Origin of the sequence: Pseudoclavibacter caeni, from assembly GCF_008831125.1 — a bacterium.
In the GTDB taxonomy this organism is placed as follows: domain Bacteria; phylum Actinomycetota; class Actinomycetes; order Actinomycetales; family Microbacteriaceae; genus Pseudoclavibacter_A; species Pseudoclavibacter_A caeni.
This window is the reverse complement of record NZ_WBKA01000003.1, coordinates 171,363-284,822: the sequence shown is the minus strand read 5'-3', so window position 1 is coordinate 284,822 and position 113,460 is coordinate 171,363. Positions and strand designations below refer to the sequence as shown.

At 71.7% G+C, this 113,460-nt stretch carries 102 protein-coding genes, 1 tRNA gene and 2 pseudogenes (1 of these 105 cut by a window edge); 69 read left to right on the top strand and 36 right to left on the bottom strand.

The window, feature by feature from the left end:
* The 3 genes and pseudogenes from hsdR to F8O02_RS05490 form a co-directional block, all read right to left on the bottom strand.
* On the bottom strand, positions 1–2,335 hold the 5' portion of the coding sequence (hsdR, locus tag F8O02_RS05500; RefSeq protein ID WP_218859605.1) for an EcoAI/FtnUII family type I restriction enzme subunit R. The gene continues 29 nt to the left of window position 1, outside the view; only the first 2,335 of its 2,364 coding nucleotides appear in the window; its start codon is at positions 2,333–2,335; its stop codon lies beyond the left edge, outside the window.
* Entirely contained in the window at positions 2,332–2,517 is a 186-nt protein-coding gene (locus F8O02_RS05495) for a type II toxin-antitoxin system prevent-host-death family antitoxin (protein WP_158036230.1), read from the bottom strand. Before F8O02_RS05495 ends, hsdR begins: the two co-directional genes overlap by 4 nt.
* 93 nt (positions 2,518–2,610) lie before the next feature.
* Positions 2,611–2,832: pseudogene (locus F8O02_RS05490) on the bottom strand (transposase); the annotation flags it as partial.
* Positions 2,833–3,095: 263 nt separating this feature from the next.
* Between F8O02_RS05490 and F8O02_RS05485 the strand changes: the two are divergent.
* Positions 3,096–3,680 (top strand): transposase, encoded by a 585-nt coding sequence (locus tag F8O02_RS05485; protein ID WP_158036229.1) that lies wholly within the window; start codon positions 3,096–3,098, stop codon positions 3,678–3,680.
* Between the two features lie 62 nt (positions 3,681–3,742).
* Here F8O02_RS05485 and F8O02_RS05480 read toward each other — a convergent pair whose 3' ends face one another.
* The 4 genes from F8O02_RS05480 to F8O02_RS05465 all read right to left on the bottom strand — a co-directional run bounded on the left by F8O02_RS05480 (position 3,743) and on the right by F8O02_RS05465 (position 8,288).
* Positions 3,743–5,095 (bottom strand): MFS transporter, encoded by a 1,353-nt coding sequence (locus F8O02_RS05480; RefSeq protein ID WP_158036228.1) that lies wholly within the window; start codon positions 5,093–5,095, stop codon positions 3,743–3,745.
* A 271-nt stretch (positions 5,096–5,366) separates the two neighbouring features.
* Positions 5,367–6,005 carry a GntR family transcriptional regulator gene (locus tag F8O02_RS05475; protein ID WP_218859603.1) on the bottom strand — a complete coding sequence of 213 codons (639 nt, stop codon included), beginning with the start codon at positions 6,003–6,005 and terminating at the stop codon, positions 5,367–5,369.
* A 312-nt stretch (positions 6,006–6,317) separates the two neighbouring features.
* Entirely contained in the window at positions 6,318–7,184 is an 867-nt protein-coding gene (locus F8O02_RS05470) for a Bax inhibitor-1/YccA family protein (RefSeq protein ID WP_158036226.1), read from the bottom strand.
* A gap of 180 nt (positions 7,185–7,364) precedes the next feature.
* Positions 7,365–8,288 (bottom strand): TIGR01777 family oxidoreductase, encoded by a 924-nt coding sequence (locus F8O02_RS05465; RefSeq protein ID WP_158036225.1) that lies wholly within the window; start codon positions 8,286–8,288, stop codon positions 7,365–7,367.
* A gap of 69 nt (positions 8,289–8,357) precedes the next feature.
* Between F8O02_RS05465 and F8O02_RS05460 the strand changes: the two genes are divergently transcribed.
* A complete protein-coding gene (locus tag F8O02_RS05460) occupies positions 8,358–8,645 on the top strand; it encodes a YciI family protein (protein WP_158036224.1) in 288 nt (95 codons plus the stop codon).
* Here the strand turns inward: F8O02_RS05460 and pdxR are convergent.
* Positions 8,623–10,242, bottom strand: coding sequence for a MocR-like pyridoxine biosynthesis transcription factor PdxR (gene pdxR, locus F8O02_RS05455; RefSeq protein WP_179416361.1), 1,620 nt, complete (start codon positions 10,240–10,242; stop codon positions 8,623–8,625). The genes F8O02_RS05460 and pdxR overlap by 23 nt on opposite strands.
* A gap of 144 nt (positions 10,243–10,386) precedes the next feature.
* On the opposite strand from pdxR, the gene pdxS reads away from it, so the two are divergent.
* The 3 genes from pdxS to F8O02_RS05440 all read left to right on the top strand — a co-directional run bounded on the left by pdxS (position 10,387) and on the right by F8O02_RS05440 (position 12,498).
* Positions 10,387–11,307, top strand: a complete 921-nt coding sequence (gene pdxS / locus F8O02_RS05450) for a pyridoxal 5'-phosphate synthase lyase subunit PdxS (protein WP_225734130.1) — start codon at positions 10,387–10,389, stop codon at positions 11,305–11,307.
* A complete protein-coding gene (pdxT, locus tag F8O02_RS05445) occupies positions 11,304–11,924 on the top strand; it encodes a pyridoxal 5'-phosphate synthase glutaminase subunit PdxT (RefSeq protein ID WP_225734129.1) in 621 nt (206 codons plus the stop codon). The genes pdxS and pdxT overlap by 4 nt, the downstream gene beginning before the upstream one ends.
* 64 nt (positions 11,925–11,988) lie before the next feature.
* Positions 11,989–12,498 (top strand): phosphoribosyltransferase, encoded by a 510-nt coding sequence (locus F8O02_RS05440; RefSeq protein WP_158036220.1) that lies wholly within the window; start codon positions 11,989–11,991, stop codon positions 12,496–12,498.
* 44 nt (positions 12,499–12,542) lie between these two features.
* Here F8O02_RS05440 and F8O02_RS05435 read toward each other — a convergent pair whose 3' ends face one another.
* The 8 genes from F8O02_RS05435 to F8O02_RS05400 form a co-directional block, all read right to left on the bottom strand.
* Entirely contained in the window at positions 12,543–13,268 is a 726-nt protein-coding gene (locus F8O02_RS05435; RefSeq protein WP_158036219.1) for an NAD(P)H-hydrate epimerase, read from the bottom strand.
* A 167-nt stretch (positions 13,269–13,435) separates the two neighbouring features.
* Positions 13,436–14,662, bottom strand: a complete 1,227-nt coding sequence (locus F8O02_RS05430; RefSeq protein WP_158036218.1) for an ABC transporter permease — start codon at positions 14,660–14,662, stop codon at positions 13,436–13,438.
* Positions 14,659–15,558, bottom strand: coding sequence for an ABC transporter ATP-binding protein (locus F8O02_RS05425; protein ID WP_158036217.1), 900 nt, complete (start codon positions 15,556–15,558; stop codon positions 14,659–14,661). The genes F8O02_RS05430 and F8O02_RS05425 overlap by 4 nt, the downstream gene beginning before the upstream one ends.
* A complete protein-coding gene (locus F8O02_RS09200) occupies positions 15,555–16,430 on the bottom strand; it encodes a methylated-DNA--[protein]-cysteine S-methyltransferase (RefSeq protein ID WP_158036216.1) in 876 nt (291 codons plus the stop codon). Before F8O02_RS09200 ends, F8O02_RS05425 begins: the two co-directional genes overlap by 4 nt.
* 104 nt (positions 16,431–16,534) lie before the next feature.
* On the bottom strand, positions 16,535–17,518 hold the full coding sequence (locus F8O02_RS05415; protein WP_158036215.1) for a ribonuclease H family protein: 984 nt from the start codon (positions 17,516–17,518) through the stop codon (positions 16,535–16,537).
* 38 nt (positions 17,519–17,556) lie between these two features.
* Positions 17,557–18,849 (bottom strand): alpha-hydroxy acid oxidase, encoded by a 1,293-nt coding sequence (locus F8O02_RS05410; RefSeq protein WP_158036214.1) that lies wholly within the window; start codon positions 18,847–18,849, stop codon positions 17,557–17,559.
* A gap of 109 nt (positions 18,850–18,958) precedes the next feature.
* Complete coding sequence (locus F8O02_RS05405; RefSeq protein WP_179416359.1) at positions 18,959–20,215, bottom strand: MFS transporter; 1,257 nt, start codon at positions 20,213–20,215, stop codon at positions 18,959–18,961.
* Positions 20,216–20,268: 53 nt separating this feature from the next.
* Positions 20,269–24,189 carry a non-ribosomal peptide synthetase gene (locus tag F8O02_RS05400; RefSeq protein ID WP_158036212.1) on the bottom strand — a complete coding sequence of 1,307 codons (3,921 nt, stop codon included), beginning with the start codon at positions 24,187–24,189 and terminating at the stop codon, positions 20,269–20,271.
* A gap of 86 nt (positions 24,190–24,275) precedes the next feature.
* Between F8O02_RS05400 and F8O02_RS05395 the strand changes: the two genes are divergently transcribed.
* Together F8O02_RS05395 and F8O02_RS05390 are read left to right on the top strand one after the other, a co-directional pair.
* Complete coding sequence (locus F8O02_RS05395) at positions 24,276–24,521, top strand: phosphopantetheine-binding protein (protein ID WP_158036211.1); 246 nt, start codon at positions 24,276–24,278, stop codon at positions 24,519–24,521.
* Complete coding sequence (locus tag F8O02_RS05390; protein ID WP_158036210.1) at positions 24,521–26,182, top strand: (2,3-dihydroxybenzoyl)adenylate synthase; 1,662 nt, start codon at positions 24,521–24,523, stop codon at positions 26,180–26,182. The genes F8O02_RS05395 and F8O02_RS05390 overlap by 1 nt, the downstream gene beginning before the upstream one ends.
* A 776-nt stretch (positions 26,183–26,958) precedes the next feature.
* On the opposite strand, the gene F8O02_RS05385 is transcribed toward F8O02_RS05390, so the two are convergent.
* Positions 26,959–27,035, bottom strand: a tRNA-Arg gene (locus F8O02_RS05385).
* A gap of 143 nt (positions 27,036–27,178) precedes the next feature.
* Here F8O02_RS05385 and argS point away from each other — a divergent pair.
* From argS to yaaA, 19 genes are all read left to right on the top strand, one after another.
* Positions 27,179–28,987 (top strand): arginine--tRNA ligase, encoded by a 1,809-nt coding sequence (gene argS / locus F8O02_RS05380; RefSeq protein ID WP_225734128.1) that lies wholly within the window; start codon positions 27,179–27,181, stop codon positions 28,985–28,987.
* 144 nt (positions 28,988–29,131) lie between these two features.
* Positions 29,132–30,604 carry a diaminopimelate decarboxylase gene (gene lysA / locus F8O02_RS05370; RefSeq protein ID WP_225734127.1) on the top strand — a complete coding sequence of 491 codons (1,473 nt, stop codon included), beginning with the start codon at positions 29,132–29,134 and terminating at the stop codon, positions 30,602–30,604.
* Entirely contained in the window at positions 30,601–31,920 is a 1,320-nt protein-coding gene (locus F8O02_RS05365) for a homoserine dehydrogenase (protein WP_158036209.1), read from the top strand. Before lysA ends, F8O02_RS05365 begins: the two co-directional genes overlap by 4 nt.
* Before the next feature lie 2 nt (positions 31,921–31,922).
* On the top strand, positions 31,923–32,846 hold the full coding sequence (thrB, locus tag F8O02_RS05360; RefSeq protein ID WP_225734126.1) for a homoserine kinase: 924 nt from the start codon (positions 31,923–31,925) through the stop codon (positions 32,844–32,846).
* Positions 32,847–32,990: 144 nt separating this feature from the next.
* Positions 32,991–35,180, top strand: a complete 2,190-nt coding sequence (gene rho, locus F8O02_RS05355) for a transcription termination factor Rho (protein WP_158036207.1) — start codon at positions 32,991–32,993, stop codon at positions 35,178–35,180.
* Positions 35,181–35,191: 11 nt separating this feature from the next.
* Positions 35,192–36,298: a peptide chain release factor 1 gene (prfA, locus tag F8O02_RS05350; RefSeq protein WP_233448643.1), complete on the top strand. Its 1,107-nt coding sequence runs from the start codon at positions 35,192–35,194 to the stop codon at positions 36,296–36,298.
* Entirely contained in the window at positions 36,295–37,248 is a 954-nt protein-coding gene (prmC, locus tag F8O02_RS05345) for a peptide chain release factor N(5)-glutamine methyltransferase (protein WP_158036206.1), read from the top strand. Before prfA ends, prmC begins: the two co-directional genes overlap by 4 nt.
* A gap of 3 nt (positions 37,249–37,251) precedes the next feature.
* The gene (locus tag F8O02_RS05340) at positions 37,252–37,920 is read left to right on the top strand and encodes an L-threonylcarbamoyladenylate synthase (protein WP_158036205.1); all 669 of its coding nucleotides are present in this window, start codon (positions 37,252–37,254) and stop codon (positions 37,918–37,920) included.
* A gap of 7 nt (positions 37,921–37,927) precedes the next feature.
* Positions 37,928–39,085 (top strand): MraY family glycosyltransferase, encoded by a 1,158-nt coding sequence (locus F8O02_RS05335; protein WP_158036204.1) that lies wholly within the window; start codon positions 37,928–37,930, stop codon positions 39,083–39,085.
* Positions 39,082–39,552, top strand: coding sequence for a hypothetical protein (locus tag F8O02_RS05330; protein ID WP_158036203.1), 471 nt, complete (start codon positions 39,082–39,084; stop codon positions 39,550–39,552). Before F8O02_RS05335 ends, F8O02_RS05330 begins: the two co-directional genes overlap by 4 nt.
* 176 nt (positions 39,553–39,728) lie before the next feature.
* Positions 39,729–40,532 (top strand): F0F1 ATP synthase subunit A, encoded by an 804-nt coding sequence (gene atpB, locus F8O02_RS05325; RefSeq protein WP_318655772.1) that lies wholly within the window; start codon positions 39,729–39,731, stop codon positions 40,530–40,532.
* A 46-nt stretch (positions 40,533–40,578) separates the two neighbouring features.
* Entirely contained in the window at positions 40,579–40,812 is a 234-nt protein-coding gene (gene atpE, locus F8O02_RS05320; protein WP_158036202.1) for a F0F1 ATP synthase subunit C, read from the top strand.
* A gap of 54 nt (positions 40,813–40,866) precedes the next feature.
* Positions 40,867–41,415, top strand: coding sequence for a F0F1 ATP synthase subunit B (locus tag F8O02_RS05315; RefSeq protein ID WP_158036201.1), 549 nt, complete (start codon positions 40,867–40,869; stop codon positions 41,413–41,415).
* A 2-nt stretch (positions 41,416–41,417) separates the two neighbouring features.
* A complete protein-coding gene (gene atpH / locus F8O02_RS05310; RefSeq protein WP_158036200.1) occupies positions 41,418–42,221 on the top strand; it encodes an ATP synthase F1 subunit delta in 804 nt (267 codons plus the stop codon).
* 73 nt (positions 42,222–42,294) lie between these two features.
* Positions 42,295–43,935, top strand: coding sequence for a F0F1 ATP synthase subunit alpha (gene atpA, locus F8O02_RS05305; RefSeq protein ID WP_158036199.1), 1,641 nt, complete (start codon positions 42,295–42,297; stop codon positions 43,933–43,935).
* 20 nt (positions 43,936–43,955) lie between these two features.
* Positions 43,956–44,849 carry a F0F1 ATP synthase subunit gamma gene (locus F8O02_RS05300; RefSeq protein WP_158036198.1) on the top strand — a complete coding sequence of 298 codons (894 nt, stop codon included), beginning with the start codon at positions 43,956–43,958 and terminating at the stop codon, positions 44,847–44,849.
* 24 nt (positions 44,850–44,873) lie between these two features.
* Complete coding sequence (atpD, locus tag F8O02_RS05295) at positions 44,874–46,340, top strand: F0F1 ATP synthase subunit beta (RefSeq protein ID WP_158036197.1); 1,467 nt, start codon at positions 44,874–44,876, stop codon at positions 46,338–46,340.
* A 3-nt stretch (positions 46,341–46,343) separates the two neighbouring features.
* The gene (locus tag F8O02_RS05290; RefSeq protein WP_158036196.1) at positions 46,344–46,610 is read left to right on the top strand and encodes a F0F1 ATP synthase subunit epsilon; all 267 of its coding nucleotides are present in this window, start codon (positions 46,344–46,346) and stop codon (positions 46,608–46,610) included.
* Positions 46,611–46,792: 182 nt separating this feature from the next.
* Complete coding sequence (gene yaaA, locus F8O02_RS05285; protein WP_179416358.1) at positions 46,793–47,662, top strand: peroxide stress protein YaaA; 870 nt, start codon at positions 46,793–46,795, stop codon at positions 47,660–47,662.
* On the opposite strand, the gene F8O02_RS05280 is transcribed toward yaaA, so the two are convergent.
* On the bottom strand, positions 47,625–48,023 hold the full coding sequence (locus tag F8O02_RS05280; protein WP_158036194.1) for an SIP domain-containing protein: 399 nt from the start codon (positions 48,021–48,023) through the stop codon (positions 47,625–47,627). The genes yaaA and F8O02_RS05280 overlap by 38 nt on opposite strands.
* A gap of 154 nt (positions 48,024–48,177) precedes the next feature.
* Here F8O02_RS05280 and F8O02_RS05275 point away from each other — a divergent pair, with 154 nt between their 5' ends.
* The 16 genes from F8O02_RS05275 (at position 48,178) to F8O02_RS05200 (ending at position 66,771) form a co-directional block, all read left to right on the top strand.
* A complete protein-coding gene (locus F8O02_RS05275) occupies positions 48,178–49,116 on the top strand; it encodes a PP2C family protein-serine/threonine phosphatase (RefSeq protein ID WP_158036193.1) in 939 nt (312 codons plus the stop codon).
* Positions 49,113–50,258, top strand: a complete 1,146-nt coding sequence (dxr, locus tag F8O02_RS05270) for a 1-deoxy-D-xylulose-5-phosphate reductoisomerase (protein ID WP_158036192.1) — start codon at positions 49,113–49,115, stop codon at positions 50,256–50,258. Before F8O02_RS05275 ends, dxr begins: the two co-directional genes overlap by 4 nt.
* Before the next feature lie 96 nt (positions 50,259–50,354).
* Positions 50,355–51,704, top strand: coding sequence for a M50 family metallopeptidase (locus tag F8O02_RS05265; RefSeq protein WP_158036191.1), 1,350 nt, complete (start codon positions 50,355–50,357; stop codon positions 51,702–51,704).
* 121 nt (positions 51,705–51,825) lie between these two features.
* Positions 51,826–52,956: a flavodoxin-dependent (E)-4-hydroxy-3-methylbut-2-enyl-diphosphate synthase gene (gene ispG / locus F8O02_RS05260; protein ID WP_179416395.1), complete on the top strand. Its 1,131-nt coding sequence runs from the start codon at positions 51,826–51,828 to the stop codon at positions 52,954–52,956.
* Complete coding sequence (locus F8O02_RS05255) at positions 52,953–53,354, top strand: hypothetical protein (RefSeq protein ID WP_158036189.1); 402 nt, start codon at positions 52,953–52,955, stop codon at positions 53,352–53,354. Before ispG ends, F8O02_RS05255 begins: the two co-directional genes overlap by 4 nt.
* 109 nt (positions 53,355–53,463) lie before the next feature.
* Positions 53,464–55,251, top strand: a complete 1,788-nt coding sequence (locus tag F8O02_RS05250; RefSeq protein WP_179416357.1) for a proline--tRNA ligase — start codon at positions 53,464–53,466, stop codon at positions 55,249–55,251.
* Between the two features lie 135 nt (positions 55,252–55,386).
* Complete coding sequence (nusA, locus tag F8O02_RS05245; RefSeq protein WP_158036188.1) at positions 55,387–56,349, top strand: transcription termination factor NusA; 963 nt, start codon at positions 55,387–55,389, stop codon at positions 56,347–56,349.
* 202 nt (positions 56,350–56,551) lie between these two features.
* Entirely contained in the window at positions 56,552–59,278 is a 2,727-nt protein-coding gene (gene infB / locus F8O02_RS05240; RefSeq protein ID WP_158036187.1) for a translation initiation factor IF-2, read from the top strand.
* A 148-nt stretch (positions 59,279–59,426) separates the two neighbouring features.
* Positions 59,427–59,930 carry a 30S ribosome-binding factor RbfA gene (gene rbfA / locus F8O02_RS05235; protein ID WP_158036186.1) on the top strand — a complete coding sequence of 168 codons (504 nt, stop codon included), beginning with the start codon at positions 59,427–59,429 and terminating at the stop codon, positions 59,928–59,930.
* Positions 59,931–59,936: 6 nt separating this feature from the next.
* On the top strand, positions 59,937–60,875 hold the full coding sequence (truB, locus tag F8O02_RS05230) for a tRNA pseudouridine(55) synthase TruB (protein ID WP_158036185.1): 939 nt from the start codon (positions 59,937–59,939) through the stop codon (positions 60,873–60,875).
* Positions 60,875–61,249, top strand: coding sequence for a hypothetical protein (locus F8O02_RS05225; RefSeq protein ID WP_158036184.1), 375 nt, complete (start codon positions 60,875–60,877; stop codon positions 61,247–61,249). Before truB ends, F8O02_RS05225 begins: the two co-directional genes overlap by 1 nt.
* Before the next feature lie 40 nt (positions 61,250–61,289).
* Complete coding sequence (locus F8O02_RS05220) at positions 61,290–61,829, top strand: hypothetical protein (protein WP_218859599.1); 540 nt, start codon at positions 61,290–61,292, stop codon at positions 61,827–61,829.
* Complete coding sequence (locus F8O02_RS05215) at positions 61,829–62,911, top strand: bifunctional riboflavin kinase/FAD synthetase (RefSeq protein ID WP_158036182.1); 1,083 nt, start codon at positions 61,829–61,831, stop codon at positions 62,909–62,911. The genes F8O02_RS05220 and F8O02_RS05215 overlap by 1 nt, the downstream gene beginning before the upstream one ends.
* 140 nt (positions 62,912–63,051) lie before the next feature.
* Positions 63,052–63,321, top strand: coding sequence for a 30S ribosomal protein S15 (gene rpsO / locus F8O02_RS05210; RefSeq protein ID WP_158036181.1), 270 nt, complete (start codon positions 63,052–63,054; stop codon positions 63,319–63,321).
* 297 nt (positions 63,322–63,618) lie between these two features.
* Positions 63,619–65,838: a polyribonucleotide nucleotidyltransferase gene (locus F8O02_RS05205; RefSeq protein WP_158036180.1), complete on the top strand. Its 2,220-nt coding sequence runs from the start codon at positions 63,619–63,621 to the stop codon at positions 65,836–65,838.
* A gap of 279 nt (positions 65,839–66,117) precedes the next feature.
* On the top strand, positions 66,118–66,771 hold the full coding sequence (locus tag F8O02_RS05200) for a biliverdin-producing heme oxygenase (RefSeq protein WP_179416356.1): 654 nt from the start codon (positions 66,118–66,120) through the stop codon (positions 66,769–66,771).
* A 27-nt stretch (positions 66,772–66,798) separates the two neighbouring features.
* Here the strand turns inward: F8O02_RS05200 and F8O02_RS05195 are convergent, their stop codons facing one another.
* Together F8O02_RS05195 and F8O02_RS05190 are read right to left on the bottom strand one after the other, a co-directional pair.
* Complete coding sequence (locus F8O02_RS05195; RefSeq protein ID WP_179416355.1) at positions 66,799–67,473, bottom strand: TetR/AcrR family transcriptional regulator; 675 nt, start codon at positions 67,471–67,473, stop codon at positions 66,799–66,801.
* Between the two features lie 175 nt (positions 67,474–67,648).
* The gene (locus F8O02_RS05190) at positions 67,649–68,860 is read right to left on the bottom strand and encodes an FAD-dependent oxidoreductase (protein WP_158036177.1); all 1,212 of its coding nucleotides are present in this window, start codon (positions 68,858–68,860) and stop codon (positions 67,649–67,651) included.
* A gap of 109 nt (positions 68,861–68,969) precedes the next feature.
* Here F8O02_RS05190 and F8O02_RS05185 point away from each other — a divergent pair, with 109 nt between their 5' ends.
* On the top strand, positions 68,970–70,448 hold the full coding sequence (locus F8O02_RS05185; protein WP_179416354.1) for a M16 family metallopeptidase: 1,479 nt from the start codon (positions 68,970–68,972) through the stop codon (positions 70,446–70,448).
* A gap of 235 nt (positions 70,449–70,683) precedes the next feature.
* Here the strand turns inward: F8O02_RS05185 and F8O02_RS05180 are convergent, their stop codons facing one another.
* The gene (locus F8O02_RS05180; protein ID WP_179416353.1) at positions 70,684–71,433 is read right to left on the bottom strand and encodes a GntR family transcriptional regulator; all 750 of its coding nucleotides are present in this window, start codon (positions 71,431–71,433) and stop codon (positions 70,684–70,686) included.
* Positions 71,434–71,590: 157 nt separating this feature from the next.
* Between F8O02_RS05180 and deoC the strand changes: the two genes are divergently transcribed.
* The 9 genes from deoC to F8O02_RS05135 all read left to right on the top strand — a co-directional run bounded on the left by deoC (position 71,591) and on the right by F8O02_RS05135 (position 81,755).
* On the top strand, positions 71,591–72,544 hold the full coding sequence (gene deoC / locus F8O02_RS05175; RefSeq protein ID WP_158036175.1) for a deoxyribose-phosphate aldolase: 954 nt from the start codon (positions 71,591–71,593) through the stop codon (positions 72,542–72,544).
* 140 nt (positions 72,545–72,684) lie between these two features.
* Positions 72,685–73,398 (top strand): 4-hydroxy-tetrahydrodipicolinate reductase, encoded by a 714-nt coding sequence (gene dapB, locus F8O02_RS05170; RefSeq protein ID WP_158036174.1) that lies wholly within the window; start codon positions 72,685–72,687, stop codon positions 73,396–73,398.
* 4 nt (positions 73,399–73,402) lie between these two features.
* Positions 73,403–73,939, top strand: coding sequence for a DUF485 domain-containing protein (locus F8O02_RS05165; RefSeq protein WP_225734125.1), 537 nt, complete (start codon positions 73,403–73,405; stop codon positions 73,937–73,939).
* A 9-nt stretch (positions 73,940–73,948) separates the two neighbouring features.
* The gene (dapA, locus tag F8O02_RS05160; protein ID WP_225734124.1) at positions 73,949–74,941 is read left to right on the top strand and encodes a 4-hydroxy-tetrahydrodipicolinate synthase; all 993 of its coding nucleotides are present in this window, start codon (positions 73,949–73,951) and stop codon (positions 74,939–74,941) included.
* Positions 74,942–75,088: 147 nt separating this feature from the next.
* Positions 75,089–76,816 (top strand): ribonuclease J, encoded by a 1,728-nt coding sequence (locus tag F8O02_RS05155; RefSeq protein ID WP_404821179.1) that lies wholly within the window; start codon positions 75,089–75,091, stop codon positions 76,814–76,816.
* Positions 76,817–76,880: 64 nt separating this feature from the next.
* Entirely contained in the window at positions 76,881–79,640 is a 2,760-nt protein-coding gene (locus F8O02_RS05150; RefSeq protein WP_158036173.1) for a DNA translocase FtsK, read from the top strand.
* On the top strand, positions 79,637–80,293 hold the full coding sequence (pgsA, locus tag F8O02_RS05145) for a CDP-diacylglycerol--glycerol-3-phosphate 3-phosphatidyltransferase (protein ID WP_318655770.1): 657 nt from the start codon (positions 79,637–79,639) through the stop codon (positions 80,291–80,293). Before F8O02_RS05150 ends, pgsA begins: the two co-directional genes overlap by 4 nt.
* A complete protein-coding gene (locus tag F8O02_RS05140; protein ID WP_158036172.1) occupies positions 80,293–80,811 on the top strand; it encodes a CinA family protein in 519 nt (172 codons plus the stop codon). Before pgsA ends, F8O02_RS05140 begins: the two co-directional genes overlap by 1 nt.
* Positions 80,812–80,933: 122 nt before the next feature.
* Positions 80,934–81,755, top strand: a complete 822-nt coding sequence (locus F8O02_RS05135; protein WP_218859821.1) for a sulfurtransferase — start codon at positions 80,934–80,936, stop codon at positions 81,753–81,755.
* A 4-nt stretch (positions 81,756–81,759) separates the two neighbouring features.
* Here F8O02_RS05135 and F8O02_RS05130 read toward each other — a convergent pair whose 3' ends face one another.
* On the bottom strand, positions 81,760–83,217 hold the full coding sequence (locus F8O02_RS05130; RefSeq protein WP_158036170.1) for an amino acid permease: 1,458 nt from the start codon (positions 83,215–83,217) through the stop codon (positions 81,760–81,762).
* Between the two features lie 268 nt (positions 83,218–83,485).
* Here F8O02_RS05130 and F8O02_RS05125 point away from each other — a divergent pair, with 268 nt between their 5' ends.
* From F8O02_RS05125 to dapF, 7 genes are all read left to right on the top strand, one after another.
* Complete coding sequence (locus F8O02_RS05125; RefSeq protein ID WP_158036169.1) at positions 83,486–83,821, top strand: helix-turn-helix domain-containing protein; 336 nt, start codon at positions 83,486–83,488, stop codon at positions 83,819–83,821.
* Between the two features lie 3 nt (positions 83,822–83,824).
* Positions 83,825–84,052 carry a DUF3046 domain-containing protein gene (locus tag F8O02_RS05120; RefSeq protein WP_158036168.1) on the top strand — a complete coding sequence of 76 codons (228 nt, stop codon included), beginning with the start codon at positions 83,825–83,827 and terminating at the stop codon, positions 84,050–84,052.
* A 152-nt stretch (positions 84,053–84,204) separates the two neighbouring features.
* Positions 84,205–85,266, top strand: a complete 1,062-nt coding sequence (gene recA / locus F8O02_RS05115) for a recombinase RecA (RefSeq protein WP_158036167.1) — start codon at positions 84,205–84,207, stop codon at positions 85,264–85,266.
* Between the two features lie 185 nt (positions 85,267–85,451).
* A complete protein-coding gene (locus F8O02_RS05110) occupies positions 85,452–86,027 on the top strand; it encodes a regulatory protein RecX (protein WP_179416352.1) in 576 nt (191 codons plus the stop codon).
* 162 nt (positions 86,028–86,189) lie between these two features.
* On the top strand, positions 86,190–87,803 hold the full coding sequence (miaB, locus tag F8O02_RS05105) for a tRNA (N6-isopentenyl adenosine(37)-C2)-methylthiotransferase MiaB (RefSeq protein WP_225734122.1): 1,614 nt from the start codon (positions 86,190–86,192) through the stop codon (positions 87,801–87,803).
* Positions 87,800–88,795, top strand: coding sequence for a tRNA (adenosine(37)-N6)-dimethylallyltransferase MiaA (gene miaA, locus F8O02_RS05100; RefSeq protein WP_179416351.1), 996 nt, complete (start codon positions 87,800–87,802; stop codon positions 88,793–88,795). Before miaB ends, miaA begins: the two co-directional genes overlap by 4 nt.
* Positions 88,792–89,667 (top strand): diaminopimelate epimerase, encoded by an 876-nt coding sequence (gene dapF, locus F8O02_RS05095; protein WP_158036163.1) that lies wholly within the window; start codon positions 88,792–88,794, stop codon positions 89,665–89,667. Before miaA ends, dapF begins: the two co-directional genes overlap by 4 nt.
* Before the next feature lie 93 nt (positions 89,668–89,760).
* Here dapF and F8O02_RS05090 read toward each other — a convergent pair whose 3' ends face one another.
* Together F8O02_RS05090 and F8O02_RS05085 are read right to left on the bottom strand one after the other, a co-directional pair.
* Positions 89,761–90,186: a type II toxin-antitoxin system PemK/MazF family toxin gene (locus F8O02_RS05090; RefSeq protein WP_158036162.1), complete on the bottom strand. Its 426-nt coding sequence runs from the start codon at positions 90,184–90,186 to the stop codon at positions 89,761–89,763.
* On the bottom strand, positions 90,186–91,952 hold the full coding sequence (locus F8O02_RS05085) for a cation:proton antiporter (RefSeq protein WP_158036161.1): 1,767 nt from the start codon (positions 91,950–91,952) through the stop codon (positions 90,186–90,188). Before F8O02_RS05085 ends, F8O02_RS05090 begins: the two co-directional genes overlap by 1 nt.
* Positions 91,953–92,110: 158 nt before the next feature.
* On the opposite strand from F8O02_RS05085, the gene gltX reads away from it, so the two are divergent.
* The 3 genes from gltX to hpf all read left to right on the top strand — a co-directional run bounded on the left by gltX (position 92,111) and on the right by hpf (position 95,281).
* The gene (gene gltX / locus F8O02_RS05080; protein ID WP_158036160.1) at positions 92,111–93,634 is read left to right on the top strand and encodes a glutamate--tRNA ligase; all 1,524 of its coding nucleotides are present in this window, start codon (positions 92,111–92,113) and stop codon (positions 93,632–93,634) included.
* A 67-nt stretch (positions 93,635–93,701) separates the two neighbouring features.
* A complete protein-coding gene (locus F8O02_RS05075) occupies positions 93,702–94,619 on the top strand; it encodes an NAD(P)/FAD-dependent oxidoreductase (RefSeq protein WP_158036159.1) in 918 nt (305 codons plus the stop codon).
* Positions 94,620–94,681: 62 nt separating this feature from the next.
* A complete protein-coding gene (gene hpf, locus F8O02_RS05070) occupies positions 94,682–95,281 on the top strand; it encodes a ribosome hibernation-promoting factor, HPF/YfiA family (protein WP_158036158.1) in 600 nt (199 codons plus the stop codon).
* Between the two features lie 186 nt (positions 95,282–95,467).
* Here hpf and F8O02_RS05065 read toward each other — a convergent pair whose 3' ends face one another.
* The gene (locus F8O02_RS05065; RefSeq protein ID WP_179416350.1) at positions 95,468–96,382 is read right to left on the bottom strand and encodes a LysE family transporter; all 915 of its coding nucleotides are present in this window, start codon (positions 96,380–96,382) and stop codon (positions 95,468–95,470) included.
* Positions 96,383–96,464: 82 nt separating this feature from the next.
* Between F8O02_RS05065 and F8O02_RS05060 the strand changes: the two genes are divergently transcribed.
* Positions 96,465–96,917, top strand: coding sequence for an Lrp/AsnC family transcriptional regulator (locus tag F8O02_RS05060; RefSeq protein WP_158036156.1), 453 nt, complete (start codon positions 96,465–96,467; stop codon positions 96,915–96,917).
* 108 nt (positions 96,918–97,025) lie between these two features.
* Here F8O02_RS05060 and F8O02_RS05055 read toward each other — a convergent pair whose 3' ends face one another.
* A complete protein-coding gene (locus F8O02_RS05055; RefSeq protein WP_158036155.1) occupies positions 97,026–97,982 on the bottom strand; it encodes an alpha/beta hydrolase in 957 nt (318 codons plus the stop codon).
* A 73-nt stretch (positions 97,983–98,055) separates the two neighbouring features.
* Entirely contained in the window at positions 98,056–98,406 is a 351-nt protein-coding gene (locus F8O02_RS05050; RefSeq protein WP_158036154.1) for a metallopeptidase family protein, read from the bottom strand.
* Positions 98,407–98,556: 150 nt separating this feature from the next.
* Between F8O02_RS05050 and F8O02_RS05045 the strand changes: the two genes are divergently transcribed.
* A complete protein-coding gene (locus tag F8O02_RS05045; RefSeq protein WP_158036153.1) occupies positions 98,557–99,303 on the top strand; it encodes a sulfite exporter TauE/SafE family protein in 747 nt (248 codons plus the stop codon).
* 7 nt (positions 99,304–99,310) lie between these two features.
* Here F8O02_RS05045 and F8O02_RS05040 read toward each other — a convergent pair whose 3' ends face one another.
* On the bottom strand, positions 99,311–100,438 hold the full coding sequence (locus F8O02_RS05040; RefSeq protein WP_158036152.1) for a TDT family transporter: 1,128 nt from the start codon (positions 100,436–100,438) through the stop codon (positions 99,311–99,313).
* 123 nt (positions 100,439–100,561) lie between these two features.
* Between F8O02_RS05040 and F8O02_RS05035 the strand changes: the two genes are divergently transcribed.
* Both F8O02_RS05035 and F8O02_RS05030 read left to right on the top strand, forming a co-directional pair.
* The gene (locus F8O02_RS05035; protein ID WP_179416349.1) at positions 100,562–101,515 is read left to right on the top strand and encodes a LysR family transcriptional regulator; all 954 of its coding nucleotides are present in this window, start codon (positions 100,562–100,564) and stop codon (positions 101,513–101,515) included.
* A gap of 141 nt (positions 101,516–101,656) precedes the next feature.
* Complete coding sequence (locus F8O02_RS05030) at positions 101,657–102,586, top strand: DMT family transporter (protein WP_158036150.1); 930 nt, start codon at positions 101,657–101,659, stop codon at positions 102,584–102,586.
* A 3-nt stretch (positions 102,587–102,589) separates the two neighbouring features.
* Here F8O02_RS05030 and F8O02_RS05025 read toward each other — a convergent pair whose 3' ends face one another.
* The 3 genes from F8O02_RS05025 to F8O02_RS05015 form a co-directional block, all read right to left on the bottom strand.
* Positions 102,590–103,954, bottom strand: a complete 1,365-nt coding sequence (locus tag F8O02_RS05025) for an MFS transporter (protein WP_179416348.1) — start codon at positions 103,952–103,954, stop codon at positions 102,590–102,592.
* 74 nt (positions 103,955–104,028) lie between these two features.
* On the bottom strand, positions 104,029–104,445 hold the full coding sequence (locus F8O02_RS09005) for a hypothetical protein (RefSeq protein ID WP_179416347.1): 417 nt from the start codon (positions 104,443–104,445) through the stop codon (positions 104,029–104,031).
* 25 nt (positions 104,446–104,470) lie between these two features.
* Entirely contained in the window at positions 104,471–105,280 is an 810-nt protein-coding gene (locus F8O02_RS05015; RefSeq protein ID WP_158036147.1) for an SOS response-associated peptidase, read from the bottom strand.
* Between the two features lie 473 nt (positions 105,281–105,753).
* Here F8O02_RS05015 and F8O02_RS05010 point away from each other — a divergent pair, with 473 nt between their 5' ends.
* Positions 105,754–106,917 (top strand): SLAC1 family transporter, encoded by a 1,164-nt coding sequence (locus F8O02_RS05010; protein WP_158036146.1) that lies wholly within the window; start codon positions 105,754–105,756, stop codon positions 106,915–106,917.
* A gap of 16 nt (positions 106,918–106,933) precedes the next feature.
* Here F8O02_RS05010 and F8O02_RS05005 read toward each other — a convergent pair whose 3' ends face one another.
* From F8O02_RS05005 to F8O02_RS04995, 3 genes are all read right to left on the bottom strand, one after another.
* A complete protein-coding gene (locus F8O02_RS05005; protein WP_218859597.1) occupies positions 106,934–108,058 on the bottom strand; it encodes an NAD(P)H-dependent flavin oxidoreductase in 1,125 nt (374 codons plus the stop codon).
* 298 nt (positions 108,059–108,356) lie between these two features.
* On the bottom strand, positions 108,357–108,725 hold the full coding sequence (locus F8O02_RS05000) for a pyridoxamine 5'-phosphate oxidase family protein (RefSeq protein WP_158036145.1): 369 nt from the start codon (positions 108,723–108,725) through the stop codon (positions 108,357–108,359).
* 37 nt (positions 108,726–108,762) lie between these two features.
* Entirely contained in the window at positions 108,763–109,275 is a 513-nt protein-coding gene (locus F8O02_RS04995) for a flavin reductase family protein (RefSeq protein WP_158036144.1), read from the bottom strand.
* 281 nt (positions 109,276–109,556) lie between these two features.
* Here F8O02_RS04995 and soxR point away from each other — a divergent pair, with 281 nt between their 5' ends.
* Complete coding sequence (soxR, locus tag F8O02_RS04990; protein ID WP_225734139.1) at positions 109,557–109,991, top strand: redox-sensitive transcriptional activator SoxR; 435 nt, start codon at positions 109,557–109,559, stop codon at positions 109,989–109,991.
* Between the two features lie 228 nt (positions 109,992–110,219).
* Here soxR and phoA read toward each other — a convergent pair whose 3' ends face one another.
* Both phoA and F8O02_RS04980 read right to left on the bottom strand, forming a co-directional pair.
* The gene (gene phoA / locus F8O02_RS04985) at positions 110,220–112,217 is read right to left on the bottom strand and encodes an alkaline phosphatase (protein WP_225734121.1); all 1,998 of its coding nucleotides are present in this window, start codon (positions 112,215–112,217) and stop codon (positions 110,220–110,222) included.
* Positions 112,218–112,509: 292 nt separating this feature from the next.
* Positions 112,510–112,896, bottom strand: coding sequence for a DUF1304 domain-containing protein (locus F8O02_RS04980; RefSeq protein ID WP_158036142.1), 387 nt, complete (start codon positions 112,894–112,896; stop codon positions 112,510–112,512).
* Positions 112,897–113,066: 170 nt separating this feature from the next.
* Between F8O02_RS04980 and F8O02_RS04975 the strand changes: the two are divergent.
* Positions 113,067–113,222, top strand: a pseudogene (locus F8O02_RS04975) (ATP-binding protein); the annotation flags it as partial.
* Positions 113,223–113,460: the final 238 nt, after the last annotated feature.

Sequence of the window (113,460 nt, the reverse complement as noted above, 5' to 3'; positions counted from 1 at the left end):
CGTGCACGGCCTCGAGGTACTTCTTCTTGCCGCCGAACGCCTTCACGATGCGCATGGGGCTGCCGAACTCCTGGAACTCCTCGAGGTCGAGGATATGGGTGTCGGCTAGGTCGACGAGGTTCGAGTTGGCGTATTTGTCCAGCAGCGTGTCGAGCACGCGCCGCGCCATCTCGTTGTACTCGTAGAGGTAGCCCCTCTTCTCCACGTTGTTCGCGCGCTCGGAGCGCGTGAGGGGCTTCTGGTCGTAGGCGATGTGGCAGATGAGGTCGAAGTCGCTCATCTGCTCCTGGCCGGACTCCTCGCGCAGCGCGTCCAGGAACACGCCCTCGTCGCGCAGGGCGTTGATGATGGCCTGCTTGCGGTCCTCCTCGTTCCATGCCTTGAGGAAGTGGTCGAGGGAGTCGTACTGGCCGAGGATGTTCCTGCGCGTGTAGTCCTTGAGGCTCTCCGTGACCAGTCCGCCGTCGTCCGAGTAGTACTCGACGCGCTCCGAGACCACGGTGACCGGGACGCCGTGCACGTAGTACTTGACGCGGTCGTCGTTGGTATCGTCGGACTCTCCGTCTCCCTCGGAGTTGAAGTCCGACGGGGTCTCTTCAGGTTCCTGCCCATCCGGCTCGTCGGGAGGGACGATGGAGTCCTCCTCGGGCGGCTCGTATATCTGCACCGGCTCGCCGTCGAACGCGGGGTCGGCGAAGAGGCGGCTCGCGTTGCGGAAGTCGAGGATGGTGAAGTAGAGCTTCCCGTAGTCCTCCTTGATGCGGGTCCCTCGCCCGATGATCTGCTTGAACTCGGTCATGCCCTGCTCGCCGAAGAGGTTGTCGAGGACGATGACCTTGCAGGTCTTGCAGTTGACCCCCGTGGTGAGCAGCTTCGAGGTGGTGACGATGGTCGGGTACTTCTCGTCCGGGTCCATGAAGTTGTCCAGCTGCGCCTTGCCCTCGGCGCTGTCGCCGGTTATGCGCATGACATAGGTCGGATGGTCCTTGGTGATGTCCCTATTGCAGTTGACCAGGGCCTGCCTCATACGCTCCGCGTGGTCGATATCGACGCAGAACACGATGGTCTTGGCGTAACGGTCGGTGCCCTTCAGGAACTCCGTGATTTTAGCGGCGACGGTCTCCGTGCGCTCCTTCACGACTATATTGCGGTCGAAGTCGGTTATCGAGTACACGCGGTCCTCGATGGGCTCGCCGTTGTCGTCGAGCTGGCCCTTTGCCGGGCGCCAGCCGTAGACGTCGATGTCGAGCTTCGGCCTGATGACCTTGTAGGGGGCGAGGAATCCGTCCTCGATGCCCTGCTTGAGGCTGTAGGTGTAGACCGGCTCGCCGAAGTAGTCGATGTTGGAGACCTCCTCGGTCTCCTTGGGGGTGGCGGTCATGCCGATCTGGATGGCGCCGCTGAAGTACTCGAGGATCTTGCGCCAGGCGGAGTCCGCCTTGGCAGAGCCCCGGTGGCACTCGTCCACGATGACGAGGTCGAAGAACGACGGGTCGAAGGCGCGGAATATCTCCTCGCCGTCCTCGCCCACGAGCTGCTGGTAGAGGCTGAAGTACACCTCGTAGGCGCTGTCCAGCGTGCGGCCCTTGACCTTCGTGGTCACCTTCTCCAGGGGCTTGAAGTCGCCGGTGATGGTCTGGTCTACGAGGACGTTGCGGTCCGCGAGGTAGAGCACCTTGCGCACGGTGCGGCTCTCGCGGAGGCGGTGGACCAGCTGGAACGCGGTGAACGTCTTCCCGGTGCCCGTCGCCATGACGAGCAGGATGCGGCGTTGGCCGTGAGCGATGGCTCGGATTGTCTCGTTAACGGCGTTTCTCTGGTAGTAGCGCGGCGTCAGAGAGCCGTAGTCGTGGTAATAAGGGGCCTCGACGATCTCCTCGCCCTCGTCCGTGAGCCCGTCCTGCCTCGAGTAGCGCGCCCACAGCTCGTCCGGGCTCGGGAACCTGTCCATGGGGAGCTCCCTCTCGGCTCCCGTCATCATGTCGTGCTCCAGGAAGCCCTTGCCGTTCGAACTGTAGACGAAGGGTACGCGCAGGTCCACAGCGTAGCCTATGCCCTGCTGCATGCCCGCCCCGACCGTGTGCTGCGTATCTTTGGCCTCGATGACCGCGATGGGGACGTCGCGCTGGTGCATGAGCAGGTAGTCGACCTTCTTGCGCTTGCCACGGGTCGTCATCTTTCCCCGCACGATGATCTCCCCGTCGGTGTAGGAGTACTCGCAGAACATCTGCCTCATCTTGTCCCACCCGGCCTTCTCGACGGCGGGCGTTATGAGCTTCAGCTTCGTGTCCTCCTCGTTCATTTTCACGAATGAGTAGTCGTAGGTTCCGCTCATGGCCGCCTCGCCTCGCTTCTTCCGGCGAGCTTCGCCAGGCGCTCGAACTCGTCGAAGTCGATGAGCACGAGATGCTCGGCGCCGTTCTTGGTGAGGTATATGGGCTCCTTCGTTTCCTTGGCGAGCCGGGTTAGCTCGCCGACCTTGCGCTGCAGGTCGGATACGGGTCGGATGATTGCCATGGCTGTTCACCTTTCGGGCGGTTAAGACATGCTCACATCTTACATAAAGTTTCATGTATGGACATTAGCGGCTCTTCGGACATCCGGTGGGGGTCATGGGGTGAGTCCGCCGGCGGCGAGGAGCATGCGGAGCCGGTAGTTGTCGCGGTTGCGGAAGCCGCGGGCGAGGCGACGGTGCAGCTCGATGATCCCGTTCACGGCCTCAGTTCCGCCGTTCGATGATCGTCCGGTCGTGAAGTAGGCCAGGAACGCGGCTCGCCAGCGGCGGAGGGTGCGGCCCAGGCGTGCGATCTCGGGGATCGGGCAGGCCGACAGGATGCTCTGCCTTCGGCGCGTGTTCTCGCTGCGATCTTCTGCTCGGTCTTGATGGTGTCCATGTCGAGGACGTCGACCGCGGCGATGGGCTGCTGCTGGTGGTCACGGTCTCGAGCCTCGCGTCCTCGACTGGGTGCCCATCGTGCGGCGCTGGGTCGGTCGCCGGCGAGGCTGCCGGACCTGGTGCCCGGCCGTTTCTGGAAGGCCTACGCATCCTGGCTCGCCGGACGCGGTGATGTGTTCCGTCGGAACGCGCTGGTGGTGTGTTGGACCTGTTCGCCGGGGACACGACCGTGATCGACGACCAGTTTGAAGACGCCATGGCCGTGCTGGACGCGTTCCACGTCGTGAAACGCGGCACCGCCGCGGTCGACGAGGTCCGCCGCCGCGTCCAGCAGGACACCCTCGGGCATCGCGGTCGGACCGGCGACCCGCTCTACGGGATCCAGACTATCTTGCGCGCCGGGGCCGAGAACCTCACCGACAAGCAGCGCGCCCGGCTGGTCGCGGCCATCGAGACCGACCCCGCCCACGACGAGGTGTTCGTCGCGTGGCAGTGCGCCCAGCAACTACGTTCCGCCTACCACCAGAAGGACCTCGCCGCCGGGCGGCGGATCGCCCCGAGAAGGTCGCCGACGCATTCCACACCTGCCCGATCCCCCGAGACCACCCATCTGGGCCGGTCCCGCCACCGATGGGGTGACGCGTTCCTCGCGTACTTCACCACCAGCCGCGCACGACGGAGGCACCGAGGCCGTCAACGGGATCATCGAGCTCCACCGACGTCTCGCGAAAGGGCTCCGCAACCAGCACAACCACCTGCTGTGCATGCTCCTCGCCTTGTCTAATGACTCCCACCAGAAGATGTCCGAAGAGCCGGTTTCCCGGCGCCTGCGAATGAGCCCTCGGGTCAGAACCGCCGCACGCCCACCTGGATGACGACCACGCTCGCCGCGGCGATGGCGCCGCCGATGAGGAACATCGCCCCGTAGGTGATCATCGGCGCGAGCGCTGACAGGATGGCGGGGATGAAGAACCCGAGGTAGGTCAGCGAGTAGTACACGCCGACCATGCCACCCAGGTGCTCCGGTCTGGCGCAGTGCTGGGTCTCTTGCAGACCGGCGATGAGCAGCAGTCCGTACGCGAACCCGAGCGCGGCGGCTGCGACGACCGTGATCACCATGCTGTGGGTGAACGCGCTCGCCGCGGCGATGACCACGCCGACGATCACCGCGAGCATGGCGGACGCGATGGCCCGCTGGCTGTGCGGGCGGATGAGGTGCCGCGCCATCTGCTGGCTGAGCACCCCGAAGCTCAGCGCCACGAAGCACAGGATGCCGGCGAAGGCGACCTCGAAACCGGGCACCAGATCCATCACGAGCGCTGGCAGCACGGCGTACGCACTCGCGGCGGCCCCGAACACCCACGGTGCCATGGGCAGCACGACGAGCAGGAACCGGGGCGAGACGGCCTCGCGCAGCCGCAGTGCATCCCGCAGCGACTCATGCGCTGGTGCGGAGGGCGTCCGCGCCGGCGTGGCCGAGGCCGCTGTGGACGTCCCTGGCGCAGATGACGTGGCGTCCTCGTCCTTGCCGAGCGGCACGCCGGTGACCGTCGGGTTCGTCTCCGGGGTGCCGATGAGCACGAGCCACAGGGCGGCGGTGAGCACGATGTTCACCGCGTATGGGGCGATCTCCGGGATCGGGGTGAACTGAGCGAGCAGTGCGGCGACCACCGCGCCCAGGGCGAAGCCGACGGTGAGCGCCATCGTGGCCCGCCGGGCACCAGACCCGGCGTCGCCGGAGGTGGAGTACGGCGGGGTGGAGAGCTCTTTGATCCAGCTCGACCCCACGGCCATGACCAGCCCGAGGGCGAGCCCCGAGCAGATGCGTCCGATGAACAGCAGTGGATGGCACACTGCGCCGAGGGTGAGCAGGACGCTGCCCGCGATCGACAGCGCCGGCGCGAGGTGCATGAGCGGGCGTCGGCCGCGCAGGTCGGACAACGGCCCGCCGATGAGCAGCGCGGGGATGATGCCGAGCACGTAGGCGCCGAGCAGCACGTTCACGCTCTGGGCGCTCATGTGGTCATGGATGCGGTAGAGGGCGAGCAGCGGCGTGAACTCGTTGCCGCCCCAGGCGACGGCGAACAGTACACCGGCGGCGGCGAGCCAGTCGGGGCGACGTCGGTGACGGACGGGGGTCACGGCGGCGTCGGCTGCGGAGGAGGGGGAGGAGGGGAAGACGGGAGAGAAGGAGGACATGGCTTTAAGGTCGTGACGTTGTGTAGATCGTGGGAGGAGGGACGGTGGGAGGAGCCGAGGCCGGCGAGATGCCGGACGGGGAGGAGCAGGCCAGGCGACGGGCTGGCCGGACGCCGCGGGGCGGAGTCCGTCGGCTGGTGCCAGCCCGGCGAACGCATCGCGGCGTGCGGTGCTGTGATCAGGGACGTGCCGAGTCGCGCCAGGACATCGCGGGCCGGATGCGACGCAGGTGCGGATGCTGTGGCGGGCTGGGCTGACGCCGGCCGGGGCGCTACCGGGTGTCGCCGCCGTGGATGTCAGCGAAGTGGCGGTCGAGAGCCGCGGCGAACGCGTCGGCGTCGCCCGTGCGCAGCGTCTCGAGCAGCGCCCGGTGCTGGGTGAGCACCCGCCGTGGTCGATCCGCGCCGGCGGATACCGCCAGGGCGGTCATCCGGCGCTGGCGATCGGCCAGCTGGTGGGCGACGGCGGTGAGGATGCGGTTGCCGGCGCGCTCGACGAGCAGCTGGTGGAAGTGGAGATCCGCATCGAGGAACGCGGGCAGGGGAGCGGTCTCGGTCAGGGCGTGCTCCTGCTCGTCCAGGGCCCGGTCGAGCTCGTCGACGACGCGTTCGCACTGTGTGGGTGTCGCGCAGATGCGTCTGGCCGCCCAGACCTCGATGAGTCGGCGGGCCTCGAGGATCTCGGTGCCCTCGTGCTGGTCCACGCCCTCGACGAGCGCGCCGCGCTTCGGGTACAGGTGCATCCACCCCTCGGTCTGCAGACGCAGGAACGCTTCGCGCACGGGGGTGCGGCTCACGCCGAGGCGCTGCGCCACCTCGCCCTCGCTCAGCAGGGCGTTGCCGGGGATCTCCCCGAGGATGATGCGCTCCTTGAGATCGTCATAGACGCGTTCGGACGCCAGTGCGGCCACGGTCGGCACTCCTTCGCATACAACTTGGATACAAGATGGGAGTGTACACCTGCTGGCCATCCGCAGTCGGGGCGGTTCGTCGGGATCGTGCCGGACGTGGTCCGCGAGCGCAGATCCACCCGGACTGTGGCGAATGGCGCCCGCGACGGAGCCCCACGAGACCGGCGGATGCTCCCGGACACGACGAGGCCCCACGAACCCGTCGAGGTTCCGGACGAGGCGGATGTCCCTGCTCCGTGACGAGGCCCCGGACACGACGAGGCCCCGTGACGCGAACACGTCACGGGGCCTCGGATGCGGGCTGGGCCGGCGTCACTCCCGGTTGCTGGCGAGCACCGCGAACAGGCGCAGGAACTCGATGTACAGCCACACCAGGGTGACCACGAGGCCGAACGCGGCCGTCCACCCGTACTTCGCCGGGGCGCCGGCGCGCACGCCGGTCTGGATCTGGTCGAAGTCGAGCACGAGGGAGTACGCGGCCATGATGACCACGAGCACGCCGACCAGTGCGGCGACGGGGATGCCGAAGAGGTGCGCCCCGTAGAGGCCGAAGGGATCGGTGACCGCGCCGGTCATCGAGAGGATGAGGTTGACGACGCCGAACACCAAGTAGCCGACCATCGCGATGAGCAGGATCTTCGCGCCCCGTGCCGAGGCGCGCACCTTGCCGCTCGCGAACAGCGCGAGTGTCACGCCGAACACGCACAGCGTCGCGAGCACCGCCTGCATGACGATGCCGCCGTAGTACGTCTGCGCGAACACGCTGGAGATGCCGCCGATGAACAGCCCCTCGGCCGCGCCGTAGGCGAGGATGAGCGGCACGGAGGGCTCCCGCTTGAACGAGTTGATCAGCCCCAGCACGAGGCCGCCGATGACACCCACCATCATGAGTCCCGGGAGGAACCACCCGACCGCGGCGCCGGCGAGCAGCACGGCGAACAGACCGGCCGTCTTGACGATCACGCCGTCATAGCTCATCCGCTCCGCGGCGGAGAGGGGGTGCGTGATGTCGGCCCCGTCGCCGCCGAACCCGGATCCGGCCTGCCGGACGGTGGGCTCGGCTGCGGCCGGCTGGTCGTACATCGCCCGCAGCTGGTCGGCGCTCGCGGTCTCACCCACCCGGGGCGCCTGCCCGTTGAAGTACGGCGACTTCGAGAGGACGGGATTGTCGAGTGCCAAGGTGATCTCCTCTGCGTCTGTGTGTTGATCGATGCGCGCCACTGTGCGCCGCTGCCATCAAGGGTATCCAACAACCGGTCTCGGGCGGGGTATTCCGTGCCGCTGCCGTGCATGGGGCTGTGCCGGGGAGCCCCGTCCCCGCCTGCCTCAGTGCCGCAGCCCGGCCCGCCCCAGTCCGTCTCAGTGTCGCAGTCCGGCCCGCACCGCGTCCACCAGCACGGTGTCGCGGAACCGGAACCCGTCGGCGACGAGGCGCAGCGGCATCACGCGCTGGTCGGCCAGCAGCAGGTCGCGGGCCGCCTCACCGAGCACAGCCCGCAGTGTCCAGCCTGGGACGGGCAGGCGATGCGGACGTCCCAGCGCGTCGGCCACGGCGGCGACGATCTCGCCGCAGGTGGCGGTCACCGGCGCGGCGAGGTTCACCGCGCCCGACATGAGGCTCGCCGTGGCCAGATGGACGAACGCGGCCGCCTCGTCATGCAGCGAGATCCACGGCCAGTGCTGGCGGCCGGAGCCCAGCGAGCCGGCCACGCCCAGCTCGGCCAATCGGGCGATCGGGCCGAGCGCACCCCGTCGCGAGAGGACGAGGCCGGTGCGGGCATGCACGACGCGCGTCGTCGCGCGGGCCGGCTCGGTCGCCGCCTCCCAGCCACGCACCACGTCGGCCAGGAAGCCGGTGCCGGGGATGGCGGACTCGATCAGCCGCTCGCCCGGCCGCGAGCCGTAGATCCCGACCGCGGAGGCACTCACCCACGCGGCAGGCGGCCGGGGCGACGCGGCGATCGCCTCGGCGAGCACGCGGGTGGGGGCCACCCGGCTGCGGCGGATCAGGGCGCGTCGACGCGGGGTCCAGGGCAGGCGGGCGAGCGGCGCCCCGTTCAGCGAGATCACCGCGTCCGCCCAGGCGATCGCCTCGTCGGGGACCGTGCCGGCAACGGGATCCCAGCGCCACACCCGGCTGACCGGGGCCGACACCGTCGGCGCCGCGCCGAGCACGGGCGTCTGCGGGCGCACGAGCACCGCCGTCTCATGCGCGGCGGGCTCCAGCACCCGGACGACCGCCTGTCCCACGAGCCCGCTGGCCCCGGCGATGAGGATGCGCATCCGGCCTTCTCTCCCTGTCGTGCGATCCACGCTACTCGCCGCGTCTGACGCCGAGGCTACACTCGCAGCATGTCGCTCTACGCCGTCACCTACGTGTACATCGATGACGACGCGGCGCTCGCCGCCACCCGGCCCGAGCACCGCGCGTACCTCTCCGGGCTGCAGCAGAACGGGCAGAACCTGGCGTCCGGGCCACTGGCCGTGCCCGGCCCGAACAGCGCGCTGCTGATCCTGCAGGCCGACTCGATCGAGCAGGCCGCCGCCCTGAGTGACGACGACCCGATGGTCGCCAGCGGGCTCGTGACCGAGCGGCACATCCAGGCATGGAACATCGTCATCGGCGGGCTCGGGGACTGACCGACCGCAGCACCTGCCGCAGTCTCGCGAGCCCCTCGTCGAGCGTGCGGTCCTCGAGGTGCGCGTAGCCGATCACGAGCCCGGCCATCGGCCGGGGACGCGGCGCCGCACCCCGCCAGTAGCGTGACAGCGGCGCGGTGCGCAGCCCGGCCGCGGCGCACGCGTCCTGCAGCGCGCCCTCGTCGACGTCGCCGGGCACGCGCACGACCGCGTGCAGTCCGCCGTCCATGGGCAGCACCTCCACACCCGGCACCGGGCCGAGCACCGCGAGCACCCGGTCGCGACGCTGCCGGTACCGGCGACGCATCCGCGCGGTGTGCCGGCGCAGCTCCCCGCTGCGCAGATAACCGGTGAACGCGGTCTGCACCACACCCGACACCGGGCAGCCGAGCACCTCGCGCAGCTGCAGCATCCGCGCACGCAGACCGTCCGGGGCGATGACGAAGCCCACCCCGACCTCCGGGGCGACGGTCTTCGAGAACGTGCCGAGCGTCACCACCACGCCATTGACGGGATCGTCGAGCGCGGCGAGGGCCGGTAGGGGCTGGCCGACGTAGCGCAGCTCGGAGTCGTAGTCGTCCTCGACGACGACCACACGGTGCGCGGCGGCCCAGCCGAGCAGCTGGCGGCGCCGGTCGATCGGCAGCGACCCGCCGAGCGGGTACTGGTGGCTGGGAGTCACGATCACGACGTCGGGCGCCGCGTCCGGCAGCCGGTCGGTGACGAGCCCGGACGCGTCGGCGGCCAGCGGCACGAGCGTCGCGCCGAGCGCGGTGGCGACCCGGCGCAGCGAGGGGTAGCCCGGTGCCTCGACGCCCACGCGCAGGGCGCGCCCGCCGCGGGGCGCGTCGGCCTGCAGCGTCCGCAGCAGTAGCGCGAGCCCCTCGCGCGCGCCCGCGGTGACGAGCAGGTCGTCGGGCGTGCGCACGAGCCCGCGCATGTGCCTGAGATGCTCGGTGATCTCCCGGCGCAGCGCGGGCGCGCCGGCCGGCGGCAGCGGGCGGGGGACGGCGTCGGCGGCCTCGCGCCAGGCTCGTCGCCAGGCGGGGGTGCGCAGCGCGTCCGTCGCCGGGCGGTCGGGCAGCAGGTCGATCGGGGTCGGCGCGCCCGGGGCACGGTCGGTCTGGGACGCGCCGGCGTGCCGACGCGGCGTCTCGCCGGGGCGCGGCGGCCTGGCCCGGGGCCCTGCGGCGGGGGTCGCCGCGGCGGGGGATGCACCCCGCACGGACGCGCCCGGGTGCGGTGCTGTGGCCGCCGGATGCGGGGCCGTGGGGTGCAGCGCCTCCGCCCGGGTGCCAGGGCGGGACGTCCCCGTGCGGTTCCGCGGGTGCAGCAGTGCGAGGCGGGGGTTCACCCGCGTCGCCGAGCCCCGCCGGGCGGCCAGATACCCCTCCGCGGCGAGCTGGTCGTACGCGGCGACGACGCTGCTGCGCGACACGCCGAGCCGCTGGGCCCAGGGCCTTGTGGCGGGCACCGGGTCGCCGGGGGAGAGCGCTCCGGAGTCGACGAGCGCGCGCACGCCCTGCGCGATCCGCTGCGGGATGGTCAGCGTCGCGTCCTCGGGCAGGGGCAGCTCCGGGATCTCGGTCGTGCGCACGCTGGCTCCTTCCGCTCGGCATCCACGCCTCCGGCCGCCGGCCGGCCCTGCTGTCGGGCAGCCCCGCATGACCGGAAGTGGTCTGCCGAACTGGGTGAACACCGGATCTTGTCGCAGACCACTCCAGCGTAGACGATGGTCGGCATGAGCGAATCCCACGAGAATGCATCCACCGCGGTCACCGGCACGCCGCTTGTCAAGTCCGGGCTGGCCGACATGCTCAAGGGCGGCGTCATCATGGACGTCGTCACCCCCGAGCAGGCCCGCATCGCCGAGGACGCCGGCGCCGTCGCCGTCATGGCCCTCGAGCGCGTGCCCGCCGACATCCGCGCCCAGGGCGGTGTGGCGCGCATGAGCGACCCGGACCTCATCGACTCGATCATCGAGGCGGTATCGATCCCGGTGATGGCCAAGGCCCGCATCGGCCACTTCGTCGAGGCGCAGGTGCTCCAGGAGCTCGGCGTCGACTACATCGACGAGTCCGAGGTGCTCTCACCGGCCGACTACGTCAACCACATCGACAAGCACCGCTTCACCGTGCCGTTCGTGTGTGGCGCGACGAACCTCGGCGAGGCGCTGCGGCGCATCGGCGAGGGTGCGGCGATGATCCGCTCGAAGGGCGAGGCGGGCACCGGCGACGTCTCCGAGGCGACCAAGCACATCCGCACGATCAAGGCCGAGATCGCACGGCTGCAGGCCCTGCGTGCCAGCGAGCCGGAGCAGCTGTACGTCGCGGCCAAGGAGCTCGCCGCCCCGCTGCCCCTCGTGCAGTGGGTCGCCGAGCACGGTGAGCTGCCCGTCGTGCTGTTCACCGCCGGAGGCATCGCGACCCCGGCCGACGCGGCCATGATGATGCAGCTCGGCGCCGACGGCGTGTTCGTCGGCTCGGGCATCTTCAAATCGGGCGACCCGGTCAAGCGGGCCGCGGCGATCGTGAAGGCGACCGCCCAGTATGACGACCCGGCGGCGATCGCCGAGGCGTCCCGCGGGCTCGGCGAGGCGATGGTCGGCATCAACGTCGCCGACCTGCCCGCCCCGCACCGGCTGGCCGAGCGGGGCTGGTGACGGTGTCGGCATCCGCGACGCCGATCACCGTCGGCGTGCTCGCCCTGCAGGGCGGGGTGCGCGAGCACCTCGACCTCCTCGGCGGCATGACCGGGCCGGACGGCCGCGACGTGCGGGCAGTGCCTGTGCGCCGGGTCGCCGACCTCGTCGGCCCCGACGGGGCGCGGGTGGACGCGCTGGTGCTGCCCGGCGGCGAGTCTTCAGTGATCGACCGGCTGGCGCGTATGGTCGGCCTGGCCGATCCGCTGCGCGCACAGATCGACGCGGGGATGCCGGTGCTCGGCACCTGCGCGGGGCTCATCCTGCTGGCCCGCGAGGTCGCCAACCCCGCTCCGGGGCAGCGCACGCTCGGCGTGCTCGACGTCACCGTCGACCGCAATGCCTTCGGGCCGCAGATCGCCTCGGCGGAGGCGGAGGTCGACACCCTGTGGGGGCCGGTGCGGGCGGCGTTCATCCGCGCGCCGCGGATCGTGCGGGTTGGTGCGGGCGCCCGGGAGGCGGGCCGGCATCAGGGGCAGGCCGTCGCCGTCGCGCAGGGCGACGCGATCGGCATCGCCTTCCACCCGGAGCTGACCGGCGACACCACGGTGCACCGGGCGCTGCTCGATCTGGTCTGAGCCGGCCCCGCCCGCCTCCGCTGCGGCATAGGATCGAGGGCGACTCGAGCGAGGAGAACGACACATGAGCGAACGTCCCTGGGAGACGACACCGGGCCACACGGAGATCCGGGAGGTGCTGCTGTGGAACGAGTTCGGTGAGGCCGCCCGCGAGCTCGCCCGGCAGATCGTCGCCAGCGGGTTCGAGTTCGACGTGATCGTGGCCATCGCCCGGGGCGGTCTGCTGCCGGCCGGCGCCATCTCGTACGCGCTCGACACCAAGAAGTGCGCGAGTCTGAACGTCGAGTTCTACTCCGGGATCGGCGAGACGCTCGACGAGCCGATGGTGTTGCCGCCGTTCTTGGACGTTGACTCGCTGCGCGGCCGGCGCGTGCTGCTCGTCGACGACGTCGTCGACTCCGGGCGCACCCTGCAGATGGTCGTGCGGATGCTCGAGGAGCAGGGCGCTGACGTGAAGAGCGCCACCCTCTACGAGAAGCCCACCACCGTCATCAGACCGGATTTTGTCTGGCGGCGCACGGCCCGGTGGATCATGTTCCCCTGGTCGGCGCAGCCTCCGGTGACGGCGGACTGAGGGGCGGGGTTCAGGGCCGGGTGACGGTGGGCCGAGGGGGCGGCTCAGTCGTCGACGACGAGCGCCGGTGGCACGTCCGCCAGCTGCGGGCCGAGCCCGATGTCGATGACGCTGAGCTCGCCGGCGAGCTCACGGGCCGGGGAGCGCAGCAGCCCCGCCTTCGCCGCGCCGAAGGTGACGGTGAGTGTGGCGGGCAGCACGGTCTGGTCGGGCACGGCGCCGCTGTCGACGTCGATGCCGCTCGGCACGTCCACCGCGACCACGACCGGCCGGCTGTCCGGGCGGGTGGCCGCGAGCGCCTCGAGCACCGCGGCCACCGCGGCCCGGGGCATTCCGCGCAGGGCGGCGGCGTCACCGTGTCGGGCACCGGTGCCGAGGATGCCGTCCACGATCACGTCGGCGGAACGCGCGGCACGGCCGGTCGCGGACACGACCGCATCCCGATCCGCCCCGGGGTCGACCAGGACGTCCGCGCCGGCGGCGCGGGCCGCCTCGAGCCCGGCGGCATGCGCGCGGTCGGCGACGGGCAGCACCGACACCGCGACCCCCTGATCGGCTAGGTCACGCCCGGCGTACAGGGCGTCGCCTCCGTTGTCGCCGGGGCCGATGAGCAGCAGCACCCGGGCCGCGTCGAGCGGCCGACCGCGGTCGGCGAGGAGCCCGGTGATCTCCCGGGCCAGCGCGGCGGCGGCGCGATGCATCAGTGGCACCCCGTCATCGAGCAGGGGACGCTCCGCGGTGCGGATCTGGTCTGCGGTGTAGGCCTTCATGCCTCCAGTATGCTTCGCCCGTCTCGGGGAACGGCCCCGGCTCCTCCGCGCGGTGCGGGGGGCCCGGACCCGCTCGATCCGCTCTCCTGCGGCGGGCCACTCCACTCCCGCGGGGCGGGGAGGCCGCGGGTCCGGTTTCTCGGCCGCTCCCGGCGGCGACACCGCGGTCAGCCGCGGCCGAGCGCGCGGCGCAGCCCCACCCGGGAGCCGGTGTGCAGCACGGAGCGCCGGTAGATCCCGGCGCCCAGCAGCGCCGTGACCACGACCAGGGCGACCATGAGCACTCCGGCGACGGCGAGCTCGCCCCCGGTCACCGAGCCGGCGCCCACACGCATCGGCATGAGCAGGGCGGAGAACGGCGGCACCAGGCTGAGCCAGCGCACCCAGGGCGCCGTGACGTCCTGCAGTGCGAGCACGCTGCTGAGGTAGGTGCCCATCACGAGGAACAGCAGCGGGGTGGTGACCGTGCCCACGTCCTCCTGACGTGAGACCATCGAGCCCGCGGCCCCATAGGCGAACGCGTAGAAGAGGTAGCCGGGCAGGAACCAGACGAGGCTGACGAGCACGACCGGCAGCACGCCGCTCGTGCCGCCGGCGCTGGCCTCGGTCGCGGCGTCCAGCGTCGCCGCGGGATCGGTGGCCCCGGCGAGCAGCACCACCCCGTTGGCCACCGCGCCGGTGAGCCCCGCGGCGAGGAAGAGCGCCAGCTGGAGCAGCCCGACGGCGCCGATGCCGAGCACCTTGCCGACGAGTAGCTGCCGCGGGGTGACGACCGCGAGCAGCAGCTCGATCACCCGGCTCGACTTCTCCTCGACGACGCCCTGGGCGACCGCCATGCCCGAGACGAACAGCTGCATGAACAGCAGCAGGCTCGCCAGGAAGGCGACGACGAGCAGGATCGGGTCGGTCGTGGGCGCCCCGATGCTCTCGGTCACGGGCGCCGCGGCGTCGACATCGCGCTCGATGCCGGCGAGGTCCACGCCCGCCGCGGCGAGCAGGGCGGATCTGGTCGCCGAGCGCACCGCCTCGTCGATCGTCGCCGCCTGGCCCGCCGGCAGGTCGCCGTCGATGACGAGCCGGCTGCGCGGGCCGTCCGCGGTGTCGTCCGTGACGAGCGCCGCACGCGCCGCGCCGGTGGCGACGAGCTCTCGGGCGGCAGCCTCGTCGTCGGCGGGGCGCACGGTGAACTCGGTCTCCGGGAGGGTCTCGGCGGCGGCGGTCGCGACCGTTCCGGAGACGGCGAGCGTGGTCGGCCGGTCGAGCAACGTGACGGCCCGGGGCAGCAGGCTCGCCAGCAGGATGAGCGCCAGCGTGATCGCGGTCGACCACAGGAAGCCGCGGCTGCGCACCCGGGTGCGGATCTCGCGGCCGGCGACGAGCAGGGTGGGCCTCATGCGCCGATCACCTCGCGATACAGGTCGGTCAGGTCGGGTCGGATGCGGGTGAACTCGGTCACCGTGGCGGCGGCGACTCCCGCCCGCAGCACCGTGGCTGCGGTTTCCGGGGCGTCATCGGCGAGTTCCAGCTCGATGCCGAGGGGGCAGCGGACCACGTCGACGACGCCGGGCAGATCGCGACCCCAGCCGTCGGGCAGGGGCGACGAGACGAGTCGGTAACGTACTGGGGCGTCTGCCCGCAGCTCGTCGACCGTGCCGACGGCGACCATGCGTCCACCGGCGATGATGCCGACCCGGTCGCACAGCCGCTGCACGAGGTCGAGCTGGTGCGAGGAGAACAGCACGGGGACGCTGCGGGCGGCGGCCTCGCGCAGGACGGCGGCCATCACGCCGACGGCGACCGGGTCAAGCCCCGAGAAGGGCTCGTCGAGCACGAGCAGATCGGGGTCGTGAACGAGCGCCGCGGCCAGCTGCACCCGCTGCTGGTTGCCGAGGCTCAGCCGCTCGACTGGGTCGCCGAGGCGATCGGCCACGCCCAGCCGGGTCGTCCAGCGCAGTGCAGCCGCGCGGGCCGCCGTGCGGTCGAGACCGTGGAGCCTGGCGAGATGGGCGAGCTGGTCGCCCACCCGCATCCTCGGGTACAACCCACGTTCCTCCGGCATGTAGCCGATGCGCCGTCGTCGGGCCGCGTCGATCGGCGCACCGTCCACGAGCACGTCGCCCGCGTCCGGCACGACCATCCCCAGTACGGCGCGCATCGTGGTGGTCTTGCCTGCCCCGTTCGCGCCGACGAAGCCGAGGATCTCGCCCGGCCCCACCTCGAACGACACGTCATCGAGCACCGTGCGCTCGCCGTAGCGCACGTGCAGTCCTCGCACGGCCAGTGTCGTCATCCGCGGTCTCCAGTGGCGGAGGGTTGGGCCGGGGCCGGGGCGTCCGCGGGGGTCGGGCGGTGACCGGTCGCCCCGGTCGTCGCGCGGGCGGCACGGGGCGCGCCGACCGGGGGCCGACCCGCCAGCGTCTCGCGTTCCAGCCGCTGGAGCAGGGCCTTCGCCGGCATCCCGCCACGGTAGCCGCCCAGACTGCCGTCCGAGCGCACCACCCGGTGACACGGGACGATGATCGGCACGGGGTTGCCCGAGCACCCGGAGCCCACGGCCCGCACAGCGCGCGGTCGGCCGGTGCGTGCCGCGATGGCGGCGTAGGAGGCGGTCTCACCATAGGGGATGCGGCGCAGCTCGCGACGCACCTCGAGGGCGAAGCCGTGGGAGAGCACGTCGTCGACGGCCACGGCGAAGGCCCGCCGATCGCCGCTGAAGTACTCTCGGAGCTCCAGAGCCGTTTCGTCCAGCGTGCGCAGGGCGCTGGCATGCGGCGCATCCCGGTCGGCGAGCCAGGGATCGGGGAGGCCGACGGCGAGCCCGGGGGCGCCGCGGTCTCGACGCCGCACCGCGGTGTCCGGGCCGGGCCGGCCGGCCGCCGCCGGGTCGACCGGGGGAACTGACTCGATGGTGTCCGGGGTCAGCCGGGCGACGAGCTCCTCGATCACGGGATCGACCCCCTCGGTGGCGAAGGCCACGCGCACCACCCCGCGTTCGGTCGCCGCGATCAGCAGCGGGCCGAGCGGGGAGGGCACGACGGTGTCGGCGAGCACGCTGGTGCGATCCGGTCGGTCACAGGTCTGGCCGTCGACCGGCTCGTCCGCGACAGGGTGGACGGCGGGGCGGGCGGTGACGGTCGTGGGGGCGATGGTGTCGTGGTCCATGCCCCCAGTGTGCCGGCGCAGTGACGGGCCCTGGGCGGGGCGGGCCCGGCCTGTGGACGCAGCGGTGCCGGCGGCCGGACTGTGCACCGTCTCCCGGTGTGCCGTCACGGGCGCGCCGTCGCGTCGTCGCGCTCGATCGCACGGAAGCCGGGCACCCCGGCCAGCAGGGCCAGCGCGTCCCACAGACGCACCGCGGCCCGGCCGGTCGGCGCCGGATCGACGACGGGGCCGCGGAAGACGCGTCCGCCGATGACGAGCAGCGCCGGGGTCGCGGCCCCCGCGGGCGCGTCGTGGCGGTCCGGTGCGGTATCCGCGGCCGGACGCGCCGACGCGCCCAGCAGGGTGCGCAGGTCGTCCGGCAGAGGCGCCGTGCCGGTGACCGTCCAGTGCACGTCGAGATCGCGAAGGCGGGCGACATCGGCGAGCCACCGGGCGGTCGCCACCGCCACCGGGCTCGCCGGATCCAGCACGAGGCGCACCGACGGACGTGCGCCCCGTGTCGGCGTGCGCGGCGCGCCATCGGTCGTCTGGGCGTCGGCGACCGAGACGAATCTCGGGCCGGTCGGCCTCGCCGCGGCCGTCTCGGCCCCTCCAGCCCCGGACGTCTTCGGCCCCCCGGGAGCCAGCCCCGGCCCGGCCGGCGCCGGCCGCCCCGCCTGGATGGCGAGTGCGGCGCCGTGGGCGCGCTGGTCGGCGGCCTCGTTCATCTCATGGCCGGCGTGCCCCTTCACCCAGTCGAAGCGGACGTCGCGGCCGGCGAGCGCCCGGTCGATCGCCTCCAGCTGGTCGCGGTTGAGCACCGGCCTCCCATCGGACTTCTTCCAGCCGCGCCGCTTCCAGCCCGGCATCCACTTGGTCACCGAGTTGATCACGTACTGACTGTCGCACAGCACCCGCAGCGGCTCGTCGGCGAGCCCCGCCCGCGCGGTCGCCTCCAGCAGCTCGAGCACGGCCTGCAGCTCGCCGCGGTTGTTCGTGCTGTGCTCCCAGCCGCCCGCGGCCCAGCGTGCCTCGTCGATGTACCAGGCCCACCCGGCGGGGCCGGGGTTGCCGAGGGCGGATCCGTCTGCAGCTGCAGTGATGGTCATGGCATCCATTGTCGCAGCCTGGAGCTCGTGCATCCCGCTCAGCGCGTCCGGGCGAGCGGGATGCGTCCCTCGTCGTTCGGGGCATCGTCGACGCGCGGATCGGGGATCGGCGACAGCCGGCGCAGCAGCCTCACGTGCTGAGGGCCGAGGTCCGCGGTGCGCGCGACGCCCAGCAGCTGCAGCGTCCGCGTGTACTCGGCGCGCATGACTGAGAGCACCTTGGCGACACCCTCGCGGCCGGCGGCCATGAGACCGTACAGGTACGCCCGGCCGATCATGGCCATGTCGGCTCCCTGGGCGATCGCCGTGACGACGTCGGCGCCGTTCATGATGCCGGTGTCGATGAGGATCGTGGCGTCGTCGCCGAGCGCCTCGCGCACCCGGGGCAGCAGGTGCAGCGGGATCGGCGCACGGTCGAGCTGCCGGCCACCGTGGTTCGACAGCCACACGGCGTCCGCGCCGGCGTCGTGCACGCGGCGGGCGTCGGTGACGGTCTGGATGCCTTTCACGACGAGGTTGCCGTCCCACTGCTCGCGCAGCCACTCGACGTCCTCGATCGAGATCGTCGGGTCGAACATCGCGTTCGCGATCTCCGCGACCGTGCCGTTCCACGAGTCGAGCGAGGCGAAGCGCAGCGGCTCGGTCGTGAGGAAGTTCCACACCCAGGCGGGACGCAGCGCGCCGTTCAGGAACGTCTTCGGCGTCAGCCGGGGTGGGATCGTCATGCCGTTGCGGACGTCACGAAGCCGGGCGCCGGCGACGGGGCAGTCGACGGTCAGCACGATCGTGTCGTATCCGGCGGCCTTCGCCCGCTCGACGAGGGCGACCGAGCGCTCGCGGTCCTTCCACAGGTACAGCTGGAACCAGTTCCAGCCGCCCGGGGTCGCGCCGGCGAGGTCCTCGAGCGAGGTGGTGCCCATCGTCGAAAGGTTGTATGGGACGCCTGCGTCGGCGGCCGCCTGTCCGGCGGCGATCTCGCCCTCGTGGTTCATCATCCGCACGAACCCGGTGGGGCAGATGCCCAGCGGGAACGCGACCCGGTGGTCGAAGATCGTCTGCGAGACGTCCAGGTCGCCGACCGGGCTGAGCACGGCGGGATGGAACTCGACGTCACGCCATGCCTGGCGCGCCCGGCGCAGGCTCACCTCGCCCTCGGCGGCGCCGTCGACGTAGTCGAAGGGCACGGCGGGGGTGCGCCGCCGGGCGATCCGACGGATGTCCCACACGTCGGCGACGCTCGACAGCCGCCGGCGCTTGCCGTCGAGGTCGATGGGTTTCACCTGCAGGAACTGTCGCAGGTCCTGCCACCTGGGGATTCTGCGCTGGGTCATGGGCTCCTCCTCCTGATCGCTGCGGATCTCGATCATCGTAGGACGTTCTCCCGCGCCGCTGTCCTGGCCCGCGTCGTCACGACCTCACAGGCCTGGCCGCGGACGGCTGTCAGCTCGCCCGTCCGCGGGCGCGGCGGGCGTCGGTGAACGCGAGCGCCAGCAGCGAGCCGAGCAGGGCGGCCGCCGCGAAGCTCTCGAGCACTCGGGCGGGGCCGAGCCCGGCGGCGAGGATCTGCCCGCCGAGGATCGGGGCGGCGACGGCGCCGATTCGGCCGAGGCCGAGGGTCATCCCGAGCGCGGTCGTGCGCAGCCGGGCGGGGAACGCGTCGGCGACGAGATCGTTGGCCAGATTCTGCGCCGTGATCGCACCGACACCGAGCAGGGCCGCCGCGATGGTCGTCAGCCAGGCCGGCCCGATCCGGCCGGCGATCAGTAGCAGACTGCCCGCCGCCAGCACTCCGGCGAGTGCGGCCACGAGCCGGCTGCCCCAGCGTCGGGCGAGCATCGCCGCGCCGATCGAGCCGACGACCGCCCCGATGTTCAGTGTCAGCATCAGCTGCAGGGCGCTGTCCATCGGCAGGTCGAAGTCGCGCATGAGCTGGGTCAGCCAGGTGCTCACGCCGTACCAGGTGAGCAGGTCGACGAAGGTCGTCGCGATGCCGAGCAGCAGCATCCCCCTGCGCCCTCGGACGAGCAGCTCGCGCAGCGTGCCGGAGCCCGCCGGGCCGCGCGGTTCCCGGGGCATCCGGCGCAGCGCGGGAGCGGTCAGCGCGAGCAGCAGCAGGCCGACGATCCCGCCGGCGAGGAACAGCGTCCGCCAGCCCCCGATGCCGAGCACCCACTGCGCCGTGAGCGTCGAGACGACTGCGCCGATGGCGATCCCGGACATCACGAGCGTGATCGTCATCGACCCGTCCCCGTCGGCCGTCGCGCGGCGCGCCGCCGACAGTGCAGCCGGGAGGACGAGCCCCAGAAAGGCGCCCGCGACCAGGCGGAGGACGCCGATCTGCACACCGGATCCGGCGAGCGCGACGGCAGCGGTCGCCAGGGTGAACCCGATGATCCCCGTGAACACGGTGCTCGCCGTGCCGAGTCGCCGGCTGACGGCGCCGGCGAACACCCCGCCGAGCAGCATCCCGAGGAACGCCATGCTTCCGATCGTCCCCGCCCCGGCGCGGTCCACGCCCAGCGGCTCATCGGCGATGAGCGCCGGGATGGCGTTGCTGAACAGCAGGAGGTCGTACCCCTCGACGATCATGATCGCCGTGCAGGTGACGACGACGCGCCAGTCCGTCGTCGCTCGTTCCCCAGCTGGTCTCCCGGCAGCCGTCTCCACGGCTGCCGTTCCTCTTCCTCGGCTGTCCATGTGATCCTCTCCTCTCCTCTTTCCTCTTCTCTCTTCTGCTCGTCTCGTCTCCGTCACCGCCGCACGTCCCCTGCACGCGTGAGGATGTCGGCCACCGCAGGCGCCCACGCCTCGGTGACGAGCTGCTCGTGCCGGATCGGCAGCTCCCGCTGCTGCCACGGGCCTCGACACACGGCACGCCAGGGGCGGGGGTCGAGCCATTCCGCGCCGTCACCCGCGCCGACGAACACCGTGGGCGTTGCCGTCTGCGGCAGCCGGGCGGAGCGCATCAGCCGGTTCCCCGCGGCGACGGCGTCGCGCAGTCCGCGCAGATGCCGCGCGTCGAGCTCGCCGAGGGGATGCCCGCGTTCGGCCAGCGCCCGGGCCACGTCTGGCAGCGTGGCGTGCTCGGGGCTCTCCAGCAGGGCTCGGGGCTCGATCCCGGCCATCCGGGTGAGCGCCATGACGGGGTCCTGGGGTGGCACCGGCGCCGCCCGCCAGACGGATGGGGGATAGGCGTCCAGCAGGCCGAGCAGTACCGGACGTCTGCCGAGCTCCTCCAGCCTGGTCACGAGGCGGTGCGCGATGACCCCGCCGACCGACCAGCCGATCACGTGCAGGCGTCCGGTCGGTGCGGCGCTGAGCAGGCCGTCCGCCATCCGGCGGGCGACCTGGTCGACGTCGTCAGCGGCGACGCCCGACTCCCAGACCCCTGACTGCAACCCCAGTACACGCCCGGGCAGCAGTCCCGCGAGCGTCCGGTAGCACCAGGCGAGACCGCCGGCGGGATGGATGAATGCCCACACCCGGTCCTCGTCGTCGAGCGCCGGGGCACGCCCGGCCGGCGTGAGATCGAGCACGGGGGCGAATCCCGCGTCGCGCCGGTCCGCGTCGATGAGGGCGGCCAGCGCTCGAGGCGTGCTGGCCGCGAAGATGTCCGCGTAGTCAGCGTGCACCCCATCCTCCTCCAGCTGCACGACGAGCTCGACAGCGCTCAGCGACGATCCGCCGTGCGTGAAGAAGTCATCGGTCATGCCGAGTCCCGTCTGCGCCTCGTCGGCCTGCGGATCGGCGAGCACACGACGGAACGCGGCGAGCACCCGACGCTCGAGATCCGTCCGCGGGAGGGTGCCGCGACCCTGGAGCTCCGGGGCGGGCAGTGCGCGTCGGTCGAGCTTCCCCGAGGGGGAGAGTGGCAGCTCCGGCAGCGGCAGCACCACGGTGGGCACCAGCGCGTTGGGGAGTGTTCGGCGGCAGTGGCGCCGCGCCGCGTCGGCGGCGGCCTGGCCGCCCACCACATAGCCGACGAGGATGCGGTCGCCGGCGCGAGCGTGCACGGTCGCGGCGGTCTCGGGCGCCGCGGGCAGGCTCAGCGCTCGCTCGATCTCTCCGAGCTCGAGGCGCTGGCCGTGCAGCTTGACCTGCCCGTCTCGTCGGCCGCGGTAGCGCAGCAGACCGGCGCGGTCTCGCACCGCACGGTCGCCGGTGCGGTACTCGCGGGCGGGGCCGTCCGGATGGTCTTCCATCCGGACGAACGCCCGGTCGGTCTCCTCGGGGCGTCCCCGATACCCTTCGGCGAGCTGGATGCCGCCCAGACACAGCTCGCCCGTCACGCCGTCGGGCAGCAGACGTCCGGCCGGATCCCGCACCTCCGCCGTCGTGTTCCACACCGGCAGGCCGATGGGGATGTCCGGGTCGACGACGTGCCTCGCAGCCACGTGCGCGGTGACGTCGATGGCCGCCTCTGTGGGGCCGTAGAGATTGACGATCCGGGCGTCCGTGAGCGCATGCGCCGCAGTGACGACGTCCCCGGTGAGCGTCTCCCCGGAGCAGACGATCAGTCGCAGTGAGCTGAGATCCGGCCGCCGTGCGGAGCGCTGCAGGGCGGACACGAAGGTGCGCAGCATGGTGGGCACGAAATGCACCACAGTGACCTGTTCGCGCTCGATGAGCTCGCCCAGCGCGAAGGGGTCCCGCTGAGCGCCGGGCGGGGCGATGACGGTGACCGCGCCGGCCACCGGGGGCAGCAGCAGCTCCCACAAGGAGACGTCAAAGCCGATCGGGGTCTTGTGCAGCACACGGTCGCCCGGGCCGATCCTGAGGGCGTCCGCCATCCACAGGAGACGATTGGCCAGTGCGATGTGGTGGACCACCACGCCTTTCGGGCGTCCGGTGGACCCCGAGGTGAACAGCAGGTAGGCGGGGTCGTCCGCATCCGGGCCGGATGCCACCGGTCGAGGGGGCGTCGACTCGGCGAGAGGCGCCGCCGCGGCGTCGAGGAGGATCACCGGCGCGTCCTCCGGGAGCAGCCCGACGGTGTCCGGAGTGGTGACCACGGCCGAGGCCGAGGCGTCCGCCAGCATCATCCGGATGCGCTCCGCGGGCGCGTCCGGATCGAGCGGCAGATAGACCAGGCCTGAGCGGAGGACGGCGAGGACGGCGGCCACGAGGGACGCCCCGCGGTGCAGGCACACGCCCACGGTCATGCCGGGGCGCAGACCCCGGTCTCGTAGCAGGGCGCTCAGCCCCGACGACTCCCGGGCGAGCTCCTCGCGGGTGAGCATACATCCCGGGGCGATCAGCGCGAGCCGGCGCGGCTGTCGCCGCACCGTGCGGTCGGTGATCGCCGGCACGGTCAGCGGACGTCCCGCGTCGTCCGTCGGCAGCGGGTGGTTGGCCCGTGCCCGACGCACCCGCACGCGATCGCGTTCCTTGGGAAGCAGCCATCCGGCCGCTGTGAACCGATCCCGCGGACCGGCGACGGCGAGGCGCTCCAGACGCAGCAGCAGCCGGTCCGCCAGGTCATCCAGCTCCTCGGGCGACCGCAGCCGCGGGTTCCCGTCGACGTCGAGGTGGAGGCGCTCGCCGTCGGGGTACACGCTGATGGTGAGGTCCTCGACGGGACCAGCCGAGAGATCCACCATGCGCGCAGTCATCCCGTGCACGCGCGGGTCGTCGTGGAACGGCTTGAGGTTCAGCTGCGGGCCGATCAGCCGTTCCGACGGGGGCAGTGACGCGGCCGCGCGGAGGTCCTCGCTGATCGCGTGCTGGTGGGCGCTGGCGTCGTGGAGGCGCTTCTCGACCTCGCGGAGCGTCCGACGGACATCGGCCTGCGGATCGATGTTGACGCGCATCGGCATGACCGTCACCCGAGGGGCGATGGTCCGCCGCCAGACCCGATCACCTCGACGCATCAGCGGCAGCCCCAGCACCGCGGTCGTGGTATCGGTGAACGAGGCGACCAGATCCGCGGCCGCCGCGGCCACGGCGGCCGCCCAGATGGTCTGACAGCGGCGGGCGAGGTGGTTCAACAGAGCCGTCGCGCGCACGGGGAGATCCCGCTGAACACGGATGTGCGTCGCGGCGGGACGGGGTGTGGCCGCCTCGACCCCGGGAGAGCGGGCCGGCACCGGCGGCGAGGCGAGCCAGTGTCGCAGGTCTGAACCGGCAGCGGGGAGCTCCGCGGCCTCGGCGTCGACGAGCTCGGCGAGCGTGGGCGCCTCCGGCAGCGGCCGGCCGGCGCAGGCACCGAGCAGCTGGGCGAACAGCAGGGAGTGACCGTATCCGTCCGTGAGGACGTGGTGGAGCCGCTGGTACCACAGCGATCGGTCGCCTGGCAGGAGGAACAGCATTTCGCTGACGAGGTCGACGGCGGCCCGTTCGGGGGTGCGCGGTGCGCTCAGGTCGGCCCGCATCAGCGCGAGGGCACGGTCGCGCGCGTCCGGCTCGTCACGCAGATCCCACACCGCGGGAGACCAGACCGGCAGGGGCAGCACCTGCTGACGCGTCTCCCCGTCCGCCTCGACGAGCACGGTGCGCAGCAGCTCGTGTCGGTCGACGGCGGCGGCGACGGCGTGCCGGGAGCGATCGGGCCGCACTGTCGTGGGGATGTCGAGGTACCGGCCCGTCTGGAACGCTCTGGAGTCTCCGGCGAGCCGTTCGGCGAGCCGGACGCCACGCTGGGTCGAGAGCAGCGGGAGGAAACATCTGGTCATATGCAGCGAGTGTATACTCTACGAACGTTGATTTAGGAAAGCCTGCCCGATTCGTGGGTCGGGCGGTGATCGGTGATGGGAGCGACGTGATCGACGAGACGACGGTGAGGCGGCAGCTCGCCGGGTTCCTGCGGGGGACCTCGGCCGAGGACATCGATCTGGACGTGGATCTCTTCGACCAGGGGCTCGACTCGCTGAGCGCCATGGAGCTCGTCCAGCAGGCGCGGGACGCCGGCCACGACGTCGGGTACGTCGATCTTCTGGGCGATTCCACCCCGCGCGGCTGGTTGCGGCTGCTCGAACGCCGGGCGGCGGAGGAGCGGGGCGCCTGATGCTCGCCGGCGCGGTGCCGTTCTCCGCTGAACGGGCGCGACAGTATCGCGCCGCCGGGCTCTGGAACGGGTCCACCTTCCCGGCGATGCTGCACGACAGCGTCCTCCGTCGAGGCGAGCACGTCGCGGTCGTGGACGCCTCTGGGCGCAGCCTCACCTACCGGCAGCTCGAGCACGCCAGCCTCGTCGTCGCCGCCAGGATGCGGGCTGCGGGGGTGGGGGATCGAGATCGGGTCGTGCTGCAGCTGCCGAACGTGCTCGAGTTCCTCCCCGTCCTGTTCGGGGTGTTCTGGATCGGGGCGGTGCCGGTGTTCGCCCTGCCCGCACATCGCCGGGAGAGCATCGCGCACTTCGTGCGGCATGCGGACGCCGTGGCGCTCATCACCGTCGAGCGGCACCTGCGGGATCCGCTCGGAGACGTCGCCCGGGCCGTGCAGGAGGAGCTGCGTGGCGAGGGGCGGGAGCTGCTCGTCATCACACATCCCGAGCAGCTGATGGAGGAGCCCGCCGACGGCGTCGGGGAGGAGCTGACCCGCTGCGCCGCGATCGACGCCGAGGACGTGGCGTTCCTGCAGCTCTCCGGCGGCACCACGGGGACACCGAAGCTGATCCCCCGCACGAGCGACGACTACATGCTGACCCTCCGCCTCAGCGATGAGATCTGCGCCGTCGACCAGGATGCCGTCTATCTCGCGGCCCTGCCCATCGCGCACAACTTCACGATGAGCTCGCCCGGGGTGCTCGGCACGCTGCTGGCTGGCGGCACGGTCGTGGTCGCGCCCACCCCGGCTCCGGACGTGTGCCTGCCGCTCATCCGCCGCGAGCGGGTCACGATCACCGCGCTCGTCCCGCCGATGGCCCTGCTCTGGGCGAGACACGTCCCGCAGGATCCGGACGTCCTCGCCTCGCTGCGGACGCTGCTCATCGGCGGGGCGAAGCTCACCGACGCGGCCGCCGAGCGGATCGCCGCGGCGATGCCCTGCCGTCTGCAGCAGGTGTTCGGCATGGCGGAGGGGCTGGTCAACTACACCCGGCTGGACGACCCCCTCGAGGTCGTGCTGCACACACAGGGGCGACCGATGAGCGAGCACGACGAGATCCGGATCGTCGACGAGCAGGATCGCCCGGTGCCGCGCGGCACGGTCGGCGACCTGCTGACCCGCGGGCCCTACACGATCAACGGCTACTACCGGGCGGAGGAGACGAATCGCGTCTCGTTCACGTCAGACGGGTTCTACCGGACCGGTGATCTCGTCCGCATGCGCGAGGACGGATGTCTGGTCGTCGAGGGGCGCAGCAAGGATCTCATCAACCGGGCCGGGGAGAAGATCGTCGCCGCACATGTCGAGGACGTCCTGCTGCGTGACAGGCGGATCCTCGACGTGCTCGTCGTGCCCGTCCCCGACGACGTGCTCGGCGAGCGCGTCGTCGCCGTGCTCCGGCTCCAGGGACACGCACTCCCGGCTGACGCGCTCGAGCCGGCCCCGGCCGAGGTCGCACGGCGGGTGCGGCGACAGGTCCGTGACTCGGGGCTGCCGGCGTTCTGCGCCCCGGACGAGTGCGTGCTCGCTGGAGACTTCCCCATGACCGCGGTGGGCAAGTCCAGTCGTCGCGATCTGCGCCGGATGCTGGCCCGTCGCATCGCGTCCGCGGCGTCCTGACATGATCGCCCGGCCTCACCGCCGCTGACGGTCGGGTGGGCTGTGGACACGACGTCACAGCCCACCAGTCGCGGAGGGTGTGACCCGGTTGCCCGCCCATCCTCTCGTCTCACCGTGGCGTCTGACCTGACTCGCATTCTCCGATCGTTCTCGGACATCTGCGGGACTTGTCCGGCACCTCGAACTCGTCGTCGGCGCCCGGGGCCGTCGCGCCTGCCTGACGTGCCATGGCGCGGGAGACGGATGAGAGAGCGGACGCTCCGGACGCGGGGAGAGGGGCGGGTCCTGGAATTCCGGGTTCTCTGGAATCGAACTGGAACGATGCGTGATGTCACAGGTTGGTTCTAGAGTCGTCGGTGGGGTGCCTCCGCCGGCGGCCCCGCTGCGGTTCTCGGAGACCCCTGGCAGGGGCCTCCTGGCAGGGCGGGGGTGGTCTGGTGAGCCGGGCCACGTGCAGCGGGTGAGCGGTCGGTTCGGGAGGACGGCGTCGTCGCGACGACGCGAGGGGGGTGTGGGGTGGGGCGAGAGCCCCGCCCCACCGTGACGATCTGCACCGGCGGTTCACGGGCGGGATCCGATCCGGTGTGCGAGCAGATGCGGCTGGCTCTGATCAGAACTGTGCCGGGGCGGGCGTCCCCACTGCCGGCGATGCCGGCCGCTGTCAGAGGGGGAGGCAGGTCCGCCCACAGGCGATGCGAGGAATGTCTGATATCGCATGACGCTCTGGCACGCCTGCCTGCATGCGATGTGAGAGATGACAGGTGTTCGAGACACTCTGGTGCGCCCAAGGGGATTCGAACCCCTGGCCTTTGGTACCGGAAACCAACGCTCTATCCAGCTGAGCTATGGGCGCCCTGCGCATGACGCGCACGCTCAACAGTAGCACCATGCGTCGGGTGGTCTCGAACGGGGCGCTGTGACGCGCGTCCGCGGCGGCCGGATCGGGCGCGTCGCGGGGACGCGGCTGGCACGTCGAGAGCGATAGAATCGTCCCCCGTGACCCCTGAAGACCTCTCCCAGACCATCGCCGCCGCGCTCGCCGACCTCGCGCGGGAGGGACGCATCCCCGCCGAGCTCGCCGAGGTGGACGCCCCGCGCGTTGACCGTCCCAAGAGCCGTGACCACGGTGACTGGGCGACGAACGTGGCCCTGCAGCACGCGAAGCGCGTCGGGATGGCACCGCGCGAGCTTGCCGAGGCGATCGCCAGCCGATTGCGCGACGTCGATGGCATCGCCGAGGTGGACGTCGCCGGCCCCGGGTTCATCAACGTCACCCTGGACGCCGCGGCGGGCGCGTCGGTGCTCGCGACCGTGGCCGCACAGGGCGATCGCTACGGGGACAACGAGAGCCTCGCCGGGCACGCGATCGATCTCGAGTACGTCTCGGCGAATCCGACCGGCCCGCTGCACATCGGGCACACCCGCTGGGCCGCGCTCGGTGACTCGATCGCCCGACTGCTGCGCGCCTCCGGCGCTCGCGTCGTCAGCGAGTACTACATCAACGACGCAGGCAGCCAGATGGATCGCTTCGCGCGCAGCGTGCTCGCCGCGATCAAGGGGGAGCCGACGCCGGAGGACGGCTACCCGGGGCAGTACATCCAGGACCTCGCGGCCCAGGTGCGCGAGGCGCGGCCCGACATCCTCGAGCTGCCCGCGGCGGAGCAGCTCGTCACCGCCCGCGAGCTCGCCTACCAGCGCCAGCTGGCCGAGATCCGCGACTCCCTCGACCGCTTCAACGTGCACTTCGACGTGTGGTTCAGCGAGCGACGGCTGCACGCGATCGACCCGGCGACCGGACGCAGCGCGATCCAGCAGGCCGTCGAGCATCTGCGCGAGCAGGGGCGTGTCTACGAACGCGACGGAGCGACCTGGGTGCGCACATCCGATCTCGGCGATGACAAGGATCGCGTCGTGGTGCGCTCGAACGGGGAGGAGACCTACTTCGCCGCCGACGCCGCCTACTACCTGGACAAGCGGTCGCGCGGCTTCGAACAGTGCATCTACTTCCTCGGCGCCGATCATCACGGCTACGTGAACCGACTCAAGGCCGTCGTGGCTGCCGCGGGTGACGACCCCGAGACGAACATCAGCGTGCTCATCGGCCAGCTGGTGAACCTCGACGGGGCGAAGCTCTCCAAGCGCGCCGGCAACATCGTCGAGCTTGACGACCTGCTCGCCTGGCTCGGCACGGACGCCTTGCGCTACTGGCTGGCCCGCTACCCGGCTGACTCCCCACTCAACCTCGACGGTGAGCAGCTGCGCAGCCGCACGAACGACAACCCCGTCTTCTACGTGCAGTACGCGCACGCCCGCACGCACAACGTGGCGGTCAACGCCGCCGCCGCGGGCATCGCCGTCGCCTACCCGGGGCAGGGCATCGACCAGGTGCGCGCCGCGGCCACGGCTGCGGCCCGCACCGCGGCCGAGCGTCGCCTCGGCACCGACGCGGCCCGGGCGCGGATGCTCGCGGACGGCGACGGGCAGCTCGGCGAGGCGCACGCCTTCGTCTTCGACCCGGCGACGCTGACGGATCCGACGGAGACCCAGCTCATCGCCCGCATCGCCCAGTTCCCGGCGGTCGTCGCGAAGGCCGCGGGGCTGCGCGAGCCGCACCGTGTCGCCCGCTACCTGGAGGATCTCGCCGGCGACTTCCACCGGTGGTACGACGCCTGCCGGGTCATCCCGCTCAGCGAGGATCCGGTCGAGCCCGTGCACGCCGCCCGGCTGGCCCTCAACGACGCCGCCGGCCAGGTGCTGCGCAACGGCCTCGGCCTGCTCGGGGTGTCGGCGCCCGACCGGATGTGAGCCGTCTGACGGGCGTGCCCGCGCGTGCCCGCCCGCGTCCGTCCGCGGCCGCGCCGTGGCCCGTCCCACGCGACGGGGGAGGCACCCGGTCGTCGCGTGTCCGGCCCGCTCCGGGCGGATGACCCCACGCCTTAGAATGGTCGGGTGAGCATTTCATCCCCTTTCCCGGGCCGCGGTCTGTCCGGCGCCGCGCTCGCTCCGGACTGGCTCGACGCCCCCGGCGATCTCGACGCGATCGACCCGCGCTGGTGGCCCGACACCGCCCGACGCGACGACGACGGATGCCTCTGCATCGGCGGTGTGCGCGTGACGGAGCTCGCGGCACGCTTCGGCACCCCGCTGTACGTCATCGACTGGGCGACGATCACGGCCCAGGCCACGGCCATCCGCGACGCGTTCACGCGCGCGCTCGCCGACGTCGGCTCCGCAGTGACTGTCTACTACGCCGGCAAGGCGCTGCTGACCAGTGAGATCGTGCGCTGCATGCGCGACCTCGGGCTCAGCCTCGACGTCGCCAGTGGCGGGGAGCTCGCTGTCGCCGTCGCCGCCGGGATGCCGCCGGCGCGGATCGGCATGCACGGCAACGACAAGTCGTACGCGGAGCTGCGCGCGGCGGTGGCCATCGGCGTCGGCACGATCGTGATCGACTCGCTCGACGAGATCGACCTGCTCGTCGCCGCGATCGGCGACCGGGCTGCGGAGACCGGCGAGCGGCCGGCCCGGCAGCGTGTGCGGCTCAGAGTGACCACGGGCGTGCACGCCTCCACCCACGAGTACCTCGCCACGGCCACGGAGGACCAGAAGTTCGGCGTCGCCCTCGCCGACGTCGACGAGGCTGTCGCGCGCATCCGGTCGCATCCGGAGCTCGAGTTCGTCGGCCTGCACTCGCACATCGGCTCGCAGATCTTCGACCACGCCGGCTTCGACGCGGCGATCGACCGGCTCATGGCCGTGCACGCGCGGCTGTCGCGCATCGCCCCGGTGCCCGAGCTCAATCTCGGCGGCGGGTTCGGCATCGCCTACACCGAGGCCGACAGCCCCCGACCGATCGAGGAGATCGCCCACGGGGTCGCAGCCCGGCTCGCCCGGGCCGCCCGAGCGCAGGGTGTGCCGGTGCCGCGCATCGCGATCGAGCCGGGCCGGTCGATCGTCGGCCGTGCGGGCGTCACCCTGTACGAGACGGGGACGGTCAAGGATGTCCGCCTCGGCGACGGTGTGGAGCGGGTGCGCCGCTACGTCTCCGTCGACGGCGGCATGAGCGACAACCCGCGCCCGGAGCTGTATGGCGCCGAGTACCAGGTCTCCCTCGCGTCCCGCGGCAGCACGGCCGCCCCGGCCCTCGTGCGGGTCGTGGGCCGGCACTGCGAGTCCGGTGACATCGTCGTGCAGGCCGACTGGCTGCCGGACGACGTTCACCGTGGCGACCTGCTCGCGGTGGCGGACACCGGCGCCTACTGCTTCTCGCTGTCCTCGAACTACAACATGACCCCGCGGCCGGCCATGGTCGCAGTGGCGGACGGGAAGGCCCGTCTGCTCGTCCACGGCGAGACGATCGAGACGCTGCTGGCGCGAGACGCCGGCATCGCCGGCCGCATCCAGAGAGAGGGAGACGCATGACCACGCACCGTCCGGGCGCGCCGCTGAAGGTCGCGCTGCTGGGAGCAGGATCGGTGGGCGCGCAGACCGCCCGCCAGCTCATCGAGCGCCGCGAGGAGCTCTCGCAGCGCATCGGCGCGCCGTACGAGCTCATCGGCATCGCCGTGCGTCGGCTGGACGCCCCGCGCGACGTCGAGCTGCCGGCGGAGCTGTTCACGACCGACGCCGAGGGGCTCATCGACCGCGCGGACATCGTCATCGAGCTCATCGGCGGCATCGAGCCGGCCCGCACCTGGATCGAGCGGGCGCTGCGCCAGGGCAAGGACGTCGTCACCGCGAACAAGGCGCTGCTCGCCGCCCACCAGGTCGAGATCTTCCAGGCCGGGCGCGAGGGCGGCGCGGAGACCTGGTACGAGGCGGCCGCAGCCGCGGCGATCCCGATCATCCGCCCGCTGCAGGACTCGCTTGTCGGCGATCGCATCCAGCGTGTGCTCGGCATCGTCAACGGCAGCACGAACTACATCCTCGACCGTATCGACACCGCGGGCATCACCATGGAGGAGGCGCTCGACGAGGCTCGCCGGCTCGGCTACCTCGAGGCGGATCCGACCGCGGACATCGAGGGGCACGACGCCGCCGCAAAGGCGACGATCCTCGCCGGGCTCGCGTTCCACACGCATGTGCCCCGCGAGGCCGTGCACACCGAGGGCATCACCCGGCTGACCGGCGAGCAGCTCGTCGACGCGCGGCGCGACGGCTTCGTCGTGAAGCTGCTGGCCGTCGCCGAGCGCCTGCACGCCGGCACTCCGGACGAGGCGGTCAACGTGCGCGTCTACCCGGCGCTCGTGCCGCACGACCATCCGCTCGCCGCCGTGCACGGCGGCAAGAACGCCATCTTCGTCGAGGCGATGGACGCCGGGGACCTCATGTTCTACGGCGCCGGTGCCGGCGGGGTGGAAACCTCGTCGACGGTGCTGAGCGACTTCGTGCTCGCCGCGAAGCGCATCGTGCGCGGCGCCCCCGCCGAGTTCATCACCTTCGACGCGCATCTGCGCATCGCCGACATCGCCGAGGTCGCCTCGAGCTGGCAGATCACCCTGCACGTCGACGACCAGCCCGGCGTGCTCGAGCAGATCGCGGCCGTGCTCGCACGCGGCGACGTCTCCGTGCGCGCCCTGCACCAGTCGGCGCTCGAGGACGCCCAGGTGGACGGCGCCCGGCTCGTGATCATCACCCACCACGCCCCGGAGGGCGTGCTCCGCCGGGTCGTCGCGCTGCTCGGCGACCTGCCGGCGGTGCGGTCGGTCGTGGGCGTGCTGCGCGTCGAGGGGGAGTGAGCGTGACCCGACTGCGCGTCCGGGTGCCGGCGACGACAGCGAACCTCGGCCCCGGCTTCGACACGCTCGGCCTCGCGCTCGGCCTGTGGAACGAGGTGATCGTCGAGCCGGACGACTCAGGGCGCATCCGCGTGGACGTGCACGGCTCCGGGCGCGGGCGGCTGCCTCGTGACGAGCGGCATCTCGTCGTGCGCACGATGCTCGACACCCTCGACCGGCTCGGCTCGCGCGACCGGCTCGACGGCGCCCGGGTGATCGCCCGCAACGAGGTGCCGCAGTCCGGCGGGCTCGGCTCCTCCGCCTCGGCGGTCGTCGCCGGGGTCGCCGCCGCGCTGTGGCTGCATACCGGGGCACTGCCTGATCGCGACGAGCTGTTCCGACTCGCCAGCGCGGCCGAGGGGCATCCTGACAACGCGGCGCCGGCCGTCTACGGCGGCGGCACGATCGCCTGGCAGGATGACTCGGGCGCGCACGCGGTCCCGATCGCGGTGGATCCCCGGGTGACCCCGGTGATCCTGGTGCCCGACTACCAGGTGCGCACGGCCGAGACCCGGCGGCTGCTGCCGGAGCGGGTGCCGCTCGCCGACGCCGTGTTCGACGTGTCGCGCGCGGCGCTGCTCGTCCGGGCGCTCGAGGCGCGTCCCGACCTGCTGCCGGCGGCGACGGAGGACCGGCTGCACCAGCCGTATCGCGCCGAGGCGATGCGACCTACCGCAGAGCTCATCGGGCGACTGCGCGGGGCCGGCCATGCGGCCGTGCTCAGCGGGGCAGGCCCCACCGTCCTCGTGCTGGCGCAGAGCCCGGTCGAGGCGGACGCGGTGGTCGCGCAGGCACCGGCGCGGACGGCCGGCGCGGGCGGCCTGGAGGTGCGGTGGCGCGCCCGGCGGGTGGCCGTGGCCCGTGATGGTGCTACAGTGGTGGCATGACTTTGAGAGCGCTGCTCTCGGTCATGATCTGAGGCGCTCAGACTCATCTCTGCTCAACGCCTTTTCATGTCGAACTGACGGTCGGCTCCATCCGAACCGCTCAATCTCCTTGTCCGCTTCGGCAAGGCGAGAGGAACATCCCCTGTGACTGATGTCGTGAACACCGATACCCAGAACACTAACGCCCGTGGCGCTGACAGCCCGCGGCTGAGCACGCTGCGCGTCGCCGAGCTGCAAAGCATCGCCGCAGACCTCGGCGTGGCCGGCGTCAAGCTGCGCAAGAGCGAGCTGATCGCCGCGATCACCGCGAGGCGTGCCGAGCTCGCCGCGGACGGCGCGCAGCCGGCGGCGGAGGCCTCGACCCAGCCCGCCGCTGAGGCGCCGGAGACCGCGGCGCCGAAGGCCGCGGAGCACGAGGAGTCGCGCGCCGAGGCCGCGGCGGAGACCGAGGGCACCGCCTCGGGCCGGTCGCGCCGTTCCGGCGCCCGCCGTTCGCGGCGGGTCACACTGCCCGTCACCGATGTGGCCGAGGGCGCTGCGGGGCATGTGCGGGCCGAGGTCGTGGAGCTGGACGAGCCGGGTGCGCAGCACGTCGAGGAGACCCCTGCGACCGAGCCCGCCGCGCCGGCTGCCGAGACGTCTCAACCGGCCGAGGCCGCCGAGGCGGCGCAGCAGCCTGCCGCGACGTCGGGTGACGAGGAGCATGAGGGCGGCCGTGGCCGTCGTCGGGGCCGTGGCCGCGGGCATCGCCCGGAGGAGCGCGGCGAGGGTGACGTGCAGCCGTCCGGTGAGTCCACGACGTCTGGTGACGACGAGGAGCGCGGCGAGGGCGAGCACCGCTCGGGGCGTGGCCGTCGCGGCGGTCGACGTGACCAGAGTGAGGCGGAGCCGGCCGAGTCGCGCGAGGGCGGCCGTGGCGAGCGCTCCGAGAAGAACGAGCGGTCGGACGGCCGCGGCGGCCAGAGGGGAGAGAACGGCCGGGGCGAGCGCTCGGGCGGCAACGGCAGCGGCCGCGGGGAGAAGTCCGAGAAGGGTGACCGCGGCGAGCGGGGCGACCGCGGCGAGGACCGCGGTCACCACGGCCGCAACGAGGGCGAGGGCGAGGAGCGGCGCGGTCGGCGCAGCCGCAGCCGCAGCCGTGATCGCCGGCGCCGGGGCCGTGACGAGGAGCCGGAGATCACCGAGAACGACACGCTGATCCCGATCGCCGGCGTGCTCGAGGTGCTCGACAATTACGCGTTCGTGCGCACCAGCGGCTACCTGCCCGGCCCGAGCGACGTCTACGTCTCGCTCGGCCAGGTCAAGCGGTACGGGCTGCGGAAGGGCGACGCGGTCGTCGGCGCGATCAAGGAGCCGCGCGAGGGCGAGCACGGCGGGCGGCAGAAGTACAACGCGCTCGTTCGCGTCGACACCGTCAACGGCCAGACCGTCGAGGAGGCGAAGCAGCGCGTCGAGTTCAACAAGCTCACCCCGCTGTACCCTCAGGAGCGGCTGCGGCTCGAGACCGAGCCCCAGAAGCTCACCGGGCGCGTGATCGATCTGGTCGCCCCGATCGGCAAGGGCCAGCGCGGGCTCATCGTCGCTCCGCCGAAGGCCGGCAAGACGATCATCATGCAGCAGATCGCCAACGCGATCACCCGCAACAACCCCGAGGTGCACCTCATGGTCGTGCTCGTCGACGAGCGCCCCGAGGAGGTCACCGACATGCAGCGCACGGTGAAGGGCGAGGTCATCGCCTCGACCTTCGACCGGCCGGCCGACGATCACACCACGGTCGCCGAGCTCGCGATCGAGCGCGCCAAGCGCCTGGTCGAGCTGGGGCACGACGTGGTCGTGCTGCTCGACTCGATCACCCGACTCGGCCGCGCCTACAACCTGTCCACTCCGGCCAGCGGGCGCATCCTCTCCGGCGGCGTCGACGCCTCCGCGCTGTACCCGCCGAAGCGCTTCTTCGGCGCCGCTCGCAACATCGAGAACGGCGGCTCGCTGACGATCATCGCCTCGGCGCTCGTGGAGACGGGCTCGAAAATGGACGAGGTCATCTTCGAGGAGTTCAAGGGCACCGGCAACATGGAGCTGCGGCTGTCGCGACAGCTCGCCGACAAGCGCATCTTCCCGGCTGTTGACGTCAACGCCTCCGGCACCCGCCGCGAAGAGCTGCTGCTGCCGGCCGACGAGCTGAAGATCGTCTGGAAGCTCCGCCGCGCGCTCGGCGGGCTCGAGCCCCAGCAGGCGCTCGAGGTCGTCCTCAACGGCCTCAAGGAGACCAAGTCCAACGTCGAGTTCCTCATGCGGATGCAGGCCAACAGCATGGCCGGCCTGCGCGCCCGTTGAGCGGAGCCGGCATGGACGCCGAGGAGGGGATGGGCTCGGCGGCGGTGCTCGACTCGGTCGAGCGCCTGCTCGCCGAGCACGCCGAGCTGCAGCTGCGGCTGGCTGACCCGGCCGTGCACACCCGGCCGGGTCTCGCCAAGCGGCTCAGCCGCCGCTACAACGAGCTCAACGCGATCAAGGTCGCCTGGGAGCACCTGCGCCAGACGGAGGACGACCTGGCCGCCGCCCGGGAGCTCGCCCACGAGGACGCCTCGTTCGCCGCGGAGGCTGACGCGCTCGAGCGCGAGCGGCACGAGGCGTCCGAGCGGCTGCGCCGACTGCTCATCCCGCGCGATCCCGATGACGGCCGCGACGTGATCATGGAGATCAAGGGCGGCGAGGGCGGCGAGGAGTCGGCACTGTTCGCCGCCGACCTGCTGCGCATGTACACACACTATGCCGAGCGCCGGGGCTGGAAGGTCGAGCTGCTCGACCGCACCGAGTCCGACCTGGGCGGCTGCAAGGACGTCTCCATCGCCGTCAAAGGCCATGCGACTGACCCCGCCGAGGGTGTCTGGGCGCACTTGAAGTACGAGGGCGGTGTCCACCGCGTGCAGCGCGTGCCGGTCACGGAGAGCCAGGGGCGCATCCACACCTCGACGGCCGGCGTGCTCGTCTTCCCCGAGGTCGACGAGCCCGAGGAGATCGAGATCAGCCCCCAGGACCTGCGCATCGACGTGTACCGCTCCTCCGGGCCCGGCGGCCAGTCGGTGAACACCACCGACTCCGCCGTGCGCATCACGCACCTGCCCACCGGCATCGTCGTGTCGATGCAGAACGAGAAGTCGCAGATCCAGAACCGCGAGGCGGCCATGCGCGTGCTCCGGGCCCGGCTGCTCGCTCGGCAGCAGGAGGAGCGCGAGGCCGAGGCCGCCGACCAGCGGCACAGCCAGATCCGCACCATGGACCGCTCCGAGCGCATCCGCACCTACAACTTCCCGGAGAATCGCATCGCCGACCACCGCACCGGCTACAAGGCGTACAACCTCGACCAGGTGATGAACGGCGATCTCGACGCGGTCATCCAGTCGGCGATCGACGCTGACGAGGCGCACCGGCTGGCCGAGCTGGGCGAGTGACCTCGACCACCGGCCTCGTGCGCGAAGTGCGCGGCGTCCTCGCCTCCGCAGGCATCGACCAGGCGGCAGCCGAGGCGCGCTGGATCGTCGCCCACGTCCTCGGCATCGCTCCGGGAGAGCTGGCGCTTCGCCTCGCGCTGGGGGAGGACGCGCCCGAGGACGCCGTGGAGCAGGCCCGCCGGCTCGCCGCAGAGCGAGCCACCCGCAGACCGCTGCAGCACGTCCTCGGCGAGGCGCCCTTCCGTGCGCTCACGCTCGCCGTGGGGCCCGGCGTGTTCGTGCCCCGGCCCGAGACCGAGCTGCTCGCCGGAGCCGTCATCGACTGGCTGCACGCCGAGCGCACGGCCGGCCGCTCGGCCCGACGCGTCCTCGAGGCCGGCACGGGCAGCGCCGCGATCGCCCTCGCGATCGCCACGGAGACCCCCGGCGTCGTCGTCGAGACGGTCGAGGTCGATCCCGACGCCCGGCGGTGTGCGCAGCGGAACATCGCCGCGGCCGCGCCCGACCTCGACCGGGTCGGCTCCCGCGTCCGGCTGCGGGCGGGGGACGCGGTGGCCGCCCTCGCCGTGACCCGGCCGGCCGCGCTCGACGTCGTCGTCTCCAACCCGCCATACGTGCCCGAGGCCGACATCCCGGCCGAGCCGGAGGCCCGCGCCGACCCCGCGATCGCCCTGTACGCGGGCGCCGACGGTCTCGACGTCATCCGCGCGCTCCTGCCCCCGGCCGCGCGGGCGCTGCGGCCGGGCGGCCTCGTCGCCCTCGAGCACACCGAGCGGCAGGGTGCGCGGGTGCGCGCCCTCGCCGCCGCCGCCGGTCTCGTCGCCGCGCGCACGCATCCCGATCTCACCGGGCGCGACCGCTTCACCACGGCGCTGGCACCGGCCGCGGCTCCACAGGATCGCCATGGTCGGGCCGGCTACAATGGCACGGACACCCGAGGAGAAGCCTGATCCATGAGCACCGTCTACGACTGCCGTGACACCGCCCAGCTGCTCGAGGGCACCCGCGAGGCGCGCCGGACGCTCGGCCGCGGCGCGCTCGCGGTGATCCCCACCGACACCGTCTACGGCATCGCGGCCGACGCCTTCTCACCGCGCGCGGTCGCCGCCCTGCTGGATGCGAAGGGACGCACCCGGCAGGCGCCGCCGCCGGTCCTCATCCCCGGGGTCGCCTCGCTCGACGCCCTCGCCGAGGACGTCCCCGAGCCGATCCGCCGGGTGGCCGAGACCTTCTGGCCCGGGGCGCTGACGATCATCCTCGACGCGCGCGGCAGTCTCGACTGGGATCTCGGCGACACGCAGGGCACCGTCGCGCTGCGCGTGCCCGACGAGACGGTCGCCCGGGCCGTGTTGGAGGAGACCGGCCCGCTGGCCGTCTCGAGCGCCAACCGCCACGGCGAGCCGGCGGCGACCACCGTCGAGCAGGCGCGCGAGCAGCTCGGTGACACGGTCGAGGTCTATCTCGACGACGGCCCGAGCCGCAGCGGGGTCTCCTCGACGATCATCGACGCGACGCTGTTCGAGCAGACCGGCTCCGTGCGCATCGTGCGTCAGGGTGGGGTCACCGCCGAGCAGCTGGCGGAGGTGCTCGGCGCCGACGCCGTCCTCGGCCTCGAGCGGTGACGGCAGCGTGAGAGGCTACGCCCTCGCGGCCCTTGTCGCCGCGGTCGTCACCTTCGGGCTGACCTGGGTCGTGCTGCGCTTCGCGCTGCGCCACCATATCTACCCGCAGATCCGTTCCCGCGACGTGCACACCCGCCCCACACCGCGCCTCGGGGGCATCGCGATCTACGGCGGCATCCTCCTCGGACTGTTCACCGCGAGCCGGATGACCTGGTTCGCAGAGGTCTTCCGTCATCAGGGCGCGGTCTGGGCCCTCGTGGGGGCGAGCACGCTCATCGTCTTCATCGGTGTCTTCGACGACCTGTACGACATGGTCTGGTATGCGAAGCTCGCCGGGCAGTTCCTCGCAGCCGGTCTGCTGACCTGGCAGGGGTTCCAGATCGTCTCGCTGCCGATCGGCGGCACGCTCATCGGTTCCGGGTGGGCCAGCGCCGCCCTGAGCGCCCTGGTGATCGTGCTGACCATGAACGCGGTGAACTTCATCGACGGGCTCGACGGGCTGGTCACCGGGGTCGTGCTGCTCGCCAGTTCGGTGTTCTTCCTGTACGTCTACCTGCTCACGGTGCGCACGTCGCCGACCGACTACTTCAACACCGCGACCCTCATCGCCGCAGTGCTGGTGGGGGGATGCGCCGGGTTCCTGCCGTGGAACTGGCATCCCGCCCGGATCTTCATGGGTGACTCCGGCGCGATGCTGCTGGGCATGCTCCTCGCCGTCTCGGCGATCTCGGTGACCGGGCAGATCGACCCGCAGACGATGACGAGCGACTCGAGCATCTGGCTGCCCCTGCTCGTGCCGGTGGTCGTGCTCTCTCTGCCGTTCATCGACTTCGCCATGGCCGTCATCCGACGGGTCGGAGCGGGGCGCAGCCCCTTCAGCCCGGATCGCCGGCACCTGCACCATCGGCTGCTCGACCTCGGGCACAACACCTACACGGCCGTGGCCACGTTCTACAGCTGGACGCTCGTGCTGTCGCTGTCGTGCTTCCTGTTCATGCTGTGGCCCTGGTGGCTCGTCGCACTGTTCGCCGCGGTGGGCGTGGCCGCCTGCCTCACCCTGACATTCTGGCCCGTCCTGCAGCCGCGACTCGGCCGGGGCCCGGCCATCCCGAGCGAGCTGGAGCTCGCCGCCCGTCGCATCCGCCGAAAGGAGCATCAGCGATGACCACCACCCCCGAATCCCGGCACGAGGACGCTGCGGGCGGGAGCGCCCCGGCACCGCACCGGGCGAACCCCGCCCTCACCCGGGTCCTGCGCACCTCGATGGGGCTGACCGCGGTGCTGGCCGTGCTCGTCGTCGTGGTCGGCGGCGTGATCGGCTGGAGCGTCGCCGGCGCTGACGGGGTGTGGAGCGCCCTGATCGGGGCCGCGCTCACGCTCGCATTCGTCGCCATCACCGCGGTCAGCCTGCTGATCGGCTCGCGACTCGGCGGGGTGTCCTTCCTCGGCGTGGTCCTGGGTGGATGGATCGTGAAGATCCTCGTCTTCATCGGGCTGCTCGCGCTGATCACCCGCCTGCCCTTCATTGAGCCGCATGTGCTGTTCGGCTGCATCGTGGCCGCCGTGCTCGGCTCTGTGGCCGCGGACTCGTGGGCCGCGATGCGCGCACGCGTCCCGTATGTGGACGACTGAGCCACATGGGCAAATGACCGGGCCGCACAGCCGTTCCTGTGTATCGGATTTGGGAATAGGCCTGATGACCTTGCTAGTATGTCAGTCGGCGGTTCTGTCGTCTGCGACCGCCCCATCTGGAACGCACCGTGGCACTGACTGCGGGCAATGCTCAGGAGAATGATCTTTTGACTCACGTGCTGACCCAGCTCGCCACCACCACGCTCGCCGCCGACGGTGAGTTCCACGCGCCGAGCATCGACGAGTTCTTCCCGAACCCGATCCTGTTCGCGGGCACGCCTTTCGAGCTCAACCGCATCGGGCTGATCCGCATCCTGGTCATGGTCGTGATCATCGTCTGGCTGTGGGCGGCCACCCGCCGGCTGCGGCTCGTGCCCGGGCGCGGACAGAGCATTCTCGAGATGGGCTACGACTTCGTCCGCGTGAACATCGCCGAGGAGATGCTCGGCAAGAAGGACGCCCAGCGCTACGTGCCGCTGCTGTTCACGATCTTCGTGACCACCCTGGCGTTCAACCTCACCGGCGTGATCCCGGGCCTCAACATGGCCGCCTCGGCGACAGTCGGCTACCCGCTGGTGCTCGCCCTCATCGCGTATGTGGTGTTCATCGGCGCCGGCATCAAGGCGCACGGGCTCGGCTACTTCAAGGCGGCGCTGTTCCCGGCGGGCGTGCCGAAGATCCTGTACATCCTCGTCACCCCGATCGAGTTCCTCTCGACTTTCATCATCCGGCCGGTGTCGCTCACCCTCCGACTCCTGATGAACATGGTCGCCGGGCACCTCATTCTGGTGCTGGCATTCAGCGCGACCTGGTTCTTCCTCTTCAACGCCCCCGCGATCTTCAAGCTGCTCTCGCCGGTGACGTTCGCCCTCGGCTTCGCCTTCACGCTCTTCGAGATCATGATCGAGGTGCTGCAGGCCTACATCTTCACTCTTCTGACCACCGCCTACATCCAGTCGTCCCTGGCAGAAGAGCACTGATCGGCCGGAGAACCCTCCGGTCCTGTTAAGGAAGGAAACACAACCCGTGGATATCAATACACTCGCTGAAGGCATTTCGGGCAACCTCAACGCGATCGGCTACGGCCTCGCCGCGATCGGCCCCGGCATCGGCATCGGCGTCGTGGGCGGCAAGACCGTCGAGGCGATCGCCCGCCAGCCCGAGCTGGCCGGCAAGCTGCAGACGACCTTCTTCCTCGCCGTGGCCTTCACCGAGGCGCTGGCGCTGATCGGCCTCGCCGCCGGCTTCATCTTCCGGTAAACCCCAGACCGATTCCGCCGCGCGGATCCAGAGAACAGGAGTGTCAGTACCGACATGGCTCATATCGCGCTGACGGCGGTCACCGGCGCCGAGGAGGAGCACAACCTGCTCGTCCCGGCCGTCTACGACTGGTCGCTGTCCCTCATCATCTTCCTCATCATCCTCGTCTTCGTCTGGAAGGCGGTCGTCCCCAAACTCCAGAAGGTGCTCGACGAGCGTTCCGAGAAGATCGAGGGCGGCATCCAACAGGCCGAGAAGGCGCAGCAGGAGGCCTCGGCAGCCCTCGAGGCCTACAACGCGCAGCTCGCCGAGGCTCGCATCGAGGCCCAGCGCATCCGGGATGACGCCCGGGCCGAGGGCACGCAGATCGTGACCGAGCTCCGGCAGCAGGCGACGGAGGAGGCTCGTCGAATCAGCGAGCAGGCGCAGGCGCAGATCGTCGCCGACCGCCAGGCCGCGTTCGACCAGCTCAAGAGCGAGGTCGGCGTGCTGTCGGTTGACCTGGCCTCTCGCGTCGTCGGCCAGTCGCTCACGGACGACCAGAAGGCGCACGCCGTGGTCGAGCACTTCCTGAACGACCTCGAGAAGTCGGAGGCCAAGTAGGCATGGGCAGCGCCACCGCACACGCCCTCGCCAAGGCGAGGGCGGCGCTCGTCGCCGACGCCGGCTCCGAGCGGCTGGATTTCGCCCGGGGTCTCTTCCTCGTCGCAGACACGCTCGGCGAGAGCGCTGCGCTGCGCGGCGTGATCGCCGATCCATCCACTGACGAGCGCGAGCGGACGGCCGTCATCAACCGGCTGTTCACCGGTCGGGCGCCGGAGGACGTCGTCGCCTACACCCGCCTGCTGGCCGGTCTGCGCTGGTCCAGCGCCGACGAGCTCGTCGAGTCGGTCGAGGAGCTCGGCGAGCTGGCCGTCGCCCGCTCGGCGACCGCCGCCGGACGCCTCGAACGGCTGGAGGACGAGCTGTTCGACGTCGCGCAGGTGTTCGCGGGAAGTCGCGAGCTCCAGCTCAGCCTCTCGCACCCGGGGGAGCACCCAGACGCCGAACGACGGCTGGTCGAGCGGCTGTTCGGCGACCGGGCGTTGCCCGAGACCGTGCTGCTGACGGAGCGCGCCGTGCGCGCGGTGCGCGGCAGCATGGTCGCCCGCCGGCTCGACGACATCGCGGAGCGCGTCAGCGCCACCGCGGGGCGTCGTGTCGCCCTCGCGACCGCGGCGACGCCGCTGACCGAGTCAGAGCGGACCCAGCTGGCCCGGGCGCTCGAGCGCGAGGCCGGCGGGCCGGTGCACGTCAACGTCGCCGTCGATCCGGCCCTCGTCGGCGGCGTGGTCGTCTGCATCGGTGACGTCGTGATCGACTCGTCCGCGCGCACGAAGCTCGCACAGCTTCGACAGGCCATCGCCTGACCGCCCATCGGGCACGAGTGAACTGAACAGGTGTGATTCGGGGCCGGCGGCCCCACCGAATGTAAGGAAGATGATGGCAGAAGTAGCAATCAGCCCCGAAGAGATTCGGGGCGCTCTCAAGGAGTTCACCGAGGAGTACCAGCCAGCCTCCTCGACGAAGGCCGAGGTGGGGTATGTGCTCAGCGCCGCCGACGGCATCGCCCACGTCGAGGGGCTGCCCAGCGTCCAGGCCAACGAGCTCGTCCGTTTCGAGAACGGCGTGCTCGGTCTCGCCCAGAACCTCGAAGAGCACGAGATCGGCGTCGTCGTGCTCGGCGAGTTCGTCGGCATCGCCGAGGGCATGCGCGTCGAGCGCACCGGCGAGGTGCTGTCGGTCCCGGTCGGCGACGCGTTCCTCGGCCGTGTGATCGACCCGCTCGGCAACCCGATAGACGGCCTCGGCCCGATCGAGGCGGAGACCCGTCGCGAGCTCGAGCTCCAGGCCCCCGACGTGATGAGCCGCAAGAGCGTCGACGAGCCGCTGCAGACCGGCATCAAGGCGATCGACGCCATGATCCCGATCGGCCGCGGCCAGCGTCAGCTGATCATCGGCGACCGCCAGACCGGCAAGACGGCCATCGCGATCGACACGATCATCAACCAGCGCGAGAACTGGAAGAGCGGCGATCCCAAGAAGCAGGTGCGCGCGATCTACGTCGCCATCGGTCAGAAGGGCTCGACCATCGCCTCCGTGAAGGCGGCGCTGGAGAAGGCCGGCGCGATGGAGTACACGACCATCGTCGCATCGCCCGCCTCCGACCCGGCCGGCTTCAAGTACCTCTCTGCGTACACCGGCTCGGCCCTCGGTCAGCACTGGATGTACCAGGGCAAGCACACGGTCATCGTCTTCGACGACCTGTCGAAGCAGGCGGAGGCCTACCGGGCCGTCTCGCTGCTGCTGCGTCGTCCGCCGGGCCGCGAGGCATACCCGGGCGATGTGTTCTACCTGCACTCCCGCCTGCTCGAGCGTTGCGCGAAGCTCTCCGACGAGCTGGGCGGCGGGTCACTGACCGGCCTGCCGATCATCGAGACGAAGGCCAACGACGTGTCGGCCTACATCCCGACGAACGTCATCTCGATCACCGACGGCCAGATCTTCCTGCAGTCCGATCTGTTCAACGCAGACCAGCGGCCGGCCATCGACGTCGGCATCTCGGTCTCCCGCGTGGGCGGCGATGCGCAGAAGAAGCACATCAAGAAGGTCTCCGGCACGCTGAAGCTCGAGCTAGCGTCCTACCGCGACCTCGAGGCGTTCGCCATGTTCGCCTCTGACTTGGACGCGGCCTCGAAGGCGCAGCTCAACCGGGGCGCCCGCCTGACCGAGCTGCTCAAGCAGCCCCAGTACTCGCCGTACCCCGTCGAGGAGCAGGTCGTGTCGATCTGGCTGGGCACCACCGGCAAACTCGACGACGTCCCGGTGGATAACGTCCTCCGATTCGAGGGCGAGTTCCTCGAGTACGTGCGCCGCAACACCGACATCCTCGACGCGCTGCGCGACTCCGGCAAGCTGGAGGAGGAGACGGTCGCCAAGATGGAGAAGGCGGTCGCCGACTTCAAGAAGAACTTCGTGGTGAAGGACGTGCAGGGCGTCGACGCCCCGGGCGCCGAGGACGAGACCGCGCTGAAGGCCGATGACATCGGCCAGGCGAAGCTCGTCAAGAAGCCCGCGAAGTAGCAGAGAGACAGGGTAACCACATGGGAGCGCAACTTCGGGTCTACAAGCAGAAGATCAAGTCTGCTCAGACGACCAAGAAGATCACCCGCGCCATGGAGCTGATCGCCGCCTCTCGCATCCAGAAGGCGCAGACGCGTGCCAGCGCCGCACGACCGTACGACGAGGCGATCACTCGTGCGGTGGGCGCGGTGGCGGCACTGAGCACCGACATCGACCACCCGCTGTTGCGGGAGCGGCCCGCCATCCGGCGAAGCGCGATCGTCGTGCTCGCCTCGGATCGCGGTCTCGCCGGGGCGTTCTCGTCGGCGATCCTCAAGGAGACCGACCGGCTGGCCAACCTCCTGCGTCAGCAGGGTCGCGAGGTGGACTTCTACCTGGTCGGCCGCAAGGCCGTCGGGTACTTCCAGTTCCGTGACCGGCCGTTCGTGCGCAGCTGGACGGGCGACACCGACATGCCGACCGCCGATGTCGCGCACGAGATCGGCGAGGCCGTGGTGGAGAGCTACCTGCGCGGCGGGGAGGCCGGCGGGGTCGACGAGATCCATCTGGTCTACACGCGCTTCGTCAACCGCGTCACGCAGCGTCCTGACGTGCTCCGGCTGCTGCCGCTGCAGGTCGTCGAGGGCGAGGCCGAGCCTCGCACGGCGGACTCCCCGCTGTACGAGTTCGAGCCCGCGCCCGAGGAGGTGCTGGAGCTGCTGCTGCCCCGCTACCTCGAATCGCGCATCTACCATGCGCGGCTCGAGTCGGCCGCCAGTGAGCATGCCAGCCGCCAGAAGGCCATGAAGGCCGCCTCTGACAACGCGGACAAGCTGATCCGGAGCTACTCGACCCTGATGAACAACGCCCGTCAGGCGGAGATCACGCAGCAGATCAGCGAGATCGTCGGCGGCGCCGACGCGCTCGTGAAGTAGGACGACACAGAAGAGAAGAGAGACATGGCAACTGCAGAAAGCACCCAGGCGCCGGTGGCCGAGGCCACCGAGAACGTCGGGCGCATCGTGCGAGTGACCGGCCCGGTGGTCGACATCGAGTTCGCTCACGACGCGCTGCCCCCGATCAACAATGCGCTCCACACCGAGATCACCCTCGGCGGCGAGACCATCAAGGTGACCTTCGAGGTCGCCCAGCACCTCGGCGATGACCTCGTCCGGGCGATCTCGCTGAAGCCGACCGACGGCCTCGTCCGCGGCCAGGTGGTCTACGACACCGGCTCCCCCATCACGGTGCCGGTCGGCGAGGAGACCAAGGGCCGCGTCTTCAACGTGACCGGTGACGTGCTCAACGCCAAGCCGGGCGAGAAGATCGACTTCAAGGAGCGCTGGAGCATCCACCGCGAGCCCCCGCGGTTCGATCAGCTCGAGTCGAAGACCCAGATGTTCCAGACGGGCATCAAGGTCATCGACCTGCTGACCCCGTACGTGCAGGGCGGCAAGATCGGCCTGTTCGGCGGTGCCGGCGTCGGCAAGACCGTCCTCATCCAGGAGATGATCGCCCGCGTCGCCAAGGACCACGACGGCGTCTCCGTGTTCGCCGGTGTCGGTGAGCGCACCCGTGAGGGCAACGACCTCATCCATGAGATGGATGAGGCCGGGGTGCTCGACAAGACCGCTCTGGTGTTCGGCCAGATGGACGAGCCGCCGGGCGTGCGTCTTCGCGTCGCGCTCTCGGGCTTGACGATGGCGGAGTACTTCCGTGACGAGCAGCAGCAGGACGTGCTGCTCTTCATCGACAACATCTTCCGCTTCACCCAGGCGGGCTCCGAGGTGTCGACGCTGCTCGGCCGCATGCCGTCGGCCGTGGGCTACCAGCCCAACCTGGCCGACGAGATGGGCCAGCTGCAGGAGCGCATCACCTCGACGCGCGGCCACTCGATCACCTCGCTGCAGGCGATCTACGTGCCCGCCGACGACTACACCGATCCCGCTCCGGCGACGACGTTCGCCCACCTCGACGCGACGACGAACCTGACGCGTGATCTCGCCAGCCGCGGCCTGTACCCGGCCGTCGACCCGCTGGCATCGACCTCGCGCATCCTCGACCCACAGTACGTGGGCGAGGAGCACTACGCGGTCGCCACCCGGGTGAAGCAGATCCTCCAGAAGAACAAGGAGCTGCAGGAGATCATCGCCATTCTCGGTGTCGACGAGCTCTCCGAGGAGGACAAGATCGTCGTCGAACGCGCCCGGCGCATCGAGCAGTTCCTCTCTCAGAACACGTACACCGCCGTGAAGTTCACCGGTGTCGAGGGGTCGACCGTGCCGATCAAGGACACGATCGAAGGCTTCCGGATGATCTGCGACGGCGAGGTCGACAACATCCCGGTGCAGGCGTTCTACAACGTCGGTCCGATCGATGACGTCTACCGCAAGTGGGACAAGATCAAGAAGGAACTCGGAGAGTAGGCCATGGCGAAGTCGTTCGACGTCGAGGTCGTCTCGGCGGAGCAGCTCGTCTGGTCCGGCCGCGCGACACGGATCATCGCCCGCACCATCGAAGGCGAGATCGGCATCCTGGCCGGACACGAGCCGCTGCTGGCCGTGCTCGGTGACGGCCCGGTGCGGGTCACGCTCGAGGACGGTCGCACGATCGACATGACCGCTGCTGACGGGTTCCTCTCGGTCGAGCAGGATGCGGTCCGGGTCGTGGCCCGGGTCGCCCAGCTCGCCGCCTGACCGGCCTCGCACCCGACATCTGTGTCGGGCGCGGAGCCGAGTCGGCTCCACTCTGATGTGTCCTCGCGAAGAGGGACGCACCGCCGATGCGGCGGGCGTCCCTCTTCGCCGTCTCAACCCGTGCGACGCGGACGGCCCCGATCGGCTCTGATGATGCGTCGTCCCCCATCCCAGGAGCCGGCATGACCGCGTTCGCCCCGGACCCGACGGGTCCTGTCCTGCTGCTGCCCCCGAGCGAGACCAAGCGCCCGGATCCTGCGGATCCCGGTGACGCACGACTCGCCCCAGACACGCTCGCCTTCGCCGACACGCTGGGGGAGACCCGGCGTCGGCTGATCGTGGAGGTCGCGGCGCTGAGCGCTCGGCCCGACGCGAGGGCACTGCTGCGCCTGACCGCCCGTCAGGCCGCGGACCTGCCCGCCAATCGCGCGCTGGGCGATCGTCCGCCGGTGCTGCCGGCCCTCATGCGGTACACCGGCGTGCTCTATGACGCCCTGGACCGGGCCTCGCTGCCCGGGCCGGCCGTCCGGTGGCTGGAGCGCAGCGTGCTCGTGCAGACCGCGCTGCTCGGGCTGGTGGCCGGGGGAGACGGGGTGCCGGCGCATCGGCTGTCCGCCGGGGTCCCCGCGCGCGTCCTCGATCTCGTGCGACTGTGGCGTCCGGGGCAGACGGCCGTGCTGGCCGGGCTGGCCGAGCGCTCGGTCGTCGTCGACCTGCGTTCGAAGGCCTATGCGCGGCTCGGGCCGCTGCCAGCCGGGGCGGGCTCGCTGCGCCTCGTGGTGCGCGAGCTCACCCCGATCGGGCTGGGACGACCGAGCGGGCATGCGGACAAGGCGGTCAAGGGTCGGTTCGTGCGCGCGCTGGCCCTGCGTGCCACGGCGGATCAGTCGACCGTCCGCGACCGGGATGCGGTGCTCGCCCTGCTCGACGCGTCAGCGAGGGACGTGGGGGTGCGGCTGCTCGCGCCGGCCGCCGGCGCGGTCGAATGGACGCTCGGTGTGCCGGAGCAGCCGGTCACAGCGGCTGGATCTGCGCCTCGATCTCGCGGTTGAGCGCCGCGACGACCGGGCAGGCGGCGCAGCCGATCCAGACCCGGAACTCGCTTGGATCGTCGAAGTCCGGCGCGGTGAGGAACTCCTCGCGCCACAGGTCGATCGCTCGGGCGAGCGCGCGGCCGTGGCCGTCCGGCCCGGGCTGCATGGGCAGCCAGTGGATGCTCACCCGCGGCGGACAGTGGATCGGCGCCGGCTCGGTGCGCTCGGCGTCGTACTCGACGAAGACCATGCCGTGGGATCGGTCCGGCAGCGCCGACAGCATGAGCTGGATGACCGCCAGATCGCTCTCGTCGCCGGCGATCATGAACCTCCGGGAGCGAGAGGGATGCCACGCCGAAGCGGAATACTCGATGCTCATAGTGAGGTGATTCTATGTTAGGTGACCCTGAAAAGGAAGCCCTCGCCATGGCGACGTGGGTCGAGGACGCCCCGTCGGCTGGCCGGGGAGCCGTAGACTGGTGCGCGGGGAGGCGGGCGGTTCGCGCCTGGTCCGCTCATGGGAAGGGCGTGTGATGACTCTGTTCGGTGCCGCGACAGGCGGGTACACCCGTGAGCTCGACGACGGTCGGCGGCTCGACGTGCGCTGGGGCGCCGCGACCGACACCGGCCGGGTGCGCGAACGCAACGAGGACAGCATCGTCGCCTCCGCCGCGGTGTGCGCGATCGCCGACGGGATGGGCGGTCACGAGGCGGGCGACCGCGCCTCTGCGGCGATCGCCGGCGCCCTGGCTGAGGTGCCTGAGCTGCCGGCGCCCAGACACATCTATGCTGCACTGCAGCGGGCCTCTCTGGACATCGAGCGGATCTCCACGGCCTCCGGCGGTCAGTCCGGCTCGACGGTCACCGGCGTCGCCTTCGGCGTGTTCGACGGTGAGCCGGGCTGGCTGGTGTTCAACATCGGCGACTCCCGGGTCTACAGCCTCCATGGGGATCAGCTGACGCAGATCACCCACGACCACTCGGTGGTACAGGGGCTCATCGACACCGGGCAGATCTCGGAGGCGGACGCTGAGCGCCATCCGGCCCGCAACTCGATCACCCGCGCGGTGGGCTTCAGCATGGATCCCCGGCCGGACTTCTGGCATCTGAACCTGGTGCCACGGCTGCGGCTGCTCGTCTGCTCGGACGGCTTGACCAAGGAGCTGGAGGTCGACCAGGTCGCCGCCCTGCTCGCGGAGCACGCGGAGCCCGAGAAGGCCGCACGTGCGCTGGTGGACGCGGCGCTGGAGCACGGCGGTCGCGACAACGTCTCGGTGATCGTCGTCGACTCCGTGGCGACCGCGCCGACGGACGCCCCCGCCGTGTCGACGGCCGAGGAGCCTTCGGCTCCGCACGCCCCGGACGAGGTCGCGACCGAAGCGGGCGCCGGGGCGACCGGGGAGCCGGGAGGTATCGGAGGCGCGACGGCGGTGCCCGGGCCGGCGAGTGCCGAGGCGGCGGACGAGGCATGACACGCAGCGTCCTCATCCTCGGGGCGACCGGTTCCATCGGCACCCAGGCGCTCGATGTGATCGCCCGCTCCGCCGGGCGTCTCGTCGCCGTCGGTCTCGCGGCGGGGCATGACTCCGCGGCGCTGCACGCCCTGGCCGCCCGCGCTGGCGTGCACGAGCTCGCCGCGGCCGAGCCGGGCGACGCCGACGCCGACGCCGACGTGCGGGTCCGGGTCGGGCCGGACGCCATCGTGCGTCTCGTGCGCGAGGTGCGTGCCGACGTCGTGCTGAACGCGATCGACGGGGCGGCGGGACTGCCGGCGACCCTCGCGGCGCTCGAGACGGGGGCGACGCTGGCGCTGGCGAACAAGGAGAGCCTCGTCGTCGGCGGCGAGCTCGTCACCGAGCGGGCGCGTCCGGGGCAGCTCGTGCCGGTCGACAGCGAGCACTCCGCGATCGCCCAGTGCCTGCGTTCCGGCACGCATGACGAGGTCGACCGGCTCATCCTCACCGCGTCCGGGGGGCCCTTCCGGGGGCGCGCCGCCGACGAGCTGTGGGCGGTCACCCCGCAGCAGGCGCTCGCCCACCCCACCTGGCGCATGGGCGCGCTGGTGACGACGAACTCGGCCACGCTCGTCAACAAGGGGCTCGAGATCATGGAGGCCCACCACCTGTTCGGCATCGGCTACGATCGCATCGACGCCGTCGTCCATCCGCAGTCGGTCGTGCACTCCATGGTCCAGTTCCGCGATGGGGCGACGATCGCCCAGGCCTCCCCGCCGGACATGCGACTGCCGATCTCCCTCGCGCTCGCCTGGCCGCACCGGATGCCCGATGTCGTGCCGGCGGTCGACTGGACGCACTCCCACCGCTGGACGTTCGAGCCGATCGACGAGGAGGCCTTCCCCGCGGTCCGGCTGGCCCGGGCGGTGGGGGAGCGCGGCGGCACCTGGCCGGCCGTGTTCACCGCGGCGGACGAGGTGCTCGTCGCCCGCTTCCACGCCGGCGGGATTGCGTTCCCGGAGATCGTGGCGGGCATCGAGCGGGTGGTGGACGCCTGGCGCCCCTCCGCCGGGTCGCTCTCGCTCGACGCCATCGCGCGGGCGGATGCCTGGGCCCGCGAGCAGGCCGCCGCGCTGCCTGCCCGGGGGCGCGGGCGCTGACCGGGCGGGGCGTCTCCGTGGCACGCCTGCGAGCGGGGTGGGAGCGCATGCCGGGCGGCAAGCACACGCACAGGTTCCATCGATAGGGTCACGATCATGCAGGTTCTCTGGTACGTCGCGGGCATCGTGGCGATCGCGGTGGTGCTCGCCGCGTCCATCGCGCTGCACGAGCTCGGCCACCTCTTCTGGGCGAAGCGCTTCGGCGTGCGCGTCGACCAGTACATGATCGGCTTCGGGCCCACGCTGTTCTCTTGGCGTCGGGGCGAGACCGAGTACGGCTTCAAGGCGCTGCCGCTCGGCGGCTACATCTCGATGATCGGCATGTACCCGCCGGAGGCGACCGCCGAGGCCGAGCCGGCGGAGGCGTCCTCGGGGCGCCGGTCGCTCGGGCGGTGGATGCGCGATCTCGTGCACAGCGCCCGGCGGGCGAGCGCCGAGACGATCCCGCCCGGCGAGGAGGGGCGCACCTTCTACCGGCTGCCGGTGTGGCGCCGGCTCGTGATCATGGTGGGCGGGCCGTTCATGAACCTGCTCATCGCGCTCGTCTGCTATGCCGTGCTGGTGTCGGCGTTCGGCACCGTGCAGTCCACGACGACGCTCGGCTCGGTCAGCCAGTGCGTGCTGCCGGCGGACGCGACCCGTGCCACCTGCGAGGCCGGCGACACCCCGGCGCCTGGCGCTGCCGCGGGACTGCAGCCGGGCGATCAGCTGCTCGAGATCGACGGGCAGGACGTCGAGGCGTGGAGCGACGTGCAGGACATCGTCCAGCCGCTCGCCGGGCAGACCGTGTCGGTGACCGTGCTGCGCGACGGCCAGGCGATCGTCACCGCGCTCACCCCGGTGGCGTCCACCCGCTACGTCTACGACCGGTTCGGCCGGGTCGAGCGTGACGCGGACGGTGAGAAGCGCACCGTGACGGTCGGCTTCATCGGCATCGCCCCGACGACCGAGCGGGTGCGCCAGCCGGTCACGGCGGCCCTGCCGATGCTCGGCGACAACCTGCAGCTCGTCGGCGAGGCGATCCTCACCCTGCCGCAGAAGCTCGTGCAGGCCGGTCAGGCCGCGTTCGGCGACGAGGCGCGCGACCCGGACGGTCCGGTGAGCATCGTGGGCGTCGGCCGCATCGCCGGCGAGGTCACCGCGAGCGACCAGATCGACGCACAGGAGAAGGTGATCGGCGTCGTCTCCCTCGCCGCCCAGCTGAACGTGGCACTGTTCGCGTTCAACCTGATCCCGCTGATGCCCCTCGACGGAGGGCATGCGGCCGGCGCGCTGTGGGAGGGGGTGCGGCGCGGCTGGGCTCGCCTGCGCGGCCGGCCGGCGCCGCGGCCGTTCGACGCGGCCCGGCTCATGCCGCTCACCCTCGTGGTGTTCGCGCTGCTGACGGCGATGGGCGTGCTGCTCATCTACGCGGATCTGGTCAAGCCGATCACGCTCGGCGGCTGACCGCACGCCTCCGTCGGTCGGTGGCCGACCCTAGACTGGAGACAGCGGCGGCGCGCGCCGCCGCGGGACCGGGGCGCTCGCCCCGACGAAGGAGGACGTGTTGACCGCAGTGAGCCTGGGGATGCCCGAGCCGCCGGCACCGGTGCTCGCACCACGACGCCGCAGCCGCAAGATCCACGTGGGGTCGGTCGCCGTCGGCGGCGACGCCCCGGTGAGCGTGCAGTCGATGTGCACGACGAAGACGACCGACATCGGCGCCACGCTCCAGCAGATCGCCGAGCTGACCGCCGCCGGCTGCGACATCGTCCGCGTCGCCGTGCCGAGTCAGGACGACGCCGACGCGCTGCCCGCGATCGCGAGCCGGTCGCCGCTGCCGATCGTCGCCGACATCCATTTCCAGCCCCGCTACGTCTTCCAGGCGATCGACGCCGGGTGCGCCGGTGTGCGGGTCAACCCGGGCAACATCCGGAAGTTCGACGACAAGGTCGGCGAGATCGCCCGGGCCGCGTCGGACGCGGGGGTCGCCCTGCGCATCGGCGTCAACGCCGGCTCCCTCGACCGGCGCCTGCTGGAGAAGTACGGCAGGGCCACGCCGGAGGCGATGGTCGAGTCGGCGGTGTGGGAGGCCTCGCTGTTCGAGGACGTCGGCTTCCACGACTTCGCGATCTCCGTCAAGCACCACGACCCGGTCGTGATGATCCAGACCTACCGGTTGCTCGCCGAGCGCGGCGACTGGCCGCTGCACCTCGGCGTGACCGAGGCAGGCCCCGCCTTCCAGGGCACGATCAAGTCGTCGGTCGCGTTCGGCGTGTTGCTCGCCGAGGGCATCGGTGACACCATCCGGGTGTCGCTCTCCGCGCCGCCGATCGAGGAGGTGCGGGTCGGCCTGCAGGTCCTCGAGTCGCTGAACCTGCGTCAGCGCCGGCTCGAGATCGTCTCGTGTCCCTCGTGCGGCCGCGCCCAGGTCGACGTCTACACGCTCGCCGAGCAGGTGACCGAGGGCCTGCAGGGGCTCAAGGTGCCGTTGCGGGTCGCCGTGATGGGGTGTGTCGTCAACGGGCCGGGGGAGGCCCGCGACGCCGACCTCGGCGTCGCCAGCGGCAACGGGAAGGGGCAGATCTTCGTCAAGGGGAAGGTCGTGCGCACCGTCCCCGAGTCGGAGATCGTGCCGACCCTCCTCTCCGAGGCGAACCGGCTTGCCGAGGGAATGGCCCCGAGCGACGACGCCGGCGTCGAGGTGGTGACCGCATGAGCCCGTTCGGTGTGATCCCCGCGGACGCCGAGGGCCGCGTCCCGGACGGGATGCGCGCGTTCCGCCCGCTGGCCGTGGTCGCCATCGGGTGCGCGGTCGTGCTCGGCCTCGTGCAGATGACCGGGGCCGCTGAGATCATGCACCGCCTGCTCGGGCTCGCCGTGGTCGTGATGGCGGCGATCATGTCGGGGCTGATGTGGCGCACTCGGCACCGGTGGTGGGCTGTCGCGCTCGCCCTGGTCGCCGCCGTGTTCCTGCCGATCTGGAGCGACGTCGCCTTCTGGCTGTGGTGGATCGTCGACGGGATCAGCGTGCTCGTGCTCGCCGCCGCGGCGCTCCGGTTCCGTGGTCCCGATCCGGAGCCGGATCCGGACGACCTGCCCGACCGGTTCCTCTGACCATCGTTCCCGCCTCTGGCCGCTCACTCGACGCGGTAGCATGTCCACAGTCCAGACGGCGCCCGGGGTGCCGGGCGTCGGTCACCGTTCCAGAGGAAGTTCGAGACCAGTGCCCACACGCATGTCGAAGCTGTTCCTGCGCACCCTGCGCGAAGACCCCAGTGATGCGGAGGTGGCCGGCCACCGGCTGCTCGTGCGGGCCGGATACATCCGGCGCGAGGCGCCGGGCATCTTCGCCTGGCTGCCGCTGGGCCTGCGCGTGCTGCGCCGGGTCGAGGCGGTCGTGCGCGAGGAGATGGACGCCGCAGGCGCCCAGGAGGTCCACTTCCCGGCGCTGCTGCCCCGCGAGCCCTACGAGGCCACCGGCCGCTGGGACGAGTACGGCGACGACCTGTTCAAGCTCCAGGACCGGCACGCGGCCGACTACCTGCTCGCCCCCACGCACGAGGAGGTCTTCACCCTCCTGGTCAAAGGCATGTGCTCGTCGTACAAGGATCTGCCGCTGAACCTGTACCAGATCCAGACGAAGTACCGAGATGAGGCCCGTCCCCGTGCCGGCCTGCTGCGCGGCCGCGAGTTCGTGATGAAGGACGCCTACTCGTTCGACGTCGACGATGCCGGACTCGACGCGAGCTACCAGATCATGCGCGACGCCTACGAGCGGATCTTCACCCGGCTCGGCGTGCCCTACGTGCCGGTCAAGGCCGACGCCGGGCCGATGGGCGGGTCGAAGAGCGAGGAGTTCCTCTCCCCGTCCCCGATCGGTGAGGACACCTTCGTGCGCAGCCCCGGCGGCTACGTCGCCAACGTCGAGGCCGTGCGGATCCACCCGGCAGACCCGGTCGACGCCTCCGCGGTGCCGCCCGTGGAGGTCATCGACACCCCGGACGCGGCCACGATCGAGTCGCTCGTCGAGTTGCTCAACACCAGCTACGCCGACCGGCACGAGGGGCCGTGGACGGCGGCCGACACACTCAAGAACGTCGTCCTCGCCCTGACCCACCCGGACGGCCGCCGCGAGCTCGTCGTCGTCGGCATCCCCGGTGACCGCGAGGTGGACCTCAAGCGGGCCGAGGTCGCCTTCGCCCCCGCCGAGGTCGCCCCCGCCGAGGAGGAGGACTTCGTCCGGCACCCGGGTCTCGTGCGCGGCTACATCGGCCCGCAGGCCGACGAGAGCGGCATGTACGCGCTCGGCGAGCGGTCGGTGGACGGCATCCGCTATCTCGTGGATCCCCGCGTCTCCGCCGGCACCGCCTGGGTCACCGGCGCGAACGCCGAGCGGCGGCACGCCCTCCACGTCGTGGCCGGCCGCGACTTCATCGCCGACGGCATCGCCGACGTCGCGAACATCCGCGACGGCGACCCCGCCCCCGACGGCTCCGGCCCGCTCGGGTCAGCCCGCGGCATCGAGATCGGCCACGTCTTCCAGCTCGGCCGCAAGTACGCCGAGGCCCTGGGGCTCAAGGTGCTCGACCGCGACGGGAAGCAGGTGACGGTCACGATGGGCTCGTACGGCATCGGCGTCACCCGGCTCATCGCGGTGCTCGCCGAGTCCTGCCACGACGACCGCGGGCTCGTCTGGCCCGACGTGGTCGCCCCGTTCGGCGTGCACGTCGTCGCCACAGGCAAGGACGACGAGATCTACCGGGTCGCCGCCGACCTCGCCGACGAGCTCGAGGGTGCCGGCGTGGAGGTGCTCTACGACGACCGATCCCGGGTGTCCGCGGGCGTGAAGTTCAAGGACGCCGAGCTCATCGGTGTGCCTCACGTGCTCGTCGTGGGACGCGGACTCGCCGCGGGCGAGGTCGAGCTGTGGAACCGGCGCGAGGGCACCCGCGAGCAGATCGCGCTCGCGGACGCGGTGGCCGAGGTGCGTCGCCGCCTCGCCCGGGACTGAGCCGTTCGCTGACATCCCGGCGACGACGGGCCGGACGCCCCTCGTCGCCGGGATGTCGTAATATAGGGTTTTTGGTGTCCGGGCGGACTCGCGCGAGTCTGTCCAGACCCTTCCGGAGGAACACGAGGAGGCGGTATGAATATCGATCTGGGTGCACTTCGTCTTCTCGAGAGCGAGCAGGGCATCCCCGCGGGCAGGCTCGTCGGCATCCTGGAGCAGGCCATCCTGGCGGCCTACCACCAGCATGTCGGCCATGACTCCCCCGCACGGGTGGAGATCGATCGGAAGTCCGGTCTGATGCGCGTGCTCGAACCCGAGGTCGACGACGAGGGGAACACGACCGGCGAGGTCGATGTCACGCCCACCGACTTCGGCCGGGTGGCGGCCGCAGCGGCCCGGCAGGAGATCACCCGGCAGCTGCGCCAGCTCGCCGACGACCGACTGCTCGGCGAGTTCCGCGACCGGGAGGGCACGATCGCCGCCGGCGTCGTGCAGCAGAGCGAGAACCCCCGGATGGTCCGCATCGACCTGGGCAGCACCGAGGGCGTGCTGCCCCCGGAGGAGCAGACCCCCGGGGAGCACTACCGACACGGTGATCGACTCAGGATCTACATCACCCAGGTGGCCCGCACGCCGAAGGGCGCGACGATCACCGTCAGCCGCACGCATCCCGGGCTCGTCCGCGGGCTGTTCGCCCTCGAGGTGCCCGAGATCCAGTCGGGTGCGGTGCGGATCACCGAGATCGCCCGTGAGGCGGGGCATCGCACGAAGATCGCCGTCGAGGCGCGCGAGCCCGGTGTGAACGCCAAGGGCGCCTGCATCGGCGAGCTTGGCGCGCGCGTCCGTGCGGTGACCGCGGAGCTCGGCGACGAGAAGATCGACATCGTCGACCACAGTGACGACCTGGCCACGTTCGTGGCCAATGCGCTCTCCCCGGCCCGGGTCACCCGCGCCGAGGTGCTCGACCCGGAGCTGCGCGCGGTGCGCGCCTTCGTGCCGGAGGGGCAGCTGTCGCTGGCGATCGGCAAGGAAGGGCAGAACGCCCGGCTGGCGGCGAAGCTCACCGGCGCCCGCATCGACATCCAGCCGGACCGGTGATCGGCGTCGCCCGCCACGCCGGGGCGCCGCGACGCGCCCGGGCTGGTAAGATGTCTCCTCGGACGCACGTCGGATGCGTGCACCGAATCCACACAGAACAGGCTGACACGGCTTATGGACGCATGATGAACGGCTCGAGATGAGACGTCAGATGTGACACGCCTGCTCCCGGTCTCGGGCGCAGGCCTGAGACAGGAGAATTGTGGCAAAACCACGTGTACACGAAGTCGCCAAGCAGCTCGGCGTCACGAGCAAGCAGGTGCTCGAGAAGCTCAAGGAGATGGGGGAGTTCGTCAAGGGCCCCTCGTCGAGCCTCGAACCCCCCGTGGTGCGGAAGCTGAAAGCGGCGTTCCCGCAGTCGAAGGGTGATGGCGCCGGCAGCGGCGCGAAGGGGGCGCACGGTGCCGCCCAGCCCGGGGCGCGCGGCGGTCGCGGAGTCGCCGGTCGCCCCGGCCCGCGTCCCGGCCAGACGGGACGTCCCGGACCGCGTCCGGGGCAGAGGCAGTCGACACGACCGGGGTCGCGCCCCGGCCAGACGGCGCACCCCTCTGACGCCCGCCCCGGGGCGCCGAAGCCCGGGCAGCAGCGTCCGGCGGCCTCCGCCACCGGTGAGAGTGCGCCCCGGCCCGCCCAGCAGCGTCCCGAGGGGAGCACCACGCCGCGTCCGGTGCCTCACGCGCCGACCCCGAACGCGATCCCGCGCCCGCGCGGGCCCCGGCCGGCGAACAATCCGTTCTCGCCGAAGCAGCACGCCGGTGCGCGCCCTGTGCCGCATCCGCGCCCGCACCCGGGCCCCCGGCCGCATGCGCCGCGTCCGGGCTCGTTCGGCGCGCGTCGCGGTGGGTTCGGCGGTCCGCACCGCGTCGGCCAGGGCGGCGGCGCCCGGCCACGTCCGGGGCAGCCCGGCTTCGGCGGCGGCCCGCACCGGCCCGGCCAGGGCGGCGGCTTCCGCGGCGGCTTCGGCGGCGGTCCGCATCGTCCGGGCGGCCGCGGTCGCGGCGGCACGGCCGGCGCGTTCGGCCGCGGCGGCGGTCGCAACCGCAAGTCGCGCAAGTCGAAGCGGATGAAGCGGCAGGAGTTCGAGCAGATGGAGGCGCCGACCCTGGGCGGCGTCAAGGTCCCCCGTGGCAACGGGGAGACCGTCGTCCGGCTGCGTCGCGGTGCCTCGCTGACGGACTTCGCCGACAAGATCGGCGCCAACCCGGCGTCGCTGGTGACCGTGCTGTTCCATCTCGGCGAGATGGCGACCGCCACCGAGTCGCTGGACGAGGACACGTTCCAGCTGCTCGGCGCGGAGCTCGGCTTCAAGATCCAGATCGTCAGCCCGGAGGACGAGGACAAGGAGATCCTCGAGCAGTTCGACGTCTCCTTCGACGTCGAGGACGATCCCGACGATCTCGTGGCGCGGCCGCCGGTGGTGACCGTCATGGGCCATGTCGACCACGGCAAGACCCGCCTGCTCGACGCGATCCGGCACACCAAGGTCGTCGCCGGCGAGGCCGGCGGCATCACACAGCACATCGGCGCCTACCAGGTCGAGGCCGACCTCGAGGGTGAGAAGCGCGCGATCACCTTCATCGACACCCCGGGCCACGAGGCGTTCACCGCCATGCGCGCCCGCGGCGCCCAGGTGACGGACATCGCGGTGCTCGTCGTGGCCGCCGATGACGGCGTCATGCCGCAGACGATCGAGGCGCTCAACCACGCCCGCGCGGCCGAGGTGCCGATCGTGGTCGCGGTGAACAAGGTCGACAAGCCGGAGGCGAACCCCGCCAAGATCCGGCAGCAGCTGACCGAGTTCGGGCTTGTCGCCGAGGAGTACGGGGGCGACACCATGTTCGTCGACGTCTCGGCGAAGACCGGGCTCGGCATCGACAAACTGCTCGACGCGATCCTGCTGACCGCGGACGCGGATCTCGACCTTGTCGCGAACCCGGACCGGGAGGCCCGCGGCGTCGCGATCGAGGCGAACCTCGACCGCGGCCGTGGCGCGGTGGCCACGGTGCTCGTGCAGAACGGCACGCTGCGCGTCGGCGACGCGATCGTCGCCGGCACCGCCTACGGACGGGTGCGCGCCATGTTCGACGAGAACGGGGAGAGCGTCGAGGCGGCCGGGCCGTCGCGTCCGGTGCAGGTGCTGGGGCTGACCTCGGTGCCGCGCGCCGGCGACAACATCCTCGTCACCGAGGATGACCGCACCGCCCGGCAGATCGCCGAGAAGCGCGAGGCCGCCCAGCGCAACGCCATGCTCGCCAAGACGCGCAAGCGCATCAGCCTCGAGGACTTCACGAAGGCCCTCGAGGAGGGCAAGGTCGAGACACTCAACCTCATCATCAAGGGCGATGTCGCCGGCGCCGTCGAGGCGCTGGAGGAGTCGCTGCTCAAGATCGAGGTGGACGACTCGGTGCAGCTGCGGATCATCCACCGCGGCGTCGGCGCGATCACCGAGAGCGACGTGAGTCTCGCGACCGTCGACAACGCGATCGTCATCGGCTTCAACGTGCGTCCTGACGGCAAGGCCCGCGAGGCCGCGCACAAGGAGGGCGTGGACATCCGGTTCTACTCGGTGATCTACGACGCGATCGACGACATCGAGAACGCGCTCAGGGGCCTGCTCAAGCCCGAGTACGAGGAGGTGCACACCGGCACCGCGGAGGTCCGCGAGATCTTCCGCTCGTCGAAGTTCGGCAACATCGCCGGCGCGTACGTCCAGACGGGCGCGGTCACCCGCAACTCGAAGGCGCGGGTCCTCCGCGGCGGCGTGGTGCACGGCGACGATCTCACGATCGAGTCGCTGCGCCGCTTCAAGGACGACGTCACCGAGGTCAAGGCCGGCTACGAATGCGGCATCGGGCTCGGCTCGTTCAACGACATCCAGGTCGGCGACGAGATCGAGACGTACGAGATCCGGGAGAAGCCGCGCGACTGAGCGCGGTGATCCGGGGAGGCGCCCGTCCGGTCCGTCCGGCGGGCGCCTTCGTCTCACCTCTGGCGCGTGAGACGATCGATGACAGCGGCGGCCGGCGCGGGTGGCGACACCCGTGTCACGACCGCGCGCAGGAGATCAGGAGACTTCCATGGCACAGACATCAGGCCGGGCCGCCCGGGTGGCCGACCGCATCAAGGTCATCGTCGCGCAGACGCTCGAGCGTGGGGTGAAGGACCCCCGTCTCGGATTCGTGACGATCACCGACGTGCGCGTCACCGGCGACCTGCAGCACGCGAGCATCTTCTACAGCGTGCTCGGCGACGAGGACGCCCGCGAGGACACCGCGACGGCGCTGGAGAGCGCGAAGGGGCTCATCCGCTCGGCGATCGGGCGCGGGGTGCGGCTGCGGCTGACCCCTTCGATCGAGTTCATCCCCGATGCGATCCCGGAGAGCGCCGCGCACATCGAGCGGCTGCTGCACGAGGCGCGACAGCGGGACGAGGCGGCACGGGCGGTCTCGGCCACCGCGTCCTTCGCCGGCGACGCCGATCCGTACCGGCGGCCCGACGAGGCGACGGCGGAGGACGGGACGGACGACGCCGACACGCCCGCCGATGGCACCCGGGTCGATCCGGGCACCGGGGAGGACTGAGCCGCCGTGAGCGACGGCATCCTCCTGGTCGACAAGGCGGGCGGGTGGACGAGCCATGACGTCGTCGCCCGCGCCCGGCGGCTGCTCGGCACCCGCCGGGTCGGTCACGCGGGCACGCTCGACCCGATGGCGACCGGCCTGCTCGTGCTGGGCGTCGACCGCGGTACGAAGCTGCTGACCCATCTGGTCGGGCTCGACAAGGTCTACCGGGCGACGATCCGGCTGGGACAGGCGACGATCACCGACGACGCCGAGGGCGAGGTGACCGCCACCGCCGCACCCGAGGCGATCGCCGCTGTGGACGAGGCGCGCATCCGACAGGCCATCGCCCGGCATCTCACCGGCGAGATCATGCAGGTGCCCTCGGCGGTCAGCGCGATCCGCGTCGACGGCGTGCGCTCCTACGCCAGAGTCCGCGGCGGCGAGGCGGTCGCGCTCGCCCCCCGGCCCGTCACCGTGCACGCGTTCGAGGTGCATGCGGTCCGTCCCGGCTCGGGCGTCGTCGACGTGGACGCGACCGTGCACTGCGGCTCGGGCACCTATGTTCGGGCGCTCGCTCGCGACCTCGGTCGGCTGCTCGACGTGGGCGGCCACCTCACGGCGTTGCGGCGCGAGCAGGTCGGCCCGTTCCGTGCGGCCGAGGCCGTGCGGCTGCCGGGGCGCGAGGTGCCGGTGGAATCGGTGCCGCGTCCCCGGCTGCTCACGCTCGCCGAGGCGGCGACCCGGGTGTTCCCGGTGCGCGAGCTCGCCGACGCCGAGGCGGACGATCTGCGGCACGGCCGGGCCTTCACCGCGTCCGGGCGCGACGGTGTCGTCGCCGCGGTGGACGCTGCCGGCCGGCTCGTCGGCCTCGTGTGCGATCGGGGCGGTCGGGCGCGCTCCGTGTTCCTCGCCCAGACGCCCGGGGCGGCCGAGACGCCCGACACGACGAGGGGGACACGCTGATGGTGGACTGGCTGACCTGGACACAGGTGATCGTGGGCTGCGGCGCGGGGCTGCTGTGCCTCGTCTCCGGGGTGCTCGGCCGGGTGCCCGGGGACGTGGCGATCGGCTCGCTCGCGCTCGTGGAGCTGCTGCTCGTCGTACAGGTCGTGGTGACGGTGTGGCGGTGGATCGTGGAGGGCGGCCCGGTTGGCAGCGGCGTCGAGTTCGCCGGCTACCTGCTCACCGCGCTGATCATTCCGCCGGCGGCGGTCTTCTGGGGGCTCATCGAGCGCACCCGCTGGTCGACGATCGTGCTCTCGGTCGCGGCGTTCACGATCGCGGTGATGGTGTGGCGGATGAACCAGATCTGGACCCTGCCGAGCCCGTGGCTGTGACCGCCGCGTCGTCGGCCGCGACCCGTAGAATGGGATGCCGATGACTGACTTCACACCCCACACCCCGCTCGAGCCCGGCGATCGGGAGGCCCAGGCCGCCCCACGGGTGAGTGGCCCCGGGCGCGTGCTCGTGGTCGTGTACGCGATCCTCGCCCTCTCGGCCACAGCCCGCTCGCTCGTGCAGATCGCCACCCGGTTCGATCGCGCACCGCTGGCCTACTCGCTCAGCGCCGTCGCCGCGGTGGTGTACATCGTCGCGACGGTCGCCCTGGCCCGGCACCACCGGCCCGGCTGGCACCGCGTCGCCGTCATCACGATCGGCTTCGAGCTGGCGGGCGTGCTCATCGTCGGCGCGCTGACCACGTGGGAGCCCACGCTGTTCCTGTCGAACACCGGTGACGGACGCGTCGAGTCGACCGTGTGGAGCGGGTTCGGCATGGGGTACGGCTTCGTCCCGCTGGTGCTGCCCGTGCTCGGCCTGTGGTGGCTGGCGCGGCACCGGCCGGGCCGGGCGGACGCCGGCGCGTCCCGGGGCGACACGGACGCCGCCGGGGGGCGTGCCGCCGGGACGGAGCGGTGATGCGCGTCATCCACGCCGGCCGCGACCGGTACGACCTGGGCCCCTCGGCCATCACGATCGGCAAGTTCGGCGGTGTGCACCGGGGACATCGCGCGCTGATCGCCCGGATGCGCGACGAGGCTCGCACCCGCGGGCTCGCGGCCGTCGTGGCCACCTTCGACCGACATCCGCTGGCCGTGCTCGCACCCGACCGGGTGCCGCCGGCGCTCGTCTCGGACCGCCGTGAGGAGCAGCTGCTGGCCGAGCTCGATGTCGACGCGGTGGTCGTGCTGCCGTTCACCCGTGCGTTCGCCGCGCTCGCGCCGGAGGACTTCATCCGCCGAGTGCTCGTCGACGGGCTCGACGCCCGGCTCGTCGTGGTCGGGGAGGACTTCCGCTTCGGCGCCCGCGGTGCCGGCGACGTCGCGACCCTGCGCGAGGCGGGGCGGCGGCTCGGCTTCGACGTGGACGCCGTGCCCCTCGTCGGGCTTGGCGCGACGAATGCGGGCCGGCCCGGCGGCGCGGCCCGGCCCGGCGGGGTGATGGAGACCGGCGGGGTGCCCTCGGCGGAGAAGTGCTCCTCATCGGAGATCCGGCGTCTGCTCGTCGCGGGGGACGTGTCCGGTGCGGCGGCGATGCTCGGGCGTGCACCGGATGTGGGCGGGTTCGTCGTCCACGGGGCGCGTCGCGGCCGGGAGCTCGGCTTCCCGACGGCGAATCTCGGGCCCGGCTGTGACGAGGCGCTCGGCCTCGACCGCGCCGTCGAGGGTTTCGTGCCCGCCGACGGGGTGTACGCCGGCTGGCTCGACGTGTTCGAGGGCGGGCCGACTGGCGCCGACACCGGGACGGTGCACCGGCACCCCGCGGCGATATCGGTGGGCACGAACCCGACGTTCGCCGACGTGCCGCGCACCGTCGAGGCCCATGTGATCGGCCGCGACGACGCGCGTGTGACCGACTTCGACCTGTACGGACGCTGGGCGCGCGTCATCTTTGTCGCCCGGCTGCGCGGCATGGTCGCCTACCGCGGGGTCGAGGCGCTCGTGGCGCAGATGCGGCAGGACTGCGCGGACGCCGCTGCCGCGCTCGGCATCGAGGAGTGAACGAGGCCACCCACGAGGCGGTCGGTGGGGGCTGTCGCCGCTGTGGTAGCATCGAGTGTTCGCCGTGCAACGGCCGCGGACAGAGAGCGTCTCGGGGATCGGCCCCGGGGCACCGCGCAACGACTGAGAGGAACGCCCCCATGGCTCTGGCAGCAGACGTCAAGAAGCAGATCATCGACGAGTACGCGACCCATGAGGGTGACACCGGCTCTCCCGAGGTCCAGGTGGCCCTGCTCAGCCGTCGCATCGCCGACCTCACCGAGCACCTCAAGGAGCACAAGCACGACCATCACTCCCGGCGTGGTCTGCTGCTGCTCGTCGGCCAGCGCCGCCGGCTGCTCGGCTATCTGGAGCGCATCGACATCAATCGCTACCGCAGCCTGATCGAGCGCCTCGGTCTGCGCCGCTGAGCCCGATCGCACGATTCGCTTCGAGAGCCGCCCCTCTGGGGCGGCTCTCGTCGTCTTCGGAGACGGACGACCCGCGGGGCGGTGACCGTCCTGGGCGCCCGACTGGTAGAGTCGACGCGGGTGCGGCGCATCCGCCCGCCCGTCAAGAGACATGTGCAGGTCGACCGGCTCGGCGCTGATCTTCGGTGGTGAGTCTCGGAGCGTCCGGGAACGTGGTTCCGAGTCTTTCCACTGTTGATCAGCAGCGCTCGTCGTTCGCCGGGTCGGCGTCTGCACCGGAATGCGAAGGAGAACCCCTTGGAGGGTCCAGAGATCACCTATGCCGAGACCGTCATCGACAACGGTCGCTTCGGCACGCGCAAGGTCCGCTTCGAGACCGGCCGGCTCGCCCAGCAGGCGGCCGGCGCCGTGCTCGTCACGTTCGATGACGAGACCACGCTGCTGTCGACCACCGCGGTGTCGAAGAAGCCGAAGGAGGGCTTCGACTTCTTCCCGCTGACCGTCGACGTCGAGGAGCGCATGTACGCCGCCGGGCGCATCCCCGGCTCGTTCTTCCGCCGCGAGGGCCGGCCGACCACGGACGCCATCCTCGTCGCCCGCCTGTGCGACCGCCCGCTGCGCCCCTCGTTCGCCGAGGGTCTGCGCAACGAGGTCCAGGTCATCATCACCGTGCTGTCGATCGCCCCGGACGAGCGCTATGACACGCTCGCGATCAACGCGGCCAGCGCGTCCACGCAGATCGGCGGCCTGCCGTTCTCCGGCCCGATCGGTGGCGTGCGCATCGCCCTGATCGACGGCCAGTGGGTCGCGTTCCCGAAGCAGTCGCAGCTCGAGCAGGCCGTGTTCGACATGGCCGTGGCCGGCCGCAAGGTGGTCACCGAGGACGGCGCCGACGACATCGCGATCATGATGGTCGAGGCCGAGGCCGGCGAGAACGCGTGGGACCTCGTCCAGGCCGGCGCGCAGAAGCCGACCGAGGCGGTCGTCACGCAGGGGCTCGAGGCGGCCAAGCCGTTCATCCGCCAGCTCGTGGAGGCACAGGAGGAGCTCGCCCGCCAGGCTGCCAAGCCGGTCGCCGAGTTCACCCTCTTCCCGCCGTACACGCCGAAGGTGTACGAGAAGGTCGAGGAGCTCGCCCACGACGAGCTGTCGCGCATCTATCAGATCGCCGACAAACTCGAGCGGCAGGACGCCGACGACGCGCTCAAGGCGAGTGTGAAGGAACGGCTCGCCCCAGAGCTCGACGAGACCGAGTACGAGATGATCGGCGCGGCGTACAAGGCCGTGACGAAGAAGATCGTGCGCCGGCGCATCCTCGACGAGGGCGTGCGCATCGACGGCCGCGGGCTGCGCGAGATCCGCAGGCTGGACGCCGAGGTCGGCGTGCTGCCCCGGGTCCACGGCTCCGCCCTGTTCCAGCGCGGCGAGACGCAGATCCTCGGCGTCACCACGCTGAACACGCTGAAGATGGAGCAGCAGATCGACTCCCTCTCGCCGGTGACGCACAAGCGGTACATCCACCACTACAACTTCCCGCCCTACTCGACCGGCGAGACCGGCCGCGTGGGCAGCCCGAAGCGTCGCGAGATCGGCCACGGGATGCTCGCCGAGCGCGCCCTGGTGCCGGTGCTGCCGAGCGTGGAGGAGTTCCCCTACGCGATCCGCGAGGTCTCCGAGGCACTCGGCTCCAACGGGTCGACCTCGATGGGGTCTGTGTGCGCCTCGACCCTCGCCCTGCAGAACGCCGGCGTGCCGCTGCGCGCGCCGGTAGCCGGCATCGCCTCGGGGCTGATCAGCGAGAAGGGCGAGGACGGGCACACCCGCTACGTCGTGCTCACCGACATCCTGGGCGCCGAGGACGCGCTGGGCGACATGGACTTCAAGGTCGCCGGCACCGCGGACTTCATCACCGCCATCCAGCTCGACACGAAGCTCGACGGCATCCCCGCCTCGGTGCTCTCGGGCGCGCTGGAGCAGGCCAAGGAGGCCCGCCTGACGATCCTCGGCGTGCTCAACGCCGCCATCGACGGCCCGGACGAGCTGGCCGAGACCGCCCCGCGCATCATCACGGTGCAGGTGCCGGTGTCGAAGATCGGTGAGGTGATCGGGCCGAAGGGCAAGATCATCAACCAGATCCAGGAGGACACGGGCGCTGAGATCTCGATCGAGGATGACGGCACGGTGTACATCGCCAGCGCGGACGGCCCCTCGGCGGAGGCGGCCCGTGCGGCGGTCAACGCGATCGCGAACCCGACCGTCCCCGAGGTGGGGGAGCGCTACCTCGGCACGGTGGTGAAGCTCGCCGACTTCGGCGCGTTCATCTCCCTGCTGCCCGGCCGCGACGGCCTGCTGCACATCAGCGAGCTGCGCAAGCTCAACGACGGCAAGCGGGTCAACCAGGTCAGCGATGTCGTCTCGGTCGGCCAGAAGATCCAGGTCGAGATCTCCAAGGTCGACGATCGCGGCAAGCTGTCGCTGATCCCGGTGCTCGACGACGAGGCGTCGCAGGGCGAGTGATCACCCCGGCGGTCTGAGCAGCCGCGCGACCTGTTCGAGAGGGCCCCGCATCCACACGGATGCGGGGCCCTCTCGTCGTCTCCGGGCGGGGGCGGATCGAGTTCGGCGTGCCGGGCCGGACTCTCCGGCGGGGTGCTCGTCACCGCCGGTGCGCTCGGTGCCGTCCTGCTGCTGCGCCGCCAGTCGTGACCGGCCGCGGTGACATCAGGCTGCCGACAACCGCGGACGCCGACTAAGGTGAGACTCACACACGATCGTTGTCGAATGGAGAGCGAGCACATGACCACCAGCACGACACACGTAGACGCGGCGACACCGTCCGCCAGACTGCGCGAGGCGACTGTCGCCGAGCACACCTCGGCCGAGGGGCGGCCGTTCATCGCCGACCTCATCGAGGGGCGGCTCTCACTGGCCGACTACACCCGCTACCTCGCGCAGCTGGCCTACGTCTATGAGGTGCTCGAGTCCCGACCTGCGCGACCCGACGAGCCGGAGTTCCTGCACGATCCCCGACTGGCTCGTCTCGCCGCGGCGCGTCATGACCTCGCCGAGCTCGGCGCCATCGACTGGCACACGGCCCATCCCCCGCTTCCGGTGACCCAGCGTTACGTCGCCCGCCTGCATGAGGTCGCGGGCGACGACGACGTGATCCCCTATCTCGCCCAGCACTACACCCGCTACCTGGGCGACCTGAGCGGCGGGCAGATCATCGCCACGATGATGTCCCGCCACTACGGCGCCACGGAGGACCAGCTCACGTTCTACCGCTTCGACCAGATCGGCAAGCTCGTCGCCTACAAGCGCGCATATCGCGAGCACATCGACCATCTCGGGCTCGATGAGACACAGGTGCAGCGGCTGATCGATGAGGCTCGGCGCGCCTACGAACTGAACGCCGCCGTCTTCGACGAGCTGGGGGCGGCGGGCGCCTGAGGCGAGCTGGGGGCGGCGGGCGCGTGCTCAGGACAGTCTGGCGGTCTCGATCTCGTTCGGCGGCAGTGGGATGGCTCGGATGCCCTCCAGCAGCGCATGCGGCCGGGGCACACCGAGGCCCATCAGCGACCAGCTCCACAGCGGCTCGGCTCGCTCCTCGAGGTCGACGTCCGGCTCCAGCCGGTAGCGGAGCACGACGCCGAGCGTCGCATCGATGATGCCGTTCACGGCGGAGGAGATGTCCGCGTCCGCCGGGACCTCGCCGTCTTCCCGCGCCTCCAGTAGATACTCGGAGAGCAGCTGCTGCGCGGTGAATGGAGGCGCCGGCAGGTCGGCGTCGATCAGCGGGGCGTCCAGCAGCAGCGAGATCGCCGCCCGCTGGTACGGGCCCGAGCCGCTGTCGGCCAGGAACGTCCGCAGCGTCGTCACGAGCACGGCGAGCCCGGTGCGGTTTGTGTCGTCGACGAGCTCGTGCATCTGCTCCCAGCGCCGATACTCGGCGTCGAGCAGGGCGCGCGCGATCTCGGCCTTCGCGTCGAAGTGGTAGCGCAGCGCGGTCTTCGGTTTGCCCAGCACGGCGGTGATGTCGGCCAGTGAGGTCGCCTCGTAGCCGCGACGGCCGATCACCGTGGCGGCGGCCCACAGCAGGGACGCTCGGGTCCGCTCCGCCTGCGTGTGCCGGGCGGTGCGAGTGCGGTTCATCTGCGCTCCTCTCGTCGAGGCTCGACTCAGGACACGGAACTTGTGAACAACTGTAGAGCATCGTCTGACGCCCTGTGCCTGAGGTGAGGCGAACCTGTGCACTCGCGGCGACGACTCGTCGGGTGGTCGCGAGCGTGTGGCGTCGGCCATGCCCCCTCCTGCCCCCGGAGGTCGCTCATCGGCTGAGCGCCCGCAGCGCGGCGAGCGCGTTGACGCGCCCGGCGTGCGCCGCGGTGATCGTGCTCGCCTGCGGGCCGTACCCGGCGAGGATCAGATGCGGCTCGCGCACGGCCACCCCGTCGACGACGCGCACGCCGCCGGCGGGCTCGCGCAACCGCAGCGGGGCCAGGTGCCCCAGATGTGGGCGGAAGCCCGTGTCCCACACGATCGCGTCGAGCGGCAGCGTCGTCCCACCCGAGAGCACCGCGCCGTCGGCGCCGAGGCGGCGGAACATGGGTTGCGAGACGAGTGCTCCCCGATCGATCAGGCCGCGCATATACCCGGTGTGCGGCAGCCCCGTGGTGCTCACCACGCTCGGCAGCGGCCGCCCCGCACGGGCCGCCCGGTCCATCGTGGCGACAGAGGCGATGCCGGCCTCCGTGGTGAGCCCGTCGGTCTCGACGAGGTGCACGGGCCGGCGGGTGAACCACACCGTGCTCGCGGCCACCCCATCGAGCTCGGCGAGGTGCTCCACGGCGGAGGTGCCGCCGCCGACGACGCCGACCCGCATCCCCGTGAACCGCCGGGCGTCGCGCCAGCAGTGCGTGTGCAGCTGGACGCCGGCGAATCGGTCGCGCCCGGGGTACCAGGGGACGAACGGCGACCGCCATGTCCCGGTCGCGTTGACGATCACGTCGGCGGTCAGCGTCACTGGTCCGGTCGCGTCCCGACCAGTGACGCGGAAGCGGCCGGACGCGGTCGCATCACCCTCCACGGTGGGGGCCTCACCATGCGGGCGAGTCGTCACGGCTCGCTGCTCGGCCGCCGATCGGCGCGCCGGGCCGGCCACATCATCCGCAGCCGGGGCCGGCGCACGCCGCACCGCGTCCACGCGGACGCCATGCCGCACGTCCAGCCTCCAGAACCGCTCATAGGCACGGTACTGTGCGACGACGACCTCGGACGCAGGCCGGTCGCGCGGGGCGTCGGCGAAGCCCAGCCCCGCCTCGCGCATGCCGGGCAGGTCGGCGATGCGGTGCGCCGCTCCGATGCGCAGCGCCGGCCAGCGGTGCTGCCAGGCCCCGCCGGCGTCCGCGTCCGCGTCGAGCACGAGCAGGTCGCGGCCGGGAGTGAGCCCGCGCTCCTGCAACCACCAGGCGGCGGCGAGTCCCGCCTGGCCGGCGCCGATGACGAGCACGGGGACGTGGCGGGGGAGTGAGGCGCGCATGCCGGGGGCAACGTCCCCGCCGGCGCGGGGATTCCGGCGCGGGCGACGGTTGCGCCAGTGGTGAACGCCGCTCCCCGGTGTCCGCGGTCGTCGATAGACTGCGCCTGACATGAGCACAGACACCACGAACACCCCCGATCCCGACCACCTGTCGGCGGCGTCGTCCGCCGGGACCGCCACGGCGGCACCCGCCCCGTCGACCGCACAGACCGCCGCGTCGTCCCTGACCACCCAGACCGCTCCGACCACCGCGACCGTGCTCTTCCCGCACGCGCTGCCGATCGATGCGGAGGAGACCGCGTTCACCCTCGACGACGGCTCGGCGATCCGCCGCACGGTGCTGCCCTGTGGTGTGCGCGTGCTCACCGAGCGTGTGCCCGGCGCTCACTCCGCCACGATCGGGTTCTGGTCGCCGGTGGGCTCCCGCGACGAGCACGAGGGGCAGCACGGCTCCACGCACTTCCTCGAGCACCTGCTGTTCAAGGGCACGCGCGAGCGCACCGCGCTGGACATCGCGGTCGCCTTCGACCGCATCGGCGGCGAGTCGAACGCGCTGACCGGCAAGGAGCACACCTGCTATTACGCGAAGGTGCGCGATGCGGACGTCGACGTCGCCGTCGAGGTGCTCACGGACATGGTCCTGGACTCCGTGCTCGACCCGGAGGAGTTCGAGCGCGAGCGGAAGGTCATCCTCGAGGAGCTCGCGATGAACGAGGACGACCCCGCCGACGTCGTCCACGAGCTCTTCTCGGCGCTCGTCTACCGTGGGCAGAGCCTGGGCCGCCCGATCGGCGGCACCCCCGACTCGATCCGCGCCGTCGACCGCGTCGCCGTCTGGCAGCACTACCGGGCGAACTACCGGCCCGAGGACATCGTCGTGACCGCCTCCGGCGCCGTCGACCACGACGCGCTGCTCGCCGGGCTCGAGCGGGCGCTGGCCGCGCACGGGGTGACCGCCACGGCGCACGGCCCGCTGCATCCCCGGCGCGACCGGACGCTGCTGCCGCTGTCACCCGACCCCGACGTCACCGTGCGCCGCCGCGACGGCGAGCAGGTGAACCTCCTCATCGGCGGCCCCGGCATCCCGCGCTGGGACGAGCGCCGGTTCGCCCTGAGTGTGCTCAACGCCCTGCTCGGCGGCGGGATGAGCTCGCGGCTGTTCCAGGAGGTGCGCGAGCGGCGTGGGCTCGCCTACTCCGTCTACTCGTTCGCCGGCAGTCATGCCGACGCCGGCGCGTTCGGCGTGTACGCGGGAACGCGACCGGAGTCGGCCGGCGAGGTCGCCCACGTCATCCGCGAGGTGCTCGCCGGGTTCGCGGAGAGCGGCCCGACCGAGGCCGAGGTGGAGCGGGCGAAGGGGCAGCTCGCCGGGGCGATCACGCTCGGGCTGGAGGACACGTCCCGACACATGACCAGGCTCGGCCGAGCCGAGCTCGATCTGGGCGAGCTGTGGGACCTGCCGGCGAACCTCGGCCGCATCGCGGCGGTCACCCCCGCGCAAGTGCGCGATCTCGCGGCCGAGCTGATCGGCCAGGCTACCGTGACCGCGGCGGTGGGGCCCGTCGACGCGGATGCGGTCGCCGGCTGACCCGCCGCGCTGCGCGAGCCGGTCGGGATCGGCTTGACGCCCGGGCGGGGCCGGGGCTCAGCCGGCCTGTCCGGCGTACTCGGGTTGCGGCGGCATCGTGCTGAAGTCGAACTGTGCCAGTGGTGCTGGGGGAGGCGCGGTCTGCTGGGGCTGCTGTGCTGATTCTTCGTACGTCATTGGAACAGGGTACGACGTGGAACGACTCGAGGGGAGGGGAGGAATCCCCACTCCCCGGTCAGAAGCGCAGATGCAGGCGGAAGTAGGCCGGGTCCATCTGCGACTCGACGTACTCGGCGAGCGCGCCGTCCGCCGTCCGCGTCACGCAGCGGGACACGAGGACGGTCCCGCCGGCCGGCAGGCCGGCGTCGGCCCCGGTGCACGCACGCCACAGCGCGGCGTCCTCCGCGTCGAGGGCGCCCACCTCGACCCACTGCTCGCCGGAGGCAGGGGTGAGCCCAGCGGAGCGGAGCGTGGCGACGATCGAGTCGTCGACCAGGCCCCGCTCCGGCAGGTCGGCGAGGGGCGGGACGGCGGGCAGCAGCGAGCACTCCAACGAGATGACCCGGTCGCCGACGACGCTGCGCACGCGCACGACGCGCAGCAGGCACGCGGCGGGCGGACGGGCGACAGCGCCGATCGCGGCGGGCAGCGCGTCGGCGTCCACGGCGGTGATCGACACCAGTCGCACGTGGTTGACCGCTCCGCGCTGCTGGATCGCCCCGGCCCACCCCAGATGCGGCTGCTCGTCGACCGGTCGGAAGGCCACGAACGACCCGACCCCGGGACGGGTGACGATGAGCCCCTGGTCGGTGAGCAGGGCGAGCGCCTGGCGGACGGTGTTGCGGCTGGCCGCGAAGCGCCGGCCCAGCGCGGTCTCGCTCGGCAGCGGCTCGTCGGCGGGGAAGTCCCCGCGGCGGATCTGCTCGAGCAGGGCCTTGGCGATGCGCTCGTGCTTGAGCGGGACGCGACGCGGACTCGAGGGCATGGCCTCCATGGTAGCCGGGGCGGGCGCACCGACCGTGCTCCGTGTCGCGCGGGTCGGCGCGGCCGGGTCGGGGACCGCCGGAGGGGGACGGCCCGCGGTCCGGCGCTCGCGACCGGGCGCGAGCCGGGCGGCGTGAGGTGCGGCCTAGACTTGCGGCATGACCGACCTGACGACCGTCCTGGAGACCAGCCACCGCCTGCTCGACGGTCCGCCGACCGAGGCGCGCCTGCACGAGCTGATCGACGGGGTGCCGCACGTCGCCCCGGAGGAGCTCGAGCCCTGGGTGAGCGCGCAGCTCGCGCAGGCGCGCCCGCCGGTGGATCTCGCGGGCCTCGGCGTCCTCACCGGGCTGATCGACCTGACGAGCCTGGCCCCCGACGACACCCCGGAGCGAGTGCGCGACCTCGTCGCCCGGGCGGTGCGCCCGGCCGGGGAGACCGCGGACGCCGTGGCGCTGCCGCCGACGGCCGCGGTGTGCTTGCATGCCGACTTCGTCGCCCCGGCACGGCAGGCGCTCGACGCGGCGGACGCCCCGGTCGCCCTGGCCGCGGTCGCCGGCGGATTCCCGCACGGACGCTCGCCGCTGGCGGCGAAGGTCGCCGAGGTGCGGCACGCGATCGACTGCGGCGCCGACGAGATCGACATCGTGATCGACCGGGGCGCGCTCGTGAGCGGTCGCCTGGCCGACGTGCACGCCTGGGTGTTCGACGCCCGGCGCCTGGTCGAGCGGGGCGACGGCAGCCGCGCGCTGCTGAAGGTGATCCTCGAGACCGGCGAGCTGCCCTCCTATGACCTCATGCTCGCAGGCGCGTTCCTCGCCCTGCTCGGCGGTGCGGACTTCGTGAAGACCTCCACGGGCAAGGGGCGGCGCGGGGCCACGCCGGAGGCCGCCGCGGTGCTGCTGCAGGCCGTGGCGCACTGGGAGGCCGAGACGGGGCAGCCCCGCGGGGTCAAGATCGCCGGCGGGGTGCGCACGGTCGACCAGGCGGCCGGGTACGTGCGGCTGGCGCGGACGTTGCTCGGCGATGACGCGATCTCCCCGGCCCGCCTGCGGTTCGGCGCCTCCGGACTGCTCGACGACGTGGTGCGCCGCCTCGACCCCCTGCGCTGACGGGGCCGGGCCGACGGGCGTGGTCCCGTCCTGCGGAGTCGCCCCGTGGGACGAAGGTTCCGGGGATGTCCGGCGGCATCCCGTGGCCGGTGGATCGAGACCCACACCACCCGCCGGGGCCTGGCCCTATCATGGGGACCATGACTCTCAGCATCGCCGTCACCGGCGCGACCGGCCGGATGGGCCGGCTCGTGCAGGACATCATCGAGCACGACGACGGACTCGCCCTCCACGCCGCGCTCGACTCCCGGTCGGATCTCGCCGCCATGGACGGCGCCGACGTCGTCGTGGACTTCACCACCTACGACGCGAGTCGCCGCATCGTCGAGCACGCGCTCGACGCGGGCCTCGACATCGTCGTCGGCACCTCCGGGTGGACGGCCGAGCGGATCGCCGAGGTCGCCTCGCGCGTGGAGCGGTCGGCGCTCGACATCATCCCGAACTTCTCCGTGGGATCGGCGCTGGCCACCCGGTTCGCGGAGCTCGCCGCGCCGCTGTACGACTCGGTGGAGATCGTCGAGGCGCACCCGGCGCGCAAGCGGGACTCGCCGTCGGGCACGGCCGTTCGCACGGCCGAGCTCATCGCGGACGCCCACGGCGGTCCGTACGACCAGCCGCACCCGGAGCAGCCCGCGCGGGGTCAGGCGGTGGCGGGCATCCCCGTCCACTCGCTGCGTCTGCAGGGTGTGGACGCCGTGCAGCAGGTCGTCTTCGGCGGCGCGGCCGAGACGCTGCAGCTGCGTCACGAGACGCTGAGCATCGACGCCTATCGGGACGGGATCGCCCGCACCATCCGGCACGCCCACGAGCACACCGGCGTGACGGTCGGGCTCGCCGACGTGATCGGACTGTGACCCGATGACCGCGGGGCCCCAGCTCGACCGGCGCGGCCAGCGTCGCTCCTTCGCCTGGGCGATGACGATGATCGCCTTCCTCGCACTGTACGTGCTCGTCGTGTTCCAGCGGGCGATCATCCTCATCGGCGTCGACGACGTGATCGCCCGGGTGATGGGCGTCTGCCTGCTGCTGTTCCCGCTGCTCGGGGTGTACGCCATCTGGGCGGAGATCCGCTTCGCGGTCGACGCGAACCGGCTCATCGAGCGGCTCGCCGAGGAGGAGGGACTGCCCACCGACGACCTGCCGGTGCTGCCGAGCGGTCGAGCTGACCGCGCTGTCGCGGGGCGGCGCCTCGAGCGCTACACGCGTGACGCCGACGCGCATCCCGACGACTGGAGGTCTCTGCTGCGCTGCGGGCTCATGCTCGACGCGGCCGGGCACCGGCGGGAGGCCCGGCGGGCGATCGTCGACGCGATCCGGGCCGAGCGGGCCGGACGCGGCACGGCCGCCGCGGCGTCGTCGCCGGGCGCCGGCCCACATGATGGGGATCAGGAGTAGACTGGCGCGGTGCACAACTCTGACGTCATCGAACAGCTCGGACAGGTTCTCGTCGCCGTCGTCACCCCGATGCGGTCGGACGGCGAGGTCGACTGGCCCGGGGTCGAGGCGCTCATCGACGGCTGCGTGACGCAGGGCGCGGACGGCATCGTCGTCAGCGGCACCACCGGCGAGACGTCGACGCTCACCGACGCCGAGAAGATCCAGCTCGTGCGCACCGCGAAGCAGGTGGCCGGCTCCCGCGCCCGCATCATCTCCGGCGGGCCCTCCAACGAGACCGCGCACGCCATCCAGCTCGCCCGCGAGTCCGCGGCGGCCGGCGCCGACGGCATCCTGCTCGTCACCCCCTACTACCTCAAGCCCACGCAGGCGGGCGTGCTCACGCACATCCGCATGGTCGCCGACGCGACCGACCTGCCGGTCATCCTGTACGACATCCCGGGGCGCGCGGGCATCCCGCTCGCCTACGACACGATCCTGCGCGCGGCGAAGCATCCCAACGTCGTCGCGGTCAAGGATGCGAAGGGCGACTTCGCCCAGGTGTCGCACGTCTTGGGCGAGACCGACCTCGCCTACTACTCGGGGGATGACACGCACGCGCTCGCGCACGCGGCGATCGGCGCGGTCGGCGTGGTCAGCGTCACCGCGAACATCGCCTCCGCCGCCTACCGGCGCATGTTCGACGCCGTCAACGCCAACGACTTCGCTCAGGCACTCGAGATGCACCGGGCGCTCGAACCGCTCGTGCGCGCGACCATGACGCACATCCCCGGCACAGTCTCCACGAAGTACATCCTCCACGGGCTCGGCCGCATCGGAAGCCCGCGGGTGCGGCTGCCTCTCGTGGGGCCGGAGGAGGCCGAGGCCGCGGTCATCGAGGCCGACATCGCCGAGGTCGGCGAGATCCCGGGCGTGGACTTCAGCGACTTCCGCCCCGACCGCAATGCCGCGGCCGGCGGGGCGCTGCCGCGCATCCCGGGGGCGGCGCGTCGCAACGCGTGACCGCATGACGCCTGTCGCCGCGAGGTCGGGCGAGTGGCCGGGGATCCGGCCGAGGAGCTTTGTCGATCGCGAGCGGTTCGCGATCCGAGAGGAAGAGGAGCGCCGTCCGTGCGCTCATGAACCGGGGCACTCCTGTGCCCGGAAAGGCTGAATTTGTCTGCAACAGTGATCCAGCAGCCGCCGAAGCTGCGCCGTGACACCCTGCGCATCACCCCGCTCGGCGGGCTCGGCGAGGTGGGGCGCAACATGACCACCTTCGAGATCAACGGGCGCATCCTCATCGTGGACTGCGGCGTGCTGTTCCCGGAGGACACCCAGCCGGGCGTCGACCTCATCCTGCCCGACTTCGCCCCGATCGCCGACCGGCTCGACGACGTCGAGGCGCTCGTGCTCACCCACGGGCACGAGGACCACATCGGCGCGGTGCCGTACCTGCTCAAGCTGCGCCCGGACATCCCGATCATCGGCTCGCGTCTGACCCTCGGGCTGACCGAGGCGAAGCTCAAGGAGCACGGGATCACCCCGGAGTCGATCGTGGTCGAGGCCCGGGACAAGCTCACCGTCGGCGAGTTCGTCCTCGAGTTCTTCACGGTCACCCACTCCATCCCCGACTGTCTCGCCGTCGGCATCCACACGAAGGCCGGCACGGTGCTGCACACCGGCGACGTCAAGGTCGACCAGACCCCGATCGACGGACGGGTCACCGACTTCCAGGGGCTCGGTCGCCTCGGCGCCGAGGGCGTCGACCTGCTGCTGATCGACTCCACGAACGCCGATCGGCCCGGCTACACGCCCTCGGAGCGCAGCGTCGGCCCGACGATCGATCGCATCATCCGCGAGGCGAAGCACCAGGTGATCGTCTCCACGTTCTCGTCGCACGTCCACCGCGTGCAGCAGATCGTGAACTCGGCGGCGCGGGCCCACCGCAAGGTCGTGTTCGTCGGCCGGTCGATGCTGCGCAACCTCGGCATCGCCCAGGAGCTCGGCTACCTGCACATCCCCGACGGCGTGCTCGTCGACCTGAAGAAGGCCGTGAAGATGCCACGCGAGAAGGTGGTCTACATCTGCACGGGCTCGCAGGGCGAGACGCTCGCGGCGCTGTCGCGGATCGCCAACGGCGTGCATCCCTCGATCACGGTCGAGGAGGGTGACACGGTGCTGCTGGCCTCGTCGCTCATCCCGGGCAATGAGAACTCGGTGTACGCGCTGATCAACAAGCTCATCGACAAGGGCGCCGAGGTCTTCCACAAGGGCAACGCGCACGTGCACGTCTCCGGGCACGGCAACTCCGGCGAGCTGCTGCAGTGGTACAACGTCGTGCGGCCGAAGATGGCGATGCCCGTGCATGGCGAGGTGCGCCACCTGCACGCGAACGCGGATCTGGCCACCTCCACCGGCATCGCGCCCAAGGGCGTGGTCATCGCGCACTCCGGGTCGATTGTCGACCTCGCGAAGGGCCGGGTGAAGATCACCGGGCAGTACCGCAACGACCACATCTTCGTCGACGGCTCGTCCATCGGCGAGATCACCGAGGACGACCTGCGCGACCGGCGCATCCTGAGCGCCGAGGGGTTCATCACCGTGATCGTGGGCATCAACCTCGAGACCGGGCACATCGTGGTCGGCCCCGACATCCAGTCGCGCGGCCTCGCCGAGGACGACCGCGTGTTCGAGCCGCTCGTGAAGAAGGTCGTCAAGGCGCTCGACGACGTCTACGCGCAGGGCGAGCGCAGCACGCAGGCCATGCAGCAGGTGGTGCGTCGCACGCTCGGTCGCTGGGTGAGCCAGAAGCTGCACCGCAAGCCGATGATCGTGCCGATCGTGCTCGAGGCCGAGAGCGTCGACGACGTCGAGATCGTCAACGAGAGCGACTGACCGCCACGACGGGCGCCCGCGTGTGCGCGTGCGCCCGTCGGCGGGGGCGGGTAGCGTTGACGGCATGGCCCGTCGAACCCGCGAGAAGTCTGCCCCCGAGACGGCGAGGACCCGTGTGCTCGACACCGGGGCGCAGCGCGCCGCGGGGGAGGGATTCGGGGCGTTCCTACGCCGGGTGTGGGTCGCCTGCGCGCACGGGGTCGGCGCCGCGGCGCGCTCGTTCGCGCCCGACCGGGTCGCGCCCGAGGACCGCCGCGACGGGCTGCCGTTCACCCTCGTGCTGCTGGCCGCAGCGGGCGTCGTCGTCGAGTGGTTCCTGCCCGGCACCGCCGCCGGGGCGTGGCTGCACGACGTGACCTTCGGCGCCCTGTTCGGCGGATCCGCCGTGCTGCTGCCCGTGCTGTTCTTCCTGCTCGGGCTGTGGTTGTTCCACCACCCCGCGAGCAGCGCCGACACCGGGCGGCTCGGCATCGGCGTGGCCTTCTTCATCGCCATGCAGGCGGGTCTGTGGCAGATCGCCCAGGGGAACCCCGCCCCGAGCGACGGCCTCGCGGTGATCGCCGCGGCCGGCGGGGTGGTCGGCTACACCGTCGCCGTCGCGCCGATGGCCCTGACCGCCTGGTTCGCCGTGCCGGTGCTCACCGCGCTGCTCGGGCTGAGCGTGCTCGTCATCACCCGCACCCCGCCGAACCGGATCGGCCGACGGCTGCGGGAGCTGTACCGCGCGCTGTTTGACATGGACGCGCCCGCGGACGAGGCGGTGGCGACCACGTCGTCCGCCGCGCCGCACGGCCCCGGCCTCACCGCGGAGAAGAAGGCCCGGGACCGCCCGCCCGCCCGCCCGACCAGGGCGGAGCGTCGCGCGCGGAAGGCGGCGGAGGGCGCGGAGCACGCCGCCGCCAGCGCCGTCGAGCCCGCCGGCACGGACACCGAGGCCGTCGCCGCGCTGTTCGACCTGCCCGACGAGCCGGCCGCGACGATCCATGACGCGGCGACCCAGCAGACCACCGTGCTCGGCGCGGGCGACACCGCCGCGGCGCCCGCCGACGAGCCCGACGAGTTCACCCCCGAGCCCAGCGCGCTCGACGACCCCGAGCATCCCTACCACCTGCCGAGCCTCGACCTGCTCTCCCGCGGCGCCCCGGCCCAGGCGCGCACGAAGGTCAACGACGAGGTCATCGCGCAGCTGACTGAGGTGATGCGGCAGTTCGGCGTCGACGGGAGGGTCTCCGGGTTCAGTCGCGGTCCGACGGTCACCCGCTATGAGGTCGAGCTCGGTCCCGGTGTGAAGGTCGAGCGGTTCACGGCGCTGAGCAAGAACATCGCCTACCAGGTCGCCAGCGCCGACGTGCGCATCCTCTCGCCGATCCCCGGCAAGAGCGCCATCGGCGTGGAGATCCCCAATCGCGATCGCGAGATCGTGCACCTGGGTGACATCCTGCGCTCGCCGGCCGCGCAGAAGAGCCACCATCCGCTCACGATCGGCGTGGGCAAGGACGTCGAGGGCGGGTTCGTGCTCGCGAACCTCGCGAAGATGCCGCACCTGCTCGTCGCCGGCTCCACCGGCTCCGGCAAGTCGAGCTTCGTCAACTCGATGATCACCTCGATCCTGCTGCGGGCCACCCCAGCCCAGGTGCGGATGATCCTCGTCGACCCGAAAAGGGTGGAGCTGTCGAACTACGCGGGCGTGCCGCACCTGATCACCCCGATCATCACGAACCCGAAGCGAGCTGCTGACGCGCTGCAGTGGGTGGTCAAGGAGATGGACCACCGCTACGACGACCTCGCCCAGTACGGTTACAAGCACATCGACGACTTCAACCGGGCCGTCATCGCCGGCGAGGTCACCCCGCCGGAGGGATCGAAGCGTGTGCTGCGCCCCTACCCCTACCTGCTCGTGGTCGTCGACGAGCTGGCCGACCTCATGATGGTCGCGCCGAAGGACGTGGAGGACTCGATCGTCCGCATCACGCAGCTCGCCCGGGCCAGCGGCATCCACCTTGTCCTCGCCACGCAGCGGCCGAGCGTCGACGTGGTCACCGGGCTCATCAAGGCCAACGTGCCCTCCCGGCTCGCGTTCGCTGTCACCAGCATCACCGACTCCCGGGTCATCCTCGACCAGTCCGGCGCTGACAAGCTCATCGGCCAGGGCGACGCGCTCTTCCTGCCGATGGGGGCGAACAAGCCTGCCCGCGTGCAGGGCGCCTGGGTCGAGGAGGACGAGATCCACCGGGTCGTCGAGCACGTCCGCGAGCAGGCGAACCCCGAGTACCGCGAGGACGTCACCACGGCGCCGGAGGCCGAGCACAGGCACGTCGACGCCGACATCGGCGACGATCTGGAGGATCTGCTCGCCGCCGCCGACCTCGTCGTCTCGAACCAGTTCGGGTCGACCTCGATGCTCCAGCGCAAGCTGCGCATCGGCTTCGCGAAGGCGGGGCGGCTCATGGACCTGCTCGAGTCGCGGGACATCGTCGGCCCGTCCGAGGGTTCCAAGGCCCGGGACGTGCTGGTGGGGCCGGAGCTGCTGCCGAACGTGCTCGCGTACCTGCGCGGCGAGCGCGCCTCCATCCACGACGATGACGCGGACGCCGCGCCCGCGCCGCAGGGCTCGCCCGGCGCGTCGGACGCCGGTGGCCGTCCCGCCCCGGCGGCGGGGCGTGCGGGCGGGTACACCGGTCCGGACGAGCATGCCCCGACCGGGCCCGACGCGCGCGGCGGGGACCCCCGCCGTCCGGTCGTGCCGAACGTCGACCTGGACGACCTGGCGCGCGGCTCTGACGTGCCCGGAGGCGACGACGCCTGGAGGTTGACCGGACGATGATGACCACTCCCACCGCAGCGCACGCCCCGGGGACGGGCCCGTCGCCGTGGAACCTGCCGAACCTGATCACCGTGGTGCGCATCCTCTTCGCCCCGGCGGTGCTCGTGCTGCTGCTCGTCGACGTCGACGCCGGCGGCGCCGCCCGCTGGTGGGCGACGGGTCTGTTCATCGCGGCTATGGCGTCCGACGGTGTGGACGGGCATCTCGCGCGCTCGCGTGGTCAGGTGACCGACTTCGGCAAGATCGCCGATCCGATCGCCGACAAGGGGATGACGGGGCTCGCGCTCATCGGGCTGAGCGTGCTCGGCGACGTGTGGTGGATCGTGACGATCCTCATCCTGCTGCGCGAGGTCGGCATCACGGTCTATCGCATCGTCGCACTGCGCGCCGGGCTCGTGATCCCGGCCTCTCGCGCCGGCAAGCTCAAGACCGTCGTGCAGTCGGTCGCGATCGCCGTGGCGCTCAGCCCGTTCGCGCTCCACATCGGCTGGATGCGCTGGACGGCCTGGGTGCTGCTCGGCGCTGCGGTCGTGCTCACCGTCTACAGCGGTGTGACGTACATCGTCGACGCGGTGCGCGGGCACCGGCAGCGCGCCGCCGGGACCGACGCGACCGGCGCGACCGGCGCGTCGGGAGAGGAGGGACGCGCATGATGACCGATCCCAGGGAGGAGCAGCAGGTCAGCCGACAGGCGTTCATCATCCAGCAGTACCGACGGCTGGGCCTCACCATCGCGGTGGCCGAGTCGCTGACCGCCGGACTCGTGGCCGCGACCCTCGCGGACGTGCCGGGCGCCAGCCACGTGCTGCTGGGCGGGATCACCGCCTACCAGACGCCGCTGAAACACCGGCTGCTCGGCGTGGACAAGGCCCTGCTCGAGGAGCGCGGCGCGGTCGATCCGCAGGTGGCTGAGGAGATGGCGCTCGCCGCGCGCGAGCGCCTCGCGATGGGTCCGCTCGTCTCGGTCGTCGGGATCTCCACGACCGGGGTCGCCGGGCCGGACTGGCAGGACGAGCAGCCGCCGGGAACGGTGTTCATCGGACTCGCCGCGGAGTCGGGCGTCGAGCACTTCGCCCACCACTTCGGCGGCGGCCGGCAGGCGATCCGCGAGGCGACCGTGGCCGCCGCGCTCGATCACCTGTGGGAGCACATCGATCTGGGGCTGCGCTGATGGCCGGGGACGACGCGGGCCTCGAGGGGGCCAGGATCGACGCGGGTGTCGCGGCGGTTGACGCCCGACCCGGCCCGGCCGCCGGCACCGCGGCGGTCCCGGCCGATGCCTCCGGGCCGCTCATGTCCGTCGGCGAGCTCGCCGCGCTCCTCGCGTCCGGCGGCGACCCGACGGTGCTCGACGTGCGCTGGACGCTTGGCGCGACCGATCCCCACGGCGCGTATCTCGCCGGTCACCTGCCCGGCGCCGTGTACGTCGACCTGGACACCGAGCTGGCCGATCCGCCGTCTCCGCAGCGGGGACGCCACCCGCTGCCCGCCCCGGAGCGCCTGCAGCGCGCGGTGCGCCGCTGGGGACTGCGGCCGGGGCGGCCGGTCGTGGTTTGCGACGCGGCGGGCGGCACCTCCGCCGCGCGCGCCTGGTGGCTGCTGCGCGACGCCGGCGTCGCCGAGGTGCGGGTGCTCGACGGCGGGCTCGACGTGTGGCGGGCCGCCGGCCTCCCGATCGAGCCGGGCGAAGTGGTCCCGGCCCCCGGGACGCTGCGGATCGCCCCCGGACACCTGCCGCGGCTCGATGCCGACGCGGCGGGCGCCCTGCCCGCATCCGGCGTGCTGCTCGACGCCCGGGCGGGGGAGCGGTACCGCGGTGAGGTCGAGCCGGTCGACCCGAGGGCCGGGCATATCCCGGGCGCGGTCAGCGCGCCGACCACGGAGAACCTCGGAGCCGACGGCCGGTTCCGTGCTCCCGAGGTACTGCGCGCCCGCTTCGCCGCGCTCGGTGTCGATGGGCGCCGCCCGGTCGGGGTCTCCTGTGGGTCGGGTGTGACCGCCTCGCACACGGTGCTCGCGCTCGCCGTCATCGGCGTCGAGGCCGCACTCTATCCCGGCTCTTGGAGCCAGTGGTCGGCCTCTGGGCGCCCGGTGGCCACCGGGCGGCGCCCCTGACTGGTCAGCGGGCGCGGTCTCCCGGGGCCGCCTGGGCGTCTTCTGCCGGGGAGGCGCTGGCGGCCTCCGGTTGCGCGCCGTGTCGGCGTGTGACCAGGCTGTGCATGACGCCGATGAGCCAGATGATCGCGGTGATTATGACGGTGCCGACCAGCTGCAGGCGCGCCGCCGGGTCGGCGAGCATGAGCAGGGCGAAGCCGAGCAGGCCGACGAGGCCGACCCAGGTCAGCCAGGGGAAGCCCCACATCCGCATCCGCAGCTCGCCCGACCGCTCGAGGCGCGGGCGCAGCCGCAGCTCGCTGGCGAGGATCATCACCCAGATCACCAGCAGCGCCGAGCCCACGGCGGAGAGCAGGATGGTGAAGACCTGCCCAGGCACCCACCAGTTCAGGAACACACCCACGAGCGAGAGCACGATCGAGACCGCGACCGCGGTGACCGGCACGTGCCGGCGGGAGAGCCGCAGCAGCGGGCGGAAGCCCTCGCCGCCCGTGGAGAGCGACCAGGCCATGCGCGAGGTGGCGTAGATGTTCGCGTTGAACGCGCTCAGCAGGGCGAGGGCCACGATGATCTGCATGATCGTCGCGATCGCCGGGATGTGCGCCAGCTGCAGCACGGCGACGAACGGGCCGTTGGCGCCGGTCAGTGCCGCGTCGTCCCAGGGCAGCAGCGTGGTGATGACGAGCATGCTGCCGATGTAGAAGATGAGGATGCGCCAGAAGATGCTGGCGGTGGCGGCCCGGATCGCCTCGCTCGGGTGGTCGGCCTCGGCGGATGCGATCGCGATGATCTCGATGCCGCCGAAGGAGAACATCACCGCCAGCAGGCCGGCGGCGATGCCGGCGACGCCGTGCGGGGCGAAGCCGCCGTGGCCGAGCAGGTTCGCCATGCCGGGGGCACCGTCGCCGATGACGCCGAGGATGAGCAGCACCCCGATGACGAGGAACAGGATGACGGTGGCGACCTTCACCCCGGAGAACCAGAACTCGAACTCGCCGAGGCTGCGCACGCCCCACAGGTTCACCGCGCCGAACGCGACGACGAACACCAGTGCCCACACCCACTGCGGCACGGCGGGCACGAGCGCGTTGAGGATGCCGGCGGCGCCGCTGATCTCGGCGACGAGCACCATGATGAGCATGAACCAGTACAGCCAGCCCAGGGTGAACCCGGCCCGGCGACCGAACGCGTCGCGGGCGTAGGTGGCGAACGAGCCGGTGGAGGGACGCGCGGCGACCATCTCGGCCAGCGCCCGCATCACGATGAGGACGATCGCGCCGGCTACGGCGTAGGAGACGATGATGGCGGGGCCCGCGGTGGCGATGCCGGCGCCCGAGCCGAGGAAGAGGCCGGCGCCGATGGCGGAGCCGAGCCCCATCATCGTCAGGTGCCGGGTGCGGAAGCCCCGGCGGGCCGAGACCTCGGTGTTCGCGGGCTGCGCCGCGTCGGATGTGCTGCTCATCGTCGAGTCTTCCCTCTTCCCGCGGAACCGGCCGCGCTCGACTTCAAGTGTACCGGGGCCGGTGGGGGCGGCCCCGGAGGGCGGGAATAGCAGTCGGGACGGCGGCGTTCGGATGAGGAGCGCGCGCGGATTCGCCGACCGGTTGTGCGGTGGCTGTCATCTCCGGGCGATTCCAGCCGGATGACGGGGGTGTGGACTACGCTGGACACACCGCGGACACACCGCGCAGGAGCAGAGCAGAGGCCCGGGAGGCCGGAGAGGAGAACCGATGGTGTTGCTTCGTCAGGAGCTCGGTGACGTGCTCCGGGATCTTCGGCAGCAGCGGGGGCACACCCTGCGTCAGGTGGCCGGTCGTGCGAGTGTCGCGCTGGGGTACCTCAGCGAGGTCGAGCGCGGGCAGAAGGAGGCCTCGAGCGAGATCCTCGCCTCGGTCGCCGAGGCCCTCGATGTGCCCGTCTCCGTGATCATGCGGCGGGTGAGCGACCGCATGGCCGTGTTGGAGGGACTTGGCGCCAATCCGTTCGACGATCTCGCCGAGATCCCGGACATCTTCCCCGAGGAGCTGCTCGACGGGGTCGACGACGTCGTCCCCTCAGGCCGCTGACCGATGCGCACCAGCCAGTTCTGGCAGCTGATCGCCGACGAGTTCGGCGATGCCTACGGGCGGGTGCTGGTCGAGGATCTCGTGCTCGGGGAGTGCGGGGACGTGACCGGGCGCGTCGCGCTCGATCGTGGTGATGACCCCCGCGTCGTCTGGCTCGCACTGTGCCGTGCGACGGAGGTGCCGAAGAGTCGCTGGCACGGGATCGAGCGGAAGCACCGGCGTCGCGGCTGATTCGAACATCTGTTCGAATCCTCTGCTAGTCTGTCTGCAGACGGGGCGCCGGAGGCGTCGGCATTCCACTGGGGCCCCGGAGTGACGGGTCGATGTCAGTGGTCACACCTACAGTCGCGAGTGACCCACATCGACCAGAGTGAGGAAGCGGAATGGCTGCAGCAAACGATCGTCAGAAGGCACTCGACATGGCGCTGGCCCAGATCGACCGGCAGTTCGGCAAGGGCTCGGTGATGCGCCTCGGCAGCGACGAGCGCGCCCCCGTCGAGGTGATCCCCACCGGGTCCATCGCCTTGGACGCGGCGCTCGGCATCGGTGGGCTGCCCCGCGGGCGCATCGTCGAGATCTACGGCCCCGAGTCCTCGGGCAAGACGACGGTCGCCCTGCACGCGCTCGCGAACGCGCAGCGCGGCGGCGGCATCGCCGCGTTCATCGACGCCGAGCACGCGCTCGACCCGGACTACGCGCACAAGCTGGGCGTCGACATCGACCAGCTGCTGGTGTCACAGCCGGACACGGGTGAGCAGGCGCTCGAGATCGCCGACATGCTCATCCGCTCCGGCTCGATCGACTGCATCGTGATCGACTCGGTCGCTGCGCTGGTGCCCCGGCAGGAGCTCGAGGGTGACATGGGCGACTCGCACGTCGGCTTGCAGGCGCGACTGATGAGCCAGGCGCTGCGCAAGCTCACCGGCGCGCTCGCCCATTCGAAGACCACCGCGATCTTCATCAACCAGCTGCGCGAGAAGGTCGGCGTGTTCTTCGGCAGCCCCGAGACGACCTCGGGCGGCAAGGCGCTGAAGTTCTACGCGTCGGTGCGGCTCGACATCCGGCGCATCGAGACGCTGAAGGACGGCGGCGTGGCGGTGGGCAACCGCACGCGTGTGAAGGTCGTGAAGAACAAGATGGCCCCGCCGTTCAAGCAGGCCGAGTTCGACATCCTCTACGGGGAGGGGATCTCCCGTGAGGGTGGTCTGCTCGACTATGGCGTCGAGCATGGCTTCGTGCGCAAGTCCGGTGCCTGGTACACGTACGAGGGCGAGCAGCTCGGGCAGGGCAAGGAGAACGCCCGGAACTTCCTCAAGGAGCACCCGGAGATCGCCGACGAGATCGAGACGAAGATCAAGGTCGCCCTCGGCATCCTCAAGACGCCGGAGGAGGCCGAGGCCCCGGTCGCCGCGACCGACGAGCAGCGCGTCGCGAAGGGCGCGTGATGGGGGACGACACCATCGTCAGCCTCGACGCATGGCGCGGGGAGACACGAGGCGGTCGCTCCGGGGGCCGACGTGCCCCGGAGCCGCATCCTGCGACGGAGGTCACGGGCTCAGGGCATGTGGCCGGGCGACCGGCCGGGGAGGAACCGGCGGCGGATGCTGCCGGGGCCGCGTCCGTCAGGTTCGTGACGGTCGAGTCCACGGAGCCGGCCGAGCGGCTGGCGACGGTGACCCCGCTCGGCGGAGCGGCCGAGCCCGTCTCCGACTCGGCGGCGGACGCCCTCGCGGCCCGGCTGGGCACGTCGGCGGATCTGCTGCGGGCCCGCGCCGAGCTCGACCGGCTGACGAGCCGTCGGGATCACACGATGGCCGAGCTGCGCCGGGCTCTGGAGGCGCATGAACTGTCCGAGAGTGCGATCGATCAGGTGCTGCAGGAGGGCGTCGATCGCGGCGACATTGACGATGCGCGTCTGGCCGAGCAGCTCGTCCGGGCGCAGCTGCGCCGGCGCGGCCAGGGCGCCACGATGATCCGGCGGACGCTGGAGGAGCGCGGGTTCGAGCGGGAGACGATCGAGGCGGCGCTCTCCGCGGTGGGCGCGGACGCCCAGATCGCCGAGGCCGAGCGGCTCGCCGCGAAGCGGCTGCGCGCCGTCGCGATGCAGCCGATCCCCGTCCAGCGGCACCGGATCGGCGACACCCTGCGGCGTCGTGGTTTCGATGCCGAGGTGATCGAGGCCGCGCTGCGCGCCGTGCTCGGCTGAGCCCTGCAGCGATGGCCGCGGCCCGTCTGCCACGCCGTCGGTCGGGGCACGACCGATCCGCGCAGGTCTTCGACCGCTCTATCGCACCGGGTATCGACGCCTCGGCCCGGCTGCCGCGCCGGTCCGCGCGGCAGCCGGGCACCCCATAGAATGGCTGGCATCATGACCACCCCCGCGAACACCGCCACGGCCGGAGCCCGCACCCGCACCTACGAGGTGCGCTCGTTCGGCTGCCAGATGAACGTCCACGACTCCGAGCACCTGCGCGGCGAACTGGAGGCCGCCGGCTACGTCGAGGCGACCGACGGCGACCCGGACGTCGTCGTGCTCAACACGTGCGCCGTCCGCGAGAACGCTGACAACCGGCTGTACGGCACGCTGGGTCACCTGGCCGGCGTCAAGCGCGAGCACGACGGCATGCAGATCGCCGTCGGCGGCTGCCTCGCGCAGAAGGACCGCCGTCAGGTGCTCGATCGCGCCCCTTGGGTCGACGTCGTCTTCGGCACGCACAACATGGGGGCGCTGCCCGTGCTGCTCGAGCGCTCTCGGCACAATCACGAGGCCCAGGTCGAGATCCTCGAGTCGCTCGAGGTCTTCCCCTCCACGCTGCCCAGCAAGCGGGAGTCGCACTCGTCCGGCTGGGTGTCGATCTCGGTCGGCTGCAACAACACCTGTACGTTCTGCATCGTCCCCGCGCTGCGCGGGAAGGAGCGTGACCGCAGGCCGGGCGACATCCTCGCGGAGATCAAGACCCTCGTGCAGCAGGGGGTCATCGAGGTGACGCTGCTCGGCCAGAACGTCAACTCCTACGGCGTCGGCTTCGGTGACCGGCGTGCGTTCGCCGACCTCCTCCGCGCCGCGGGCGCCATCGACGGGCTGCGCCGGCTGCGGTTCACGAGCCCGCACCCGGCGATGTTCACCGACGACGTGATCGACGCGATGGCCGAGACCCCGACGGTCATGCCGCAGCTGCACATGCCGCTGCAGTCCGGCTCCGACCGGGTGCTGCGGTCCATGCGCCGCTCGTACCGCACGAAGCGGTTCCTCGGCATCCTCGACCGGGTGCGCGACCGGATGCCGGATGCGGCGATCAGCACCGACATCATCGTCGGGTTCCCCGGGGAGACCGACGAGGACTTCGAGCAGACGCTCGACGTCGTGCGCGAGGCCCGGTTCGCCCACGCGTACACGTTCCAGTACTCGAAGCGCCCGGGCACGCCTGCGGCGGAGATGCCTGACCAGGTGCCCAAGGCGGTCGTCCAGGAGCGCTACGAGCGGCTGCTCGAGCTGCAGAACACGATCTCGCTCGAGGAGAACCGACGTCTCGTGGGGCGCACCGTCGAGCTGCTCGTCACCCCGGCCGAGGGCCGCAAGGACCACGCCACGCACCGGCACACTGGCCGGGCGCGAGACAACAGGCTCGTCCACTTCAGCCTCCCCGAGGGCGTCGCCGCGCCGCGACCGGGCGACCTGATCACCGTGCCGGTGACCGGTGCGGCCCCGTTCCACCTGCTGAGCGACCCCGGCGCCGCCGACCAGATCCGCGTCGAGCGCACCGTCTCCGGGGACGTGTGGGAAGCCGCACAGGCCGACCCGGCCGCCGACGACCGCCGGGTCTCGCTCGGCATCCCCACGATTCGCCGGGGGCCAGGCGAGAGCGGCACGCCGACGCCGGCAGCGGGGGATGCACAGCCGGCCGCCGCGCAGCGGGCGGGCACCCGACCGGCCGATGCGACGGCGGCCGTGCAGGCCGACCGCTTCCCGCCCCGCCCGTGAGCCTCGTCGTCATCGGGGGCGCCACCGCGACGGGCAAGAGCGCGATCGCGGTGGCCGTCGCCCTCGCCCTGCGCGAGCGGGGCGTCACCGCCGAGGTGGTCAGCGCGGACGCCATGCAGCTGTACCGGGGGATGGACATCGGCACGGCGAAGATCACGCCCGCGGAGCGGCAGGGCGTGCCCCACCATCTGCTCGACGTGCTCGACATCGCCGAGGAGTCGACCGCCGCCCGGTACCGGGCGCCGGCCAGACGGGCCATCGACGACATCCTCGACCGGGGCGGGGTCGCGCTGCTCGTCGGCGGCTCCGGGTTCTACCTGGACGCGGTGCTCGCCGATCGCCCGATGCCCGGCACCGACCCCGAGATCCGGGCGCGCATCGAGGCGGAGACCAAACGGCTCGACCCGGCGGGGTTGCGCGCCCGGCTGGCCGCCGTCGACCCGGTCGCGGCCGCCCGCATCGACCCCCGCAACCGGCGACGCGCCATCCGCGCCCTCGAGGTGCACGCCATGACGGGCCGTCCCTTCAGCACGTTCCGCGCCGACCCGGGGCGCCCCTGGCGACCACACCGGCTCTACGTCGTCGAGGACGACCGGGCGCGGCTCGACGCCCGCATCGCCGACCGGGTGCGCCGGATGTGGCGCGACGGCATGATCGCCGAGGTGCGTGCGCTGCTCGCCCGCGGGCTGCGCGGGGCGCCCACCGCGTCCCGGGCCACGGGGTACCCGCAGGCGGTCGCGCAGATCGACGGGGTCATGGACGAGGCAGAGGCGATCGCCGCGACCACGCGCGCGACGACCCGGCTGGTCAAGAAGCAGCGCACCTGGTTCCGGCGGTATCCTGAGGCGGTGCGGCTGCGCACACCTGCCGGGCCGGGGGACCACGCCGCGGTCGACCGCATCGTCGCCGACGTGCTCGCCGACCGAGCCGGTCGGGATGATGCGCGGCCCGACGCCGCGGACGGGGGCGACGGAGAGGACCGGACACGATGACCACCATCCATTTCACCAAGGGACAGGGCACCGGCAACGACTTCGTGCTCGTCGAGGATCCGGACGGCCGGCTCGACCTCGACCAGGCCACGGTGGCCCGGCTGTGCGACCGGCACTTCGGGGTCGGCGCCGACGGGCTCATCCGCGTCGTGCGCACCGCGCGCAGCCCGGAGGCGGCGGGGCTGCTCGCCGAGGAACCCGATGCGGAGTGGTTCATGGACTACCGCAACGCAGACGGCACACTCGCCGAGATGTGCGGCAATGGCAGCCGCGTGTTCGCCCGCTACCTGACCGAGCACGGGCTCGCCGCCGCACCCGCCGGGGGCACGCTGCCGATCGCCACCCGCGCCGGGGTGAAGGATCTCCAGGCCTCCGGCGACGGCTTCCAGGTCGACCTGGGTCGCTGGCGGCTCGTTGATGGCGACGTCACGGTCGCCGCCGACCGCGGCGGGGTGGCCCGGCCCGGCCTCGGCATCGATGTCGGCAACCCGCACGTCGTGGTGCTGCTGCCGGACGAGGACGCGTTGCACGCGCTGCACCTCGCCGACGTGCCGACGCTCGATCCGGCGCCGCCCGCCGGCGCGAACGTGGAGTTCGTCGCCCTCGCCCACCCTCCGGTCGTCGACGGCATCGGACGCATCGCGATGCGCGTCCACGAGCGCGGGGTGGGGGAGACGCTCTCCTGCGGCACCGGCACCGCCGCCGCGGCCCTGGCGACCCGGCACTGGATGGGCGATGGCGCGCCCGACATGTGGCGGGTGGACGTGCCCGGTGGGCGGCTCGCCGTGCGGATGTTCCCCGCGGAGGACGGCGAGCACGTCGCCCTGGGCGGGCCGGCCGAGCTCGTCTACGAGGGCGACATCCGGATCTGACCGGCTCCGGGGACGTCCGCGCCACCGGCGTCCGGAGGACGTCCCGGCAGGCGGGCGACAGCGGCGGCGCGCGGTGCTCCCGCGCAGCGCCGATCAGTCGCGCAGGCGCAGCCGCCGGCGGAGCGCCCGGGCCTGCATGCGGTCGAGCGCGGCCTCGGCGTCGCGGACCTCGGAGTGGTGGATGCGCAGCAGATGCCGCACGTCGGCCCAACTGCCCCGGCCGGAGCGATCCCACACCCCGTACCCCAGGAACAGATGGTCGTCGTCGGCGTCGTGATCACGGCTCGTCATCCCGACGAGCAGCAGATCGCCGCGGTCGGCGAGCGTGCCGAGCACCACGCACGGGCGGTCCTTGCCCTGCCCGGGGGCCCGCGAGCCGAAGGGCACCCACGCCCACACGACGTCGCCGAACGCGTGCCCGGTCGCCGCGTGGGCCGTCCCCCAAGACGTGTCGGCCCGGGCGAGCTCGCGCCAGGCGACGCGCTCGCAGCGTCCCGCGCCAGCGGCCCACCAGGACATCAGCGGCCTCCGGTGACCGAGCGGTCGAGGGCGAGCTCCTCGGCGTCGAGGCCGTGCATGACCTCGCGCATGACCTCCTCGTCGATCGCGCCGCGTTCGCGCTCGCGCAGCAGGAAGTCGCGACGGGCGGCGAGCACCTGTCGGCGCAGGTCGGTGATGTGCCGGGCCGTCAGCGCCGTCATCGACTGCTGCTCGGCGGCGTCGAGCTGATGCTCGAGGCGGCTCAGTCGTGACTCGATGCTGCTGACCGCCCGGTCGACGGCCTCGTCGCCGTACTTCGCCCGCCAGGTGCCCTCCTTCTTCTTCACGAACCTCGTCGCCTCGCTCAGGCTCGTGCGCAGCAGGCGCTGGCGGGCGACGCGGTCGCGCCGGCCCTGCGTGGCGTCCTCGACCCCGAGCCAGCGGATCAGGACGGGCAGCGTCAGCCCCTGCAGCAGCAGCGTGCCGACGGTGACGACGAAGGCGGTGAACACGAGCATGTCGTGCGCGGGGAACCGCGAGCCGTCGGAGAGCGTCGCCGGGATGCTCAGCGCGCCGGCCAGCGTGACCACGCCGCGCATCCCCGACCAGGAGAGCACGAGCAGCTCGCGCCAGTTCAGCGGATCCTGGCGGCTGCCGAACGCCCGCACCGTGTCCTTCGTGCGCACGGCGATGCGCCGGCTGGTCGAGTTCTCCGGGGTGAGCACCATGATCGAGCGGGTGAGCAGGCTGGGGCCGGCCTGCGCGGCCTTCCCGTCACTCGGTGCGGTCTCGTCCGGGGCGCGTCGGCGCAGCAGGTTCGTGAGCACCTGCAGCCCGTACATCGCGAAGATGAACGCGGGGCGCACCAGGATGACCGTCGTGAGCACGGCGAGGGCGGTGCCGGTGCTCACCGCGACCCCGCGCACGCTGTCGAACAGCGTGACCGTGACGCTGTGCAGCTGCAGGCCGATCAGGGCGAACACCATGCCCTCGAGCAGCACGTCGATCGCGGCCCACAGGGGTTCGTCCTGCAGCCGCGTGCGGTAGCTGAAGGTCGGGGAGTGGTAGCCGACGAGCAGGCCGGCCGCGACGACGGCGAGCACGCCGGAGCCGCCGAAGTGCTCGGCGCCCGTGTAGGCGAAGAAGGGCAGCAGCAGGCCGAGCAGCGACTCGATGACCGGGTCGTTCAGCCACCGCCGGCTCCACACGTACAGCTGCCCGATCGCGAGCCCGATCGCGAGCCCCACGGCGACCGCCACGGCGAAGATGCCCAGATCGTCGGTGAGGGTCAGGGCGGTCCCGCTCACGAGGGTCAGCGCCACCTTCATCAGGGTCAGCGAGGTGGCGTCGTTGATCAGGCTCTCGCCGAGCAGCACGGTCATCAGTCGGCGGGGCAGGTTGAGCTTGCGGCCGATGGAGGCCGCCGAGACCGCATCCGGCGGGGCGATGATCGCCCCGAGCAGCAGGGCTGCGGCCCAGTTCATGTCGGGGATCATCCGGTAGGCCATGAAGCCGGCGGCGGCCGCGGTGACGAGCACGAGCACGACGCCGAGCATCGTGATGTCGCGGGCGTTCTTTCGGAAGCTCAGCACGGAGATGTTGAGCGCCGAGGAGTACAGGAGCGGGGGCAGCACGAGGGTGAGGACGAGCTCGGGGTCGATCGGCACCTCGGGCATGAACGGCAGGAACGACAGCGCGGAGGTGAGGATGACGATGACGAGTGGTGAGGACAGCCCTCTGCGACGTGCGAACGCGGTGATGAGCACCGCGACCGTGAGCACAGAGAACAGCACCAGTTCGTTCATCGGGCCTCGCCTTCGCGTCGTGGGTGTGGGGAGATCATACCGCCGTGGGCATATGCCATGGGTCGGCACGGGGCGGATCGCCGCCGGATCGTGATCTCGGCGCGCCGGGATGACCCGGCCGCCCGACCCCGACACCTGTCGGGGTAGAATCGGGGGTCATGACCACAGACCTTGTCACCACCGCGGCGGGCTCGGACATCCGCGTGCGGTTCTGCCCGTCGCCGACCGGGACGCCGCACGTCGGCATGGCCCGCACGGCCCTGTTCAACTGGGCGTACGCCCGCCACGTCGGCGGCACGTTCGTGTTCCGCATCGAGGACACCGACGCGCAGCGTGACAGCGAGGAGAGCTACGCGCAGATCGTCGAGGCGCTGCGCTGGCTGCACCTCGACTGGGACGAGGGCATCGACGTCGGTGGACCGAACGGCCCTTACCGGCAGTCCCAGCGCCGGGAGATCTACCAGGACGTCATCCGCCGCCTGCAAGACGCCGGCTACCTGTACGAGAGCTACGTCACCCCGGCGGAGATGGAGGCGCGCAACGTCGCGGCCGGCCGCAACCCGAAGCAGGGCTACGACAACTTCGAGCGCGACCTGACCGACGCGCAGCGCGCCGCGTATCGCGCCGAGGGGCGGCGCCCGGCGCTGCGCCTGCGGGTGCCGGACGAGGACCTCTCGTTCGACGACCTCGTGCGCGGCGAGATCCGCTTCCCGGCCGGTTCGTTCACTGACTTCGTGGTTGTGCGGCCGAACGGCGACCCGCTGTACACGCTCGTCAATCCCGTGGACGACGCGATGATGGGCATCACCCACGTGCTGCGCGGTGAGGATCTGCTCTCGTCGACGCCGCGCCAGATCGCCCTGTACCACGCGCTCATCGAGATCGGCGTCGCCTCCTTCATCCCCCGCTTCGGCCACCTGCCGTTCGTGATGGGCGAGGGCAACCGCAAGCTCTCCAAGCGCGACCCCGAGTCGAACCTGTTCAACCACCGGGACAACGGGTTCATCCCCGAGGGGCTCGTCAACTACCTCGCCCTGCTCGGCTGGTCCATCGGCCCGGACCGCGACGTGTTCACACCCGAGGAGCTCGTCGCCCACTTCGACGTCGCCGACGTGAACCCGAACCCGGCCCGGTTCGATCTGAAGAAGGCCACCGCGATCAACGGTGACCACATGCGCGCGCTCGCCCCCGACGACTACGAGCGCCGGCTCACGGTGTTCCTGCAGGGCGCCGGCGTCGTGCCCGATCCCGTCAGCGATCGTGACGCGCGGGTGGTGCACGCCGCCGTGCCCCTGGTGCAGCCCCGCATGAACACCTTCGGCGAGGCCCCCGACATGCTGCGCTTCCTGTTCCAGGGCGCCGACGAGATCGACTACCAGCCGGATGCGATGAAGCAGCTGCGCAAGGGCGACCCGGGGCAGGTGCTCGCCGCGGCCCGCGCCGCGCTCGCGGGGCTGGGCGACGCGGACTGGACGACGGACGCGATCCACCAGGCCCTGCAGCACGCGCTCGTCGACGGGCTCGGCATCAAGCCGCGGCTCGCGTTCGGGCCCGTGCGCACGGCTGTCTCCGGACGGCGCGTCTCGCCGCCGCTGTTCGAGTCGCTGGAGCTGCTCGGGCGCGACGAGGCCCTGCGGCGGCTCGACCGGCTCGCCGGCGTGCTCGCCGAGCAGCAGCAGTGAGACGCCTCCCCGACGCGTCGACGCGTCGCGGGCGGTCGCGAACCGGAGCACAGAGAGGTGGACGGTGATGACGATCCATGACTGCATCGTGGTCGGGGGCGGGCCGGCGGGACTGAGCGCCGCACTCGTGCTGGCCCGCGCCCGACGGGACGTGCTCGTCATCGACGGCAACCGGCCGCGCAACCGCGCCACCTACATGTCGCACGGGTTCATCACCCGGGACGGCACGCCGCCGATGCGGCTGCGCGAGCTCGGCCGCGAGGACCTCGCCCGCTACCCGAACGTGACGTTCCAGTGGGGCGAGGTCGTGGCGGTGGCTGGCGGCGATGGCGACTTCACCGTCACGGTGACCGGGGTGCGCGGCGGGCCGAGCGGCGAGGTCCGCGCCCGCAAGATCCTGCTGGCCACCGGCGTCCAGGAGACCCTGCCCGCGGTGCCCGACCTCATCGGGTACTATGGCTCGTCGATCTTCAGCTGCGTGCACTGCGACGGCTGGGAGCGCCGCGAGCAGTCGCTCGTGGTGATGGGGGAGAACCCCGAGCTCGTCAACACGGCCAAGCGGGCGTCGCAGTGGGCCGATCAGGAGATCGTGCTCACGAACGGCAGCGGCGTCGTCGAGGCCGCGGAGGCCGCGGTGCTCGGCCGGCGCGGCATCGTCGTCGACGACACACCGATCGTGCATCTGCGCGGCGATCACGGGACGCTCTCCGGCGTCGAGCTCGCCGACGGCCGGGTCATCGCGGCCACCGGCGGCTTCGTGCAGCCGGAGTGGAGCCTGCCGCAGTTCGTCGCCGAGCTCGTGCCGACCGCGGCGGATCTCGGCGGGGTGAAGACCGACGAGTACGGCCGCAGCGGCGTGCCCGGCGTGTACGCCGCCGGCGACGTGCGCGGGGTGACGCCCTCCCAGCTGATCATCGCCGCGGGGGAGGGCGCCCGGGCGGCGACCGGGCTCAACAATGATCTGATCTTCGCGCGGTTCGAGTAGAATCGTCACACCATCCGGCGGTGCCGGAGACGTGCACCGCCGCCCGAGAGAAGGAGGCCGTCATGCAGGTCAACGTCCTGGCACGTGGTGTCAAGAAGTCGCAGCGGTTCGAGGATGTCGTCGAGCAGAAGTCGAAGCGGGTCGAGCAGCTCGCCGACCGGGCGCAGCGGTTCGACGTGAAGGTCTCGAACATCAGCGACAAGACGCCGGATCTCGGCGAGCGGGTGGAGCTGACGGTCGTGGCTCCGGGGCCGGTCGTGCGGGCGGAGGCCGAGGGCGGCGACCGCTTCACGGCGTTCGACGTGGCGCTGGACAAGCTCACCGAGCGGCTGCGTCGTAAGAAGGACCGTCGCAAGATCTCGAAGGGGCGCCCGGCCGAGAGCGTGCGCGGCGCCGATCTCGGCATGGTCGTCCCCGAGCCTGCCGGCACGGCGGAGACGGGGGAGGAGACCGGCGCGTCGCCGGTCGTCATCCGGCACAAGGAGTTCCCCGCGGTGGAGCTCACACCCGAGCAGGCCGTCGACCGGATGGAGCTCGTCGGCCACGACTTCTTCCTGTTCCAGAACGTGGAGACCGGTCGGCCGAGCGTCGTGTACCGCCGCAAGGGCTGGAACTACGGCGTGATCTCGCTGACCGAGGCGGTCGAGACGTTCGAGGAGTGAGCCGAGGGCGGTCGGGCGCCTGACGCGTCCCGGCCGCGTTCGACCGAGCGAGGCCCGGTGCCACTTGGGCACCGGGCCTCGTCGTTTCCGGGGACGTGCACACGTCCGGGTGATGTGCGCGTGCTCGTCGCGGACCCCGGGCTCGGCGGCTGGACGGTGGACGGCGCACCTCGCGGTGGCGGTCGATCAGCTGAGCAGCGGCCAGGCCTGCTCGGCCACCAGAGCGAGGCCGATCAGCACCATCAGCAGACCCGAGACGATCGACAGCGGCCGGGTGATCCGCGGATGCCGGGCGAGCACGTGCACGGCGGTCAGTGCCAGCACGGTGTAGAAGAGCATCGTCGCGACGATGTGGATGCCGCCGAGCGCCGCGGTCTGCAGACTCAGCGGCCACGGGGCGGTTGGCGAGATGAACTGCGGCATGATCGCGAGGAACAGCAGCACGACCTTCGGGTTGAGCCCGCTCGCCCCGATGCCGCGCAGCAGGACGCCGCGGGTGCTCTCAGCGGTGCGTGCGGACGTGCCGGACACGGGGTGGCGCCGGGGCGATCCGGCGAAGGGGCGCGCTGTGCGCGGCGTCTCCACGACGGGAGCGAGGCCGGCTCCGGTCGTCCTGTCCGCGGCGTCCGCCCGCAGGGTCGAGGCGGGCGCCCACATGCCGGACGGGGCCGTTGCGCGCATCCCGGCACCCGTGGCGTCGACGGACACCGCCGTCGCGGCCAGGGCGGGTGCCGGCGATGACGTGGGGCCGAGCGCCACCTCGGCGAGCGTCTCGGCGGCGGTGGCCGTGCCGGGGAGGCGCACATCGGGGAGCGACACGTCTGCGGGGTGGCGGAGCGTCTGCACCCCCAGACAGCACAGGTAGGCGGCGCCGAGCACGGTGATCACCGGCAGGGCGCCCGGCAGCAGCGCGAGCGCCACGGTCAGCCCCGCGGCCGCCAGCAGGGTGTGGGCGAGGTAGCCGATGCCCAGGCCGCTGATGGACGCCATCGCCTCGCGCACGCTCGTCGCGTGGGTGAGGATGTAGGCCCAGTCTGCTCCCGGGACGATGACGAAGAGCAGGCTCACCACGAGGAATGCCGGCAGCTGGGAGGTGTCCATGCCCATGATGGTAGGGAGGGCGGCCCCGCAGATGGTGGCCGATATCGCCTCGCGAACGCCGAGGAATGGTAGATTCTGCCACATGGATGCGATTGACCGCAGGATTCTTGCCGAGCTGCAGCAGGATGGCCGGCAGACGATCACCGAGCTGGCGCGGCGCGTGCAGCTGAGCGTCTCGCCATGCCTGCGTCGGGTGCGGGCGCTCGAGCGCGACGGGGTGATCACGGGCTATCACGCGAGCGTCGACCCCCGGAAGGCGGGGCTCGAGTTCGAGGCGCTGCTGTTCATCACGATGAGCCGCAGCGACGCGACGACCCTCGCGCAGCTCGAGGAGGCGATGACCGCGATCGACGAGATCGTCGACTGCCAGCGCCTGTTCGGGGAGCCCGACTACCTCGTGCGGGTGATCACGCGCAGCCTCACGGACTACCAGACGCTCTACGACACGCGCATCGCCGACATCCCCGGCATCGAGCGGATCCGCTCCACCCTGGTGATGCGGTCGGTCGTCAGCGACCGGCCCATCCGGATGTGACCGAGGCGGGGATGCACACGGGGACGGACGTCTCCGCCCGCCGGCGCCCGGACGTCGCGCGAGCCGGGCGAGCCGCGGGGATGCGGCGGCTCCGCCGGATCCGGGCGGTCAGACCGCCTGCATCGCGCGCACCCGTGCCGCCATCGCGAGCCGGGAGAGGGCGATGTCGGGCACGAGCCGATCCCAGCGGTGAGGCAGCCCCGGGTAGACGTGCAGCTCGGTCTGCACCCCGGCGGCGAGCAGCCGCTGGGCGTGGCGGATGCCCTCGTCGCGCAGCACGTCGAGCGTGCTCACCTCGATGAAGGCGTCTGGCAGCCCGGCGAGATCCGCGGCCCGGCCGGGCGTCGCGTACATGGAGGCGGGCTCGTCCGCGGCGGCGTCGGCGCCGAGCAGCGCCTGCCAGGCGGTGATGTTGTCGTCATACGTCCACGTGGCGTGCTCGGCGATGCGCGCGTCGGCGATCACGGTGCGATCGTCGAGCATCGGCGCGAGGAGGATCTGCGCGGCCGGCTGCGGACCGCCACGGTCCCGGCCGAGCAGGGCCACGCCCGCCGCGAGACCGCCGCCGGCGCTCTCGCCCATCACGAACAGCCGGCGCGGATCGGCGCCGAGCACGTCGCCGTGGTGCGCAGCCCAGAGCAGCGCGGCATAGGCGTCCGCCAGCGGGACGGGGTAGGGGTGCTCCGGGGCGAGCCGGTAGGCCGGGGCGAGCAGCGCGACCCCCGAGCGGCGCACGAGATCGGCGATCGCACCGTCGAAGTCGTCGAGCTCGCCGAAGAACCAGCCGCCGCCGTGCAGGTACAGGCCGAGTGACCCGCCAGTCCAGTCCGTCGGCGTGTACAGCCGGGCCGGGATCTCGCCGTCGGTGACGGGGATGCGATAGTCGGTCGTCGTCACGCCCTCGCCGACCCCGGTGCGCCGGTTGAGGCCCAGCCGGACCAGGGCGCGGCGCCGGCGCCCCGCGACGTCGCCGACGGGCAGATGGGCCGGGGCGAGGGATGCGTGCAGATCGTCGGCGGCGATCGCCGCCGCGTACTCCGGGTCGAGCGTCCATGAACGGGACATCGGGCCTCCTCGGTCGTCGTCGACTGCTATGCCTCCATTATGTCATCGCCACAGACCGGCTCCGGCCGCCGGGTCAGCCCCAGCCGAGCTCGTGCAGCCGGCCCTCGGGGATGCCGAAGTAGTGGGCGATCTCGTGCACGAGGGTGATGTGCACCTGCTCGCGCAGCGCGTCCTCGTCATCGACGATCGACAGCAGCGGCTCGCGGTAGAGCACGATGCGGTCGGGTAGATCGACCATCCCGTAGTCATCGCGCTCGGTGAGCGCCAGGCCGTCGTACTCGCCGAGCAGGTCGAGCGACCCGTCGGCGGGGCGGTCCTCCACGAGGAACACCACGTTGTCGAGCTCGTCGAGCACGGACTGCGGGATGCGGTCGAAGACGTCGTCGACCAGGTCGCCGAAGGCGTCCGCGTCCATCTCGATCATGCCGCTGATCGTAGCAGCGGCCCGGCCCGACCGGGCGTCGCGCGGCGGAGCCGGGCCCGTGCCGCCGGGGTGCTGTTCCAGGCCGCTCCCGCCGCTCCGCCGGCCGGGGCGACGCGACCCGGTGGAGCGGCGGGGTGTAGGCTCACGCGCGTGATCGCCGCGCTCATCGTCCTCGTGTTCGTCGGGGCCTTCGCCCAGCGGGTCACCGGCCTCGGCTTCGGGCTGGTCGTCTCGCCGTTCATCGTGCTGCTGCTCGGCCCCTACAGCGGGGTGATGATCCTCAACCTCGCGGCGATCGTCTCGGCGTCGCTCGTGCTCAGTCGGGTCTGGCGGCACGTGGACTGGCGCCGGCTCGCCGGCTTCGTGCCCAGCGCGCTCGCGGGCATCATCGCCGGCGCGTTCATCGCCCACGCGCTCGCGGCGCCGTGGCTCGAGGGGATTATCGGCGTGACGCTCATCATCGCGCTCACCGTGTCACAGGTGATCGGACGCACCTCGTTCGTCGCACACGGCCCCGGGTGGGTGATCGGCACCGGGGTGACCGCCGGGGTGATGAACTCCGCGGCGGGCATCGGTGGCCCGGCGATGACGGTCTACGCGGTGCTCTCCGAGTGGGAGCAGCGCAGCTTCTCGGCCACGCTGCAGCCGTTCTTCGCGTTCACCGGGATCGCCTCGTTCCTCACGAAGTACCTCATAGACCCGGGGCGCCTCGTCGCCCTGCCCTGGGGTGTGTGGGCAGGCATCCTCGGTGCGCTGCTGGCCGGCGTGGCCGCGGGTGGACGCGTTGCCGAGCGGGTCTCCGGCCTCGCCGCCCGGCGGGCGGTGCTCGGCATCAGCTACGCCGGAGGCGCGGTCACCGCGGCGAAGGGGATCGCGGGCATCCTCGGGATCGCCTGAGCGTGGGCTACCGCGTGGGGGTCGCGGCGGCCGGTCGCGGCGGGGCGAGCAGCGAGCCGCGGATGATCGCGCCGTGGAACGTGCGCACGGCCACCGTCGTCCAGGCGAACGCGAGCAGCGCGAACCACAGCCAGGCGATCACGGTCATCAGCGTGGAGCCGGTGACGTTCGCCACCCCGGCGAAGCCCGTGGTGACCGTGCCGACGGGGAAGGTGAACGACCACCAGGTCAGATTGAACGGCATCCCGCCGCGCACCGTGCCGATCGTGATGAGTCCGACGACGAGCGCCCACAGCAGCGCGAACCCGAGCACGACCGTGCCGAAGGCGAGGCCGAGCACCGCCAGGGCGGAGCCGGCCATCGCGTCCGTGAGCATGTGGGAGCCCTGCTGGGAGAGCCCGATCGCCGCGGTCGCGGTCTGGCCGAGCGGGCCGAGCACGATCCACAGAGTGGGCACCTTGCCGGAGGCTCCCACCTTGTGGACGACGAGCCGGTTCCACAGTAACGCGATGATGATCACGGCGGGGAAGAAGGTAACGCCCATAAGCAGGAACGACACGATCAGCAGATCCTGGGCCGGGGCGCGCCCCTGCAGGTGTGCGAGCAGCGGCACCGCCCCGGCCGCGGAGACCATCGGCGGGACCAGCGGCATCAGCCAGCCGCCGAACGCGTCCTCGGGGCCGACCTTCAGCCGGGTGAAGGCGAGGTAGGGCACCGAGCCCGCCGCGTACAGGCCGAGCACCGTGCCGATCAGCCACAGCACCGCGCTCACGTGCCAGGCGAGATCGGCGCCGAGCAGCGGCTGCCCGCAGTACAGCGCGCCGCTGCCGACGGTCATGATCGCCATGGGCGGGGCCCCGTAGAAGTTCACCATGCCGGGGTTGCGGTGATGGCCGACCGCGGTGCGCGGGAAGAGCACCCAGTGGGCGATCGTCGCGACGACGAGCACCACGAGCATGACCGCGGCGAGCACCCACACCGCCGTGCCGATCGCGTGGCCGACCGACCCGCTGCCGGGCAGATTGGCCAGGGCGTTGCCGACGATGCCGGTGCCCATGACGCTCGCGAACCAGTTCGGGGTGATGTTGGAGACGATGTCCCGCGGGGACTCGAGCTCCTGGAAGAGATGTGCCATGCCGTCATGGTGTCGCGGAAGCTCGTCGGGGGCGAGCGGGCAGGCGGTCGGATACAATCTCATATTGTGACAGGGGATCGGGTGGGGGCGAGCGGACCAGTGGGTGGGCCGAGGCCCGGGCCGGTGAATGAGTCGCAGCACGAGCCGCGGGACGTCCGCGCCGCATCGTCCGGCCTCGCCGACGCCCGCCTGCTGGTCGCCCTCGCCCGCGGGCGATCCCTCTCAGGCGCAGCCGCCGCCCTCGGCGTCACCCAGCAGGCGGCGTCGGCCCGGCTCGCCCGGCTGGAGCGTGCGCTCGGCGTGCGCATCGCCGCCCGCATCCCCGCCGGCACGCGCCTGCTGCCCGAGGGGGTGCGCCTGCTGCGCGCGGCGACCGACCTCGTCGCCGCGGCGGGACGCTGGACGGCGACGACCGCGTCCCTCGCCACGGGGCGGCGGGAAGAGGCTCGCCCCGACCACGTGCGCATCGCCGCCAGCCGCACGGTCGTCGACTTCCTGCTGCCCGGCTGGCTCGCCCGCGCCCGCGCCCTCGGCGTCGACACCGCCGACGTCGGCGCGCTGCCCATGAACAGCCGCGACGTCGTGCGGTACACCGGCGACGGCGTGTGCGAGCTCGGCTTCATCGAGACCCCGCGCCCCCGTGCCCGGGAGCTCGCCGGCGCGGAGGGGCTGGAGCGAGCGATCGTCGCCTGGGACGAGCTCGTGCTCGTGGTGCCGCCGGAGCATCCCTGGGCACATGCGGGCGGGGTCGAACCGGCCCGGCTCGCAGCGACCCCGCTCGTGCTGCGCGAGGAGGGATCCGGCACGCGCGAGACCCTCGAGCGGGCGCTGCCCGGCGGGCTGGCGGCGCCGGTGATGGTGCTCGAGTCGTCGGTCGCCATCCGCAGCGCGGTCATCGCCGGCGCGGGGCCGGCCGTGCTGAGCGTGCTCGTCGTGGAGCGCGACATCGAGCGGGGCGCGCTCGTGCCGGTGCGCATCCTGGGCCGCCGGCTGCGCCGGCCGATCACCGCGGTGTGGCGGGGACGACGCGAGGCGCTGACCGAGCTGTCGCGGACGCTGCTGGCCGTCGCACGGTAGGGGCGCGGGGAGTGGCGCTCGCCGGCGGGCTGCCTCCGATCGGTGTGGGGCGGTGTGGGGCGGCGCCTTCCCGGGTGGCTCGGGTGGCGGCGCGGCCCGGGTATCGGCGGGTCGGCCGGAGGGTCGGACTACAGTGACCGTGTGTCTGGAACGAACCGTGTGAACACCCGTGCCCGTGGCGTCCTCGCCTCGGTGGCGATGATCGGCGCCACGCTGTTCTGGGCGGTCCACTACCAGCTGAGCGCCCGGGTGCTGGAGCAGATGACCCCGGTCGGGCTGACATTCTGGCGGTGGGCGATCGCCCTCGTGCCGCTCGTCGTGCTCGCGCAGGTTATGGAGCATCCCGACTGGCGGACGGTGTGGCGGCGCCTGCCTCGGCTCGTCGTGCTGTCGCTGCTGGGGCTCGCCGGCTACAACCTGTTGCTGTACGCGGCGCTCGCGTTCACCACGCCGGTGGGCGCCTCGCTCGTCAACGCGGCGAACCCGGCGCTCATGGTGCTGCTGTCGGTCGTGCTCACCGGCCAGCGGGTCTCCGGGCGGGGCGTGGCCGGCATCGTGCTGAGCCTCGTCGGCGTGGTGGTCGTGCTCACGGACGGCTCGCTGGCGACGCTGCTGTCGATGCGGTTCAACGCCGGCCAGCTCGTCATGCTCGCTGCCATCCTCGTGTGGAGCCTGTACACGATCTACGGGCGGGTGCCCGGGGTCGGGCCGATCACGTCGACGGCCGTGCAGGCGGCGGTCGTGGTCGTGCTGCTCGCCCCGTTCGCGATCGCCGGCGGCGACGGGCTCCCCGTCGCCTCGGGGGAGGCGATGACCGGGCTCATCGTGATCGCCCTGCTGCCCTCGGTCGCGTCGTACGTGCTGTGGAACCTCGCCGGCAGCGTCGTGCCCTCGTCGGTGTCGGCGATCTACCTGAACCTCATCACGGTGTTCGTCGTCGTCATCGGTCTGCTGCTCGGGCAGCCCGTCGGCGTCGCCGAGCTCGCCGGCGGGGCGCTCGTCATCGCGGGCGTGATCATCACGAGTCTCGCCACGGCCGGACGTGGCGCGTTCGCCACGGCGGAGGACTGACCGTCAGGCCGCGCGGCGCGGCCGCTGCGTGAGCGGGGTGAGCACGGCCGCGACCACCGTGGCCGCGGCCGCGGCGATCAGGCACCGGGCGAACCCGGCGTCCAGCTCGCTGCCGAGCAGGATGCCGAACACAGCCACGCCGATCGACCCGCCCACCTGCCGCAGCGTGTTGAACGCCGCCGACGCAGCACCGTGCAGCTCGCGCGGCACCGTCGCCAGCGACTGGGTGGTCATCGTCGGCACGAGCAGGCCCGAGGCGAAGCCGGCCGGGATCATCGCGACGATGATGCCCCAGATCGACTGGCTCCATCCCGCCCACGCGAGGCCCAGCAGCGACAGCGCGAACACGGTCTGCGCGCCCGCGAGCAGGTGGTCGACTCGGTCGATCGCCTCGGTGATGCGCGAGACGGTCAGGTTGCCGACGAGGATTGCGATCGTCAGCGGCAGGAACATCAGACTGCTGTGCAGCACGCTCATGCTCATGCCCGTCTGCAGCAGCAGACCGAGCGCGAACAGCAGCCCGTACAGCGCGAGGTTCCACAGCGCGCCCTGCAGCGAGGCGCCGAGGAACACCCGGTTGCGCCACACGGCCAGCGGCATCAGCGGGGCGGCGACCCGGCTCTCGATCACGACGAACGCGATCACCCCGACCACGGCGACCGCGAACGCGCCGAGCACCATCGGGCTGAGCCCCTGGTCGGCGCTCTGCACGAGGGCGAAGACGAGGCCGCCGAACGCGAGGGTCGCGGCGATCTGGCCGGGCACGTCCAGCGGGTGCGGCACGCGTGCCACGGTCGGCAGCAGCCGGGCGCCGGCGAGCGCCGACACCGCGGCGATCGCGGCGTGGAACCAGAACATCAGCTTCCAGCTGCCCATCTCGGTCAGCGCGCCGCCGAGCAGCGGGCCCGCTGACATGCCGATGCCGCCCGAGGAGGCCCACATCGCCACATTCTTCGTGCGCTGCTGCGGGGTGGTTGCGCTCGCGGTCGCCAGCACGAGCGAGCTGGGGATCAGCAGGGCCGCGCCGATGCCGAGTAGCAGCAGCGCGAGGATGAGCAGCAGCATCGTCGGTGCCACCGCGCAGCCGGCGCAGCAGACGGCGAAGATGCCCATGCCGATGAGGAACACGCGGCGTGCGCCCCACACGTCGACGAGCGCGCCGGCGCCGAGCATCACGGCCGCGAACGACAGCGAGTACGCGTTGACGGCCCATTCGAGTTCGGCGCGCGAGGCGGCGAACTCCTGCTGCAGGGGAGGCAGCAGCACGTTGATCGCGGTGCTCTGGTCGTAGACGAGGAAGGCGGCGCTCATCGCGAGCACGGCGGTGGGGAGACCGCCTCTCGCGGAGCTGGTGAATGGGGCGGTCATGGAGGCATCGTGAGCGTCCGGCGGTGACGGTGTCAATCCGTCTGAGACAACTGTCGGAGACTGCGGTGCAGGCCTCAGGCGATGCACTTCAGCGCGTCGCGTGCGCCCGGGTGGTTGATGTCGAGCTGCTCGCCGTCGAGCTGCCCGGGCCATGAGAAGTTCTGCTGGGCGACCGCGTTGACCGAGATCGCCTGCAGCGTCGAGGCCTCGTCGGCGTCGAGGGTGTTGACGAGCCACACCGCGTTCTGGTCGGTGGAGCTCACTTTCAACCGGGCGGCGACGAGATAGTCGCCCGCGTCGTCGGGGGCGGGGATGGCCTCGGCCGTCTCGATCGTGGTGCCGTCCTTCGTGGACTTCGCGAGCAGCGCGTCGCCGATCTGCTGCGGCACGCTCTGGCAGTCGGCGGGCGGCTCGACCGGGCTGCAGCCGGCGAGCCCGGCGGCGACACCGGTCAGGGCGAGGGTGAGGGCGGTCGCGGTTCGAAGACGCATGGACCAATCGTATGCCTGTTCGACGTCAGGTCCGTGCGGCGGGACTCGCGGTCACGCCGGAGTCCGTGCCCGGGACCGTGCCATCCCCGTCCACCGGGACGACGAGCCCGGGGCCGTCCCCGTGCAGCGGGGCGACCCGGTGCACGGCGAGCTCGGGGGCGAGGCCGGGGGAGGCGGCCACCGCGCGGCGCAGCTCGGCCGGGCCGTCCGCATCCGGGGCGAGCCAGGCGTCCAGTTGGTCGCTGGCGATCGGCAGCGGCTGGCGCGGGTGCAGCCAGGCGAGGGACGCGTCCGCCTGCGTCGTGAGGATCGTCGCGGTGAGCGTCCACGGCGTGTCCGGGGCGGGGCACCACCAGCTGTACAGGCCGGCCAGCAGCAGCGGCGTGCCGTCGGCGCGGTGGACGTGCCAGGGTGCGCGTGCAGTTCGGCTCGGGCGTCGCCGCCGGCCGGGTGCTGCGGGGTCGGGTGCTGCGGGGATGAGGTGGGGTGCGCTGTCGGCTGCTGCCGGCTGCCACTCGTAGTACCCGTCGACGGGGACGACGCAGCGCGCGTGCCGCACGGCATCGCGGTACGTCGGCTTCTCGGCCGCTGACTCCGCCCGGGCGTTGAACGTGGGCCAGGTGAGCCGGTCGGTGCGCGACCAGCGCGGCACGAGCGACCAGCGGGCGGTGGCGAGGACGCGGCCGGGCGCGCGGGTGTCGTCCGCGGCGACGAGCATCGACTGGGTCGGCGCGATGTTCCACGACGGGGTCGGGGCCCGGCCCACGAACCGGTCGGCGCCGGTGGCCGCGGCGAAGACGACGCGGCCACAGGCCTGCACGATGCGTCCGCACATGGCTCCAGCCTACGGGGTGCGCGGTGGGGATGTGGTGGCGGCGAGTGGCGGGATGGTGCGGCGGGGTGTGCGGGATGTCGGGCGCCGCCAGCACGGGACGAGCGGCCGTCGACGTGATGCCGGCGGCCGCTCGTCCCAGACCTCGCAGCGGGAACTGTGTGCTTTCGAGGTCGTGTGCGTCCAGTGTTCAGTTGTCTACCGCGCTTCGGGGCGGTGTGTGCCGCTTCCGAGGAGCTGTCTAAACTCTACAGAATGTAGAGAACGGGTGCAAGTCGTGGTCGGGTGGGAACACGTGGAGTACTGGGGCCCGTGCCCGCTGCGGCGAATCCTGTCGCGGCGATGCGTGCAGCGCGGCGAGCGACCGGCGGGGCTGTGACCGTGGTCGCAGCCGGGATGAAGCGGCCGGAGCAGGGTCTTGGCGTCGCGCGGAGCCGCACCGTCAAGTTTACCCCCTGGGGTATAAAGTGGTCGCCATGTCACAGCCAGCCGAGACCACGTCTGCCACGCCCGCCGATCCCGTCGCACCGGGGGCGGCGCCCGCTGCACACGCCGCAGCAGGGGTCGCGCCCGCTCCGCGCTTCACCCTCGAGGGGTTCGCCCCCGGGTGGGGCGCGTCGGTGATGGGGACGGCCGCGCTCGCGGTGGTGGGCGTCGCGCTGGCCGGCCGGGGTGTCGTCCCCGCGCTGACCCGCCCGTTCGGCATCGTGGTCTTCCTGTTCTCGCTCGTGCTCGGCGTGCTCGTGATCGGCACGGCCACCGCCCGCTGGATCGTCCACCCGCGGGCGGCGTTGCGCGACCTCGCCCATCCGGTCAAGGGCGGGATGTCGGCGACGCTGCCGGGCGCCGTCCTCGTGCTCGCCGTGGCGTTCGGACGCGTCGGGCCGCTGCTGCTGCCCGAGGCCGCCATCCGGCCCACCGTGCTCGCCCTCACCGCGATCGGCGCCGTGCTCGCCCTCGTGTTCGGCTGGGCGTTCCTCACCGGCGTGTTCGCCCGCGGCGACACCAGACTCGGCCAGATCACCGGCGCCTGGTTCATCCCGCCGGTCGTCGCGATCATCGTGCCCACGGCGCTCTCCCCGTTCATCGGCGTGCGCGAGGGCGACCACGCGCTCGACATCGACCTGCTCGGGATCTCGTGGGTGATGCTCGGCATCGGGGCCGCGCTGTTCCTCGCGATCACCGCGATCCTCGTCGTCCGCAGCGCCATCGCGCCGCTGCCGCCTGCCCCGCTCGCCCCGACCCTCACGATCGGGCTCGGCCCCGCCGGACTCATCGGCCTCGACCTGCTGCTCATGGCCCGGGCCAGCGAGCGCATGGGGCTGATGAGCGCGGACGCGGTGGGGCTCGCCGCGATGATCGGCGGCATGTTCTGGGGCTTCGGCGCCTGGTGGGCGGTCGCCGCGGTGATCGTCATCCTGCGCGGGTACGACCGGCTGCCCTTCGCGCTGTCCTGGTGGGGGTTCACGTTCCCCCTCGCCGCATGGACGATCGCCGGCCTGCAGATCTCCGAGGCCGTCGGCTCGGCAGCACTGCTCGCGATCGCGGTGTCGGGCGCCGTGCTGCTCGTCGTGGTGTGGGCGGTCACCCTCGTGCGCACGATCGTCGGTGTCGCGAACCGCTCGATCTGGGCGGGGTAAGGGTCAGCCCGACGGTTCAGCCCCGGGCGCCCCGCAGCTCGTCGACGAGCACGCGCACGAGCTCGCCGGCCGGTAGCTCACGCGTCTCGGCGACCGCCTGCCCGGCCCAGTGCGCGGCGAAGGCGGAGGGCCTTCCGGCCGCGGCCGCGGCCCGGGCGAGCGCTTTGCTCGCCGAGTAGGCGAGCGGGTAGTCGGGGGTGCGAATGCCGCGTTCGGCGCCCTCGCGCGCGAGCTTGGCGAGCCGGCCGGGCAGGCCACGGGCGGGCCGGCCGGAGACGGCCCGGGTGATCGCGGTGTGGGCCGCGTCGGTGTCGGGATGCGCGGCGGCGGCCCGGATGCGCTCTCGCCAGGCGGTGCCGGTGGCCGCCTCCGGGGCGAGCAGGAAGGCGGTGCCGAGCTGGGCGGCTGCGGCGCCGAGATCGAGGGCCGCGGCGATGCCCGCGCCGTCGCTGATGCCGCCCGCGGCGACGACCGGGATGCGCAGGCGGGCGGCTAGCTGTCGCACCAGGGGCAGCGTGCCGATGCGCTCGTCCCGGTCTGGGGTGAACACTCCACGATGGCCGCCGGCCTCGACGCCCTGGGCGACGACCGCGTCGGCGCCCGCACGCTGCACGGCGAGTCCCTCGGCGAGGTCGGTCGCGGTGACGAGCACCGCGATGTCGGCCTCATGCAGGTGATCGATCACCCCGGGCGCGGGCAGACCGAAATGGAAGCTCACAGCGGCCGGGCGCTCGGCGACCAGCGCATCCACCAGCCGTGCGGTGTTCGCATCGTCGACCGCAGCACTCGGGTAGATGGGCTGCAGGGTCGTGGGCGGCTCGGCGCCGAGCCGGGTGAACTCCGGGGCCAGCAGCTCGAGCCAGGCAGCCTCGACCGCCGCGTCCCGCTGGGGCTCGGCATGGGTGAAGAAGCCGACGGCGAAGGGACGGTCGGTGAGCCCACGGGTGGCGCGGATCGCCTCCCGGGCGCGATCCGGGTCGGCGCCGCCGATGCCCAGTGAGCCGAGCCCGCCGGCGTTCGACACGGCCGCCGCGAGCTCGGGCGTGGTCACCCCGGCCATCGGCGCCTGCACGATCGGGTGGGCGAACAGCCGGCGGACACGGTCGGCGGGCGTGTGCACGGCGTCGGGGCTCGGATGCACGGTGACTCCTTCGTCGTCTGGGCAGGGGACGCTCACCGGGGCCCGTCCGCAGCTCTGGCAGGATCAGGGCGCGATCGCGACGTCGCGACGTGGCACAGAGGATGTCCCGTATCGGGAACATAGCAGACCGGCCGATGTCGACGGGTGCAGCGCACGGCACCTGGCATGCCGAGACCTCGACCACGAATGCGCCGCATGACACGAGGAAAGCCACCGATGCGCCAGCAGGTGGCGCAGACGTGGCGGTCGTCGCAGGGTGTGCGCGCTCGCGGTCGGGGCCTCGAGACGTGCTGCGGGATCAGAGCTTGTCCACACGTTCCACGTCGATGAGCACCGCGTACTTCGGGGCCTTCTGCCCGTTGCCCGCGGCCCACTGCTCCGCATTGGCGAATTCCGGGGTGCCCTCGCCGAACAGGTGCGGGGTGCCGAAGAACCGGTAGCCGGAGTGCTTCGCCAGATCGATCGCGACGACGATGATCTTCGAGCCGTTCTCGATGTTCTTCAGCGTCTGCCGGGCGGTGCGCTCGTTGTAGATGATGTGCGTGTCGTCGTAGCTGCGCAGCGACCCCTTCGGGCCGATATCCGGCGTGCCGTCGGGGTTGACGGTGGCCTGGATGGCCAGGTTGTCGTCGAGGACGGCCTTCGCCTCAGGCGTGATGACGGTCATGGATGTGCCTCTCTGTCTCGGTTGGTGGTGGGGAGTCTCAGGCGGCGGTCGGGGTGGTGCGCGGGGCGTCCTCGCCGCGCAGGGTGAGGAACCGGCGGTCGTGGTAGACCAGCGGCGGCACGTCGGGGCCTCGGCGCACGTCGAGCACCTCGGCGGCGACGAGTCGCGAGTCGCCGACAGGGATGATCTGCAGGACGCGGGCGCGCAGGCCCCAGGGCGCCTCCAGCAGCACGGGCTCGCCCGTGGGCAGCGTGCCCCAGTGCTGCTCGGGGGTGAACCGGGGTGCCTCCGACCGTGCGAAAGCCTCGGCGACCTCCGCCTGTCTCTCGCCGAGCAGGTTCACGGTGAAGGTGTCGGCGGCCAGCACACGACCTGCCGAGCCGCCCGACTTGGTCACGGAGAAGGCGAGGGCCAGCGGTGAGATGGACACGGATGCCACGCTCGAGGCGGTGAGCCCGGCCGGGCCCTCGTCGGTGTTGGCCGCGATGACCGCGACCCCTGCTGGATGGTGACGGAACGCGTGCTTGAACGTGTCGACGGACTCGGTCATGGATGCCTTCCTCGCTGCTGTGAGATCATGCTCACCAACCATAGAATCTCAAGTCCACTTGAGGTCAAGATGATGAGCAGGAGGCTGCAACAGTGCGTCACATGCCGGTCGAGCATGGTCGAGAGGATGCCGCAGAGGGCCGCGGTCAGTCGCAGACTGTGGCGGATGGCGACCGTACGGGCGATGCGAGAGACTCCGACAGCGCGGCATCTGCGGGGAACGCAGCGGGGGACGCCGCAGACGACTCGGCCCGTGAGGACGTCGCTGCCGGCCCCGACCGTCTGCTCGCCGTCGGCGAGGTGAGCCGCCGCACCGGGGTCGCCGTCTCGGCCCTGCACTACTACGAGCGCATCGGACTCATCCACGCCGAGCGCACGGCCGGCAACCAGCGTCGCTACCCCCGTCACATGATTCGGCGGATCTCGATCGTCTCGGTCGCCCGGCGTCTCGGCATCCCGCTCTCCGACGTGGCCGACGCGCTGCGGGACGTCCCCATGGACCGGCCGCCGACCGAGGCGGACTGGCGGCGTGCGTCCACCCGCTGGAAGGCCGCGCTCGAAGCACGCCGAATGGAGCTGGAACGACTGGAGAATGCCCTTGTCGGCTGCATCGGGTGCGGGTGTCTGTCGATGCGCGCCTGCCGACTGCTCAACCCCGACGACAGGCTCGGCGCTGCGGGGCCCGGGCCGCATCGCCTGCTCGGCGACGTGGGGTGATGGGGAGAGACGACCGGATGTCGAACGGCTCGCGACCCGGGGAGGGCGTGCGCTCTGACGGGGCGCGCCGGCGTCTCATGAGGAATCCGCCTGGACACCGTCATGACGTGTGCGCTGCCACCAGACCGAGACGCCGACATCGCCCGACTCGTGCCGCAGCGCTGCGACAGTCGAGCCGGACGATGCCCGATGCGTTCGGTCAGAGACCGGCAGGGGATCCTGCATGAGTCAGAGAGTGCCTCCTGACTGAGCGGCGATCTGACGGCGTCGCCGCATCACCAGCAGCGCCACACCCAGCGCGATCGCAGCCAGTGCCGCGATCAGCAGGCCGATGCCCGCAAGGCCGGTCAACGCCAGCCCGCCCGGAAGCAGTGAGCTGCTCTGCGACGTGCTGTCGTTCGAGCCGGTGGGCGCCGCGACTGCGCCGTCCGCCCCCACGGTGAACGTGGCGGTCTTCACCGTGCCCGACTGGTTGCCGGTCAGCGTGACGGTATAGGTGCCAGGCTCTGTGGGAGCAGCACCCGTGAAGCTCACCGATCCGTCGATCACATCGGCCTGCCCCAGGTCGGTTTCGTCGAGCCTCGCGTTGACCGTCCAGTCACCCCTGAACCCCTCGCCGGTCGTGACCACGCTGTCCCCATCGACCTGGGTGCTGGCTGATGCCGACGCGCTCTGGGCGGACACGTCGCGGTTGGTCGACAGCGTGTTGTTGACGGTGTCGAACACGTCAGTCTGATCGCTCAGACCCACGACATTAGCCGCACCGGGGCCGTAGGCGGCGATGCGCACCTGAGTCCCGGTGTGCTGTTGTGAGCCACCCTCCTCAGCGGTGCCATACGCCACGATCATCTTCTGCCCGTCTGCGGTCAGCAGCGGCACCGAAAGCGTGGCGGGGGGAGCGGCGTCGACGATCTGGCTGGTGTGCGCGTGATCCGCGGTTGCGATCACCAGCGTGTCGCCATCCTGCTTCGCGAAGTCGAGCGCGGTCTTCACCGCATTGTCGAGGTCGACGGTCTCGCCGATCTGCCCGCAGGCGTTCGCCGCATGATCCTGCTTGTCAATCGAGGCGCCCTCCACCTGCAGGAAGAAGCCTGTGTCACTGTCGGGCCGGTTGAGCAGGTTGATCGCCTTCGAAGTGAGCTTGTCGAGGCTGAGATCGCTCATGTAGTCGCTCGACTCGGTGCAGCGCTGAGCCTCGCCGTTACCGCCGCCGACAGTGGCCTCGATGGTGTTGTACCGCACGGGGAAATTGCCCTCAGCGAACAGCCCGAGCACCGGCTGTGACTGATCTGCGGCAGTGACGGTGTCAAGCGAGGCGGCATCATCGACCAGGGTGTAGCCGCGCTCCTTAGCCTGCTCGAACAGAGTCTTGTCTTTCCATGGCCCGGCCTTCGCCTTCTCGTTGAAGGTCTTCGAGCCGCCGGCGAGCGTCACATCGGGGCGCACGTCGAGCAGCTGCTCGCTGATCGACCCGGCACCCCCGTTCTCGAGGGCGTTCTCGGGGCACTTCGCGCTGGTGGCCTCGGGGCCGTAGCACTTGCGCTGGGACACGTGCGAGATCTGCACAGCCGGTGTGGCGTCCTGTACCTCAGCGGTCGAGACATCGCCGGTCTTGAGACCGTTCGCCTTGGCGATCTCCAGCAGTGATGAGTGCGCCTCGCCGTTGACGTCGACGCCGATGGCGCCGTCGTAGGTCTTGGTGCCGGTGGCCCATCCGGTGCCGGACGCCGCCGAATCAGTCACGTAGTCGGGCTTGCCGTTGCTTTTGTTGAGCGAATAGGTGGTGTATTGGCCGGTCAGCGGCAGTGCGTCGATCCCTGCGAGCTTGCCGGCGGCGCCCTCGGCGTAGTCGCGCGCGACGGTGATCTCGGAATCGCCCATGCCATCACCGATCAACAGGATGACGTTCTTCGCCCCGGAATTCTCGATGGGCTGACGGATCACGTCGGTCTGATCCTGGTTGTGATGATGAGATGCTCCCCCGGTCTGGGTGAGATCGTCGTCGGCAGCGTAGGCCGGCATCGCCAGCCCGGCGGTTGCGGTGATCACCGCAACCGCCGTGGCCGCGATGAGTGACCGGCGTTGGCGGAGCAAGGAGGTGTGCATGGGCGTTCTCTTCCTGTTCTCTCTTCTCAGTGGGGATGAAGCGCCCCGCCGCGCACGGCATGTGCGTTCGGGGGACAGCTTGGATTCTGAGAGGCGGAAATGGCGATGCCGCGACAGCACCGTGGACGGATCCGGACAAGCGGGCGAACGCCGGGGGAAGGCGAGGTGAACGGACGCACCAGAGCACGGGTCGGGAGTTACTGCTCTTGCGTCAGCCACTGCTCTGGCGTCGCACGGCAATTCCCGTGTCCGCCAGATCCTGCTCTCTCAGCAGTCGCCCGCTGCCATAGCGCCGAACGGCAGCAGACCAAGAGGGCAGGGAAGAAAGACGGCCATGTCGGGTCAGGCGGTCGCCTCATGACTGTCTGAGGTGTCAGTCTCGGATGCGTGTGCGGTGAGGGCGGAAAGCGTGTCAGATGGAGAGGCCGAGGGCCAGAACGCTGACGCCGAGCAGGGGCAGCAGCCCCTGCTTCAGCGCAGCACCGCGTTTGTCGGGGCTGGAGGCGAAGAGCACGAGTGCCGCGGCAGCCATCGACCCGGCACCGGCGAAGGTCAGGGCGGCCCCGATCGCTGTCGAGCCCGCAGCGAAGAAGACGATGCCAGCAGCGACGATGAGTGCCAGGAACAGGTTGTAGAACCCCTGGTTGAAGGCGAGGCTCTTCGTCGCCTCGGCCTCTTCAGGCGAGATGCCAAACGTGGCCTGCGCCTTCGCCCCGGTCCACGCGACCGACTCCAGATAGAAGATGTAGAGGTGGATCAGCGCTGCCAGCCCGGCGAGCAGGAGGCCTGCGAGAGTCATGACTGCTCCTCGTGTTGGACGTGCGCCTTCTCCATGATGGCCTCTCCAGCATATTCTGAAAGGCTTGGTGCATGTCGTCCGCAGCACACAGAGCGAGGCCGACAGTTGGTCGTGCTGGACTGCGCCTCGCCCTCGACGGCTAGTTCGCCCATGCCTCCGGCGAGGCGAGCCGCGGCCACGGCGGATTCGGTATCGGCCTCGCTCTCGTCCGCGAGATCGCCACGCGTCACGGGCGTGACGTCGCCGTCGTCAACACGGGGCCGACGGGCACGACCATGCGGATGCGTCTGCCGCACTGGGGGATGGTGAGCATGTGGTGTCGGTGACGCAGACGGTCGCGGGGCGGAGTTCGCTGCGGCCCGGGCGACGTTTGTCGTGGGTGTCGACGCCGGCGTGCAGGGTGACGGGGCGGCCTGATCATGGCCGACCCGACCGGTTCGGTCGGGGGCAACACCGGTCGGTGGCACGCTCGCCCGGACGGGTGTCGGTGCGGGGCTGGTGATGGCTGTCGGTGCTGTCGGTGTCGGTGTGCCCGCCGGTGTGGTGGTGAATGTCATCGCCCGC

What these genes read in the sequence shown, in the direction of transcription:
- atpD (WP_158036197.1), top strand. Translation starts at nt 44,874, where the DNA reads ATGGCAACTGCAGAAAGCACCCAGGCGCCGGTGGCCGAGGCCACCGAG.
- F8O02_RS05430 (WP_158036218.1), bottom strand. Translation starts at nt 14,662, where the DNA reads ATGAGGCCCACCCTGCTCGTCGCCGGCCGCGAGATCCGCACCCGGGTG.
- F8O02_RS05340 (WP_158036205.1), top strand. Translation starts at nt 37,252, where the DNA reads ATGAGCACCGTCTACGACTGCCGTGACACCGCCCAGCTGCTCGAGGGC.
- F8O02_RS05315 (WP_158036201.1), top strand. Translation starts at nt 40,867, where the DNA reads ATGGCTCATATCGCGCTGACGGCGGTCACCGGCGCCGAGGAGGAGCAC.
- F8O02_RS05150 (WP_158036173.1), top strand. Translation starts at nt 76,881, where the DNA reads ATGGCCCGTCGAACCCGCGAGAAGTCTGCCCCCGAGACGGCGAGGACC.
- F8O02_RS05010 (WP_158036146.1), top strand. Translation starts at nt 105,754, where the DNA reads ATGTCACAGCCAGCCGAGACCACGTCTGCCACGCCCGCCGATCCCGTC.
- pgsA (WP_318655770.1), top strand. Translation starts at nt 79,637, where the DNA reads ATGATGACCACTCCCACCGCAGCGCACGCCCCGGGGACGGGCCCGTCG.
- F8O02_RS05365 (WP_158036209.1), top strand. Translation starts at nt 30,601, where the DNA reads ATGACCACGCACCGTCCGGGCGCGCCGCTGAAGGTCGCGCTGCTGGGA.
- F8O02_RS05140 (WP_158036172.1), top strand. Translation starts at nt 80,293, where the DNA reads ATGACCGATCCCAGGGAGGAGCAGCAGGTCAGCCGACAGGCGTTCATC.
- F8O02_RS05165 (WP_225734125.1), top strand. Translation starts at nt 73,403, where the DNA reads ATGACCGCGGGGCCCCAGCTCGACCGGCGCGGCCAGCGTCGCTCCTTC.
- F8O02_RS04995 (WP_158036144.1), bottom strand. Translation starts at nt 109,275, where the DNA reads ATGACCGAGTCCGTCGACACGTTCAAGCACGCGTTCCGTCACCATCCA.
- F8O02_RS05255 (WP_158036189.1), top strand. Translation starts at nt 52,953, where the DNA reads ATGAGCCCGTTCGGTGTGATCCCCGCGGACGCCGAGGGCCGCGTCCCG.
- F8O02_RS05185 (WP_179416354.1), top strand. Translation starts at nt 68,970, where the DNA reads ATGAGCACAGACACCACGAACACCCCCGATCCCGACCACCTGTCGGCG.
- miaB (WP_225734122.1), top strand. Translation starts at nt 86,190, where the DNA reads ATGACCACCCCCGCGAACACCGCCACGGCCGGAGCCCGCACCCGCACC.
- F8O02_RS05075 (WP_158036159.1), top strand. Translation starts at nt 93,702, where the DNA reads ATGACGATCCATGACTGCATCGTGGTCGGGGGCGGGCCGGCGGGACTG.
- F8O02_RS05125 (WP_158036169.1), top strand. Translation starts at nt 83,486, where the DNA reads ATGGTGTTGCTTCGTCAGGAGCTCGGTGACGTGCTCCGGGATCTTCGG.
- F8O02_RS05405 (WP_179416359.1), bottom strand. Translation starts at nt 20,215, where the DNA reads ATGGACAGCCGAGGAAGAGGAACGGCAGCCGTGGAGACGGCTGCCGGG.
- rpsO (WP_158036181.1), top strand. Translation starts at nt 63,052, where the DNA reads ATGGCTCTGGCAGCAGACGTCAAGAAGCAGATCATCGACGAGTACGCG.
- F8O02_RS05130 (WP_158036170.1), bottom strand. Translation starts at nt 83,217, where the DNA reads ATGAGCAGCACATCCGACGCGGCGCAGCCCGCGAACACCGAGGTCTCG.
- F8O02_RS05025 (WP_179416348.1), bottom strand. Translation starts at nt 103,954, where the DNA reads ATGACCGCCCCATTCACCAGCTCCGCGAGAGGCGGTCTCCCCACCGCC.
- F8O02_RS05300 (WP_158036198.1), top strand. Translation starts at nt 43,956, where the DNA reads ATGGGAGCGCAACTTCGGGTCTACAAGCAGAAGATCAAGTCTGCTCAG.
- F8O02_RS05440 (WP_158036220.1), top strand. Translation starts at nt 11,989, where the DNA reads ATGAGCGAACGTCCCTGGGAGACGACACCGGGCCACACGGAGATCCGG.
- F8O02_RS05410 (WP_158036214.1), bottom strand. Translation starts at nt 18,849, where the DNA reads ATGACCCAGCGCAGAATCCCCAGGTGGCAGGACCTGCGACAGTTCCTG.
- F8O02_RS05200 (WP_179416356.1), top strand. Translation starts at nt 66,118, where the DNA reads ATGACCACCAGCACGACACACGTAGACGCGGCGACACCGTCCGCCAGA.
- F8O02_RS05460 (WP_158036224.1), top strand. Translation starts at nt 8,358, where the DNA reads ATGTCGCTCTACGCCGTCACCTACGTGTACATCGATGACGACGCGGCG.
- F8O02_RS05480 (WP_158036228.1), bottom strand. Translation starts at nt 5,095, where the DNA reads ATGTCCTCCTTCTCTCCCGTCTTCCCCTCCTCCCCCTCCTCCGCAGCC.
- F8O02_RS05400 (WP_158036212.1), bottom strand. Translation starts at nt 24,189, where the DNA reads ATGACCAGATGTTTCCTCCCGCTGCTCTCGACCCAGCGTGGCGTCCGG.
- recA (WP_158036167.1), top strand. Translation starts at nt 84,205, where the DNA reads ATGGCTGCAGCAAACGATCGTCAGAAGGCACTCGACATGGCGCTGGCC.
- F8O02_RS05065 (WP_179416350.1), bottom strand. Translation starts at nt 96,382, where the DNA reads ATGGACACCTCCCAGCTGCCGGCATTCCTCGTGGTGAGCCTGCTCTTC.
- F8O02_RS05180 (WP_179416353.1), bottom strand. Translation starts at nt 71,433, where the DNA reads ATGCCCTCGAGTCCGCGTCGCGTCCCGCTCAAGCACGAGCGCATCGCC.
- F8O02_RS05495 (WP_158036230.1), bottom strand. Translation starts at nt 2,517, where the DNA reads ATGGCAATCATCCGACCCGTATCCGACCTGCAGCGCAAGGTCGGCGAG.
- F8O02_RS09005 (WP_179416347.1), bottom strand. Translation starts at nt 104,445, where the DNA reads ATGCGTCTTCGAACCGCGACCGCCCTCACCCTCGCCCTGACCGGTGTC.
- F8O02_RS05060 (WP_158036156.1), top strand. Translation starts at nt 96,465, where the DNA reads ATGGATGCGATTGACCGCAGGATTCTTGCCGAGCTGCAGCAGGATGGC.
- pdxS (WP_225734130.1), top strand. Translation starts at nt 10,387, where the DNA reads ATGAGCGAATCCCACGAGAATGCATCCACCGCGGTCACCGGCACGCCG.
- dapF (WP_158036163.1), top strand. Translation starts at nt 88,792, where the DNA reads ATGACCACCATCCATTTCACCAAGGGACAGGGCACCGGCAACGACTTC.
- hpf (WP_158036158.1), top strand. Translation starts at nt 94,682, where the DNA reads ATGCAGGTCAACGTCCTGGCACGTGGTGTCAAGAAGTCGCAGCGGTTC.
- F8O02_RS05280 (WP_158036194.1), bottom strand. Translation starts at nt 48,023, where the DNA reads ATGAGCATCGAGTATTCCGCTTCGGCGTGGCATCCCTCTCGCTCCCGG.
- F8O02_RS05415 (WP_158036215.1), bottom strand. Translation starts at nt 17,518, where the DNA reads ATGACCATCACTGCAGCTGCAGACGGATCCGCCCTCGGCAACCCCGGC.
- F8O02_RS05275 (WP_158036193.1), top strand. Translation starts at nt 48,178, where the DNA reads ATGACTCTGTTCGGTGCCGCGACAGGCGGGTACACCCGTGAGCTCGAC.
- F8O02_RS05425 (WP_158036217.1), bottom strand. Translation starts at nt 15,558, where the DNA reads ATGACGACACTGGCCGTGCGAGGACTGCACGTGCGCTACGGCGAGCGC.
- F8O02_RS05055 (WP_158036155.1), bottom strand. Translation starts at nt 97,982, where the DNA reads ATGTCCCGTTCATGGACGCTCGACCCGGAGTACGCGGCGGCGATCGCC.
- deoC (WP_158036175.1), top strand. Translation starts at nt 71,591, where the DNA reads ATGACCGACCTGACGACCGTCCTGGAGACCAGCCACCGCCTGCTCGAC.
- F8O02_RS05265 (WP_158036191.1), top strand. Translation starts at nt 50,355, where the DNA reads ATGCAGGTTCTCTGGTACGTCGCGGGCATCGTGGCGATCGCGGTGGTG.
- F8O02_RS05135 (WP_218859821.1), top strand. Translation starts at nt 80,934, where the DNA reads ATGTCCGTCGGCGAGCTCGCCGCGCTCCTCGCGTCCGGCGGCGACCCG.
- rbfA (WP_158036186.1), top strand. Translation starts at nt 59,427, where the DNA reads ATGGCACAGACATCAGGCCGGGCCGCCCGGGTGGCCGACCGCATCAAG.
- atpH (WP_158036200.1), top strand. Translation starts at nt 41,418, where the DNA reads ATGGGCAGCGCCACCGCACACGCCCTCGCCAAGGCGAGGGCGGCGCTC.
- F8O02_RS05190 (WP_158036177.1), bottom strand. Translation starts at nt 68,860, where the DNA reads ATGCGCGCCTCACTCCCCCGCCACGTCCCCGTGCTCGTCATCGGCGCC.
- F8O02_RS05000 (WP_158036145.1), bottom strand. Translation starts at nt 108,725, where the DNA reads ATGACCGTCATCACGCCTGAGGCGAAGGCCGTCCTCGACGACAACCTG.
- F8O02_RS05085 (WP_158036161.1), bottom strand. Translation starts at nt 91,952, where the DNA reads ATGAACGAACTGGTGCTGTTCTCTGTGCTCACGGTCGCGGTGCTCATC.
- dapB (WP_158036174.1), top strand. Translation starts at nt 72,685, where the DNA reads ATGACTCTCAGCATCGCCGTCACCGGCGCGACCGGCCGGATGGGCCGG.
- F8O02_RS05465 (WP_158036225.1), bottom strand. Translation starts at nt 8,288, where the DNA reads ATGCGCATCCTCATCGCCGGGGCCAGCGGGCTCGTGGGACAGGCGGTC.
- F8O02_RS05090 (WP_158036162.1), bottom strand. Translation starts at nt 90,186, where the DNA reads ATGTCCTGGTGGGCCGCTGGCGCGGGACGCTGCGAGCGCGTCGCCTGG.
- yaaA (WP_179416358.1), top strand. Translation starts at nt 46,793, where the DNA reads ATGACCGCGTTCGCCCCGGACCCGACGGGTCCTGTCCTGCTGCTGCCC.
- F8O02_RS05290 (WP_158036196.1), top strand. Translation starts at nt 46,344, where the DNA reads ATGGCGAAGTCGTTCGACGTCGAGGTCGTCTCGGCGGAGCAGCTCGTC.
- F8O02_RS05215 (WP_158036182.1), top strand. Translation starts at nt 61,829, where the DNA reads ATGCGCGTCATCCACGCCGGCCGCGACCGGTACGACCTGGGCCCCTCG.
- F8O02_RS05195 (WP_179416355.1), bottom strand. Translation starts at nt 67,473, where the DNA reads ATGAACCGCACTCGCACCGCCCGGCACACGCAGGCGGAGCGGACCCGA.
- gltX (WP_158036160.1), top strand. Translation starts at nt 92,111, where the DNA reads ATGACCACAGACCTTGTCACCACCGCGGCGGGCTCGGACATCCGCGTG.
- F8O02_RS05435 (WP_158036219.1), bottom strand. Translation starts at nt 13,268, where the DNA reads ATGAAGGCCTACACCGCAGACCAGATCCGCACCGCGGAGCGTCCCCTG.
- F8O02_RS04980 (WP_158036142.1), bottom strand. Translation starts at nt 112,896, where the DNA reads ATGACTCTCGCAGGCCTCCTGCTCGCCGGGCTGGCAGCGCTGATCCAC.
- F8O02_RS05220 (WP_218859599.1), top strand. Translation starts at nt 61,290, where the DNA reads ATGACTGACTTCACACCCCACACCCCGCTCGAGCCCGGCGATCGGGAG.
- F8O02_RS05225 (WP_158036184.1), top strand. Translation starts at nt 60,875, where the DNA reads ATGGTGGACTGGCTGACCTGGACACAGGTGATCGTGGGCTGCGGCGCG.
- nusA (WP_158036188.1), top strand. Translation starts at nt 55,387, where the DNA reads ATGAATATCGATCTGGGTGCACTTCGTCTTCTCGAGAGCGAGCAGGGC.
- F8O02_RS05015 (WP_158036147.1), bottom strand. Translation starts at nt 105,280, where the DNA reads ATGTGCGGACGCATCGTGCAGGCCTGTGGCCGCGTCGTCTTCGCCGCG.
- F8O02_RS05040 (WP_158036152.1), bottom strand. Translation starts at nt 100,438, where the DNA reads ATGGCACATCTCTTCCAGGAGCTCGAGTCCCCGCGGGACATCGTCTCC.
- prfA (WP_233448643.1), top strand. Translation starts at nt 35,192, where the DNA reads ATGGACGCCGAGGAGGGGATGGGCTCGGCGGCGGTGCTCGACTCGGTC.
- dxr (WP_158036192.1), top strand. Translation starts at nt 49,113, where the DNA reads ATGACACGCAGCGTCCTCATCCTCGGGGCGACCGGTTCCATCGGCACC.
- F8O02_RS05120 (WP_158036168.1), top strand. Translation starts at nt 83,825, where the DNA reads ATGCGCACCAGCCAGTTCTGGCAGCTGATCGCCGACGAGTTCGGCGAT.
- F8O02_RS05330 (WP_158036203.1), top strand. Translation starts at nt 39,082, where the DNA reads ATGACCACCACCCCCGAATCCCGGCACGAGGACGCTGCGGGCGGGAGC.
- F8O02_RS05390 (WP_158036210.1), top strand. Translation starts at nt 24,521, where the DNA reads ATGCTCGCCGGCGCGGTGCCGTTCTCCGCTGAACGGGCGCGACAGTAT.
- ispG (WP_179416395.1), top strand. Translation starts at nt 51,826, where the DNA reads ATGCCCGAGCCGCCGGCACCGGTGCTCGCACCACGACGCCGCAGCCGC.
- F8O02_RS05050 (WP_158036154.1), bottom strand. Translation starts at nt 98,406, where the DNA reads ATGATCGAGATGGACGCGGACGCCTTCGGCGACCTGGTCGACGACGTC.
- F8O02_RS09200 (WP_158036216.1), bottom strand. Translation starts at nt 16,430, where the DNA reads ATGGACCACGACACCATCGCCCCCACGACCGTCACCGCCCGCCCCGCC.
- atpA (WP_158036199.1), top strand. Translation starts at nt 42,295, where the DNA reads ATGGCAGAAGTAGCAATCAGCCCCGAAGAGATTCGGGGCGCTCTCAAG.